At 68.4% G+C, this 112098-nt stretch carries 115 protein-coding genes, 1 pseudogene and 1 riboswitch (1 of these 117 running past the window's edge); of the genes and pseudogenes, 46 read left to right on the top strand and 70 right to left on the bottom strand.

All coding sequences use genetic code 11. The features are described 5' to 3' along the window. Window positions 1-231: 231 nt before the first annotated feature. Complete coding sequence (locus OP79_RS09280) at window positions 232-429, bottom strand: hypothetical protein (protein ID WP_033319548.1); 198 nt, start codon at window positions 427-429, stop codon at window positions 232-234. 495 nt (window positions 430-924) lie between these two features. On the opposite strand from OP79_RS09280, the gene OP79_RS09275 reads away from it, so the two are divergent. Next, window positions 925-1263: a hypothetical protein gene (locus OP79_RS09275; RefSeq protein ID WP_033319547.1), complete on the top strand. Its 339-nt coding sequence runs from the start codon at window positions 925-927 to the stop codon at window positions 1261-1263. A 28-nt stretch (window positions 1264-1291) separates the two neighbouring features. On the opposite strand, the gene OP79_RS09270 is transcribed toward OP79_RS09275, so the two are convergent. From OP79_RS09270 to OP79_RS09225, 10 genes are all read right to left on the bottom strand, one after another. Next, on the bottom strand, window positions 1292-1708 hold the full coding sequence (locus OP79_RS09270; protein ID WP_211270764.1) for a pilus assembly protein TadG-related protein: 417 nt from the start codon (window positions 1706-1708) through the stop codon (window positions 1292-1294). Between the two features lie 47 nt (window positions 1709-1755). Continuing rightward, window positions 1756-2169, bottom strand: coding sequence for a TadE/TadG family type IV pilus assembly protein (locus OP79_RS09265; RefSeq protein ID WP_033319546.1), 414 nt, complete (start codon window positions 2167-2169; stop codon window positions 1756-1758). Window positions 2170-2223: 54 nt separating this feature from the next. Next, window positions 2224-2670: a TadE family protein gene (locus OP79_RS09260; protein WP_033319545.1), complete on the bottom strand. Its 447-nt coding sequence runs from the start codon at window positions 2668-2670 to the stop codon at window positions 2224-2226. Between the two features lie 22 nt (window positions 2671-2692). Next, entirely contained in the window at window positions 2693-2944 is a 252-nt protein-coding gene (locus tag OP79_RS09255; protein WP_033319544.1) for a hypothetical protein, read from the bottom strand. A 34-nt stretch (window positions 2945-2978) separates the two neighbouring features. Beyond that, the gene (locus OP79_RS09250) at window positions 2979-3899 is read right to left on the bottom strand and encodes a type II secretion system F family protein (RefSeq protein WP_033319543.1); all 921 of its coding nucleotides are present in this window, start codon (window positions 3897-3899) and stop codon (window positions 2979-2981) included. Then, window positions 3899-4918, bottom strand: coding sequence for a type II secretion system F family protein (locus tag OP79_RS09245; RefSeq protein ID WP_033319687.1), 1020 nt, complete (start codon window positions 4916-4918; stop codon window positions 3899-3901). Before OP79_RS09245 ends, OP79_RS09250 begins: the two co-directional genes overlap by 1 nt. Before the next feature lie 52 nt (window positions 4919-4970). Next, window positions 4971-6281 carry a TadA family conjugal transfer-associated ATPase gene (locus OP79_RS09240; RefSeq protein WP_033319542.1) on the bottom strand — a complete coding sequence of 437 codons (1311 nt, stop codon included), beginning with the start codon at window positions 6279-6281 and terminating at the stop codon, window positions 4971-4973. Continuing rightward, window positions 6278-7129: a hypothetical protein gene (locus OP79_RS09235; RefSeq protein WP_033319541.1), complete on the bottom strand. Its 852-nt coding sequence runs from the start codon at window positions 7127-7129 to the stop codon at window positions 6278-6280. The genes OP79_RS09240 and OP79_RS09235 overlap by 4 nt, the downstream gene beginning before the upstream one ends. Before the next feature lie 23 nt (window positions 7130-7152). Continuing rightward, on the bottom strand, window positions 7153-7878 hold the full coding sequence (locus OP79_RS09230) for a hypothetical protein (protein WP_033319540.1): 726 nt from the start codon (window positions 7876-7878) through the stop codon (window positions 7153-7155). A gap of 612 nt (window positions 7879-8490) precedes the next feature. Beyond that, the gene (locus OP79_RS09225) at window positions 8491-8883 is read right to left on the bottom strand and encodes a hypothetical protein (protein WP_157857299.1); all 393 of its coding nucleotides are present in this window, start codon (window positions 8881-8883) and stop codon (window positions 8491-8493) included. Between the two features lie 187 nt (window positions 8884-9070). On the opposite strand from OP79_RS09225, the gene OP79_RS09220 reads away from it, so the two are divergent. Next, window positions 9071-9820, top strand: coding sequence for a hypothetical protein (locus tag OP79_RS09220; protein WP_033319538.1), 750 nt, complete (start codon window positions 9071-9073; stop codon window positions 9818-9820). 77 nt (window positions 9821-9897) lie between these two features. On the opposite strand, the gene OP79_RS09215 is transcribed toward OP79_RS09220, so the two are convergent. Next, complete coding sequence (locus tag OP79_RS09215; protein WP_033319537.1) at window positions 9898-10647, bottom strand: transglycosylase SLT domain-containing protein; 750 nt, start codon at window positions 10645-10647, stop codon at window positions 9898-9900. A 2-nt stretch (window positions 10648-10649) separates the two neighbouring features. Beyond that, window positions 10650-10801, bottom strand: a riboswitch (cyclic di-AMP (ydaO/yuaA leader). A gap of 417 nt (window positions 10802-11218) precedes the next feature. Here OP79_RS09215 and OP79_RS09210 point away from each other — a divergent pair. Continuing rightward, window positions 11219-12481 (top strand): FAD-dependent monooxygenase, encoded by a 1263-nt coding sequence (locus tag OP79_RS09210; protein ID WP_245685258.1) that lies wholly within the window; start codon window positions 11219-11221, stop codon window positions 12479-12481. Continuing rightward, window positions 12481-14019, top strand: a complete 1539-nt coding sequence (locus OP79_RS09205; RefSeq protein WP_033319536.1) for a hypothetical protein — start codon at window positions 12481-12483, stop codon at window positions 14017-14019. The genes OP79_RS09210 and OP79_RS09205 overlap by 1 nt, the downstream gene beginning before the upstream one ends. Before the next feature lie 137 nt (window positions 14020-14156). Here the strand turns inward: OP79_RS09205 and OP79_RS09200 are convergent, their stop codons facing one another. The 6 genes from OP79_RS09200 to OP79_RS09175 all read right to left on the bottom strand — a co-directional run bounded on the left by OP79_RS09200 (window position 14157) and on the right by OP79_RS09175 (window position 22301). After that, the gene (locus OP79_RS09200) at window positions 14157-14894 is read right to left on the bottom strand and encodes a hypothetical protein (RefSeq protein ID WP_033319535.1); all 738 of its coding nucleotides are present in this window, start codon (window positions 14892-14894) and stop codon (window positions 14157-14159) included. 186 nt (window positions 14895-15080) lie between these two features. Further along, window positions 15081-15722, bottom strand: coding sequence for a hypothetical protein (locus OP79_RS09195; RefSeq protein WP_157857298.1), 642 nt, complete (start codon window positions 15720-15722; stop codon window positions 15081-15083). Between the two features lie 72 nt (window positions 15723-15794). Then, the gene (locus tag OP79_RS09190) at window positions 15795-16388 is read right to left on the bottom strand and encodes a hypothetical protein (protein WP_245685257.1); all 594 of its coding nucleotides are present in this window, start codon (window positions 16386-16388) and stop codon (window positions 15795-15797) included. A 1-nt stretch (window position 16389) separates the two neighbouring features. Beyond that, window positions 16390-16989 (bottom strand): hypothetical protein, encoded by a 600-nt coding sequence (locus OP79_RS09185; RefSeq protein ID WP_033319533.1) that lies wholly within the window; start codon window positions 16987-16989, stop codon window positions 16390-16392. Further along, window positions 16986-21524, bottom strand: a complete 4539-nt coding sequence (locus tag OP79_RS09180; RefSeq protein WP_051744531.1) for a DUF6531 domain-containing protein — start codon at window positions 21522-21524, stop codon at window positions 16986-16988. The genes OP79_RS09185 and OP79_RS09180 overlap by 4 nt, the downstream gene beginning before the upstream one ends. Window positions 21525-21653: 129 nt before the next feature. Then, complete coding sequence (locus OP79_RS09175) at window positions 21654-22301, bottom strand: hypothetical protein (RefSeq protein ID WP_033319532.1); 648 nt, start codon at window positions 22299-22301, stop codon at window positions 21654-21656. A gap of 86 nt (window positions 22302-22387) precedes the next feature. Here OP79_RS09175 and OP79_RS09170 point away from each other — a divergent pair, with 86 nt between their 5' ends. Further along, window positions 22388-22702 (top strand): plasmid mobilization protein, encoded by a 315-nt coding sequence (locus OP79_RS09170; protein WP_033319683.1) that lies wholly within the window; start codon window positions 22388-22390, stop codon window positions 22700-22702. 15 nt (window positions 22703-22717) lie between these two features. On the opposite strand, the gene OP79_RS09165 is transcribed toward OP79_RS09170, so the two are convergent. Beyond that, window positions 22718-23026 carry a GntR family transcriptional regulator gene (locus tag OP79_RS09165; protein ID WP_051744530.1) on the bottom strand — a complete coding sequence of 103 codons (309 nt, stop codon included), beginning with the start codon at window positions 23024-23026 and terminating at the stop codon, window positions 22718-22720. Window positions 23027-23190: 164 nt separating this feature from the next. Between OP79_RS09165 and OP79_RS09160 the strand changes: the two genes are divergently transcribed. The 7 genes from OP79_RS09160 (at window position 23191) to OP79_RS09130 (ending at window position 29863) form a co-directional block, all read left to right on the top strand. Then, window positions 23191-23487: a hypothetical protein gene (locus OP79_RS09160; RefSeq protein ID WP_245685256.1), complete on the top strand. Its 297-nt coding sequence runs from the start codon at window positions 23191-23193 to the stop codon at window positions 23485-23487. Further along, entirely contained in the window at window positions 23484-23831 is a 348-nt protein-coding gene (locus OP79_RS09155) for a hypothetical protein (protein ID WP_033319531.1), read from the top strand. The genes OP79_RS09160 and OP79_RS09155 overlap by 4 nt, the downstream gene beginning before the upstream one ends. A 243-nt stretch (window positions 23832-24074) precedes the next feature. Further along, entirely contained in the window at window positions 24075-24746 is a 672-nt protein-coding gene (locus OP79_RS09150; protein WP_033319530.1) for a hypothetical protein, read from the top strand. After that, window positions 24737-25828, top strand: coding sequence for a hypothetical protein (locus OP79_RS09145; protein ID WP_425428556.1), 1092 nt, complete (start codon window positions 24737-24739; stop codon window positions 25826-25828). Before OP79_RS09150 ends, OP79_RS09145 begins: the two co-directional genes overlap by 10 nt. 28 nt (window positions 25829-25856) lie before the next feature. Next, window positions 25857-27968 carry a hypothetical protein gene (locus OP79_RS09140; RefSeq protein WP_051744528.1) on the top strand — a complete coding sequence of 704 codons (2112 nt, stop codon included), beginning with the start codon at window positions 25857-25859 and terminating at the stop codon, window positions 27966-27968. After that, window positions 27958-29247: a PIN domain-containing protein gene (locus OP79_RS09135; RefSeq protein ID WP_051744527.1), complete on the top strand. Its 1290-nt coding sequence runs from the start codon at window positions 27958-27960 to the stop codon at window positions 29245-29247. The genes OP79_RS09140 and OP79_RS09135 overlap by 11 nt, the downstream gene beginning before the upstream one ends. 235 nt (window positions 29248-29482) lie before the next feature. Next, complete coding sequence (locus tag OP79_RS09130) at window positions 29483-29863, top strand: AQJ64_40280 family protein (RefSeq protein ID WP_033319529.1); 381 nt, start codon at window positions 29483-29485, stop codon at window positions 29861-29863. A gap of 44 nt (window positions 29864-29907) precedes the next feature. Here the strand turns inward: OP79_RS09130 and OP79_RS09125 are convergent, their stop codons facing one another. The 6 genes from OP79_RS09125 to OP79_RS09100 form a co-directional block, all read right to left on the bottom strand. After that, window positions 29908-30438: a Uma2 family endonuclease gene (locus tag OP79_RS09125; protein WP_033319677.1), complete on the bottom strand. Its 531-nt coding sequence runs from the start codon at window positions 30436-30438 to the stop codon at window positions 29908-29910. Between the two features lie 194 nt (window positions 30439-30632). Continuing rightward, complete coding sequence (locus OP79_RS09120) at window positions 30633-31025, bottom strand: PIN domain-containing protein (protein ID WP_245685255.1); 393 nt, start codon at window positions 31023-31025, stop codon at window positions 30633-30635. Continuing rightward, window positions 31022-31315, bottom strand: a complete 294-nt coding sequence (locus OP79_RS09115) for an Arc family DNA-binding protein (RefSeq protein WP_033319528.1) — start codon at window positions 31313-31315, stop codon at window positions 31022-31024. Before OP79_RS09115 ends, OP79_RS09120 begins: the two co-directional genes overlap by 4 nt. Before the next feature lie 50 nt (window positions 31316-31365). Further along, on the bottom strand, window positions 31366-31914 hold the full coding sequence (locus OP79_RS09110) for a hypothetical protein (RefSeq protein ID WP_063741896.1): 549 nt from the start codon (window positions 31912-31914) through the stop codon (window positions 31366-31368). A 101-nt stretch (window positions 31915-32015) separates the two neighbouring features. Beyond that, window positions 32016-32576 (bottom strand): hypothetical protein, encoded by a 561-nt coding sequence (locus OP79_RS55950; protein ID WP_051744525.1) that lies wholly within the window; start codon window positions 32574-32576, stop codon window positions 32016-32018. Between the two features lie 50 nt (window positions 32577-32626). After that, entirely contained in the window at window positions 32627-33085 is a 459-nt protein-coding gene (locus OP79_RS09100; RefSeq protein WP_157857296.1) for a hypothetical protein, read from the bottom strand. Between the two features lie 396 nt (window positions 33086-33481). On the opposite strand from OP79_RS09100, the gene OP79_RS09095 reads away from it, so the two are divergent. The 5 genes from OP79_RS09095 to yidD all read left to right on the top strand — a co-directional run bounded on the left by OP79_RS09095 (window position 33482) and on the right by yidD (window position 36453). Then, window positions 33482-34135, top strand: coding sequence for a hypothetical protein (locus OP79_RS09095; RefSeq protein WP_051744524.1), 654 nt, complete (start codon window positions 33482-33484; stop codon window positions 34133-34135). Window positions 34136-34223: 88 nt separating this feature from the next. Further along, window positions 34224-34637: a hypothetical protein gene (locus OP79_RS09090; RefSeq protein ID WP_033319525.1), complete on the top strand. Its 414-nt coding sequence runs from the start codon at window positions 34224-34226 to the stop codon at window positions 34635-34637. An 86-nt stretch (window positions 34638-34723) separates the two neighbouring features. Then, the gene (locus OP79_RS55945) at window positions 34724-34864 is read left to right on the top strand and encodes a hypothetical protein (RefSeq protein ID WP_169786182.1); all 141 of its coding nucleotides are present in this window, start codon (window positions 34724-34726) and stop codon (window positions 34862-34864) included. A gap of 72 nt (window positions 34865-34936) precedes the next feature. Then, window positions 34937-35578, top strand: coding sequence for a hypothetical protein (locus tag OP79_RS09085; protein ID WP_033319524.1), 642 nt, complete (start codon window positions 34937-34939; stop codon window positions 35576-35578). 359 nt (window positions 35579-35937) lie between these two features. Beyond that, a complete protein-coding gene (yidD, locus tag OP79_RS58470; RefSeq protein ID WP_425428555.1) occupies window positions 35938-36453 on the top strand; it encodes a membrane protein insertion efficiency factor YidD in 516 nt (171 codons plus the stop codon). A gap of 69 nt (window positions 36454-36522) precedes the next feature. Here yidD and OP79_RS09080 read toward each other — a convergent pair whose 3' ends face one another. The 8 genes from OP79_RS09080 to OP79_RS09050 form a co-directional block, all read right to left on the bottom strand. Next, window positions 36523-36828 (bottom strand): hypothetical protein, encoded by a 306-nt coding sequence (locus OP79_RS09080; RefSeq protein ID WP_157857295.1) that lies wholly within the window; start codon window positions 36826-36828, stop codon window positions 36523-36525. A gap of 95 nt (window positions 36829-36923) precedes the next feature. Next, a complete protein-coding gene (locus OP79_RS55225) occupies window positions 36924-37184 on the bottom strand; it encodes a hypothetical protein (RefSeq protein WP_157857294.1) in 261 nt (86 codons plus the stop codon). 39 nt (window positions 37185-37223) lie between these two features. Beyond that, complete coding sequence (locus OP79_RS09075) at window positions 37224-37826, bottom strand: hypothetical protein (protein WP_033319522.1); 603 nt, start codon at window positions 37824-37826, stop codon at window positions 37224-37226. After that, window positions 37823-38458: a hypothetical protein gene (locus OP79_RS09070; RefSeq protein ID WP_033319521.1), complete on the bottom strand. Its 636-nt coding sequence runs from the start codon at window positions 38456-38458 to the stop codon at window positions 37823-37825. Before OP79_RS09070 ends, OP79_RS09075 begins: the two co-directional genes overlap by 4 nt. Next, window positions 38455-39594: a hypothetical protein gene (locus OP79_RS09065; RefSeq protein WP_157857293.1), complete on the bottom strand. Its 1140-nt coding sequence runs from the start codon at window positions 39592-39594 to the stop codon at window positions 38455-38457. Before OP79_RS09065 ends, OP79_RS09070 begins: the two co-directional genes overlap by 4 nt. A 217-nt stretch (window positions 39595-39811) precedes the next feature. Then, complete coding sequence (locus OP79_RS09060; protein WP_051744523.1) at window positions 39812-41341, bottom strand: putative T7SS-secreted protein; 1530 nt, start codon at window positions 41339-41341, stop codon at window positions 39812-39814. Further along, a complete protein-coding gene (locus tag OP79_RS09055; RefSeq protein WP_033319519.1) occupies window positions 41338-41661 on the bottom strand; it encodes a type VII secretion target in 324 nt (107 codons plus the stop codon). The genes OP79_RS09060 and OP79_RS09055 overlap by 4 nt, the downstream gene beginning before the upstream one ends. A gap of 93 nt (window positions 41662-41754) precedes the next feature. After that, window positions 41755-42057, bottom strand: a complete 303-nt coding sequence (locus OP79_RS09050; RefSeq protein ID WP_033319518.1) for a WXG100 family type VII secretion target — start codon at window positions 42055-42057, stop codon at window positions 41755-41757. A gap of 256 nt (window positions 42058-42313) precedes the next feature. Here OP79_RS09050 and OP79_RS09045 point away from each other — a divergent pair, with 256 nt between their 5' ends. Beyond that, window positions 42314-46963, top strand: coding sequence for an FtsK/SpoIIIE domain-containing protein (locus tag OP79_RS09045; RefSeq protein ID WP_033319517.1), 4650 nt, complete (start codon window positions 42314-42316; stop codon window positions 46961-46963). 38 nt (window positions 46964-47001) lie between these two features. On the opposite strand, the gene OP79_RS09040 is transcribed toward OP79_RS09045, so the two are convergent. After that, window positions 47002-49344, bottom strand: a complete 2343-nt coding sequence (locus OP79_RS09040) for a serine/threonine-protein kinase (protein ID WP_033319516.1) — start codon at window positions 49342-49344, stop codon at window positions 47002-47004. A gap of 226 nt (window positions 49345-49570) precedes the next feature. Between OP79_RS09040 and OP79_RS09035 the strand changes: the two genes are divergently transcribed. Then, a complete protein-coding gene (locus tag OP79_RS09035) occupies window positions 49571-50056 on the top strand; it encodes a hypothetical protein (protein ID WP_033319515.1) in 486 nt (161 codons plus the stop codon). On the opposite strand, the gene OP79_RS09030 is transcribed toward OP79_RS09035, so the two are convergent. Both OP79_RS09030 and OP79_RS09025 read right to left on the bottom strand, forming a co-directional pair. Next, window positions 50049-51785 (bottom strand): serine/threonine-protein kinase, encoded by a 1737-nt coding sequence (locus OP79_RS09030; RefSeq protein WP_033319514.1) that lies wholly within the window; start codon window positions 51783-51785, stop codon window positions 50049-50051. The two genes, OP79_RS09035 and OP79_RS09030, sit on opposite strands and share 8 nt — an antisense overlap. A gap of 80 nt (window positions 51786-51865) precedes the next feature. Beyond that, window positions 51866-52714: a menaquinone biosynthetic enzyme MqnA/MqnD family protein gene (locus OP79_RS09025; RefSeq protein ID WP_033319513.1), complete on the bottom strand. Its 849-nt coding sequence runs from the start codon at window positions 52712-52714 to the stop codon at window positions 51866-51868. Between the two features lie 355 nt (window positions 52715-53069). Between OP79_RS09025 and OP79_RS09020 the strand changes: the two genes are divergently transcribed. After that, the gene (locus OP79_RS09020) at window positions 53070-53273 is read left to right on the top strand and encodes a cold-shock protein (RefSeq protein ID WP_033319512.1); all 204 of its coding nucleotides are present in this window, start codon (window positions 53070-53072) and stop codon (window positions 53271-53273) included. Window positions 53274-53625: 352 nt separating this feature from the next. Here the strand turns inward: OP79_RS09020 and OP79_RS09015 are convergent, their stop codons facing one another. Continuing rightward, window positions 53626-55527 (bottom strand): AMP-dependent synthetase/ligase, encoded by a 1902-nt coding sequence (locus OP79_RS09015; protein ID WP_033319511.1) that lies wholly within the window; start codon window positions 55525-55527, stop codon window positions 53626-53628. Between the two features lie 340 nt (window positions 55528-55867). Between OP79_RS09015 and OP79_RS09010 the strand changes: the two genes are divergently transcribed. After that, a complete protein-coding gene (locus OP79_RS09010) occupies window positions 55868-56776 on the top strand; it encodes a MaoC/PaaZ C-terminal domain-containing protein (protein ID WP_033319672.1) in 909 nt (302 codons plus the stop codon). A 20-nt stretch (window positions 56777-56796) separates the two neighbouring features. On the opposite strand, the gene OP79_RS09005 is transcribed toward OP79_RS09010, so the two are convergent. The 7 genes from OP79_RS09005 to OP79_RS08975 form a co-directional block, all read right to left on the bottom strand. Further along, the gene (locus OP79_RS09005; protein WP_033319510.1) at window positions 56797-57459 is read right to left on the bottom strand and encodes a TetR/AcrR family transcriptional regulator; all 663 of its coding nucleotides are present in this window, start codon (window positions 57457-57459) and stop codon (window positions 56797-56799) included. Between the two features lie 69 nt (window positions 57460-57528). Then, the gene (locus tag OP79_RS09000) at window positions 57529-57834 is read right to left on the bottom strand and encodes a DUF4229 domain-containing protein (RefSeq protein ID WP_033319671.1); all 306 of its coding nucleotides are present in this window, start codon (window positions 57832-57834) and stop codon (window positions 57529-57531) included. Window positions 57835-57966: 132 nt separating this feature from the next. Beyond that, complete coding sequence (locus tag OP79_RS08995) at window positions 57967-58500, bottom strand: GNAT family N-acetyltransferase (RefSeq protein ID WP_033319509.1); 534 nt, start codon at window positions 58498-58500, stop codon at window positions 57967-57969. A 110-nt stretch (window positions 58501-58610) separates the two neighbouring features. Then, window positions 58611-59261: a UdgX family uracil-DNA binding protein gene (locus OP79_RS08990; RefSeq protein ID WP_033319508.1), complete on the bottom strand. Its 651-nt coding sequence runs from the start codon at window positions 59259-59261 to the stop codon at window positions 58611-58613. Between the two features lie 312 nt (window positions 59262-59573). Continuing rightward, window positions 59574-60737: an aminofutalosine synthase MqnE gene (mqnE, locus tag OP79_RS08985; protein ID WP_033319507.1), complete on the bottom strand. Its 1164-nt coding sequence runs from the start codon at window positions 60735-60737 to the stop codon at window positions 59574-59576. A gap of 48 nt (window positions 60738-60785) precedes the next feature. After that, window positions 60786-61241, bottom strand: coding sequence for an Lrp/AsnC family transcriptional regulator (locus OP79_RS08980; RefSeq protein ID WP_033319506.1), 456 nt, complete (start codon window positions 61239-61241; stop codon window positions 60786-60788). A gap of 76 nt (window positions 61242-61317) precedes the next feature. Further along, window positions 61318-61992 carry a UbiX family flavin prenyltransferase gene (locus tag OP79_RS08975; protein ID WP_033319505.1) on the bottom strand — a complete coding sequence of 225 codons (675 nt, stop codon included), beginning with the start codon at window positions 61990-61992 and terminating at the stop codon, window positions 61318-61320. Between the two features lie 274 nt (window positions 61993-62266). Here OP79_RS08975 and OP79_RS08970 point away from each other — a divergent pair, with 274 nt between their 5' ends. Next, window positions 62267-62899: a rhomboid family intramembrane serine protease gene (locus tag OP79_RS08970; RefSeq protein WP_033319504.1), complete on the top strand. Its 633-nt coding sequence runs from the start codon at window positions 62267-62269 to the stop codon at window positions 62897-62899. On the opposite strand, the gene mqnP is transcribed toward OP79_RS08970, so the two are convergent. Together mqnP and OP79_RS08960 are read right to left on the bottom strand one after the other, a co-directional pair. Further along, window positions 62889-63791, bottom strand: a complete 903-nt coding sequence (gene mqnP, locus OP79_RS08965) for a menaquinone biosynthesis prenyltransferase MqnP (RefSeq protein ID WP_033319503.1) — start codon at window positions 63789-63791, stop codon at window positions 62889-62891. The two genes, OP79_RS08970 and mqnP, sit on opposite strands and share 11 nt — an antisense overlap. Window positions 63792-63822: 31 nt before the next feature. Beyond that, entirely contained in the window at window positions 63823-65283 is a 1461-nt protein-coding gene (locus OP79_RS08960; RefSeq protein WP_033319502.1) for a menaquinone biosynthesis decarboxylase, read from the bottom strand. 86 nt (window positions 65284-65369) lie between these two features. Here OP79_RS08960 and OP79_RS51455 point away from each other — a divergent pair, with 86 nt between their 5' ends. Beyond that, window positions 65370-65816 (top strand): PLD nuclease N-terminal domain-containing protein, encoded by a 447-nt coding sequence (locus OP79_RS51455; RefSeq protein ID WP_078491688.1) that lies wholly within the window; start codon window positions 65370-65372, stop codon window positions 65814-65816. Here OP79_RS51455 and erm read toward each other — a convergent pair. After that, window positions 65813-66592, bottom strand: a complete 780-nt coding sequence (gene erm, locus OP79_RS08950; RefSeq protein ID WP_033319501.1) for a 23S ribosomal RNA methyltransferase Erm — start codon at window positions 66590-66592, stop codon at window positions 65813-65815. The two genes, OP79_RS51455 and erm, sit on opposite strands and share 4 nt — an antisense overlap. Before the next feature lie 259 nt (window positions 66593-66851). On the opposite strand from erm, the gene OP79_RS08945 reads away from it, so the two are divergent. Both OP79_RS08945 and OP79_RS08940 read left to right on the top strand, forming a co-directional pair. Further along, window positions 66852-67310 carry a nucleoside deaminase gene (locus OP79_RS08945; RefSeq protein WP_033319500.1) on the top strand — a complete coding sequence of 153 codons (459 nt, stop codon included), beginning with the start codon at window positions 66852-66854 and terminating at the stop codon, window positions 67308-67310. After that, complete coding sequence (locus OP79_RS08940) at window positions 67291-68268, top strand: isopenicillin N synthase family dioxygenase (RefSeq protein ID WP_033319499.1); 978 nt, start codon at window positions 67291-67293, stop codon at window positions 68266-68268. Before OP79_RS08945 ends, OP79_RS08940 begins: the two co-directional genes overlap by 20 nt. Before the next feature lie 34 nt (window positions 68269-68302). Here OP79_RS08940 and OP79_RS08935 read toward each other — a convergent pair whose 3' ends face one another. The 4 genes from OP79_RS08935 to OP79_RS58230 all read right to left on the bottom strand — a co-directional run bounded on the left by OP79_RS08935 (window position 68303) and on the right by OP79_RS58230 (window position 72071). Then, window positions 68303-69931 (bottom strand): FAD-binding oxidoreductase, encoded by a 1629-nt coding sequence (locus OP79_RS08935; protein WP_033319498.1) that lies wholly within the window; start codon window positions 69929-69931, stop codon window positions 68303-68305. A gap of 134 nt (window positions 69932-70065) precedes the next feature. After that, entirely contained in the window at window positions 70066-71199 is a 1134-nt protein-coding gene (locus OP79_RS08930) for a methyltransferase (protein ID WP_033319497.1), read from the bottom strand. 252 nt (window positions 71200-71451) lie between these two features. Continuing rightward, window positions 71452-71844: a DUF7848 domain-containing protein gene (locus OP79_RS58235; protein WP_063741894.1), complete on the bottom strand. Its 393-nt coding sequence runs from the start codon at window positions 71842-71844 to the stop codon at window positions 71452-71454. Continuing rightward, window positions 71844-72071, bottom strand: a complete 228-nt coding sequence (locus tag OP79_RS58230) for a hypothetical protein (RefSeq protein WP_342669509.1) — start codon at window positions 72069-72071, stop codon at window positions 71844-71846. Before OP79_RS58230 ends, OP79_RS58235 begins: the two co-directional genes overlap by 1 nt. A 141-nt stretch (window positions 72072-72212) precedes the next feature. On the opposite strand from OP79_RS58230, the gene OP79_RS08920 reads away from it, so the two are divergent. Both OP79_RS08920 and OP79_RS58465 read left to right on the top strand, forming a co-directional pair. Continuing rightward, the gene (locus OP79_RS08920) at window positions 72213-73229 is read left to right on the top strand and encodes a helix-turn-helix domain-containing protein (protein ID WP_033319496.1); all 1017 of its coding nucleotides are present in this window, start codon (window positions 72213-72215) and stop codon (window positions 73227-73229) included. Continuing rightward, a complete protein-coding gene (locus OP79_RS58465; RefSeq protein WP_425428557.1) occupies window positions 73171-73308 on the top strand; it encodes a DUF397 domain-containing protein in 138 nt (45 codons plus the stop codon). The genes OP79_RS08920 and OP79_RS58465 overlap by 59 nt, the downstream gene beginning before the upstream one ends. A gap of 47 nt (window positions 73309-73355) precedes the next feature. Here OP79_RS58465 and OP79_RS08915 read toward each other — a convergent pair whose 3' ends face one another. Then, window positions 73356-73625 (bottom strand): SHOCT domain-containing protein, encoded by a 270-nt coding sequence (locus OP79_RS08915; protein ID WP_033319495.1) that lies wholly within the window; start codon window positions 73623-73625, stop codon window positions 73356-73358. Window positions 73626-73654: 29 nt separating this feature from the next. Continuing rightward, a complete protein-coding gene (locus OP79_RS08910; RefSeq protein ID WP_245685253.1) occupies window positions 73655-74122 on the bottom strand; it encodes a DUF6325 family protein in 468 nt (155 codons plus the stop codon). 324 nt (window positions 74123-74446) lie between these two features. Between OP79_RS08910 and OP79_RS53750 the strand changes: the two genes are divergently transcribed. From OP79_RS53750 to OP79_RS08895, 3 genes are all read left to right on the top strand, one after another. Then, window positions 74447-74761 (top strand): hypothetical protein, encoded by a 315-nt coding sequence (locus tag OP79_RS53750; RefSeq protein WP_106972333.1) that lies wholly within the window; start codon window positions 74447-74449, stop codon window positions 74759-74761. Window positions 74762-74889: 128 nt separating this feature from the next. Further along, the gene (locus OP79_RS08900) at window positions 74890-76188 is read left to right on the top strand and encodes a hypothetical protein (protein WP_342669508.1); all 1299 of its coding nucleotides are present in this window, start codon (window positions 74890-74892) and stop codon (window positions 76186-76188) included. 70 nt (window positions 76189-76258) lie between these two features. After that, window positions 76259-76606 carry a carboxymuconolactone decarboxylase family protein gene (locus OP79_RS08895; RefSeq protein WP_033319493.1) on the top strand — a complete coding sequence of 116 codons (348 nt, stop codon included), beginning with the start codon at window positions 76259-76261 and terminating at the stop codon, window positions 76604-76606. A gap of 126 nt (window positions 76607-76732) precedes the next feature. Here the strand turns inward: OP79_RS08895 and ccsB are convergent, their stop codons facing one another. From ccsB to hemL, 7 genes are all read right to left on the bottom strand, one after another. Beyond that, entirely contained in the window at window positions 76733-77854 is a 1122-nt protein-coding gene (gene ccsB, locus OP79_RS08890; protein WP_033319492.1) for a c-type cytochrome biogenesis protein CcsB, read from the bottom strand. Beyond that, window positions 77851-79641, bottom strand: coding sequence for a cytochrome c biogenesis protein ResB (gene resB / locus OP79_RS08885; RefSeq protein WP_033319491.1), 1791 nt, complete (start codon window positions 79639-79641; stop codon window positions 77851-77853). Before resB ends, ccsB begins: the two co-directional genes overlap by 4 nt. Before the next feature lie 3 nt (window positions 79642-79644). After that, complete coding sequence (locus OP79_RS08880) at window positions 79645-80409, bottom strand: cytochrome c biogenesis CcdA family protein (RefSeq protein WP_033319490.1); 765 nt, start codon at window positions 80407-80409, stop codon at window positions 79645-79647. A 6-nt stretch (window positions 80410-80415) separates the two neighbouring features. Then, complete coding sequence (locus OP79_RS08875; protein WP_033319489.1) at window positions 80416-81057, bottom strand: TlpA family protein disulfide reductase; 642 nt, start codon at window positions 81055-81057, stop codon at window positions 80416-80418. Window positions 81058-81123: 66 nt separating this feature from the next. Next, window positions 81124-82401, bottom strand: coding sequence for a polysaccharide deacetylase family protein (locus OP79_RS08870; protein ID WP_106972332.1), 1278 nt, complete (start codon window positions 82399-82401; stop codon window positions 81124-81126). A 158-nt stretch (window positions 82402-82559) separates the two neighbouring features. Beyond that, window positions 82560-83234 carry a histidine phosphatase family protein gene (locus OP79_RS08865; RefSeq protein ID WP_033319487.1) on the bottom strand — a complete coding sequence of 225 codons (675 nt, stop codon included), beginning with the start codon at window positions 83232-83234 and terminating at the stop codon, window positions 82560-82562. After that, window positions 83231-84547, bottom strand: coding sequence for a glutamate-1-semialdehyde 2,1-aminomutase (gene hemL, locus OP79_RS08860; RefSeq protein ID WP_033319486.1), 1317 nt, complete (start codon window positions 84545-84547; stop codon window positions 83231-83233). Before hemL ends, OP79_RS08865 begins: the two co-directional genes overlap by 4 nt. 147 nt (window positions 84548-84694) lie before the next feature. Here hemL and OP79_RS08855 point away from each other — a divergent pair, with 147 nt between their 5' ends. Further along, the gene (locus OP79_RS08855) at window positions 84695-85354 is read left to right on the top strand and encodes a hypothetical protein (protein WP_078491685.1); all 660 of its coding nucleotides are present in this window, start codon (window positions 84695-84697) and stop codon (window positions 85352-85354) included. 210 nt (window positions 85355-85564) lie between these two features. On the opposite strand, the gene OP79_RS08850 is transcribed toward OP79_RS08855, so the two are convergent. Then, a complete protein-coding gene (locus OP79_RS08850; protein WP_051744521.1) occupies window positions 85565-86539 on the bottom strand; it encodes a hypothetical protein in 975 nt (324 codons plus the stop codon). Window positions 86540-87059: 520 nt separating this feature from the next. On the opposite strand from OP79_RS08850, the gene OP79_RS08845 reads away from it, so the two are divergent. From OP79_RS08845 to OP79_RS08830, 4 genes are all read left to right on the top strand, one after another. Next, window positions 87060-89750: a winged helix-turn-helix domain-containing protein gene (locus OP79_RS08845; RefSeq protein ID WP_051744520.1), complete on the top strand. Its 2691-nt coding sequence runs from the start codon at window positions 87060-87062 to the stop codon at window positions 89748-89750. Window positions 89751-89943: 193 nt separating this feature from the next. Further along, a complete protein-coding gene (locus tag OP79_RS08840; RefSeq protein WP_033319665.1) occupies window positions 89944-91572 on the top strand; it encodes an MFS transporter in 1629 nt (542 codons plus the stop codon). 18 nt (window positions 91573-91590) lie between these two features. Continuing rightward, entirely contained in the window at window positions 91591-92118 is a 528-nt protein-coding gene (locus OP79_RS08835; RefSeq protein ID WP_051744519.1) for a hypothetical protein, read from the top strand. Window positions 92119-92255: 137 nt separating this feature from the next. Further along, on the top strand, window positions 92256-92453 hold the full coding sequence (locus tag OP79_RS08830) for a hypothetical protein (RefSeq protein ID WP_030039028.1): 198 nt from the start codon (window positions 92256-92258) through the stop codon (window positions 92451-92453). A gap of 55 nt (window positions 92454-92508) precedes the next feature. On the opposite strand, the pseudogene OP79_RS08825 reads toward OP79_RS08830, so the two are convergent. Both OP79_RS08825 and OP79_RS08820 read right to left on the bottom strand, forming a co-directional pair. Continuing rightward, a pseudogene (locus OP79_RS08825) lies at window positions 92509-92793 on the bottom strand (DUF2252 family protein); the annotation flags it as partial. Between the two features lie 72 nt (window positions 92794-92865). Further along, a complete protein-coding gene (locus OP79_RS08820) occupies window positions 92866-93507 on the bottom strand; it encodes a potassium channel family protein (RefSeq protein ID WP_063741892.1) in 642 nt (213 codons plus the stop codon). A gap of 222 nt (window positions 93508-93729) precedes the next feature. On the opposite strand from OP79_RS08820, the gene OP79_RS08815 reads away from it, so the two are divergent. The 6 genes from OP79_RS08815 to OP79_RS08790 all read left to right on the top strand — a co-directional run bounded on the left by OP79_RS08815 (window position 93730) and on the right by OP79_RS08790 (window position 99243). Then, the gene (locus OP79_RS08815; RefSeq protein ID WP_033319484.1) at window positions 93730-94389 is read left to right on the top strand and encodes an HdeD family acid-resistance protein; all 660 of its coding nucleotides are present in this window, start codon (window positions 93730-93732) and stop codon (window positions 94387-94389) included. Window positions 94390-94512: 123 nt separating this feature from the next. Beyond that, window positions 94513-95862 carry a hypothetical protein gene (locus OP79_RS08810; protein ID WP_033319483.1) on the top strand — a complete coding sequence of 450 codons (1350 nt, stop codon included), beginning with the start codon at window positions 94513-94515 and terminating at the stop codon, window positions 95860-95862. Between the two features lie 3 nt (window positions 95863-95865). Beyond that, on the top strand, window positions 95866-96729 hold the full coding sequence (locus tag OP79_RS08805) for a YhjD/YihY/BrkB family envelope integrity protein (protein ID WP_033319482.1): 864 nt from the start codon (window positions 95866-95868) through the stop codon (window positions 96727-96729). Between the two features lie 143 nt (window positions 96730-96872). Beyond that, complete coding sequence (locus OP79_RS08800) at window positions 96873-97340, top strand: SHOCT domain-containing protein (RefSeq protein ID WP_033319481.1); 468 nt, start codon at window positions 96873-96875, stop codon at window positions 97338-97340. 30 nt (window positions 97341-97370) lie between these two features. After that, on the top strand, window positions 97371-97838 hold the full coding sequence (locus OP79_RS08795) for a DUF7144 family membrane protein (RefSeq protein WP_033319480.1): 468 nt from the start codon (window positions 97371-97373) through the stop codon (window positions 97836-97838). A gap of 22 nt (window positions 97839-97860) precedes the next feature. Further along, window positions 97861-99243 carry a diacylglycerol/lipid kinase family protein gene (locus OP79_RS08790; protein ID WP_033319479.1) on the top strand — a complete coding sequence of 461 codons (1383 nt, stop codon included), beginning with the start codon at window positions 97861-97863 and terminating at the stop codon, window positions 99241-99243. Between the two features lie 260 nt (window positions 99244-99503). Here OP79_RS08790 and OP79_RS08785 read toward each other — a convergent pair whose 3' ends face one another. Beyond that, a complete protein-coding gene (locus OP79_RS08785) occupies window positions 99504-100082 on the bottom strand; it encodes a phosphatase PAP2 family protein (protein ID WP_245685252.1) in 579 nt (192 codons plus the stop codon). 144 nt (window positions 100083-100226) lie between these two features. Between OP79_RS08785 and OP79_RS08780 the strand changes: the two genes are divergently transcribed. Beyond that, window positions 100227-100985 (top strand): PRC and DUF2382 domain-containing protein, encoded by a 759-nt coding sequence (locus OP79_RS08780; protein WP_033319478.1) that lies wholly within the window; start codon window positions 100227-100229, stop codon window positions 100983-100985. A 144-nt stretch (window positions 100986-101129) separates the two neighbouring features. Here OP79_RS08780 and OP79_RS08775 read toward each other — a convergent pair whose 3' ends face one another. The 4 genes from OP79_RS08775 to OP79_RS08760 form a co-directional block, all read right to left on the bottom strand. Then, entirely contained in the window at window positions 101130-102047 is a 918-nt protein-coding gene (locus tag OP79_RS08775) for a carbohydrate ABC transporter permease (protein ID WP_033319477.1), read from the bottom strand. A gap of 109 nt (window positions 102048-102156) precedes the next feature. Next, on the bottom strand, window positions 102157-103413 hold the full coding sequence (locus OP79_RS08770) for a carbohydrate ABC transporter permease (RefSeq protein WP_078491684.1): 1257 nt from the start codon (window positions 103411-103413) through the stop codon (window positions 102157-102159). A 42-nt stretch (window positions 103414-103455) separates the two neighbouring features. Further along, the gene (locus tag OP79_RS08765) at window positions 103456-104700 is read right to left on the bottom strand and encodes a sugar ABC transporter substrate-binding protein (protein ID WP_051744517.1); all 1245 of its coding nucleotides are present in this window, start codon (window positions 104698-104700) and stop codon (window positions 103456-103458) included. Window positions 104701-104866: 166 nt separating this feature from the next. Next, window positions 104867-105892 (bottom strand): LacI family DNA-binding transcriptional regulator, encoded by a 1026-nt coding sequence (locus OP79_RS08760; RefSeq protein ID WP_033319476.1) that lies wholly within the window; start codon window positions 105890-105892, stop codon window positions 104867-104869. Between the two features lie 211 nt (window positions 105893-106103). Between OP79_RS08760 and OP79_RS08755 the strand changes: the two genes are divergently transcribed. Next, entirely contained in the window at window positions 106104-108245 is a 2142-nt protein-coding gene (locus OP79_RS08755) for a glycogen debranching N-terminal domain-containing protein (protein ID WP_033319475.1), read from the top strand. A 114-nt stretch (window positions 108246-108359) separates the two neighbouring features. Here the strand turns inward: OP79_RS08755 and OP79_RS08750 are convergent, their stop codons facing one another. Further along, the gene (locus tag OP79_RS08750) at window positions 108360-109760 is read right to left on the bottom strand and encodes a DUF2252 domain-containing protein (RefSeq protein ID WP_033319474.1); all 1401 of its coding nucleotides are present in this window, start codon (window positions 109758-109760) and stop codon (window positions 108360-108362) included. A 237-nt stretch (window positions 109761-109997) separates the two neighbouring features. Here OP79_RS08750 and OP79_RS08745 point away from each other — a divergent pair, with 237 nt between their 5' ends. Continuing rightward, window positions 109998-110255 carry a hypothetical protein gene (locus tag OP79_RS08745; protein WP_033319659.1) on the top strand — a complete coding sequence of 86 codons (258 nt, stop codon included), beginning with the start codon at window positions 109998-110000 and terminating at the stop codon, window positions 110253-110255. Between the two features lie 226 nt (window positions 110256-110481). Beyond that, window positions 110482-110916: a DUF7144 family membrane protein gene (locus OP79_RS08740; RefSeq protein ID WP_033319473.1), complete on the top strand. Its 435-nt coding sequence runs from the start codon at window positions 110482-110484 to the stop codon at window positions 110914-110916. 43 nt (window positions 110917-110959) lie between these two features. Here OP79_RS08740 and OP79_RS08735 read toward each other — a convergent pair whose 3' ends face one another. Next, window positions 110960-111364 carry a MerR family transcriptional regulator gene (locus tag OP79_RS08735; RefSeq protein ID WP_033319472.1) on the bottom strand — a complete coding sequence of 135 codons (405 nt, stop codon included), beginning with the start codon at window positions 111362-111364 and terminating at the stop codon, window positions 110960-110962. 467 nt (window positions 111365-111831) lie between these two features. Here OP79_RS08735 and OP79_RS08730 point away from each other — a divergent pair, with 467 nt between their 5' ends. After that, a protein-coding gene (locus OP79_RS08730) for a SulP family inorganic anion transporter (protein ID WP_211270763.1) crosses the window boundary here: on the top strand, window positions 111832-112098 show its 5' end (the start). Its footprint extends 1206 nt past the window's final position; the window shows 267 of its 1473 coding nt (coding positions 1-267); the start codon lies at window positions 111832-111834; the stop codon falls past the right edge of the window.

The raw sequence follows: 112098 nt of genomic DNA, 5'->3' as shown, positions 1-112098 counted from the left end.
GGCGGACGGGACCCGGACCTGGTGACGGCGGACGGCGGGTGCGCTGATCGCGACTCGCCGCCACCCCCTACCGGGGCACCAGTTGCGAAAAGCGTGAACAGCGACGGGGAAGATGCCCTTCAGACGCTCAAACGAGCGACGCCTGAACACTTTCCTGGGAAGTGTTCAGGCTTTTCGCGGACTGGTCCCCGCGATCCAGGGCCCGACCCCGCGGCACCCGCTTCGTCAGTGTCAGTGGGCGGCGGCGTGGACGCCCACGCCCGCCACGACGCCCTCGGCCGAGGCGGCGGCAAAGACGTCGGCGCAGACGTCGACGGACGCGACCTGGAGGTGTCCGCCGCCGAACACGTCGGCCGCGAGACCGCCGGAGACGCTGTCCAAGCCGGAGTCGGAGATCTCAGCCGTTTCAACCTGCGGGGCAAAGTTCATGACGCGCGATTCCCTTCGAAGGTGAATTTCCCAATGATGGAGTCCGCCGGATTCCCGAAAACACCAGGAACCATTCCCGGAGACTCACACCGTGCGCAGGATCAAAGCACGCCGACGAAGGCACGGCCAGTCGTTCGTGGCCGCTACGGGACGCATTTCGATGGCCGACTTCACTACTGTGACGACCGAATCACCAAATACACCAACTCCTTCACACAGCCGTTCACACCGCTGCACGCACAACAGTTGCCACCAGGTTTCCAAGCCGGACATCCACCCGCCAAAGCCTCATGCTGCGAAACAGGTGTGACAGTTATTCAGGTTCCGCATGACCTCCCGGTGAATGGTGTGCAGGTTTCCCAGATCTTCCGCCGCTGCCCGACAGGACACATGCACCGGCGCAGCGAACTCCGCCTGTCAGACCGATGCGGTACTTTCACACGTACGTTCTGATGGGTCCGCAGGCGGCACAAACACCCCAGGGGGATCGAAGACATGGCCAAGCCCGACCTCGCGCTTCCGCTCAGCGAGCTGGAGGACTACGGGACCCGGCTGCGCGACATCAAGCGGCGTATGAACCACACCAAGAAGCTCTTCGAGTCCTACCGGGACGACGTGGGCGACGGTGGCGTCTACGACAAGCTCGAGGAGTTCGAGTCCAACTGGGAGGACGGCCGCGAGGACATCAACCAGCAGCTCGACGCGCTGGCCAGCATGTCCGACGCCGTTGTACGCGAGTTCAAGAAGCTCGACGACGACCTGGCGAAGCAGGTCCGGGACGGCGTGAAGACAAAGGAGAAGGGCGGGGGCGGAAAGGGCGGCGGCGACAAGTAGGCCCGTCCCCTCAACGTCCAAACGGGCGTCAGCCCACCTCGTTCTCCGCCACCGCCTGGCCATGGACGACCACGTCCCCGCCGTAGAACATGCCCGTGAAGACCGGGGCGTACGTGAGCTGGACCTCGACCTCCACCTCGTCCGCGTTCGCGGCAACGCAGTGCGTGGCGCCGATGTCCGCGCCGGACATGCCCATTTCGTCGGCGAAGGCCTTCACTCGGGCGTTGCAGTTCTCGAAGAGGATCGGGGCGGGGCCGGCCTCGTTGTCGTAGAGGGCGTCGAGGTCGATGTCCTGGGCGGCGTAGCGGGCAGCCTGTTCCGCTATGTCGGCGGCACGCTCGCGCTTCGAGATCGAGAGGCCGCCGTCGATGACGAAGGCCGACAGGGACAGGAACACGAGCGCGAAGATGATGACCGCGCCGGCGCCCGAGCCCCGGTCGTCCATACGGGCCCGGCGCACCGACACCCATCCGCGTACAGCAGAGCGCAGCGTCACGCCGTCCTCCGGAACGGGTCGAGCGGCGAGCTGAAGCTGGCCGTCAGCGTCGTGGGGATGTCGAGGCCGATCATGTCGAGGCCTCGTACCTCACAGCTCACCTCGACCGTGAAGATCGTGTCGGGCTCGAAGCCCTGGCTGGTCTGGTTCACCGTCACCGGGCCCGAGCAGACGTCGTCGAGATTCGCCTCCGCGGCCTTCTCCGCCTCCGCCATCGCCGTGGCATGGTCCTTCTGGATCGAACCGGCGCGCGCCGCATCCCGCGCCGCGCCGTCCAACGCCCCACGCCCGTCCACCAGTTGGCCGAAAGCCACCAGGACGAGGATGAACAGGATCATCACGGGGGCGAGGATCACCACCTCGATCGTGGACAGCCCACGATCCCGGTCGCGGGAAGCCAGGACCCGCACCCGAGCCCGTACCCCAGCCCAAGCACATGCTCGTGCCCGTACGAAAGAGCGCACCTAGTTCACGTCCTCCACGAACCGCTCCACCGGCCCCGACGACTCCGCCTGCACCGTCAGATCAAGCCCGGGAAAGACCGACGGCACTCGAGCCGTGATCTCCACACCCACCGTGTTCTCCTCCGGCTGGAGCATCGTCACGTCGGGAGCGAGGACCAACTGCGGCCCCAGCTGCGCGATATAGCTGTCGACCACGTCCTGCGCCTCGCCCCGCCAGGCGCCCGGCTGCTCGTCCGCCGTCGCGCGCGCCTTCCGCGCGCCCGCCTGCGCCGCCGCCTGGGCCACATGGTCGGCGAAGAAGTACAGCGCGAACTGCACCGTCGCGAAGATCATGAAGAAGAGCACCGGCGTGAGCAGCACGAACTCGATCGCGGTCATGCCGGAGTCACCGCGGGCGGAGGCGGCCTCCACCCGGCGGCGTACCCAGCGTCGTACGCTCACCAGCAACCCCGTATGAGAGAAGGAGAATTCAGCAGGTGCTGCCCGCGTCCGCACCCTCGATGCAGTCCTGCACCTTCTCCGCGCCGCCCTCCAGCGCCTCGTTGATGATCGCGGCGACCACACCGACGATCGCCACGACAACCGCCGAAATGATCACCCACTCCACCGCGGACGCGCCCCGGTCGAGCTCGCCGGAGCGGGCGCGCTGCACCCTCCCCTGGAGGAAGGTGATCAGGAAGTCCACCCCCGGGATCCCGGTGCTGAAGTTCCGTCCGTTCATGGTGAGTTGTCCTCTCAGAAGGTAGTAGTCGGCTTCAGACCTGGAACACACGCATCGCGGCGGGGAAGATCAGGAAGACCAGGAACCCCGCGCACAGCAGAAGTTGGGCCACGAGCATCGACTGCGACTTCTCCCCCGCGCTGCCCTCGATATCGGCGAGTTCGCGGTGCCGCATCGTCTCGGCGCGCGAGGCGAGCGACTCGCGGACCTTCGCGCCGTCGTCCGCGACGAGCGCCAACGACGCCGACAGGTCCTTGAGTTCCTCGACGCCCAGCTCCTCGCCGAGCGAACCGAGCGCCTGCCACTGGCTGATGCCGGTGATCCGCGCGTCGTTCAGCGCGTTACGGATCCGCTGGGTCGCCCAGCCGTCGGAGATCTCGGCCGCGGCCATCAGGGCCTCCGGGAGACCCCGGCCACCCGCCAGGCTCATCGACACCAGGTCCAGATACGCGCCGATCACGCGCCGCAGGTCACGCCGTTTCTCGCCCGCGTCCCGCCGCACCTCCAGATCCGGCAGGAAGAAGAAGACGACCGCGAACAGCAGCGCCAGCCAGACCGGGATGATCGGGCTGCTGCCCACTCCCAGCGTCCACACCACGGCGAACAGCAGCGGCCCGAAGAACAGTCCCCCGGCCGCCAGCAGCACCTTCGTCGCGAGGAACTTCTCCCAACTCCGGTCCAGGACCGCGAGATCCGCCCGCAGCGACCGCTGCTCCCAGCCCTGCTGCAGATAGAACTCGGCGACCCGCGCGCCCACTTGGGCCCGTACGGACCCGAGCCGCCCGGCGTCGGCGGTGCGATGCGAGGACTCGTACGCCGCGCCCCGCGCCCGCATCGCGTCGATGCGCGCGACCTGGGAGACCGCGCTGCGCTTCGACGGCATGAGGGCCCGTACGAGGGCGTAGACGCCCAGGCCCAGGACGGCGCCGATCACGATCGGCATGGTCAGGTCCATCAGCGACGTACCCCCTCTTCGGACGGCACCGACGACTGCGCCGACCCTGACGGCGACGGCTGCGACTGGGCCGGCATACGGGGACGTACGAACTGCACCGCCGCCTCGTCCCGGACCAGGAACCGCTCCGGCGTCTCGATCGTCGACAGCTTGCGCAGCCACCAGAAGCCGAGCGCGAACAGGCCGCAGACGCAGGCGAGTACGAGCTGTCCGACCGCCGTGCCGTACGGCTCGACGAACTCGCGGTTGAAGATGGACAGGCCGAGCACGAAGGAGACCGAGACGGCGACGACGATCTGTACGGACCGGCGAGTCGAAGCCCGCTGCGCCATGACGCGCTGCCGCATGTCGACCTCCTCGCGCGCCGACTTGGCGAGCGCGCCCAGGACTTGGCGCAGACCCGGGCCGCGCAGCCGCGCGTTGAGCATGAGTGCGGCGACGATGATGTCGGCGGAGGCGTCGTCGATCTCGTCGGCGAGGTGTTGCAGGGCTTCGGGCAGCGGAGTACGGGAGCGGAGCCGGTCGACGAGGGCGTCCAGGTGCGGGCGCAGCACGGGAGCGGAGGCGCGCGCGGACGCCGGGATGGCCTGCTCGAGGCCGACCGCGCCCGCGATCGTGTCACGCAGCGACTCGGTCCAGGACGCGAGCGCCTCTACGCGGCGCATGGCGGCCTTCTCCTCGGAGGCGCCGCCGAAGAGCTTCTCCCAGAAGAAGACGAGTACGGCGGTGGCGATGCCGGCCACCGCCCAGCGGGTGAGCAGCAGGACGACGATTCCGGCGCCCGCCGCGATCGAACCGCGCTGACCTGCGAACCGGATGAGCTCACCGGCCCGCCGGCCGGGCTTCTGCTTCTCATGCTGGGGCTTGGCGGGCAGTCCCCGCACCGCGACCGCGAACAGCGCGAGTCCGCCGCCGACGGCGACACCGCACGCCAGCGCGTACAGCATCGTCGTGGAGAAGAGCCCGCCCATGGAGCCGAGCGAGCCGAGCGCGGCAAGCTGCACAGTCGCCCCCGTCATCTCCGTCGTCTCCGCCATGGCCGTCATGGCCGTCATCTCGGTCATCCCCCCATCAGCCCCAGTTCCCGGCGGGCCCGCGATAGCCGTACGCGACCAGGTCGTCGACGCAGGACAGGGGCGCATGCGGTACGACCCTGCCGTCGGCCGTCTCGGCGAACACCTCGCTGGACAGGACGCGTCCGTCGACGCCGTTGACCTCACGGATCGAGGTGACCATGCGCTGAAGTCGGCCGCCCGTCTGGTAGTTGTTGCGTCGCTGGATGAACACGACGAAGTTCACGGCGCCCGCCACGAGCATCTGGCTGGCCTCGATGGGCAGCCGCTCGTTGGCCTGGAGCGCGTACGTCGAAATACGGTTGAAGACCTCGCTGGAGCTGTTCGCGTGGATCGTGGACAGCGAACCGTCGTTGCCCTGCGACATCGCGTTCAGCATGGTCACGATCTCGTCGCCGAGGACCTCACCGACGATGACGCGCGAGGGGTTCATACGCAGCGACCGGCGCACCAGCTCCGCCATCGAAATCGCGCCCTGGCCCTCGGAGTTGGGCAGGCGTTCCTCGAAGGCGACCACGTTCGGGTGCAAGTCGGGGAACTGGTCGAGGCCGAGCTCCAGGGCGCGTTCGACGGTGATGAGGCGCTCGTGCGGCGGGATCTCGTTGGCGAGCGCGCGCAGGAGGGTCGTCTTACCGGCGTTCGTGGCGCCCGCGATCATGACGTTCTTACGGGCCCGGACGGCGCAGGCGAGGAAGTGGCCGATCTCGGGCGTCAGCGTGCCGTTGCCGACGAGGTCCGACATGAAGACCTTGCCCATGCGCGCGCGGCGGATGGACAGGGCCGGGCGCCGGGTGACGTCCATGACTGCGGACAGTCGCGAACCGTCCGGCAGCCGCAGGTCGAGCTGCGGATTGGCGGAGTCGAAGGGCCGGGAGGAGAGACCGGAGTACGCGCCGAGGATCTGGATGAGCTCGATCAGCTCTTCGTCGTTCTCGGCGACGGGATCGGCCTTGATCTCCTCGCCGTTCGCGAATCCGACGAAGACCTGGTCGTACCCGTTGATGTCGATGTTCTCGACCTCGGGATTGTCGAGCAGGGGCTGGAGCCGACCGACTCCGAAGAGGGCGGCGTGCACGGCGGCCGCGTACTGCTCCTCGGTCTCGGCATCCAGCGGCGTACGACCGGAGTTGATCTCCGTACGGGCGTACTCCTCGAGGATCTGGGCGATGACCGCGCGGGCGTACTGGCGCTCGTCCTCGCTGGACATCGGCGTGACGCCGGAGACCTGGTCGAGGCGGCGCTGCTCGGCGATACGGTCACCGGCCTCCTGCCGGAACCGCTTGACCAGCTGGTGGTCGACAGCGGTCATCGGCCGGCCCCCGCGGTGGGCTGCCCGCCCGACCCGCCGGCCGGTACGGCCCAGGCCGCCCCGAACTGCTGGTAGAGGTCCGCGGTCACCTTGCGCGCCGAGCGGATGAGCAGCGACTTGTCGAGCCGGCCGCGCCTGCGTCCGGCCAACTGGTCGGCACCGGACGGGTCGTCGGCGAGCGTGCCCACGACGCGGGCGCCCGTCTGCGCGGCCACCAGCATGTCGTTGACCTGGTGGACGAGCTTGGCGGAGTCGCCCGGGTCGGCGATGAGGATGACGCCGATGAGCGGGGTCGCGAGGGAGGCGGCGCCGCGGGAGCCGCCGTGCAGCCTGGCGGTGAGGGCGGCGGCCCGGTCGCGTACGCGCGCGATGGCCTCCGGCTCGGTGCGGGATATGAGGAGTACAAGGGCGGCCTGCGAGAACATCTCGACGGCGGGGGTGTCCCCGGCGACCCGGCCGCAGTCGGCGATGACGTCGGCGGGCGCGTTCGGCGAGTCGGCGAGGTGGGCGAAGGCCCGGCCGAGGGTCGGCCACAGCCCGGCGAGCCCGGCGGCCTGCTCGGCGTTCCCGAGCCCGACCAGCACCTCGAGTCCGCCGCTCAACGGCTGTACGTGGTCCCAGAGTTGATCTGGTACGAGTCCTCGGCGCGCGGTGGCGGCGATGGACAGCATGCCGGTGTTGGGGTTCAGCGGACCGCCGTGCGCGGCGGCACTGCGGTACACGAGGTCACCGCCGGCCGGGTCGGTCTCCGCCAGCAGAGCCCGGCGGGGCCAGACCGCGGCGAGGGCGACGGCGGCCGTGGTGACGCCGGGGGAACCCTTGTCGGCGGCGAGAGCGATGAGCGCCATGTCTCTTGTTGTCTCTCTCGCCCTTAGTTGCCGGGCACGAGGACGACGGCGACCTTGCCCGCGGCGGCGGCCTGGGCGAGGGCGGGGACGTCGTCCTGGTCGACGAGCACCGTGACGGAGATGTTGCCGGTGCTGATGGTGGCGTCGTCGCCGCTGTTCACGGTGTCCACGCGGGCGTTGTCGACGAGGAGGGTGTCGGTGTCCGTGGACGTACCGCCGGAGGAGTTGTTGTTGGAGCCCGTGCTGGTGTCGTCCACGCGGTAGGCGGCGACGGTGTCGCCGGTCTTCAGCACGTTGGCCGGGTACTGGCCCTCCTTGAGAGCGAGGCCCACGGAGGCCTTGCCTGCGGGGAGGGAGGCTGCCTCGCCGAACATCTCACCGACGACGACGGAGCCCCCGTAGATGGTGGACTTGGCCTTGAGCTTCTGGAGGGTGGCGAAATCAGACCACTTGACGTAGTTGACGTCGGAGTCCGCATTGACCAGTACAGAGGTCACCTTGCTCTTGGCTACGGACTCACCGGCCTGAATGGTGACGCCCCTCTTCACCTGAATGACCTCGACACGATCCCCGGCCTGCAGCACGAGCATCGTCGCCCCGAGCGCGCCGAGCAGGATGAGCAGCACGGCGAGAGCGGCGAGTGCCGGTTTGCGCTCGCGAGGCGGCGCGGGAAGACGCTCACCCATCGCCGGCTGAGCCGGCGCCGCGGAACGGTTGTTACCCGCCCCCGTACGCTCTTGGATCTTCACGCAACCGCTCCCCGTACACCCAAGAAGGTTTCTGTCATTTAGGACACTCCATTCCGCATCGGACGTACCGCCCGACCTGGCCGAATACCGGCGACCGGAATGAGTGTCAAGTCATCGCACCGTATCAGCAGCACATAAGCCCCTCAAGGCGCGCCAACAATCGCGAACCTCACAGGACTCGACGTTATCCACGCGCAACGCGGGGCGGTTGGTTCCCCGTTGAGTACGGGCCTCCGCGAGCGGGTGCCGCTGTGCGAGAGCGAACGATGTGACGTGCGGCGGACATGCGATGGTCATGCGGAGTCCACGGTTCCTGCACGAATTGCTCACGGGGTTCATGGGCGACCGCGCCACGATTTTCCAGTGCACGGATGACGTCGGTCGGTTGCGGCGTCAGTACTTCTCCCGGTGAACGCGGCGTACTCGTCGACCGAGACCCGAGCGCACCATCGGCATACGCCACCCGCCTTCCCCGGGAACCCAACCCTGGCGTACGAGCCCGCTCCTGATCGTGGCAGCAGCTTGGCCGACCGACCCCAGCCCCGAAAGATCGCACCACACAAACTCATAGTCCCCGTCGGTGAACTGACGGGGACTCACGAACAATTGAGGTCAGCCGATGTAGCCGACGCTGCGGAGCCTGCTGTCCTCCGCCATGACGGCCGTTGCGCCGGACCGCAGGGTTTCCTGCGGACGGGGGCGCGGCTCGCAGTGGGGGTCGGCCCAGAATCCGATCTTGCCATCGGTGTAGTTCTGGATCTTGGACGCGGAGCTGGAGAGCCTGATGCAGTCGAGATCGGTGTAGTGCCTGCCGTCGATCACGATGGCCCCTTCTGCCGCCTGGGCGGGGAGGGATAGAGGGGATACGAGCAAGCCGACGGCTGCGGCGGCGATGGCGATGAAGCGGCGCACGTGCTGTCCTTTGAGTGATCCGAGAGAAACCCCGGGCCGGTTTGGCCGGTACATGTCATCCTGCATTGCGTAGATGACCTTCGCCACCGTCATTAAGACGGTTTCCACCTACCCCGAGCCCCGATCAAACACCGCACGGCCGAAGACCTGCCGGCCTCCGCCTCCCTGACACCCTCAACTGGGCGGTTGAACCGAGCTGTTGAGGTCCGGCCGCGGAACACGTGCGGCTATCCTCCCTAGCTCCCCCACACTCACCAGGAACTGAGGAGCCTGTCCCCCCATGAAGCGAACCGCCCTGGCCGCCTCCGTGCTCTCCGTCGCCGTACTCACCGGCCTGACCGGCTGCGGCAGCGATGACTCCGATACCGACGCTGCCGCTGCCACTGCCGCTGAAGACAAGCCCAAGGCCTCGGCCACCCAGGCGAAAGGGCCGAACCCGGCCGAGCGGCTCGCGAAGCTCATGGTCACCCAGGCGGAGATAGGCGGTGGCTACAAGGTCGAGAAGTCAAGCCTGGACGCCGAGTACGCCTTCGCCAAGTCCCAGGACGAGGTCACCCTGGACAAAGAGGTCTGCGCCCCGCTGGCGTACGTGATGAACCAGCTCCCGCTGGGCGAACCGCAGGCTTTCCTCACCCATCACGCGTCGATCAACACACTCACCAAGGGGTCCAACTACATAACGCTCAACGCCTACGAGGAGGAGAGCAAGGCGCAGTCCGCCATGGCCGGCCTCTCCAAGGCGGTGGACTCCTGCGGCGCCGGCTTCACGGCCAAGGCGAACGGCAACAGCGGCAAGCACGACACCGTCACCGCGGAGAAGACCGATGCGGCAGGTGACGAATCCCTTGCCTTCAAGAGCACGTTGACGCTCAAGGGGATCACGCACACGGTGCACGGCGCGGCCGTACGCAGCGCCGACGTCGTCACCGTCTACTACTCGGTGAACGGCGGGGCCATCTTCAAGGGCTACCCCAGCGACGCGAAGATCCCGGCAGCGATCCTGAAGGCGCAGAACGCGAAGCTCGGTTGACCGGCGATGGGCCCGAACCCCCAACGGGGTCCGGGTCCATCGCTGTTCGCGCCTCTGCTACTTCTGCCCAGGCCCGATCAGTAAGGGCCGTTGACGTTGTCGATCGAGCCGTACTTGTCGGCGGCGTAGTTGCAGGCTGCCGCGATGTTCGCGACAGGGTCGAAGGGGTCCATCGACGTACCGGGCACGTGGTAGGCCTGGAAGGTCGGATCGATGGTCTGCAGGAGGCCCTTGGACGGCGTCCCGGCCACGGCGTTGGAGTCCCAGTTGTTGGTGGCCTGCGGGTTCCCCGACGATTCGCGCATGACGTTGCGGTGGATGCCGTCGTACGAGCCCGGAATCCCGTTCTGGGCCATGATGTCCAGCGCTTCCTTGATCCAGCCGTCGAGGTCGTTCGTGTACGTCTTCTCAGCGGCGGGCTCGGCAGCGGGCGTGGCCGCGGGTGCCGCCTTCACCTCGTTTGCCGGCGTTTGGACGGTTTTGGTGCCGACCGTCAGCGTGAGGCCCGGACGAAGCCGCGCCGGGTCAGTACCGATGACGGCACTGTTGGCCTTGTACAGCTTCTTCCAACCGCCGCTCACGGAGTGCTTTTTCGCGATCTTGGACAGGGTTTCTCCCGAAGCCACCTTGTGCGTGACGAGCTGGACCTGCGGGACTGTGGCCTGCGCCTCCTGGGCGACCTGTGTGACCTGCGCCGGCTGGGCGGCGCCGGCGCCGGTCGCCCCCATGATCGGGAGAACGAGCGCGGCTCCACCCGTCCCCACGGCGACGAAACCGCGGACAAAGGGGCGGGCTTTCGAACGACGGTGCTTACCTCGTGCGGACATGGCGAATTCCTCTCCGGCGCCTGCGAGGTGAGCTGTCGGGTTCGGGCGGGAGATGCCCGGCCGCACGATGAGCGCGACTTCACCCCAAGCCGTTCCGAAATCCGGACCGGCGACTTACCTGGTTCCCCCGCTCCTGCCGAAGCGCATGGATGGATGGGTTCCGGACGGCGGCAGGATTCGGCGTTCCGCCCGGATCGCCGAGAACGTATGCGAGAGCACACACCCGAAACAAGCCCTGAAATCCCAGTGAGCCCCTTTTGAACTCGTCGAAATGAGGGGTAAATCGCCCGATTATTCCGGAACGCGATCCTCAACTTACGTTCTGCAAAGCAGAAGTTGCCGAGACGCACCCACAACACCCAATTCGCCCGAACGTGACCCAATTCACGCGATCAAGCACTATCAAGCCTGAACAAAGCGGCAATATAGGTAATTCGGGCATTCCGCTCTGTGGAGGCTGTCCGGAGCTGGGCTTGAAGAACCCCTTGCCGGTCCGCCCCTCGGCACGTTGACAGGTGACTGTCGACATGCTGCTATGAGGCGCTTCTCAGCCGGACCTGCATCACGTCGCATGCCGCTCAAGCACCGGATCGACGGCCACTTGACCGGGGGCGGCGCCCCCGAACCAGAGCGAGGACCCATGCCGCAGCGCGCCGCGACCATAGTCGGCGGCGGAATCGGCGGTCTCGCGGCGGCCATTGCCCTGCACCGCCGGGGCTGGCGCGTCGAAGTCCTGGAACGTGCCCCGGAGTTCACCGAGATCGGCGCCGGCATCTCCCTGTGGCCGAACGCGCTGCACGCGCTTGAGGCGCTCGGCCTGTCCGACGCCGTCCGGGCACTCGGCGCCGTCGAGGTCACAGGCGGCGTACGCGACCGCCGGGGCCGCTGGCTGTCCCGTACGGACAACGCGGAGCTGGCGCGCCGCTTCGGCCAACCCCTGGTGGTCCTGCACCGCGCGGACCTGCTGCGGGTGCTCACCGAGGCACTGCCCGCCGACAGGCTGCGGTCGGGCAGCGAGGTGTCCGCGGTCCGCGACGACGGCCACGGCCTGGTCGTCGATCACCGCGAGGGCGAGTCCCGGCCCGACGTCGTGGTCGGCGCCGACGGGCTGCACAGTGCGGTCCGCCGCGCCCTGTGGCCTGACGCGGCCGCCCCCCGGTACGTCGGCTACCCGGCCTGGCGCATGGTCACCGAGCCCCTCGCCGAGCCGCCCTCCGAGGGCGCGGCGACCTGGGGCCGCGGGGAGAGGTTCGGCTACACAACGCTGCCGGGTGGGCGGATGTACTGCTTCGCGACCGCGTCGCTGCCGGAGGGAGCGGCCTCCGGCACGTCCGAGTCCGAGTACGCCGAACTGCTGCGCAGGTTCGGGTCCTGGCCGGATCCCGTCCCCGCCCTGCTGGCCGCCGTCCCCGCGGACGCGGTGCTCCGACACGACCTCTACGACCTGCCGCCGCTGCCCTCCTTCGTCCACGGCCGCGTCGCGCTGCTGGGCGACGCGGCTCATGCCATGACCCCCAATCTGGGCCAGGGCGCGTGCCAGGCGCTGGAGGACGCGGTCACCCTCGCCCACTGCCTCGACGGCACCCCGGACGTGGCCGCCGCACTCCGCTCGTACGACCTGCTGCGCCGCCCGCGAACCCAGGCCATCACGCGCCGCTCCGCCCGGCTCGGCGCAATCGGCCAGTTGTCGTGGCCGCCCGCGGTGCTGCTGCGCGACACGGCCGCCCGGCTTGCGCCGACGCGGGCGACGCTGCGTTCCATGACGCCGGTGCTCGGCTGGACCGCGCCCGGCGCCCCGGTGACCGCGACGAAGAGCGAGGGCAAGAGCGACTGATGCCGGACTGGACGTATCACCCGCTGCGCGGCGCGGCCGCTGCCGTCCTCGGCCGTCGCCGTTCGCAGCGAACCGCACTGCGGCTGCTGGCCTCGATCGGCTCCCGCCCCGCCGGCGCACGGCTGATCGCCCGGGGGTTCGGCCACCGCCATCCGCCTGAGCGCCTCGCCGGTGAGATCGCCGGCGTACCCGTGACCGTCCGCCTCGGCATATCCGTCCCGCCCTCGCTCGCCCGCGAAACGGTACGGGCCATGCCCCCGCTCGGGGCCGGTGTCGTCGAGGTGGCGCCCGTCTCGGCTGCCGACGTGGAGACCGTACGCGAGGCCGCTGCCGACCGCTCGATCCCGCTGGTCGTCCGCGCCTGTGACCCGGAGGCCGAGGCCGCCCTCAAGCCGTACGTCGACGGGTTCACCAGCGGCGACGACCCGCACGTGGTCCATGTGTCCGACCCGTCGGTCACCGCCGCGGCCGCCGCACTCGAGGAGCCGGGCGCCGTCGTACTCGCCCGGCCAGGGGTGCTCATCGAGGCCGGACCCGGCTGGTTCGCACGGGTCACCGAGGCAGCCACGCCCACCGCGCCCGCGCCGCGGCTACGGGACGTCGGCCGCGATCCGCGCCGCTGGCCCGCCTGGTGGTGGGCGCTGCTCGTCGGGCTCGGTATGACGGGCGCCGGACTCGGCGCCGCGGCGATCACACTCGGGCCGGTACTGCTCTGGTACGACCGCGACTACCTCGGCATGACGGTGCATCAACTGCACGCCGCCAACCACCACCTCGTCCACTTTCTCCAGCACGACCGGATCACCATGGCCGGCACGATGGCATCGATCGGCGCCCTCTACACCGGCCTCGCCGTGGGAGGGATCAGACGCGGCTGGCCCTGGGCCCGCGAGGTGTACCTGCTCTCGGGAGCGATCGGCTTCCCCACCTTGTTCTACTTCCTGGCCACCGGCTTCGTGGAACCCCTGCACACGGCCACCACCCTCGTACTGTTCCCGATGTTCGTGGCCGCGGTCCGCCGGACCCCGCACACACCGCGCTGGCACCTGACCCCCGAGGGCCCGGAACCGGAACGCCGACGGGCGCTGACCGGCCAGTTGCTGCTGATCGTCACGGGAGCAGGCCTGTTCGTCGGCGGAGCAGTGATCTCGGTGGTCGGCCTGACCGGCGTCTTCGTACCGACCGACCTGACCTTCCTGGGCACCAGCGCGGAGGCCCTGGAAACCCTGAACCCCCGGCTTGTACCGTTCGTCGCCCACGACCGCGCGGGGCTGGGCGGCGCCCTGATGTCCGCCGCGGTGGCCATCATCCTGCTCAGCGCGTGGGGCTGGCGGCGGGGCGAGGCCTGGGTGTTCTGGACCCTGACCGCGGCGGCATCCGCCGGCTACCTGCCGGCGGTCGTGGTGCACACCACGATCCACTACACAGACTTCATCCACCTGGCGCCGGTCTACTTCGGCATCGCCATCACGGGCACCGGCTTGCTGCTCGCCCGTCCGTACCTCTGCGCCAAGGCGCCGACGGGGCCGAAGAACTGACGGGCCGTCGCGACGAGCGGTCCACCGCTCGTCGTGCGCCATCCGCTCGTCCTGCATCGTCGCTGGGCCCGCCGCACATTCCGGGACACCGAATGACCTGCACAACGCGGACGTCCCACCCACAGCGAGCACTCCCGTCAGTCCCCCAGCCGCGCGGTGGCAAAGGCCAGGAGCTCGTCAAGGCCGATCTCGCGAGGTGTGCCGACGCCTTCCTCCGCGATGAACCAGCCGTCGTGCCACTCGATGCGCCAAATCTTTGCGTGCCGGTTCTCGAACTCGATGAACCCGCCGGGGGCGTTCTCCAGGTGCGGAAGCTCCTGCAGAAGGATCCGCTCATAGGTCAGCGCACGCCCAGGGTTGGTACTGCCGCCGCCGGTCCGGGGATTGTCGAATCGCATCTTCAGGAAGGGCACCGGATCCCGCTTGATGTCGGCAGTGGGGAGCATCTTCAAATACCGGCACTCAGCCTCCTCAAGGGTCTCATTGCCGGAGAATTCACATGAATAAGCGGGAAAAACGGCGTATGTCAGCGGAGTGAGATCCGGATTCTGGACCTTGTGCAGTTGGGCGACCTCTGGCGCAACTACCGCAACTGTGTCGAAGGCGTGGCCCGGGGCGCTGAAACCCTCGGCGAAGCCGAGGAATCGACCATTGTGGAGAAGCTCCCGCTCATGTTCGCGGGTGAAGGAGAGCACCGCATAGGACAGGTCCTCGCTGTACGCGCCTCGAGTGTTCATCTGGAGCAGTTGCGTTCCGTCCGCGGTGAGCGCGCCTGTGTAATGCAGAACCGGGTTCAGGCTCCACCACCACGCCTGCTCCAGATCACCCAAGGGGGCCAAATTGCGGAATCCGGCGATGGTGGACTGAAGATCCATGGTTCCTCACCTCAGGCACGGAGACACTTCTCCGCGAATATCAGCAATTCCTCAAGCAACACAGCGCGGTTCCGCCATGATCCATCCGACACTGTCCCACGTCCATACAAGACCAGCACAATACCAGCACAAGACCGCAGCCTGGGCCATGGAATGGCTCCGTGACTACTTCAGCAATGGCTGACATCACTCTTGGTACCAGTCGGCCAGCTCGGCAACGGACTCCGCGGCTGCCCTGATCTCGTCGCGAATGGGAGCGCACGATTCACGAAGATTTTCGAGAAAATCCTCGCCGAGGCTGCTTCCCTCTTGATCCCTGATCAGGGCGCGTACTGATTCGATGAAGGAATTTTGGGCATCTTGCTCCAACTGCTGAAGGTGTCCAACTGCCTCGTCCTCACCTGCCCGAATCACAGTGACCGAACTGCCGCCCAGTTTGAAGTCAAAACTTCCAAGGATCGTTTCGAGCGTCTGGCCAGACATCTCGGCTCGTGCCGGATTCGGGTTCATGTAAACGGCGATAGCGTTTACGGCCAGCACGGCGGACTGCGTGATGGAAAACCTTTTACTGCCCGGATCATCAGCATCCATCGCCCCAATGTTCGTTTCGAATTCCTCGAGAATCTCGATGAGGTCATCCTCGTCGAATTGCCCGGTTGGGACCTTCCAAGCAGTGTCGAGGGCGTAGGAGAACCACTCTGAATCCGCCGGTCGGGCCAGAGCAGTAAATACTCCACTCCCACGTTCCGCGCAGGCCAGACAGAATCCGGCCAGGAAATCAACAGGAAGCTCACGAAGCGCGGAATAGGCTTCCACATTGCGAGCCAATTCAGTCTCCTCCAAACCGACCTACTCTGGGCCGCCCTGCTGTCGTAGGCCGGTCCTGGTCCCTTCCGTCGCTCATCTCACCGAATGATGCTCCAGGAAGTGGGCGAGCACCTCGGGAGGATTGGCGGCCTCGGTGGCTTCCGTCTCCCAGCCCGGGCGGTCCATGTCGAACAGCACGATCGGTACCGGTCGTCCGAGTACCCGGGCGAGGTGGCCGCCAGCTCGCAGGTGACGGGCCACATCGATGCACACCTCGTCGAATCGGCGCACAAGCTGGTCGTCGCGGGCATCGCACGCCTCGTCGGAGAGGCCGTCCTCGTCCCCGTACCAGAGCCCTTCCGCCTGCGCTTCGGCCAGGTGCAGGCGGCTGCCGACCGGATCCTCGGGAACATGGCCGAGTCTTTCGAACCCTTCCAGCAACCAGTACGAGTACTCCCATCGGGCAGACCCTTCGTACGAACACCCCTGCTTCAGCAGCCGACGAACCTCGCTCTCGGTGTTGTAGCCGATGGCCGCGTAGGGGTAGCGAGGATCCTGGTCGACGCGCCAGACCTGGAACGAGACGACGTAGATCTCGGGACGGAGTACATCCGGGAAGCCGTGCAGGACGCGTTCGGCACCGAGGCGCATATGGTCGCGGAAGGCCGACTCCGGTGCGTAGTTCACGTCAGAACCCCCAGGGGTTGGGGTGCGGTGTGTGGGACGGATCTTCCGACCAGACCAGGCGTGCTTCCAGGTCGCTGCCCAGCAGCTCGGTCAGGCGGTCCACTGCCCAGCCGTTCCAGTAGACGCCGCCGCGGAATTCCGGCACCCGGAACGCCGGTAGGTCGGCGGGCAGGGCGTCCGTTCGGAAGACCGCTTTCTTGATCTCACCGTTTCCCTTCTTCGGTTTTGAAGATCTCCGCAGATCCACGCAGTCGATCACTTGCTCCACGGTGTAGAGAACGTATTCGTCGGCCTCGGAGTCCGCGATGTGTACAGGAAAGAAGCTCCCCGCTGCCAGAAGGTCATCCCGCAGAAGATCTGCGATACGACGGCTCATAACAGGCGCACCAGGATAACCGGACGGGAACTCACCCTTTCGGTCTTTCGGGTCACCACCCCATTCCGCGTTCAATACTGTGGGCAGATCCTCCGGAGAGTCCGTGCGTAGCCAGCGAATGACTTTCCTGAGTGAAGACCCCTCGAGCATCAGGAGTCGAAATTCTCCCATGCTCGGCAGCAATCGGTACACCGAGCGGGGCTTCAGAGATGCTTCGGACATCATGGATTCACCGTCCAATAAGCGCCCGGTCCAGGGGCGCCGGTCGCGAGTTCGCCCTCGACAGCCCTGCCGACATCTCGCAGTGCCCGTCGCAGTTGGGTCCGGATGGCTCGCGCCCCCATGCCGCGGTCGATTCCCTCCTGCACGACTTGCTGGAGATGCTGATCGAGCCGTCCCAGGAAGGCATTGCTGTGGGTAAAATTGTGGGGCCTCGGGTGCCCCAGTGGAATTCCATTCGCAGCATCGTTGATATCAACTCCGTACCTCTGCAACAGAGCGCGCATCTGCGGGGCTCCCCCGCGATTGAAGCCAGAGGGGACAATATGTGCCGCCGCTTGGCCACGTACCTTCGCGCGCCCTTCTCGTGCCATGTTCTTTGCCAGTTGCTCGGCGTTCTCTTTGCACGTCAGGAGGCCCAAATAGTCTACCCACAGCAAGGGGTTGACCACATAAGCCCGTGGATTCGGCCCGGCGTCCATCCCCAGCGGATCTGGGCTGATGTACGTTGCGGCGGCCGGGTCATAGTGCCGGAAGTAGTTGTAGTGGAGTTCGGTTTCAGGGTCGTAGTACTGGCCGGGGAAACGCAGGGGTGTGCTCAGGTCGGTGCCCGTGCTCCAGGTGGTGAGCCCCCAGAGGGTGGCAGTCCCACACCAGGCGATGCCGCCGTCCTCCGAGACGAGCTCGGTCGGAGTGCCGACCAGATCGGTAACGATGGAGAAGAAGCGCTCGTCGATGAGGTGTTGCGGGTCGTCAGCCCTCGTACGGCGTTCGGTCTGGGCAAGGGGCCGTACGCCATGGCGGTCCCAGGTGAGCGAGACCTCCTCAGGCATCGAATCGCTACGGGTGGTCTGCTCGACGAGATCCGGACCATCCCAGGTGAAGCGGGTCTCTTCGACTACGGTCGAGCCGTCGGAACCGAGACGCTGTTTGGCTGTACGTCGACCCAGGGGGTCGTAGAGGTAGCGCCAGACCGTTCCATCAGGCGTGACCACCGAGTTGAGGCGGTCCTCCGCGTCCCAGGTGTATCGCCAGATGTCGGGCTTGCGGGACAGGCGGGTCTTTCGGCGCAGTACGACGCGGCCTGCGGCGTCGTATTCGTAGTGGACGGAGCCGGCGCGCGTCACACGATTGCCGTCGTAGGCGCGGTCGCCGCGCGCCTCGCGGAGCGGCTGCCGGTCGGGCCAGACAGCCCGCGTCTGGTTGCCGACCTCGTCGTACGTATAGGACTCGGTCCAGTCCACAGCCCGGACTCCGGTGACACGGCCCGCGCCGTCGACGTCGAACGTCCGGCGCCCGGTCGCGTGGTCATCTAGGGCAACGACGCTGCCATCGGCCCGGTAGGTGAAGGTCTCCTGCTTCAGCTGCCTGCCCTGAGCGGTCAGCGTCCGTTCGGTGATGCGATCCTCGGTGTCCCAGGTCTGGATGAGGGCAGGTCCGTGGCCGCCGAACCGACGCAAGGTCTCACGTCCTAGGGCGTCGTACGTGGAAACGAGGGTGCGGCCGGCGGAAGTCAGCTCGGTGCGGTTGCCTGCCGCATCATAGGAGTACGTCGCGATGGCGCCGCTCGGAGTGGAACGGCGAACGGGCCGGCTCAGGGCGTCGTGCACGGTGGTGAGCGCGCGTCCGTCGACGATTTCCGCAGTGATCCGGCCGACCGGATCGTACTGGTAGGCGAGCGTGACGTCCGGGCTGGTGGCCGTCAGAAGACGTCCGGCCGAGTCGTGTGCGAACACGGTAGTGCGGTCGTCCACCGTCTTCTCGATCTGGTTGCCCACAATGTCGTACGAGAAGGCCGTCGTCTGTCCCAAGGCATTGGTACGGCTCAGAAGCTGGCCGGCCACGTCGTAGGTATAGGCGAGTATCCGTCCGTCGAAGTCCGTCTCCGCCGTGAGGCGACCTGCCGCGTCATACGTGTAATCCCAAGTGAGGCCCCGAGGGTCCGTGACCCGGACCAGCCTCAGCTCGGTGTCGTGCGTGAACGTGTGGCAGACCCCGTCGGGCGTGGTGCGCGTCGTCAATAGGTCGAAGCCACCGTATGTGAAGTGGGTGACCTGACCCAGCGTGTCTGTGTGGGTGAGGCAGTTGCCTTCGCCGTCATACGTCCAAGCCTCGGTCGTGCCGTCCGGGTTCGTACGTCTTGTCGGGTGCCCCTCAATAGTCCAGCTCAGGTGCGTAGTGGCGCCCAGCGGGTCGGTGATGGCGGTGTTCCGTCCGAAGGAGTCGTACGCGAAGCTCGTCACCGCTCCGAGCGGATCCGTCGCCGAAACCGGCTGACCGGCAGCGTTGTTGACGAAATGCTGCACTGCGCCCGTCGGATCGGTCAGCGAGGTCAGGGCGCCGGTCTCATCGCGTGTGAAGACGATGGTCGCGTCCGCGGGGTCCGTCATGGATATGCAGTTCCCCAGCTCGTCCCACTCCTGCCGCAGAACCGTGCCGTCGTAACCGGTCAGCTCTACCGGCAAGTTGAGTTCGTTGAAGAGGGCCGACGAGGTGGCTCCGTCAGGCAGGTGCACGGCGGTCAGGTTGCCCGCCTGGTCCCATTCCATGCGCGTGATGCGGCCCAATGGGTCGGTACGGGAGAGGAGTTGATCCCGGTCGTTCCATTCCTGGCGGGTGATGTTGCCCAACGGGTCGGTCTCGGCGATCAGCTGATACGCGTCATTGAACTGGTAATGGGTGGCGTACCCGAGAGAATCGGTGGCGATTGTGCGGTGCGCGTCGTCGTCATAGACGAAGGTGTAGTCCAGAATTCCGTCGATACCGCGGCCCGCAACGCAGCGATCGGCGTCGTCGTACTCGAAGCGATACCAGATGCCGTTGCGGTCCTCCCAACGGGTCATGCGGTGCCGGTCGTCGTAGGTGAACTTCAGTGGCAAGCCCGAGGAGTTATAGATTTCTACGAGATCTCCGCGCTCGTCGTAGCCGTAACGGACCAACGTGGGCCGCTCGGGATGGCTACGCAGGCTCAGCTCCGTGATTCGACCGTCCTCGCAGGTCACGCCTACGCGGTAGCCACCATGGTGGGTGATCTCGTCAGGGGTGCCGTCGGCTGCGTACGTGACCGAGATCGTGTTGTTGTTGCGGTCACTGATGACCGCGAGCGGCAGTTCGGCCGAGGGCCTGTCGGGCAGCGGACGGAAGCGGAGGGTGTGTCCCGTCTCGGGTCGGTGCACGGTGAGTTCACCCTCGGTCCAGCCGAGCGGCCAGTGCGGGCCCGCCACCGGGAGCACGGGCACGTTGAGCTCGGGCACGGGATATGTGAGGACCATGCCGTCATCGGCCACGAACCGCACACCGGCCTCGTCCAGCAGCAGCCGCTGATCGAGGGTCGAGGTCCAACTCCGCCCCAGGAAGCGCCCGCTGCGGACGCCGGTGCGGTAGTGGCGCTCCAACAGCAGGGGAAGCATGGCGTCCAGGGTTACGTCAGTGGCCGACATGACCATCTGGCCGGTGGCCATGTCAATGGGGTCGCCGCGGGTAAAGAGCTTCTTCATCTGGCGGCCCATAGCACGGGCTCCCTTGCCGAGGCCCTTGACGCCCATGGCCATGCCCTTGAGGCCGGTCTTACCGAAGGCCTTCAGGCCCTTGGCGAGTCCGCCGAGGGTGGTCAGGCCCTTCATGCCCGGTATGCAGTCCAGCGCCGCGAACGCCACATCCCATAGCGAGGCTTGACCCTTCGCGTATTTGTTGAGGGTGTCCGCCAGCACCACCAGGGCGGCGACCAGGACGATGGCGCCCAGGATCGGCCCGCCGATGATCATCGCGATGATGCCGACGACCGCCACGACGACCTTGCAGACGGCGACGATGGTGTCCCAGTTGTCGGAGACCCAGTCCCCCACCTCCTCATACCAGGCACGGTTCTGGATGCCCGCGTCGGAGGCCTCCTCCAGCTTGTTCCTGGCCTCCCGGGCGGCGTCCTCACGCATCCGCCGCGCATCCGCCGCCATCTTCTTCGCCGCATCCAGCGCACTCTGCGCAGCCGTCACATCCGACTGCGCGGACGTCTGCGCCGACCTGGCGTTGGTCGCATCCCTCGTTGCGGCCCGTACCTTGGACTCGTCCGGCTTGGGCACGTCCTTGCCCGCCGAGGCGGGATCATCCTGGGACTTGTCCGCCTCCTTCGTCGCCCGGGTCACCCACGAATCGGCCGTCGAGAGGCGGGACTTGGCCGAGGTGAGATCGGCCTGCGCCTCGCGCCCCTTGACCAGCGCCCTGTCCGCCAGCGCCTGCGCCCGCTCCAGCTTGGGCCAGTACGCCGCCAAGGCGTCGCCGGCCAGGTCGTAGGACTTCTTGAGCTTCTTCAGGTTCTTCGGGACCCCGGAGAACTCCTCCCGGAACACCTCGGCGGTCTTGCCCACCATCGACAGGACGGCATCCTCGTCCGCCATCCCCTTCACCAGCCGCAGCGCGTCCTGCACATCATCGGCGAAGGCGTGCAGCTGCCGGGCCAACGACTTGACCCGCTCCGGATCCCCCGGCGTCGGGTCCTTGTCCAGGTCAAGGACGTGCCAGTCCGTCGGCCGATACCCCACCACGCCGCAACCCCCGTCACACCAACCCCGTCAACCACACATACGCACAAGTGAAGTTAGCGGGTACGAGCGTTCGATGTGAAGGCCGCAAAAGTACGCAGGGGCAGGCGAGGCCCCGTACTCCCCCAGGTCCTACTCAGCGAAGCGGAACGTGGACGTGATCGCGTCGAAGATGTCGAAGAACGAGTCCGCGAGGTCCAGCACCTGGCTGCTCCCGGCGATGAGCGCGACCTTGCCCTCCTGGCCGGGCACAGGGATGAACGTTTGCATGAGTACGGCACGAATGGTGCGGTTGAGGCTGTCTCCGGGGACCGGGATGTCCTCGATGCCGTACGTACGCGCCGTCGGCCCGACGCCAGGGATGTCGACGGTCGTGACCTTCCGCCATGCGTCGCCCTCCTTCTTGGCCTCGCGCACGGCGAGTTGGCCCGCCATGAACTGCGGGTCGGTGGAGAGAGGCTCACCGGCCTGCGTACGCCCGCCGACGAGCGAGACGGTGATCGATCCGGTGATCGGCGTGTCCCCGCCGAAACTCTCCGCCATGCAACCGCAGTACAGCGCGCCCGACTTCCAGGCGTCGGCCGCGGACTTCTGCAGAAAGGCGGTGTACGTGTCCTTGTACTTCTCCAACTCCGGGCGCTCCCGCACCCGTTCGGCCACCATCCTGCGTATGGAGTCGTCCCGCGACTCGGGCCGCACGTCGAACTCCCACCACGACTCCGGCACCTTGATCCGAAAGCCACCGCGCTCGATGGTGAGCGCCTCCATGTAGCGGGCCATGCCGTTCTCCCCCGGTTCCGATACGAGCTGGTGTGCGTAAAGCGTACGAGGGCGCGTACTCCTGGTCGCAGCGGCACACTCTTCTCATGGCCAGGACCAGGACCAGGATCACCATCAGCCTTGAGCAGGAACAGGCCGAGCGCATCAGGCGGCACGCGGAGCGGGCAGGCATGGACGTCTCCGCGTACGTCGTGCACGCTGCGACCCGGCAGATGGCCGAGACCGAAGCCGTCGAGGAACAGTTCTCCGGACTCGATGCCCTCATCACCGAGGCGGAGGCGGAAGCCGCAGCCCTTCCGCCCGAACCAGACGTCACAGCAAGGGAGTTGACAGAGCAGGAGCAGCGAGACGTCGAAGCCGCTCTCAACCTCTTCTACGGTGAAGAGACGTGGCCGCGCTGAACCCGGCCGACGCCGTTACTCCTGACTGTCGCCGGCGGAGTCGTTCCTGTCGTCGGCGGGCTCGTTCGCGTCCGGGTACGCGACGAATGTGCCCTTCGCGGGGAGCGTGACGACGAGGCCGCGGTCGCGGAGTTCGCGGGTGGCGCGGCGAGCGGTCAGGTGCGCGACCCCGTACTCGGCGGCAAGATCGCGCTCGCCAGGCAGCCGCGCCCCAGGTCGCAGCTCCCCCGAAGCGATGCGGGCCGCGATGTGGTCCGCCATCTGCATGTAGACATAGGCAATCTTCGTCGGGTCGATCGGCGACTGCCCTGACTCTCCTGTCATATCGAACAACGTACGACAGCACGTAACTACATGGCTCCTTGGAGTGCGGCTAACCGCTATACACCACCCATGTGCACCCTGTAGCGTGCTTGTTACTGAAAGAGACCCCGGCGGCGGGTGCAACCGCCCCGGGGCGCGGCCGAACGCTTCGAAGGAGCGTCAGCATGTTGGACCTTACTCTTCGCTTGCTCGCCTGGATGGTGAGCATCTGCACCCCGCGCCCCCGGGGCCGGCACCGCCTCGGGGATGCGCCGCCCCTGCGGTACATCCCGGTCCCGCCGCCCCGCTTCGCCGGCCTCCTCGACGGCGGTACGTCCCGTCTCGTACGCCCCTACGCCCTGGACCCCGCCGAACACCGCCGCCAGCGCGAACGCCGCCGCGCCCTCTACCTCGCCACCCTGGGCATCGACGTCGGTCCCACCCACATCCACGGCATCCGCGTCCCGGCGGCCACCCGATGACCCGCCCCGCCGTGCGCATGTGCGCCCGCTGCCACCGCACCACAAACACCCCGGTCCTCGTCCACGAAGTCCACGCGGCAACCGGCCCCGGCTTCAACGTCTACGCCTGCACCGACTGCGCCGCCCACTACCCACCCCTGACCGACCCCCTGGAACTCCCCGAAACCCCTCCCCGCCGCTCCCGCCTCACCCTGCGCGTCTACAAGCTCAACGCCCACGGCGCCATGACCGAAGACCGAGGCACAGTCGAAGTCCTGAGCGGCGGCCGAGGCGAGCCCGTACCGCTCACGTGGGCATTCCCACCGTGCGAATGCCCCCGCTGCCGGACCCAGCCCACAACCTGAACGACCTCTTCGCATCACACAACGCGAATCCCTGCAAACACCCTCAACCCGCGGCCCCGAACGCTCACTCAGCGTTCGGGGCCGCCGTGCACCCAGACACGATCAGGCCACAAGAGCAATCCCGTTGCCCCCATTCATCCCCATCTGCCCAACCGTGCAAGGAAGTTCGTCGTGGCGAAACCGTCCGCCCCACGGATACCGTCATTGCTCTTGACCGAACCCATGTCTCACGGGGAGTCCACAGTGAAGCGCCGCCCTTTGCCCGTTGCTGCCGCGCTGGTCGCAACCGCAGCCCTGCTCCTGACGGCCTGCGGCAGCGGGGACGACAGCTCGAAGGACAACGACAAGATCGCCGGGGCCGACACGGGGTCCGAGACGCCGAAGGAATCGCCGGAACCCTCGGCAGCACCGGCGGAGGACAAGCCGGACGGCGTGGACGTATCCCTGCCCAAGGACATGAACCTGGTCTTCGACTGGGACAAGCCGGAGAAGGAGAACGAGGCGGCCGCGATGGAGGATGCGGCGAACTACGTCCGCGCCATCTACCGAGGCGTCGACAAGCGCACGACCGACGAAGCCGCCTTGGTCGCCTACTCCACAGGTGATGGGCTGAAGTACGCGAAGACGCAGATCGACGTGAGGATCGAAGGCGGCTGGACGGCAACCGGCACCCGGCGCCACTACCAGGCCACCACCCGGTCCGCATCGAACGGCAACTCGGTGGAGGTCGCATTCTGCGTGGACTCGAGCAAGTTCTACTCCAAAGAAGTTAAGACCGAAAAGGTCCTGAAGGGGAAGCCCAGCATCACGGACTTCGACTACTTCAAGATCATCATGGTCAAGCGCCCCACCGGAGAGGGCCTGTGGCAAGCGTCAAAGGTGTTCGTCGAGGCGAAGGCGGCGAAGTGCCAGTGAACAGGTCACGGCGTACGACCATCAGTACCGGCACGGCTGCCCTGACGCTGGCCTTGGGCGTCCTCGTCCTCGCGGAACCGGCCTACGCGGGAGAGGAGCCGGGTAATACCCAGGGCTCCAACACAGAACAGTCAGGCGGCGGCGACGAAACCGGCATCTTCGCCGCCGCGAAAGTCCAGTACTCCGGATCCGTAGCCAAAAACGGCACCACCGGAAACGTATCCTCCACCGACGCCAACTGGTCCCCACCGCCCTGCTGGTACGCCCCCTACCTCGGCGCCAAGGACTTCAAGAAGAAGATGTCCAAGGACCTCGAGAAGCAGAAGAACACCCCGGGCATGGGCGGCACCGCGGGCTCCGGAATCGTCGAGACGCAGCGCCACTACGAGGACGAGTACGGCTGGACCGACACCCCCGGCTACAAGGACTACAACGTCGAGAAGGACGGCGAGGGGATGTTCTGGGCCGGCGTCGAGAACCCCAACGAGCCGGACTACCTCAAGCGGACCGCGTGCAGCGAACTCCCCTTCTGGGTCGACAACGGCGAACCCCCGCCGCCCCAGTACGAAGAGGCCATCACTCCGCAGATGCTCGCCGAACTCGCCTACCAGCACATGCAGCTTCCCGACACCGAGGTCACGCTCGCTCCCGAGGCCAACACCAAGGTGAACCTGCCGACCTGGGCATGGCTCGACGACGCCGTCTTCGACGACGTCCAGGCGACGGCGGCCATCGACGTCCCCGGCCTCAACATCCAGGCGACGACGACCGCCACCCCCGTATCCCTCACCCTCGACCCGGGCACCGAGGACGCCACCACCCTCCCCGCCAACGGCGAATGCCCCATCGTCGACGGCAAGATCGGCGAGCCCTACGCCAAGGGCAAGGCCGAGGAAACCCCTCCCTGCGGCATCATCTACCGCCGCTCCTCAGCAGGCGGCACGTTCCCTCTCCAGGCCACCCTCACCTGGCAGATCAGCTGGACAGGCACCGGCCAGGCCGACCCGGTCGACCTGCCCAACGGCACGATTGAGGCCGTCCAGGACATCACCGTCCAGGAAATCCAGTCCGTCAACCGCTGATCGAGGAACGCAGAACACTCAGGCAGCCATGACAATCACGCCGCACGTCAGACACCACCCACACGCTCTGGCCATCGCACTTCTCCTCCTGCTGTCCGCCCTCCTGACCGCGATCACCACCGTCACCGCCACCCCCGCAACCGCCGCCGACACCACCCAAGCCGCCCACCTCGCCGACCGCCTCCGCGCCAACCCGGTCTACGTGACCGACCAACTCCCCCGGGAAATCCCCCAGTCCACCGCTCCCGACTTCGCCCGGCTGGCGAAGGGCACAGGCGTGCCGACGTACGTACTCGTACTCACCGACTGGAACAACGGCAAGGCGCTGCTCGGCGCGGTCCACGACCGGCTCGGGCGGGACGGACTGTACGTGCTGGTGAACGACACCGGCGTAGCCGACGCCGTGGCGTACGGAGTGCGGGCGCCGGCCAACGATGCCGCGACCGTGGCGCAGTTTGAACTGCCTTTTGACGCGGGACCGTTGAGGAAATTCGAGCGGTTCGTCGAAGTCGTCGCGCTGGGCGGCGAGAAGGCGGCCGCGCGGGCGGAGGCGGCGTTCGAGAAGTACGACAGCGGCAGCGGCGCGGATCCCGAACCGCTGTACATCGGCAAGACGGACCGCGAGAACCAGTCGTTCCTCACCGGGATCCTGCTCACCGGCGCACCTCTGCTGATTCTGTTGATCACGCCGTTCGTACGTCGCTGGCGGCGCCGCCTGCCCTCGGCGCGCACCGCGACGTCGGGCACAGCCCCAGCCCGCCGCGTACCCCGTGGCACAGTGCCCGGCCTCGCCCTCCTCACCGCCGCCGCGATCGCCCTCGGCGCCTCGCTCACCTTCGACCAGACCACGTCAAGCGCCGCGCAACTGCCCACCGCCGCCGATCTGTCCGCTCGGATCGACCGCGTCGCGGAGGGGCTGCGGCAGAACCCGGTCTACGAGGATCCGGAGAGCCCACGCGTCCTCGACGCCAAGCAGAGAGACCAACTGGACGACAGAATAAGGGAGTTCGGGCGTTCCGAAGACGGCGGCCCGGTCTACGTGGCCATCGTTCCGATGACGCCCGGCGACGAGTCGGACGGTAACGCGGAGGTCTTCACCTCAGCGGTGCACAAGAAGCTGGGCAAGGACGGCGTATACGTCGCGGCAGACCCGCTCAGCGGAGACATCAGCGTCCTCAGCTACGGCCTGCGCCTCGACAACAGCCACCTCATCCTCGAACTACCGGAGTCCATCGGTTACGGCGACCACTCCGCCGACTCGGGCGAGTCTGACGGCTACCGGCTCGGCGAACGCCTCGACCAGCTCATGACGTTCCTCGACAAGGCACCACGTACGGACGAGCCCAGCTCCCCCGACACCATCCCGAGCCGGGAACCCATCGACACACACGCACTCCCCCCGCTCTTCTCCGGCGACTTCTGGCCCGGACTGATCATGGGGGCCGTGGCCGCGCTGCTCGTCTTCGGACTCGTCGCGGCGGTGCTCGGGATCGTCGGCGCGGTGCTCCGGCGACGCAACCCCGCACCCGTACCCACGGCGGTGCTGCCCCTGGAGGCGCCGACAGACCCGTCGACCGCGTACCTGCGCCGCACGGCTCGTACCGAACTCGGCGCGCTGGCAAGAGGGTTCACCGACGGCGACGGACAACCCGACCCCACCACCGGCAGCGCACCCGCCCCCGAGGCGGGCACCCGCGCCTGGGACTGCTTCGACGCCGCGATGCTGCTGGTCGACGGCGATGCCGGAATCGACGACGACGCCGTGGAGCCCGCCTCCCTGGTGGCGGTCATCGTCCTCGCCCGCGCCGGCCGGGCCGCCCTCGCCGGCGACACCAACAACCTCTGCTGCGGCCTGAACCCCCTGCACGGCCCGGCGGTCAGCCGCCATCACGTACGCATCTCCGGCCCCGCCGAGCCCATACGCCGCCGCATGCTTCCCGTCTGCGAGGTGTGCCGCGACACGGCCGTCGTCGAGCCGGGCACGGTGCACACGATCCGGATGACGCTGCCGGGTCAGGGGCGGGAGCAGGGGCGCGACGAGCGCATACCGTACGAGGAGGCCGAGGGCCCCCTCCCCGCCGTACGCGACGGAATTCCCCAACTCATCAGCCACGTACGGGAGTTCGCCAGTGTCCGCTAAGCGAGGCCCCGCCGTCCTCCTCCTCACCGCACTCGTGACCGCCCTGCTCCTCGCCCTACTCGCCGCTGTCCCGGCGCCGGCCTGGGCGAAGGACCCGAGCCCCGGCGAGCGCATCGCGAACGCCCTGCGCTCGTCGCCCGTGTACGTCGACCCCGCGTACGAGGGCTCGGTCCCACCCGACCGCCGGCAGGAGCTGACCGACCAGATCGCGCGAACTGGTCTCCCCATCAAGGTAGTTCTGACGCCCCTCACCAAGGGCGACTCCTTCAACGGCGACTCGGACACGCTCGCGGAGATCGTCCACGACCGCCTCGCCCTGCGCGACCTCATCCTCATCACCACGGACGGCGACTTCGCCGACTATCTGAACGGTTACGAGTGGCCGGGCGAGGCCCACCAGGCGCAGGACGCGGTGGCCGCGGTCGGCCACCTGGGTGAGATGGAGGACGCGGGCCTGGCGGACCGTACGGCGAAGGCGATCGAGCTGGTGGAGGAGGGTGACGGCGAGAAGGCGTACGAGGAGGCGACGAAGGACTTGGGCGACGGCTCGTACTCGTCGAACTCCCGTGCAGACAATGGCACTTCAGCGCAACCTTCCTGGCTGTGGCCGACCCTGATCGCCGTACTGGCACTCGCGGCGGTCGCCTTCGCCACCTTCCTCTTCGTACGCCGCCGACGCGCGCCCCTCCCGTACCCCCGGACCGTGTTCACCGCGGCCCGCACATCCGACGAGGCCGAACTCCGCCGCCGGGCCGAGGCAGAGATCCTGTCCCTCGGCGACTCGGTCCAGTCGGCGCCCTCTTCAACTCCCGCCCCACAAAGGGCACTTGACGCCTACGCTGCCGCTGGCACCGTCCTCGACGCATCCCGCGGCGTCCCGGACCTGGCCGGAGTCCTGGCCCTGGTGGCTGAGGGCCAAGACGCCTTGGCCGCCTCCACCACCCCCACTCCCTTCCCCCTCTGCTTCTTCAACCCCCTCCACGGCCGCGCCACCTCCCGCACCGACTGGCGCCTCCTCGGCCGCCGCGAATCACTCCGCGTGGCCGCGTGCACGACCTGCACGGAGGCGCTGCGCTCGCGACGGGCTCCCGAGGTACTCATGGACATGGACGCGGCGGAGGACGACCGACTCGTGCCGTACTTCGAGGTGCCCAACAGCCTTTGGGCGAGGACGGGTTACGGCTCGCTGCTGGCGGGGCCGGAGGACAGCCTGGCGCTTCGGGTGGGGCGGGGGGACTTCTCGCGCGGCATCACGGCCTCGGAGCGGAGGCAGGACTGACATGGCCGTGACGGCATCGCTCGGCGATCGCCACGGCCAATGGTGACGTGATCTGCCGCGGCCCGAGATGAAGGGCAGGCAGTCGCGGAGCGCTTGGTTCCGTGTTCGTTCCGGCTCAGGCAACCTGCGCGAGCGCTGGGCGGTCCTACTGGATGCCGAGGTCGGTACAACGGTCTTGCCGACGTGCCGGCGCACGGACAGAAAACGTGACCCGACCGCTTGACCGAGGATGGGGATGACAAATCTGAACACCCAGGTGACCTGGGTCGACGCACGCGAGAGGCTGCCGCAGCCCGGTGCACCGGTGGCAGCGGCGATAACGGGCCGGTATCCAACCGACAGTGCTGAGTCCGAAACAGCGTTGGGGGAGGAATTCTGGATTGTGGTGCCGATGTACTTCACAAATCGGCACTTCAGTGAGGACGGGACGGAACACAGGGACTGCTTCGTCGACTCCGACAGGTATGTCCATCTGCCCTACGGTCTTACCGACGATGACACCGTGACTCACTGGGCTGAGCTGCCCACTCTGCCGGGCAAGACGACACACCTCGTTCTCGGGGAAGACGTGCAGCCGGCGCTCCAGAGCGCGTGGAGTGCCCGTCCTGCCACCTGATCCACAACCTGCTTCGGGCACTTACTGATCGGTGACGCCGCTCGTCACGCGTCACGCGTAGGGAAGGTGCTGGTGTCGATCTTCACGCGCTCACCGGTGGCCAGGGTGAGACTCACCTGCTCCCCATACGGGATCTCGACGACTCGGTCGTAACCGGAGGCATGTGGCTCCGACATCAGCGTGACGACCTTCTTGAACGGGTCAGCGATCATGTAGTAGTCGATCCCGAAGCGGCCGTACTTCTGCACGTTCCGGACGTAGTCCTTCTCGTCCTCCGGCTCGGACGGGACCTCGGCCACCATGAGCACATCGAGGCAGGAGTAACTGTTCTTGCGGCGCTCGGCGTCGAAACCGATGACCGTCAGGTCCGGCGCCGCGTCGTTCTCCCCGGGAAAGGTGACGAGGACATCGCCGAATACGCGGTCGCGAGCGATGCCGGCGGCCTTGACCGCATCCCTGACATCCGCCACGGTCCAGTCCTGCTCAGGACTCTGCGGGGTCATAATCACCCTTCCATCGAACACCTCGACCTTGTACCCATCCGGGATACCGCCGCGCTCGATCAACTCACTCATGACAGTCACCACAGCTCACCTCCTATGGGCATTATGACTGGCCACAGGCCCGTGGGAGCGACCTTCGGATTCACGGGGAGATCCAGGGCATGACGCTCGGCCGAGCTCGGCATTTCCACCCTCCGACATCGGCCTCGGCGGAGAGAGCGCCAAGTTGCCTGCCCGCTCCCGCAAGGACAGGCAGGCAACGTTCGTCAGCGGTTCAGATCCATCACGCCGACTCCGAGCCCCTCGTACGGCTCCGGAGCGACGGTTGCGACCAGCGCGCCCTCGGGAACCATCTGGTTCGGCCGCGCTGCGTGCACCGCTGCGGCCACACCGAAGGACACACCGGCGCGGCACAGTTCGGCGATCATCACGGCCATCGCGTAGTCATCGTCGATCACGTGCACTACATCGATCAGCAAGCCGACATGTTCAACGATCCCCGAACGCTCACGCTCCGCCTCCAGGAGGCACAGGACAGGCACCCAGAGACGCACGTCACCGCTGGCCGCAGCAGCGTGAATGAGGCCGGATACCTGCTTGTTGCCTCCGAGGGCGAGCAGAGTCGGAGTGTCGAGGACGTAATGCTCGGTCGGGATCAACGCGTCGCCTCCGCGTCCGCCTCTGCCTCGGCAAAGGCGGCACGGTGAGCGGCGGTTGCCGCACGCATCTTGCGCCGCATCTCGGCGGATTCCTCATCCGTCACGTCGTGCCCGAACCGCTCGGCAAGCAGCGCACGGGTGCGATCGGCCCGTTCCTTGATCTGCTCAGGAGTCAGCGTCTGAGCTGCTATGTCCTGCATAAGGGCACGCAGACTCGTCCCACGCGCCTCGGCCACGGCGGCGAGCTGGTCACGGACTTCGGCGGGAACACGGATCATGACGTCGGACATAGGGTAAGTATACGTGGCGTATACGCACTGCGTTCCGGGCAGGGCCAGCCTCAGGCAGAGCTGGACCCGCCCCGACCTCGCGAGCCGACGCGCAGGCGTGCAGTGCCCCCCAGCCCGAACCGCCCCCAAGGGATCAGCACCAGAGGCGCCCAGCTGAAGCCGACGAAGGGAACGCTGATCAGCGAGACGACCCTCTCGGGAAGGATCCAGCCGAGCTGAGCGGGAAGCAGCGAAACGACAGCCAGGTAAACGCCGATCACCACAACGCCGAGCGCCTTGAGCAGCGACTCGCCCGGCCCGAGCCTGGGCTTCTCCTCGGTTCCCCGGACCGCCGCGAGGAGGAGCAGAGGCAGCATCAACCCCATCAGGCTCCCCATGCCGACGCCCCCGGTGATCACGGCCACCCGTCCGTCATCAGGAACCGCTGACGACAAGAAGGAGTCGTCGGCCAAGCCATGGGTGAGGGCCGCGCCCGCATAGCCGCCGAGCATTATGGTCGCCAGGACCAGCACCGCCCCCGTACCGAACGCGATGTTCCCTGCCAGCGAGCGCCCACGGCGCTGCGCCCGGGGCTTGCCGCCCCCTGATCCAACAGACATGAACTCCCCGCCTCCTCACCAGGCCCGGGGAGGATAGCCGTCCCTTTCGGCTACGCGCAGTCGGCCGGCGCCTCGCCCGAGATCCGAGCGACAGCGTCACGTCACCCCCGACGAGCGGCCGCCCGGCTCTTCCCCTTGCCTTTCTTACGGAGCTTCCGTATACGCTCCCGCTCCCGGAGCCGGCGTTCCTCGGCCCGCGCGGCACGCCATCGGTGGACGAGCCATCCGATCACTCCCGCGGTGATGGCGTACGAGAGGAATGCGCTGCCCGTGCCTGGGATGTACTCGCAACTCGGCCCGGACCGGCAGAACTTGCCGGGGTAGAAGGCATTCCACAGGTACATCCCAGAGCAGCACGCCACCACCCAGCAGAGCCCAGCCCCCGCGATACGGAACCCACGCCTCGCCCCCGCCGCCCCCGGGACCAAGAAGTCGGGCGCGAACCACAACCCACCAAGAGCACCGAAAACGGTCACCAGCCCGAAACCGCCTCCAACAACCCAAGGCCCACCGGGCCAACCCATCAGAGTCGGCGCCGAGTCGCGCACGAGCCACTTCAAGGTGCCGAGCCCGAATACGAGAACAACCCCGGCAGTCGCCAGGACGATCACGACCCCGACAACCCCGGCACCGAACCGGACTCGCTCGTCGCGCCAGAGCATTGCGTCCCTTTCACTCTCGGGTGAGGTCAGGCCGTTCGCCGCGAAATGCTTCAGCCGATGGGACCCCAGTCGCGACGCGGCCTCGGCGGCTCAGCCGCCTGAGCGGACGCGGCGGCGGCGCCATCGGCCCCGTTCCTGGAGGCACGCCCCAACGGCAGCAGCACTACGAGCCCCAGAAGACCGAGCACCCCGAACAGCCCGCCGATCCCCACCCCGAACCACCCACTGCTGTCACCGCGACTCAAATCCCGGACACCCGAGACAACCAAGGCCACGCCAATGATCAACGGAGGCGGCACCCAAGGCCACGAGTTGGGCTCAGAAACCGGCTCGGGACGCCGCCCCTCAGAGAAAGCCGCGTACCAAAAACGAGCACTCCACCAGGCGAGCAGGTACGCCGACACCGCCGCCGCCCCGAAGCCGACGATGACCGACACGTCACCGCCGGTCCCTTGGAACGTGGTGAAGGTCAGTCCCACCCCGAGCATGAGCATGATGATGCACAGCATGACGCCGCTGGCGAGACGGGATCGACGGCTGCCGCTGAGGGCGTTGGAGGGTATGTACACGCGGGCACCTTAAGAGGGCGCTGGCTGGGCATGGAAGATCACCGTTCGGCGACGAAGGAGCCCATACCCGGCACCGTCCCACGCCACGACGTAACCCTCGTCACGCAAGCAACGCCTGGATCCCGGCAAATAGCACCCAACACCCGGCCCCGAACGCACATCCCGCGCTCGGGGCCACCGCATGTCCAGACACAATCGGGCCACAAGCGGCATCAACTCGCCCCGCTTTCTCCCCATCTGCCCAGCCATGCAAGGAAGTTCGCCGTGGCGAAACCGTCCGCCCCACAGATACCGTCGTTGCTCTTGACCGAACCTATGTCTCACGGGGAGTCCACAGTGAAGCGCCGCCCTTTGCTCGTTGCTGCCGCGCTCGCCGCAACCGCAGCCCTGTTGCTCACGGCCTGCGGAGGCGAGGACGGCGGGGCGAAGGACGACAAGATTGCGGAGGCCGATCAGGAGGGCTCAGAGGAGTCGGCTTCGCCGAGTGGAGAGGCGTCCGATTCCGCCGAGCGGCCCGACATCACCCTCCCCAAGGACGTCACGAACGTCTTCGAGAGCTGGAAGACGGGCGACTCGACGAAGGACGCGGTACTCACCGACATCAGCGAACGAATCAATGCCACGGACGCGGCCATCACGGCTGGCGCTCCGGACTCCTCGGCGCTCAAGTTCTACTACGGCGATGAAGCCCTGGTCGACGCCGTGCAGTGGGTCCAGGGTTACCAGAACGACGGCAAGTCAATCACCGGGAAGACTCGCTACTTCAATCCCGAACTCGAGGTCTTCGACAAGGACACGGCGGCCCTCGCGTACTGCTCCGACGAGAGCAAGGCGTACGACAAGGACCGTAAGACCAACAAGGCCGACGAGACGACAGTGACGAAGAACTCGTACGTCACCTACAACGCGCGCGTGCAGAAGAACGAGCAGGGCATCTGGCAGACCACGAGTCTGCTTTCGGAGAGGGGGAACGCGAAGTGCGCTCCGTGACAGCGCGGAGGTGGTGGCCCGCCGCAGGGGCGGCTGCCACCACATTGGTATCCGCTACCTCGTCCGCACTTCACCCTGAGGAACGACCATGGACCTGAACTCGGCCCGGCGCATCGCCGAGGCGGAAGCGGCCCGCACCGGACTAGGCACCGGCCCCAACCGTCGGCTCCGGCTGACCCTGTTCATCGGAATGCCCCTGGTCTTTCCGGTGTTCGGGATCTTGTTCCTAGTGCCGCAGTCCCTGAGGAACGACGTGCTTAACGTCTATAAGGCCGGGATCATCGGCTGTCTCCTGCACTTCGTCTGGGTCTTCGTGAAGTACCCCCGGTACGACGACCGCCCGCCCTACCTCACCCGGGATCTCGCCATGGGCGGCGGCTTCTTCCTGCCCTCGATGCTCCTCGGTTTCTGGCCGGGCATCTTCGCCGCACCGGCGTGGGCGCTCTTCGTCGGTCTCGCCTTTGTCGTGGAAGGAATCAAGGAGCGCCGTGCCCACCGCTGAGCAGCGCCGAGCCCCCGGCCGGCTTCAACCTGGTCCCGCCGCCCGGCTGGGACACGATTCCGCTTCGCCACGGCACCGAGGAAGCGATGGACCACATCGTCCGCAAGGCCGTCGCGCAGCTGCCCGTCGGCTTTCCCAAGGACGACATTCCGCAGGCCCGGCTGAAGCTCGCCAAGGGTCGGATCCGGCCTTCGCCGACGCCCTCGTGGAGCTGTTCGAGGCCGTGATGGGCACGTTCCGTTTTAGCTATGCCTGAAGGCTTCCCCCTCAACCCGCGCCCCCGACGAAAGAGACCCCTCATGTCCGACGGCACCCTGTGGAGCACCGATCTCGGCACCCCGCTCCCCATCGACACGGATGCCAACCCGGGCCTCTGGGGCTATCTCCACCTCCAGATCGACAAGGCGAACTTCAAGGAGTGGCTGGACCTGCACTTGACCGGCATCGCCATGGTCCAAGGCATCGAACTCACCCGCAAACTCCGCAAGTTCCACAAGAACTTCTACGAGCAGACGCTGGTGACGCTCCGGGACAAGCTCCAGGCCGACGAGGCGTTCATCTACCACGCCGTTCCACTGCAGCTCATGCCGCTGGTGATGCACGCCACCCGCTTCCACTGCCAGGCCCCCGATGCGGCCTCCTGCGAGGGAATCGCCGCGCTCACGGTGCCGCACCCGGAGATCCCCGAGTGGCAGCAGCGAACCGGCAGCGTCGCTTTCGCCTCCCCGTACCTGGGCTCGGACGGGGTCCGAGTCACCCGCTCCTACCCCGCGGACCGCACCATCATGATGACCTCAGTGACGTATCACTGGCACACCCCGCCCGGCCTCCCCGACGTCTGTCTCCGCGGGCACCATGACGATCCTGAAGTGATCGCCGCAGCAATGGAGCCCTTGGACGACTTCGCGCGGACGCTCCGGCTTCCTGGGGCGGCTCATTGACCGACTCTGTCGGGGAATCTTGAGAATCCTCAGAGAAAGGGTTGGGGCAACCCGCATAACGTGAAGACATCCCCTTGCCATCACAGAAGGCGCCCTCCAACTGCAAGGCATCAATGGATCAGCTATCGAATTCCCCATGTCCGAAGTGCTGGGCGTCGTGCTCACTGGCAAGCCAGGTACCTAGCCGTATTTGGACATTCACTTTCACTCCGGGGGCACGATCGAGGTGCGCACTACGGCCGCGGAGGTGCAGGCGATCGGAATCGACATGTCCGAGGCGAATTCGTAGCCTCACTCCTTCCGCTTCTCGTTATTGGTTCATGGTTTATTGAGAAGCTTCGACGTGGCTGACCAGCCCGATGGAACATCTCGTCCGGTCGGCTCAATCAAGGCATAACTCGACTCGACCGTATATCCACCAGCAGAGGAAGAACGTCATGTCGAACACCCGAAGGAAGAAAGATTCTGGCAGGCAGAGAAAAGCCACCACGCAAGACAGTTGGTGGGAGGTTCTGCTCGACGCGTGCATATGTTGCAGGGGGGTCTGTCCTGCTGCATGGCTGATTGCGCTCGGCACGGTACTCACACGGCCTGCCGCCCGCTTGCAGACCGGAGCGAGGGATGATCCGGCGGCGCCGCGACCGCCAGGGTGGCTGGCCACCAAAATGTATGCGGTAGTCCACTATTATCGCGTGTCGATCAGTCCGACCCAACCAGCCCGATGCCCTTACAAGCCATCATGTTCGACCTACGCAGTACAGGCTCTGTATCGACATGGCGCATTTCGCGGGGGATGGTTGATCATGACCCGCTTGCTGCGTTGCCGTCCTGCCGCAGCTCGCCGACGAGGATTCCGTGACACCGTCCCAAGTTAGCTGATCGATTAAAATTGATTTGCGGTCAGCACAGGTACAAGGAACTCACTTTCAGCTGTCCGGATCGATTTATTTTCCCTCGCCGTCAAGGGCAATGTTCCTCATGGTGGACATCAAATCGTCCGTGACCTGCGAAAGCACCTCTGAGTACTGCACGTCCCTCCAGCTCACTGTGGCTACGATGACGTACTCCAATCCAGGCGGGAAGACGGCGTATCTGACGAACTCGACCAGTCGACTACCGAACCCGAGGAATCGCTTGGACTTCGCCATCCCTTGGACGCGCACCGCTGACCCTGCGCGGAGGTCAACATTCCTCACATCAGGCTCACCGACGATCTCCGCGTTCGCCCACTGTAGGAGAAGTGGCAGCACTTCCGCAGGCTGCGGTCTGGGCTCACCCTCTTCGCCATATGAGTCAACTACGAGATCTACAAGACTACTTCCGGCCTCTGAGTAATAAGCGGCTGTCAGGGCCGGTCCCCCCTTTTTTTGAGGTCCACAGCCCGGTTGACCAGATCGTCGAAGAGATCCTTTCCGTCAACCGTCAATTGAAGGTGATTGAAGCGCTCTACTGCGAGACTGGCCAGACCCATGGCTTCTGCCCGCTTTCCACCATCGAGCGTGGGGTTGACCCATCCATCCTGAAAATCAAATCGGCAAGTGTGATCGGCAACAGCCGAAGAGTCCCCTTCGGGGATCTCAGGTAGGGAATTTCCGCTCGCGCTCATGCGAGACCTTTCCTGCTTAGACTTCTCCGAGCGTGAGAATCACGGCGCGGTAGCCTCTACAGTGAGCGTTCGCGCGATGCTATCGGCCGCTTCTTCCATCGCGTCGGCGATCCCTGGGACGGTCCAGGACATGAGCAGGATGACCGCGCTCTCGGTTCCTTCGGGAAGCGATCCGTACGTAAGCGTCTCCAGGAGAATTCCAGGATGCTCCGGTGAATCGGCGTCTGCGGCAAAGTTCTGCCGAATGCGCACTGCGGAGCCGAGCGGCAGATCAGTCCGGGAGATCTCCGGCGGTCCGAAGTCATGGACACTGAATGTCTCGGCCAGCCAGTCCAGAGTGATCTGCGGGACCGATTCGTCAGGATGAATGAGGTCGACTTCCAGGGTACTCAGCGCATTGTCGAAGCCGTCGGGGTAGAGCAGGAAAGCGTAGAGCGGAGAACGTCGCCGACTGTCCTCAGCCCTGGCTCGAAGGTCGGCCTGTAGGGGCTCCGGGTCGATTTCGTATCCCGCCGCGCGACCTCTTTCGATCAGGCCCTCCCCTACCTCCTTCACCCAGCTCTCGACGTCGTCGTCCGGTTTGACGGGGACGTAGATCCAGTCCGGTGGACAGGAGATCCCGTACTCCAGGATGGGAATCAATTCGCCGCACCTTTCCAGGCGAGGGATCCGGCGACCGCGTCAAAGAGTTCGACCATGGCGTCCGCGATCTGGACCAGTGGTGTCGAGAACGTCAGCAGCAACTGCATGTCACTGCGGGGGATGGACAGCTGATAGTCCACCGTGACGGAAGGCAGGGCATAATCGCCGTCCTCGGGCTGCATCCTGGTAGACGCCGATTCGGGATCCACTCGGACCTTCATGGCCGAGCCGGCAGCAAGCTCGACAACCGATACTGTGCGTCCCTTGCCACCTTCGGCCTTGAGGCTCTCGGCAAGATCACGCAGCGACGGCAATGGGACCTTGGGATCCCTCGGAGTCACCAGGGTGACGAGCAGCGAGGCCGGAATCGTAAGTGAGCCTGCCTGTTGAAGGCTGATGTAGAGTTCGATGCCGCCTTCGTCAAAGGCTCTGGCTGCCTGCCTGATCAGCTCTTTTCGGAGCTCCATCTTGATCTGGGGGGCGTTATCGATTCCCTTGAACTGCCTTTCCAGCAGGGCATCGACAGACTGCTCACGCCGCTCCGGGGCAATGTGAACCCGGAACCAGCCTTGCGGTAGAAGCAGTTGGTAGTCCGCGGGCGGCGCCGCGTCACGCTGGGGTGTCGAGCTCACGACCGCTCCGCAACGTCGGGTCGGTCGTAGGCGAGGCGGCTGGTGAGCTGATGTGCGAGGACCGGGCCCAGCACAAGGGCCACAGTCAGAGCGGAGAGGATCCCCGCGACCCGCGCAGGGACCGCGTCCGAGAAGAGCCCGGCCAGGAGAAGCGCACTGAAGATCGGAATCACGATCGGCTCGCTTCCGCCGATCACCACCGCCTGCCAGCTCGTTGCCCTGCGGATATCCTTGCCGTCCATCGCCGCCATCTTCATGGCATCCCCTCCAAGCTCATGCTTCTGCCACCAGCTGTCCGGACTCTCCGCAGGCCCAGTGTTCTTCGCAGGCTGGAAGTTCTCATCGGACACGGGAAGTTCGAGGGCTGCCACGAGCTCTGCCCATCGCTGTTCGCCGTCCGGGCCCGCGAACCACCATCGCCATGGCAGGAGCGCGCGCGCCTGACCGTCAGCGTCCCGCAACTCGATACCCAGGCACTCCCGGGTCTTCGGATGCGTCAACCGCACCAGTCGCGCTATGCCATGAGCTGCCCGGCGCGCGTACCAGCGCTCCTCCCCGACGGTGTTGGTCAACACCACCTCACCAGGCATGACCCGCACGCACGCAGTCTCGCGGAATCGGCGAGTAGCGCCGGCGTCCGCCTCGGGAGACGGCCTGACCACGGTGGCGTTGGAGACGCGCCCGTCACCGCGAGTACGCCACCAGGCGAGAGCGCGCACGGCGACGTCACTACCGGGCACCATGAGCAACGCACTCGCCGCGACGACAAGGCCCCAACTGTCGCCGCCCATTGCGAAGGAGAGAATCAGCGCAATGAGCCAGCCGAAGATCCCGATGCCCCTGACCCAGCTGTGCCAGATCGGCAGATCCACGTTGCTTGCCCGGTCATAGCGGCCACCTCCCGGGCTTTCGAACACTTCACGCCCCCAGGGCGTCTGACTCTCCGAGATCGGAACGTTGAGGTCATCGGCCAGTTGTTTCAGCCCTGCCCGGCTGAGGCAGTCTCGTGGCCTCAGTTGCGCCGACCCGATAGCACCTGCCTCGGGAAGCCATTGGGCGAGCGGGACCTGTAGTACGTAACGTCCCTGCTCATCCTGGAAGACCACGACTCCCCAACGTGCCGCAGGTTGCTTCATGGTTGTTTCCCAGACATCGCCAGGTGGGAAGAACACGGCTCGTCGGATTCCGCCGCTTCCGACTGGATATCGGCGCTCATGTCCGCGCCGGTCCCGTGCGACCAGCGTCTTCCCGTCGGCGTAGATGCGCGCATTGCGTACCAGGTCAAGGCCGGGGGGGCGCATGCCCTTCGGGCGCAAGGCCGGCTCTCGGGGTGCCGTGTCGCTCTTCGACTGCTCAGCCATTACTTGTCGTCCACGCATCCTTGACTCCGGTCGCCGACCAGAGACCGTCGTCCAGTCCATCGACGCCGATACGATCACCGATCCGGCTCGTGATTGGCCCCTTGTCCGCAGCATCCGTGAACGAGGCTATTCCGGTCGAAGCGGCCCAGATTCGCGTCTGTGTCTGAAAGGTGTCGGACAGGGCCGAAACCGCGCTGCCGGAGCGCACAGAATCATCGATGTCATCGAGACCTCTACTCAGGGAGGCAAGACCGGAATCGCCCACTCTGGGCCGCATCCCGTTCTGCCACGCGTCAGACCAAGTATTCCCCTTGAATAGATCTCCAGTGTCTTTGAACGCCTTGAGGTCTTTGAAGCTGTCGATCATTTCCTTTCCGATGGCTTTGGGGCTGAACGCTTCGGCCAGGCGCCCCGCACCAGGGAACCAGCCCTTGGGGGCATTGGCCAGGGCCTCCGCACCTGCCTTTCCCCGCAGTGCCCCGCCGCTCACTTGGTTCGCCTCTTTGAACGCCTTCTGACGGGCCTTGTGCCACGCGGCGGAACCCCGCTTCGCGGTCACGTTCGCCATGTAGTTACTGAAGCCCTTCGAACGGGCAGCGCTCTTCGCCGCGTTCACCGCTCCACGCCCACCGGCGATGGCCCCCCGGCCAATACCGAACGTTGCCAGTCCCACGATATCCAGCGCAACATCGAACCAGCTGCCCTCTCCCGCGAGAGCCAACACGAGATGGCCGACGAGGGAGACGAGTGTGGCGATCAGCGCGATCGTGCCGAGAATTCCCGCAAGTGCCTGCCCGATGACGGGTATCCAGCCCACGAGCAGGGACAGGGTTCCGCAGATGGTCGCGACCCATCCGAGTCCGTCGACCCACTCCTTGATCCAGCCCGAATTATCGTGTACCCAGTCCTTGAACTTGTCCCAGCGGCCGTCCTTCAGACCGTCATTGTCGATGGCGTGGCGAATAGCATCACGTGCCTTCGTGACCGCCGCGTCGCGGACGTCTTTGGCTGCTTCAAGGTCTCTCTTCGCCCGCTCCATCGCCGAAGTCGCCGCTTCCTGGCGATTCTCCAGCTTCTTCCGGCCGGGGTCATCGTCGGCCGTGTTCTTGGGGAGCTTGTCGATCCCATTGCTGCTCGCCTTGTGCTCGTCATCAGCGGCTTGGGCATCGCGGAGCGCCTTGTCGGCCATCGTTTGCGCACGGTGGAGTTCCGAGGCGTACTCCTTCGGGCTGCCGCCGTCGACCACCTTCTCCCCGAGAGCGTCCGCTGCGGCGTCGTAACGCTTGTACGCCTTCCGCAGCTTGCCCCCGGCTTCCTCGGCTTCTTTTCGGAACTCCTCGGCTGCCTTGCTCTTCCACGACTCAACGGACGAGAGCGCTTTGATCTCATCCGCCTGCTTCTTGATCGCCTCTGCGGTCCTCCGCAGATCTCGGCCGAGTTTGGCGACCTCTTCCGGCTCGCCGGGAATCGGGTCCGATGATTCGCCGATTACTGACCACTCATCGGCCCGGGGACGCGTCACTTCGCCTCTCCCTTGGCACCCGGCTTCTTCTTGTCAGTGCCCCGCAGAGCCTCGGCAAGCTGGTGATCAACGTCTTCGTAGGCCTTGGCCGCCGCAGACAGGACCTCCGAGAGCTTCTTCAGTTCGTCCGTCAGGCGCTCTCGATGGATCTTCCAGTTGTCACCGAAATCGTCAAACGTGTCGACCAGACTCTGGTCACCGAGCGTACGAGAGCCGAGGCCCTCAGCTGGGTTTGCATTCTTTGTGAACTCCCAGTGGATCCGGGAGAGCGACTTGGCGCTCGCTTTGATACGCGTGAGATCAGCCGTCTGGTCCGACATGAATTCCCCTACCGAGAAAGGTCCAACGAAGCGCGACTGGCGTGGCGACCGTGTGTAGCCGCCACGCCAGGCAGAACCGCTCAGAGGCGGGCCTCAGCCCTTGACCCCCTTGGCCAGCTCCTCGTCCAAGTTCTGGTAAGCCTCCTTGGCCTTGGTCAGGAACTTGGACATACCCTCGAGGCCCTCCATGGCCTTCTTCGCGCCCTTGGTGAAGTCCTTGAAGGACTCCTCGAAGGCGGCCGAACCCTTCTGGGTGGTGTAGCCGCCGTTGTCGACCAGGGTCTTGATCCGGTCGTCGATGGAGTCGAGTTCGCCGTGCAGCCGCTCCATATCCCTCAGCAGCTTGCCGGCTTCCTTCTCGAGTTCGGCATATGTGATATCTGCGTCTTTGGCCATGACGGCTTCCTCCCGTTCAGATCGCCTCAGGGCCTTCCCCCGTGGCTCCGTTGTACGGATCCTCGACCGTGCAACAGGCCGTCCGCACGAGCAAAGAGCTTACGTGTGGGGCAGTTGGGATCAACAGCCCGGCTGAGCAACAGGTTCGTGACCGTCCTGCGGATCCCGTTGTCGCGGGTAAGGAGCGGGCGGCTATCGTCGCTGCCACTGTGTTGTGCGTTCTGGGGGCGGCCTCAGCCCAGCGAGGAGGACGATCGTGCGCCTGAGTCTGACCGTCGTCGATCCGGTCGGTGGCGCCAGTACCGACGTGGTGCTCGATGCCGATCCGGAGTCGTCGATCGGGGACATCGCGCGGGAGTTGGCGCGGCATGTCGGTATGTCCGAGGGTGCGCAGGTCATCCCCATTGGCGGTCGTCCCATACCCGGCGGCGGTGGGGCGCCTCAGATGTTCGTCGACGGATACGCCGTGGACCCGAGCGCGAACATCGTCGCTTCGCCGATACGGGAGGGTGCCGTCGTCAGCCTGCACGACCCGGCCGGCTGTCTTCCCGGGGAGCCGACCGGCGTGGTGGAGCTGCGGGTGGTCAGCGGTCCCGCGGCGGGTGCCGTGCACCGGCTCGGGGTCGGGCGGTACGACATCGGCAGCGGCCCGGCCGCACAGCTCCGCGTCGACGATCCCGAACTCGCCCAGCGCGCCGCGACGTTGTCGATCGCAATCGACGGTACCTGCAAAGTCACCCTTCATGGCGACAAGGGCGGCAAGGGCGATAACGGGGATAATAGCGACAACAGGCACGACAGCAACAACAGGGGCGACAAAGGCGATAAGAAGGGCGACAAGAAAAGCGGCCCGCGCCTCGACGGCGAAGACTTCGAAGGCGGCGAATGGCCCCTCGGCGCCCAACTCGCCCTCGGTAATACATTGCTGGAAATTGCCGGATACACCCCGCCGAATGCCGCGTTGAAGTGGTCGGAGGACGGCGTCGGGCTCGACTACAACCGGCCTCCCCGTCTGCGCCCGCCGGAGCGCGAGACCAACTTCCGGCTGCCCTCGAAGCCCAGTGATTTCGAGGCGCGCCCGCTGCCCTGGCTGATGGCGCTGTTCCCGCTGGTCGGCGCCGTCGTCGCGGTCATGATCTTCGGGCGCTGGTACTACATGATCATGGCTCTGCTGAGCCCGGTCATGCTCCTCGGCAACTACTTCATGGACAAGAAGCACGGCCGGAAATCGCATGCGAAGCAGGTCAAGGAGTACAAGGAGCACAAGGCCCGTATCGAGAAGGACGCCCAAGAGGCCCTGCTCGCCGAGCGGTTGGACCGGCGCCAGGCCATCCCCGACCCCGCCGCGGTGCTGGCCATCGGCACCGGTCCGCGTACCCGGCTGTGGGAACGGCGGCGCACCGACGCCGACCACCTGCTGGTGCGGGTCGGTACGGGACGGGTCCCGTCCGAGGTTGTGCTCGACGACCCGGAGCAGGACGACCACAAGCGTCACGTCACCTGGCACATCGAAGACGCCCCTGTCGCACTGCCGTTGAAGGATCTCGGTGTCATCGGCATCGCCGGGCCCGGCGACTCGACCCACGCCCTGGGGCGGTGGGTCGTCGCTCAGACCGCGGTGCTGCACAGCCCGATGGACGTCCAGTTCTACGTACTGACCGAGAACGCGGCGCACCCGCGCTGGGACTGGGTGCGCTGGCTGCCGCACGCGCGTCCGTCGGGCGGCCAGGACATCAACCTGCTGATCGGTACGGACTCCGAGACCGTCGGCGCCCGCGTCGGTGAGCTCACCCAGCTGCTGGACGCCCGCCAGAAGGCCTTGAAGGAGTCCGGGAACCAGGCAGGTTTCAGCGACCCCGACGTCGTCGTCGTATGGGACGGGTCCCGTCGGCTGCGCTCGCTGCCCGGTGTCGTACGGCTGTTGCGTGAAGGTCCGGCCGTCTCGATGTACGCGATCTGCCTGGACGAGGAGGAGCGGTTCCTGCCCGGCGAGTGCCAGGCCGTGGTCGTCGCCGAGCCCCGCCCCACCGAACAGACCGCCGCCGCGGGGGCCATGGCCCCGCAGGTCGCCGGGGGCGCAGCCGGTGGGGGCGGCGGATTCCCGTCCTTCCAGGCCTGGCACCGGGCGGACGAGCAGGGGCAGCAGGGCGAGGAGCAGGCGCTCGAGCTGCGTCTGCGGGTCGAGCAGACCGGTGCCCGTCGCATGAGTGACGTACGGCCCGATTTCGTGTCACCGGCCTGGTGCGCGCGGCTGTCCCGCTCGCTGTCTCCCGTGCGGGACATCAGCGGTGAGACCGAGGACTCCGCGCTGCCCGCCTCCAGTCGGCTGCTCGACGTGCTGCAGTTGGAGCCGCCGACGAGCGACGCGATCACGGCCCGCTGGCGGATGGGCGGGCAGTCGACGATGGCCGTCGTCGGTGAGTCGTACGACGGTCCCTTCGGCATCGACATGAGGCGGGACGGTCCGCACGGTCTGATCGCCGGTACGACCGGTTCCGGTAAGTCGGAGCTGCTGCAGACCATCGTGGCCGCGCTCGCCGTCGCCAACACCCCCGAGAACATGACGTTCGTGCTCGTCGACTACAAGGGCGGCTCGGCGTTCAAGGACTGCGTGAAGCTGCCGCACACCGTCGGCATGGTCACCGACCTGGACGCGCACCTCGTCGAGCGCGCCCTGGAATCGCTCGGCGCCGAGCTCAAGCGGCGCGAGCACATCCTCGCCGCGGCCGACGCCAAGGACATCGAGGACTACCAGGACCTCGTACGGCGCGATCCCTCGCACCCTCCCGTGCCCCGACTGCTCATCGTCATCGACGAGTTCGCCTCCATGGTCCGTGACCTGCCGGACTTCGTCACCGGCCTGGTCAACATCGCCCAGCGAGGCCGCTCCCTCGGCATCCATCTGCTCCTCGCCACACAACGGCCCAGCGGTGTCGTCTCGCCGGAGATCCGGGCCAACACCAACCTGCGTATCGCGCTGCGGGTGACCGACGGCAGCGAGTCCAGCGACGTCATCGACTCGCCCGAGGCCGGGCACATCGCCAAGAGCACACCCGGTCGCGCTTACGTGCGTCTGGGGCACGCCTCGCTCATCCCCTTCCAGTCCGGCCGGGTCGGCGGTCGCCGTCCCGGGGCCGCCGATCCGCAGACGCTCGCGCCGTGGGCGGGGCCGCTGACCTGGGAGGACCTGGGACGCGCCGCGCTGCAGAAGCCCAAGACGGAGGCGCGCGAGGAAGAGGAGATCACCGACCTCAAGGTGCTGGTCGACGCCGTACAGGGCGCCAATCGGGCTATGGGCATCCCGGCACAGCACAGCCCCTGGCTGCCGGCCCTCGAAGAGACCCTGCTGCTGGACGACATTCCGCCGGTCCGGAGCGCGGGTGCGCTGCCGGCCGCCCCGTACGGCGTCGAAGACCTGCCGGGACAGCAGGCCCGCCGCCCGGTGGCCGTGGACTTCGCGACCTTCGGGCACCTGCTCGTCGGCGGCGCCCCGCGCACCGGACGTTCCCAGTTGCTGCGTACGATCGCGGGTTCACTGGCCCGTACGCACTCGGCGGCCGACGTCCATCTGTACGGGATCGACTGCGGCAACGGCGCCCTCAACGCGCTGACCCGCCTGCCGCACTGCGGTGCCGTCGTCGGACGTAACCAAGTGGAGCGGGTCGTACGGCTCTTCGCGCGGCTGTCCGGTGAACTCACCCGCCGTCAGGACCTGTTCGCCGAGAAGGGGTTCGCCGACATCGGGGAGATGCGGGCCTCCGTCGCGGAGGACGAGCGGCTGCCGCACATCGTGCTGCTGCTGGACCGCTGGGAGGGCTGGCTGCCCACGCTCGGCGAGTATGACCACGGTGATCTGACCGACCAGCTCATGGCCATGATGCGGGAGGGCGCGAGCGTCGGCATCCACATCGTGATCACCGGTGACCGCCAGATCCTGGCCGGCCGGATCTCCTCCCTGACCGAGGACAAGTACGGTCTGCGGCTGGCGGACCGCGGTGACTTCTCGATGCTGGACATCAACTCCCGCAAGGTTCCCGAGGAGATCCCGCCCGGACGCGCCTTCCGGAACGAGACGGCCACGGAGACGCAGTTCGCCCTGCTCTCCGACGACACGACCGGCCAGGGCCAGGCCGCCGCGCTGGTCGCCATCGGCGAGGCCGCGGCGGCCCGTGACGCGGACCTCCCGCGCTCCCGCCGTCCCTTCCGCGTGGACGTCCTGCCGAGCCGGATCTCCTTCGCCGATGCCTGGGCGATGCGCGATCCGGAGACGACCGGGTCCCCGCTGTGGGCCCTGGTGGGCGTCGGCGGTGACGAGATCACCGCGTTCGGCCCCGACCTCGCGCAGGGGATTCCCGCCTTCGTGATCGGCGGCCCCGCCAAGTCCGGTCGCAGCACAGTGCTGCTGAACTTCGCGCGCTCGTACCTCACTCAGGGCGTACGTCTCGTCGTCGCGGCGCCGCGGCAGTCCCCCCTGCGTGAACTGGACGGCCAGGAAGGCGTGTTGAAGGTCTTCACCGGCAACGACATCGAGACCGACGAGCTGGAGGAGGCCATCGGCTCGGCAACTCCTGAGCAGCCCATCGTCGTCCTCGTCGACGACGCCGAGGTGCTGGACGACTGCGACGCGGAGGACGTCTTCGAGCGCATCGTGAAACGCGGCACGGAGGACGGCGTGGCCGTCGTCATCGCAGGTGACGAGGAGGAGATCTGCGACGGCTTCTCCGGCTGGCAGGTCGACGCGAAGAAGGCCCGCCGCGGGATCCTGCTGTCGCCGCAGGACTCGTCCGCCGGCGAGCTGATCGGCATCCGTACGACCCGGAGCATGGTCGGCGGTCCCATCGCACCGGGCAAGGGGATGCTGCACCTGGGCAGCGGGGAGCACATGACGGTCACGACGCCTACGTAGCGCTCCGCTTCAACTGGCGGTATGCCGGCGGTGGTTCGTCACACCGCCGGCAGCGCGTAAATCTCGTAGCCGTGCGTCACCAGCAGCCGGTTGCCCGCGATGGCGAGCTGCCACGGCTCGCCCGGGCTCTTGTTGTCGTTGTAGACCCAGCGGGTCTTGCCGGTCCTGGCGTTCATGGCGAAGATGCCGCCGTCGTCCGCGTCGGAGGCACCGTAGAGGGTTTCGCCCGTGCGAAGGAAACGGGTCGGGGCCGAGTCGGCGCCCGGGTCCTCGCTCAGCCAGATCTTCTTGCCGGTCTTGACGTTGACGGCCCATACGCCGCCGTCGTGGTCGCCGGCGTAGAGGACACCGTCGATGACGGTCGGGTTGTCGAAGCCGCCGCGGCCGTTCGGCGGCAGCGTCCAGCGGATCTTGCCGGTCTCGGTGTCGACCGCTTTCAGGTTGTCGCCGGGGAGGAGGACCAGGCCCGCGCCGGGGGCGATCGTGGGCGTCCAGTTCCAGTCGTCGCCGATCTTCTTGGTCCACAGCTGGGTGCCGGTGGCCGTGTCGCGGACGGTGAGGTTGTAGTTGGAGTCCGCGTAGACGAGGTACTTTCCGTCGACGGTGCCCTCGACGTCGTAGTCGTCGGTGCCCCAGTCGCGCTTCTGCAGCCACGCCTGCCTGCCCGTGCTGTGGCTGATGGCCGCGACGCCGGTGCGGTAGTCGGTGGCGCTGCGGGAGTCGCTGAAGTCGGTCACCGTGACGTACACGTTCTTCGCGTCGACGGCGATCGTCTTCTCGACCTTCAGGTCCTTGCCGAGGCGGCTGCGCCAGGCCTCCTTGCCCGTCGTCACGTCGAGCGCCTTGAGTACGCCGCTCGTGTCGGTGTCGGCCATGAAGAGCCTGCCGTCGGCGAGCAGCAGCGGGGCTCCGAACGGCAGCACGTCCTTGCGGGTCCAGCGTGCCTTCCCGGTCTTCACGTCGTACGCCACCAGCGGGTCACCACTGATCAGCAGTAGCCCCTTGTGCGTCAGCAGGGGTTTGGTGGTGCTGACGCTGTCCTCCGCCACGGACTCGTGCCACAACGCCTGCGGAGCCGTGCCCGCGGGGGGTGTCGTGAAGTCCTCCGCCGCGGGCTCGGCCGCTCCTCCCCTGCCGTCCACCGTCGACGCCCCGGTTGCGGCGCCGTCGTCACGGGTCAGCAACCAGGCCGTGGCCGCGCCTGCCGCCGCCACGCCGCCGCCGACCGCGATGCCGATGAAACGGCGGCGGGACGGGGGCGTGGGCTCGGAGGGCATGGGTGCCGGCGGTGGCGTGCCCCCGTTGAGGACGGTCGGGGGCGGGCCGAAGCTCGGCGGAGCCGTGGGGTGGGCAGGAGGTGCACCAACTGGCATATCGATGCTGGGAGTTGATGGATACCCGTACCCGCCCGAGGTTGACGGATACCCGTAGGCACCCGCGGTCGAAGCCACCGGGGCAGCCGCCACCGGCGCCACCCCGCCCGATGGCGTCTCCAGGTCCAGGATCCCCGCCGCATGCCTGGCGATCGTCGAGGCCACCGCCGACGGCAGCCAATCCCTGAACAGTCCGTCGACGCCCTGCGGAGCCAGGGCCCGCACGATCTCCGCCGGAGCCGGCCGCTGAGCCGGGTCCTTCATCAGGCAGGCGCGGAACAACCCGGTCAACGACTGCGGTACGCCCGTCAGGTCCGGCTCACCATGGACGATCTGGTAGAGCATCGCGGCGTGCGAGGCGGCGCCCTCTCCGAAGACATTGCGGCCCGTTGCCGCGAAGGCAAGCACGGCGCCGAGCGAGAACACGTCCCCGGCGGTTCCGACGTCCTGCCCCAACGCCTGCTCGGGCGGCATGTAGCCGGGCGAGCCGACCACAACTCCCGTCTGCGTCATACGGTTTCCGTCCACCGCCCGCGCGATGCCGAAGTCGATGACGCGGGGGCCGTCCGCCGCCAGCAGGACGTTGGAGGGCTTGAGGTCGCGGTGGATCAGGCCTGCCGCATGGATCTCCTGGAGCGCGGCGGCCAGGCCCGCACCCAGTGCGCGGACCGTGTGCTCGGGGAGAGCGCCATGCGCCTCCACCACATCGGTGAGGTCGGGGCCGAGGACGTACGAGGTCGCCAGCCACGGCAGCGACGCGTCCGGGGCCGCGTCCACGACCGGTGCCGTGTAGCGGCCGGAGACCGCGCGGGCTATCTCCACCTCGTGCTGGAAGCGACGGCGGAAGTCGACATCGGCCGCCAGCTCCGGCCGTACGACCTTCACCGCGACCGTGCGACCGCCCGGCGAACGGGCAAGGTAGACGCGGCCCATGCCTCCCACGCCGAGCCTCCGCAGCAGCCGGTAGCTGCCCAACTCCCGCGGATCGTCCGGCTGCAGTGTCTCCATGGTCGGGCCTTCCCCGTTTCCTCGTCCGCGCGGTAATTTCGTTCACTTGTTTGCAGACACAGTAGTAATGGGAGTGACGGGCGGGAGTGGCCGGGGACAGCAAGGGAGACGAACGGTGAGCGGATCGGCCAGGCCGAAGCGGAGGCGGGCGGCGGGGGCTGCCCTGCGGTACGAGCCTGTGCGGGGGCGGGTGGCGGTGTCGCGGGGGCCCGGGCGAGAGCCGAAGGTGAAGTGGGATGCCGTCCTTCGGTGGCTGGTCATCATCACCGTCACGCTCGAACTGATGGGACTCGCTCTCGTGGCGATCTTCTGGGGTCGTAGCCATGTCTGGGGCGGCCCCGCCCTCGCCTGGCCCGGAGGTCCGTACGGTCTGGCCGCGACCACCGGCCTCCTCGTGCCCCTCACCATCGCCGCCCTGGTCGTGACGCTGACGCGCGTGAAGTGGCCGGAGGACAAGGTGGGTTCGCTGAAGTGGATCGCCGCTTCGTTGCCCGGGCATGTCATGGCCGCGCTGCTCACCGTGGTGCTCGCCGCGGCGTTGCGGCCCAAGAGGCTCAATCGTGGTGACGACTGCGACAGCAAGGGCGGCCCTTGCTGGCTCCATGAGGAGTATCCGTACGTCTGGGCCATCATCTGGGGCACCGCGCTGCTCTCAGGCGCGGCCGTGCTCGGCGGGCGCTTCCTGCGCCGTCGCCAGAGGGCTGCTACTTGATCCTGTTCATCCGAGCCACCGGATCCCCCGCCTCCTCGTTGTCCGTCTCGTACCTCAAGTCGTCGTCGACCGGGGTCAGGCGGACCTCGTGGCGGCCCATCACGCACACGGCGTCCTTGGACTGCTTGGCGACGCTGGTGGCGGTGATCTGTTGGGGGGTGGCCTTCTTGAGGATGAGTACGGTGTCGCAGTGGCCGCCGATCAGGTCGGTCTGGCGGAACGTGGCGAACTGTTCGCCCACGCCGGCCTGGCGGACCGTGACGCGGAACTCGCCCATGGGGAGGGTGCCGTTGAGGGCTACGCCGTCGCCCTCCCAGGTGCCGAGGTAGCGCTTGGGGACGGCCGCTCCGGTGGCCGGTGCTTCGGAGGGCGCGGGCGCGTTCGGCTTCGTCGCCGAGTCGCCGGCCGAGTCCCTGTCGTCCGAGGCTCCGCTTCCCGGCAGCAGGTCGAAGACGAACACCGAGCCGAACGTCACCGCCGCCAGCGCCCCCGCGACCGCCAGCGCCACCGTGCAACTCAGCCTGCGCCCACGGCCACCCGCACCCGGCGCGGACGTCGCGGCCACGGAGACGGTCAGCTTTCCGGGAGCGGGAGCGTGACCGGGGCCGGGACCCAAGCCCGACCCCCCACGGCCATCAGCCTCACGCCGCTCCGGAACATACGTCGGCGCCCCCGCCACCTCCGCCGCCCCGTACGAAGGATCCGGCGGCCCGAACACCCCAGCGGGACCAGCCGGAGCAACGGGAGCCGACCCGCTGGCCTCCGCCCCCACCGAAGGGCTACCGACCGAAGGGCTACTGAACCCCACCACCCCCGAAGCCTCCTCCACCCCCGAAGCCTCAAGGTTCAGCACCTGCACCGCACTTCGGCTCACCTGCTCCACCAACGGCCCCGGCAGCCACCCCGCCGCCACCGACCGTGCCGCCCCCTCCGGCGCGAGCCGGGCGGCGAGCGAGGCCGGAGACGGGCGCTCGCCCGGGTCCTTGGCCAGACAGGCCGCGACCACGTCGCGCAACTCCCCGTCCAGGGAGCCGAGTTCGGGTTCCTCGTGTACGACCTTGTAGAGCAGGGAGGCCGAGGAGTCGCCGGGAAAGGGGGGCGCCCCGATTGCCGCGTACGCCAGTACCGCCCCCAGCGAGAAGACGTCCGCCGCCCCCGTGACCCCCTTGCCGAGAATCTGCTCGGGCGACATATAGCCGGGCGAGCCCACGGACACACCCGTGGACGTCAGGGACGCCGTCCCGTCCGTCGCCCGCGCGATGCCGAAGTCGATGAGCAGCGGGCCGTCCAGCGTCAGGAGTACGTTCGAGGGCTTGACGTCGCGATGTACGAGCTCCAGTCCGTGCACCGCCGACAGCGCCTCCGCGAGGCCCGCACCCAGGACCCGTACGGAATGTTCCGGCAGTGGACCGGCGTCCGCGACCGCCGCGGCGAGCGAGGGTCCTGCGGCGTACGCGGTCGCCACCCAGGGGATCGAGGCGTCCGGGTCGGCGTCGAGGACCGGTGCCGTGTACGCGCCGCCCACCCGGCGTGCCGCGTCGACCTCACGGCGGAAACGGGCGCGGAACTCCTCGTCGAGCGCGAAATGCGGATGCACGATCTTGACCGCGACGGTACGGCCGCCCGCGCTGCGGCCCAGGTAGACCCGGCCCATCCCGCCCGAGCCGAGCCGGCCGAGCAGCCGGTAGGGCCCGACCGTGGTGGGTTCACCGACATCGAGCGGTTGCATGGCGTGTGCCTCCCCCGGACGCGCTCCACTCCCCACCGGCAAGGGTAGGGACAACCAGCAGGGTAGGCGCTGCTTACGGCTTACGGCTCCAGCAGAGACACCTTCACATCCGCCGGGAAGCCGGTCGTCGGGCCGACCCGGCGTGCGAACTCCGTGATGGCCTCCAACTGCGGGCCGCCGAAACGAAAGTCGAGCGTCGTGAAGTAGTTCTCCAGAACGCGCTCGTCGAAGGCCTCCCAACGCGCCGCCTGCTCGGCGACCTTGCCGACCTCCTCCAGCGACAGGTCCCTGGAGGCGAGAAAGGCCTCGTGGACCTTGCGCGTGACGACCGGCTCGCGCTCCAGGTACTCGCGGCGCGCCGCCCAGACCGCGAAGACGAACGGCAGCCCCGTCCACTCCTTCCACAGCGCGCCCAGGTCGTGCACGGCGAGCCCGTACTGCGGACCGTCGAGCAGGTTGGCGCGCAGCGCCGCGTCCCCGATGAGTACGGCGGCCTCGGCCTCACGCATCATCAGGGCGAGGTCGGGCGGGCAGGTGTAGTACGAGGGCTGTACGCCGAACCGCTCGGCCAGCAGCAGCTCCGCGAGCCGTACGGACGTGCGCGAGGTCGAGCCGAGGGCGACGCGGGCGCCGTCCAGGTCCTCCAGCGGGACCTGGGAGACGATCACGCAGGACATCACCGGGCCGTCGCAGCCGACCGCGATGTCGGGGAAGGCGACCAGTTCGTCGGCGTGCTTGAGGAACTCGACGAGCGTGATGGGCCCGATGTCGAGATCGCCCTGCACCAGCTGCTCGCTGAGCTTCTCCGGGGTGTCCTTGGTGAGCTCGAAGTCGAGAAGCGTCCCCGTACGGGCGAGCCCCCAGTACAGGGGCAGGCAGTTCAGGAACTGGATGTGGCCGACGCGCGGCCGGGTGCGAGAATTGTCCACATCGTGAGGCTAGCTCCTTTGGGGTACGGTGCAGGCTTCGGGTCCCGGAGTGATGCAGAGCGATTCCGGAAACCATCTCGGCCTCTTGTGTCAACCCTCCTGACACCCCGCCGCCTTCCTTACGTCAACCCATCGGGTGAACTACTCAAACATCCGGGTGACGTGATCTTGATCCCTATTGCTTCCGGCTGCCTGCATGCTAGGCTCAGCCGCAAGTTGCAGTTTGGTTTCCCTTGCAGTACAGAGCCTGCGGAGCGCATGTAACCGCGGGCTCTCGTCGTATTCAGACGAATGCAGTTGTTTACACAATCGCTGGTTCTGGAGCAGGGCAACCCTTTGGGCCCAAGGAGGGCTTATGGCTACCGGAACCGTGAAGTGGTTCAACGCCGAAAAGGGCTTTGGCTTCATCGCCCAAGAAGGCGGAGGCCCCGACGTCTTCGTCCACTACTCCGCGATCAACGCGAGCGGCTTCCGCTCCCTCGAAGAGAACCAGGCGGTTACCTTCGACGTAACCCAGGGTCCGAAGGGCCCGCAGGCGGAGAACGTCACCCCCGTCTGATCCTTCGGCTTCAAGAGCGAACGCTCTGATGCTCTGATCTCCGGAACGAGTGCAGTACCCAAGGAGCCCCTTCACCATTTGGTGGCGGGGCTCCTGCCTTTTGCCTCCGGCGGGCGCCTACGGGGGTGGGGTGTTGGGTTCGTTGGCGGGTGCGGGTTCGTTGTGGCTGGTCGCTCCCCCACTCTCGGCTGCTCCCCCAGTGCCTTAAGGGCCTGGGGGGACCCCCAAGGCGGGGGGACCCCCATCGCGGCGGAGCCGCACATCGATACAGCCCCGCGCCCCTGAAAAGACTGCGCCTCCCCGCGCCCCTTGCGGGGCCGAAGGCCCAGGCGCGCAGCGGTGCCTCGCCGCCCTACCGCTCGTACAACCCCTCGATCTCCGCCGCGAAGTCCCTTGCGATCGCGTCCCGCCGGAGCTTCATCGTCGGAGTCAGGTGCCCCGCCTCCTCGCTGAACCTCCCCGGCAGGATGGTGAAGCGGCGTATCGACTCCGGGCGGGAGACCAGCTTGTTGGCCTCGTGGATCGCTCGTTGGAGGATGGTGTTCAACTCCTCGTCTTCGACTAGGAGTTCGGCGGGCACCGCGGGTTTTTTGTTCATCTGGCGCCAGTGGGTGATGCCGTCCTGGTCGAGGGTGATCAGGGCGCTGATGTACGGGCGGCCGTCGCCGAGGACCATGCACTGGGCGATCAGAGGGTGGGAGCGGAGCCAGTCCTCCAAGGGGGCCGGGGCCACGCTCTTGCCGCCGGCCGTGATCAGGATTTCCTTCTTGCGGCCGGTGATCGTGAGGTAGCCCTCGTCGTCCAGGGCGCCGATGTCGCCCGTCGCGAACCAGCCGTCGGGGGCGGCGGGGACGACTCCGCCCGCGTGCGGGTCCCAGTAGCCGCGGAAGACATGGCCGCCGTTCAGCAGGATCTCTCCGTCCGCGGCGATACGGACCCGGGTGCCGGGCATGGGCCAGCCCACCGTGCCCAGGCGGGGTTTGAGGGGTGGGGTGATCGTTGCCGCCGCTGTCGATTCCGTGAGGCCGTAGCCCTCGAAGATCTCTATGCCCGCGCCGGCGAAGAACGCCGCGAGGTCGCGGCCGAGCGGGGAGCCGCCGCAGATGGCATAACGGACGCGCCCGCCCAGGGCGCCCCGGATGCGGCGGTAGACGAGGGGGTCGTAGAGGGAGCGGGCCGCGCGCAGGGAGCGGCTCGGGCCGGGGCCGGTGCCGTGCTGCTGGGCCTCGACCGCCATGCCGTATGAGCGGGCGACGCGGGCCGCGCGGTCGAAGGACGAGGCGCGGCCCATGCGTTCGGCGGTCGCGCGGCCCGTGTTGAAGACCTTCTCCAGGACGTACGGGATGGCCACGAGGAACGTCGGCTTGAACGAGGCCAGGTCGGTGAGCAGTTCCTCGGAACCGATGCCCGGTGCATGTCCCAGCCGGACGCGGGCGCGCAGACAGCCGACCGCGATCATGCGGCCGAAGACGTGGGAGAGGGGGAGGAAGAGGAGGGTGGCTGCCGGTTCGTCGGTGCGGGACCTGAAAGCCGGGTAGAGGTGTTCGATGGCGTTGTCGACCTCGGCGAAGAAGTTGCCGTGGGACAGTGCGCAGCCCTTGGGGCGGCCGGTCGTACCCGAGGTGTAGATGACCGTGGCGAGGGTTCCCGGCCCCAACATTCCACGGCGTACGGCGACTTCCGAGTCCGGCGTGTTCCGGCCCGACTCGGCGAGCCGCTCCACGTGCCCCTTCTCGAAGACCCACACATGCCTCAGATCCGGGATCCGCTCCCGCTCCGGGCCCAGCGCGGCGGCCTGTGCGGCGTCCTCGACGGCGAGCGCGACGGCCCCGGAGTCCTGGAGGATCCAGCGGGTCTGGAAGAGGGATGAGGTCGGGTAGATCGGCACGGTCACCAGGCCGGCGGCCCAGGCCGCGAAGTCCAGCAGCGTCCACTCGTACGTCGTACGCGCCATGATGGCGATCCGGTCGCCCGGCATCAGCCCTTCGGCGATCAACCCCTTGGCCAGCGCCAGCACTTCGTCCGCGAACGCGTTCGCCGTCACGTCTGCCCAGTCGCCGTCCGGCCCCTTGCGGCTCAGGACGACATCGGCGGGGGCCGCGCTCGCGTTGTCGAACGGGATGTCCGCAAGGGATCCGTGCCTGACCGGCGCGACCAGCGGTGGCACCGCCGCCTCCCGTACGACACCGTCCAGCCGCTTGATGTCCGGCTCGACGAGCGCGGGGGCGGGAGTGGAGAACTTCCTGGCGGACATGGGGCGGCTCCTCGTCGTCATGCCTGTGGGGGAGGGTGTTCCTGGTCGGCTCACTCATCACGCATCACAAGGGGCGGTCCCCCACGAGTCCCATGGGTCCCCATGGGTGCTACGGGGCTGATCAGGCTGGTGTTCATTGCTGGTGCTCATTGGGGGTTGAGCCTTCAACGTACGCATTACGACGTACGCGGGTGCCGTCAGCGAACCGTCTTCACCAGCGACGACGCCACCCTCCACAACATTCACAGGCACCGGGGTACGTCTCGACCTCTTTCTGACCTCTGAGTAATCTTACTCCGGAGTAAGATTCATGATGGTGCCGATCGGGAGCGTGACCCGCATGCACACCCAGACCCTCGCCGCCTCCCCCGCCCTCGCCCCCCTCCTCGCCCGCGGCGCCCTCCTCTCCCCCTTCAAGCGGCCCCGGCGCGGCGGTGCGGTGGCGCCCCCAACTCGCCTCGTACTCCCCGGCGTTCGCATCGACCTCGCCAAGCTCGCCGCGTACGAGCGCGTCTGCGGGTACGGCGTGGGCGCCGACGCGCTGCCCATGACGTATCCGCATGTGCTGGGGTTTCCGCTGGCCATGCGGCTGATGAGTGCGCGGACGTTTCCGTTGCCGTTGCTCGGGCTCGTGCACACGACCGTCGAGATCATCCAGCGGGAAGCGTTGCCGGCCACCGGGGAGTACGAACTCCACGTCTACGTCGAGGGGTTGGCGCCCCATCGGCGCGGGACCGAGGCGACCCTCGTCACCGAGGTTCGGGGCGGCGGCAGCCTCGTATGGGAGTCGCGGAGTACGTATCTCGCGCGGCATCGGACCTCGCAGACTTCGCATCGGACCTCGCAGACCTCTCGGACTCCGCAGACTTCGCCGACCAAGGCGTACGCCGGGCCGCCCTCACCGCCGGGCGAGGTCCGTAAAGCCCTTCCCACCATCGCCGAGTGGCGGCTCGGTGGGGATCTCGGGCAGCGTTACGGGGCGGCTTCCGGGGACCGGAATCCGATCCACCTGTATCCGCTCACGGCCCGGCTCTTCGGCTTCCGGAGGCCCATCGCGCACGGCATGTGGAGCGTGGCGCGCTGTCTCGCGGAGCACGGCGTTCCCGAAGCCGTGTACGTCAAGGCCGAGTTCAGGGCGCCCGTGCTGCTGCCGGGGGTGGTGACGTACGCGGCGAAGGGGGGCGCCTTCGAGCTGCGCGGGGAAGGGGAGCGCGTCCACCTCACGGGCGAGGTACGGCCTCTTGCGTGAGGTGTACTTGGCGTGAGGCGTTACGACTTCGGGGGTGCCCAGGCCCGCCCGTCCATCAGGTTCCCGAGGCCCGCCCAGGCGAAGTTCATCAGCGTCGCCGCCGCCTGCTTGGCCGAGACGCCGGGTGTGGTGTTGGCCCAGGCCGCGAGGGACTCGGCCGCTCCGACCAGGGCCTCGGCGAGGCCGGCGACCTCGTGCTCGGTACGTTCGGCGCGCTCGGCCGACGACGGGTCCCGGTGGGCCTCGCGGGCGGCCACCGCTATCAACTGGGTGACGAACGCGACGAGTTCCTCCCGCATCGCGGTGACCTCGGCGGCGAACGGCTCGCCGTGTGTACGTGCCTGGAGGTGCAGCACCGCCCAGCCGTCAGGGTTCTGCGCGGTGTGGGTGAAGAACGCCCGCAGCCCTTCCCAGAGTTGGCGGTCGGCGGGCAGGCCGGAGTGAACTCCCGCACGTACGGCGGCCGTCAGGGCGGCGGCCTCGCGGCGGATGCAGGCCGTGAAGAGGTCTTCCTTGGAGTTCAGGTACAGGTACACCAGCGGCTTGGACACGCCCGCCAGATCGGCGATCTCGTCCATCGACGCGGCCCGGTACCCCCGCTGTCCGAAGGTCCGCACGGCGGCGTCCAGCATCTGCTGTTCACGCACGGCACGCGGCATCCGCTTGTTCTTCACAGCACCCATATGGCTTAGCCTACGGTTCTCCCCCACCCGAGGGCGCCCAAGGTGTCGCCGTCGGTCACGAAGGCCGGGTCACGAAGGCTGACCCTGTGCGCCACCGCGCGCCGCGTCGTCCGCGGTGTCCTCCTGGGAACGGTTGCGCTCCAGGTTGGCCTTGGTCCGGTCCACCCGCTCGACGATCTTCGCGGAGGCGCGGTCGCGTTCCTTGCGCAGGACCACGAAGCTGATCGGGGCCGAGAGCACGAGGGCGAGCAGGACGATCCACATGCCGTTGGAGTCGCCGAGGCCGCGCGGGGCGATGCCGGAGTAGACGAGGCCCCAGACGACCACGAGGCAGCCCGCGAAGATTCCGAGGCGCATCAGTGTGTAGCGGAGCATCTCAATCCACTCTTCCCGTTCGAACATTCCCAAAGGGCACCCTCCAGTCAAGCACGTCCTGCCGGTGATCTTGCAAGGGGCCCATGGCCTCGCCCTATGGCTTCCCGTATTCCTGTATGGCTTCCTGCGGCCTCAGTCGAGGCGGGTGAGCGGCAGCAGCATCGTGATGTCGTCACGGTCGTCGCCGGGTGCGACGCGGATCGCGCCGGGTACGCGGCCGACCTCCTTGTAGCCGCAGGAGGCGTAGAACCGCTCGAGTCCGAGTCCGCCGCGGCAGGTGAGCCGTATCGCCTCGATGCCCTCGAAGCCGCCGGCCACCTCCGCGGCGGCTTCGAGCAGGTCGCGCCCGTAGCCCTTGCCCTGGTGCTTCGGGTGCACCATCACCGTGTAGAGCCACACCCAGTGCGTCATCAGCCGGTGCGTGTTGAAGGCGAAGAAGGCGGTCGCGGCGACGGCGCCCTCCTCGTCCCGGCCGACCAGCAGCCGCATACGTCCCTCGTTCATCACGGCGAGGTGCTTGATGAGTTCCGGGCGGATCGCGTCGGTGGTCACGGGCGGTACGAAGCCGACGGCGCCGCCCGTGTTGGTGACGTCGGCCCAGAGGTGGAGGAGGCCGTCGCGCAGGGCGGGGTCCATGGAGGGGTCGAGGGTGAACGTAAGGGGCATGGGGCTAGATTATTCATTACTGCATACGTGGCTCAAGAGCATTCGGAGGACCGGCGGCCTCTCCGCTTGACCTGCTTCACTGGCCCGGGCCCGCTCTCGCCGGCCTGCACTCAGCCCAGTGCCCTTGCCGCCACCTTCAGGTCGGAGACCAGCCCCTGGTACACCGCCTCGCGGTCGTCGGCACGCAGGGCGGCGGAGGGGTGGATGGTGGCGACCAGGCGGGTCCGGCGGCCGTGGATCTCCTCCTCCAGGAGCGTTCCGCGCTGCTGGGTGACGCGGAACGAGGAGCCGAGCAGGGCCTTGCCCGCTGTGGCGCCGAGTACGACGATCAACTCCGGGTCCACCGCGGCCAGTTCGGCGGCCAGCCAGGGGCCGCAGGCCGTCATCTCGCGCAGGCTGGGTGACTTGTGGATACGGCGCTTGCCGGGGCCGGAGCTCGTGAACTTGAAGTGCTTGACGGCGTTCGTGACGTACGTCTGGCCGGGGTCGATGCCCGCCTCGGCCAGGGCCCGGTCGAGCAGACGGCCCGCGGGGCCGACGAACGGTTTGCCCTGCCGGTCCTCCTGGTCTCCCGGCTGCTCGCCGACGATCAGTACGCGGGCGTCGGTGTCGCCGGTGCCGAACACGGTCTGCGTGGCGTCGCGGTGCAGGGGGCAGCCGCGGCACTCGGCGGCGGCTTTCCGCAGGGCGGCCAGGCCGCCGCGCTGCGGCACGAACGGCTCCGCCGTGTACGCGTCCTCGGGGGCCTTGGTGCTGGCCATGTGCTTCGAGTACCCGTGCTGGGCCGGGGCTCACGTGGGTTTTTTCTTCCCCACCCCGCCCCTTCCCGTAACCATGGGGCTCCGCCCCCTGGACCCCCGCTGGGGCTCCGCCCCAGACCCCGATCGGCCTGAACGGCCTCGTCCTCAAACGCCGGACGGGCTGACTTGTGCCTGGCTGGGCTGAGTAGCTGAGCTGGGCAGACGCGCCCCTCAGGGGCGCGGGGAACTGCGTGACCAGCCACGAACAACCCGCACCCTCTGGACCACCAGACGTGGCAACCCAGAAGGGCGGGTGGGTGGGCAAGGAAACCCTCAGACCCGCATCGGCTGAGGCGACTCCCGACGCGACGCGTCCGGTCCCTCGTACTCGCGGATGATCTCGTACCGCGTGTTCCGTTCCACCGGGCGGAAGCCCGCGTCCCGGATCAGGTCCAGCAGGTCCTCGCGGGTCAGCTTGTTCGGTGTGCCGTAGTTGTCGGCGTCGTGGGTGATCTTGTACTCCACCACCGAGCCGTCCATGTCGTCGGCACCGTGCTGAAGGGCCAGCTGGGCGGTCTGGACGCCGTGCATGACCCAGAAGACCTTGACGTGCGGAACGTTGTCGAAGAGCAGACGGGAGACCGCGAAGGTCTTCAGGGCTTCCGCGCCCGTTGCCATCTGGGTGCGCGCCTGGAGGCGGTTGCGTACCTTGCCGTCCTTCACGTCGACGAAGTCGTGCTGGTAGCGCAGCGGGATGAAGACCTGGAAGCCGCCCGTCTCGTCCTGCAGTTCACGAAGCCTGAGCACGTGATCGACCCTGTGCTTCGGCTCCTCGATGTGGCCGTACAGCATCGTGCAGGGAGTCTTGAGGCCCTTCGCGTGCGCCAGGCGGTGGATGCGCGACCAGTCCTCCCAGTGCGTGCGGTGGTCGACGATGTGCTGGCGTACCTCCCAGTCGAAGATCTCCGCGCCGCCGCCGGTCAAGGACTCCAGACCGGCCTCGATCAGCTCGTCGAGGATGTCGGACGCCGACAGGCCCGAGATCGTCTCGAAGTGGTGGATCTCCGTCGCCGTGAAGGCCTTCAGAGAGACGTCCGGGAGCGCCTTCTTCAGCTCGCTCAGCGACCGCGGGTAGTAGCGCCATGGCAGATTCGGGTGCAGGCCGTTGACGATGTGCAGCTCGGTGAGGTTCTCGCCCTCCATCGCCTTGGCGAGGCGTACGGCCTCCTCGATACGCATCGTGTACGCGTCCTTCTCGCCCGGCTTCCGCTGGAACGAGCAGTACGCACACGACGCCGTGCACACGTTCGTCATGTTGAGGTGCCGGTTGACGTTGAAGTGGACGACGTCACCGTTCTTACGGGTCCGCACCTCGTGCGCGAGACCGCCCAGCCAGGCCAGGTCGTCCGACTCGTACAGCGCGATGCCGTCCTCACGGGTCAGCCGCTCACCGGCCCGGACCTTCTCCTCCAGCTCGCGCTTGAGCCCGACGTCCATGCCTCTACCTCTTCCTACGACGACTCGGTCAACCGTACGCCTGCACTACTACGCCTCTTCGGGCAGCTCGCCCACGCGGTTCTCCCACTTCGTGGAGAGCACGATCGTCGTACGCGTACGAGAGACGCCCTTCGTCCCCGACAGCCGCCGAATCGTCTTCTCCAGGCCGTCCACGTCCGGCGCCCGGACCTTGAGCATGAACGAGTCGTCGCCCGCGATGAACCAGCAGTCCTCGATCTCGTTCAGGTCCCGCAGCCGGTGCGCGACGTCCTCGTGGTCGGCGGCGTCGGAGAGCGAGATGCCGATCAGGGCGGTGACGCCGAGGCCGAGCGAGGTGGCGTCGACCGTCGCGCGGTAGCCGGTGATGACGCCGGCCGCCTCCAGGCGGTTGATGCGGTCGGTGACGCTGGGTCCCGACAGTCCGACAAGGCGTCCCAGCTCCGCATAGGAGGCCCGGCCGTTCTCCCTGAGGGCCTGGATGAGCTGCCTGTCCACCGCGTCCATGCGATCGATAGCCTTCCGCTGAAGAATTCCTGAAGTCCTGAAAGTGATGAAGTGCTGCGTGGGTACTGCGAGTTGCTCAGATGGTGCGTGAGCCGCCGCCGAGTTCGCCCTCCCAGCGGCGGTAGAGCGTGTGCTCGACGCCCGCCGCGTCCAGCACCCGCCCGGCGACGAAGTCGACGAGGTCCTGGATGTGGGTGGCGCCCGCGTAGAACGCCGGGGACGCCGGCAGTACGGTCGCGCCCGCGTCGTCCAGGGTCACCATGTGCCGCAGGGTCTGCCCGTTCAGCGGGGTCTCGCGGACGGCGACGACCAGCTTGCGGCCCTCTTTGAGCGTGACGCTCGCGGCGCGTTGCAGCAGGTCCTTCGAGAGGCCGAGCGCGACCCCGGCGACACAGGCCGTGGACGCGGGCACGATGAGCATGCCCTTCGAGGGGTACGAGCCTGAAGACGGCCCCGCTGCCAGGTCACCGGGGCTCCAGTGCCGTACGTCCTGGGCCTGGATGTCGAAGGTGCCGGGCTTGCCGTCCGCGCCACGGGCCAGCCATTCGTGCAGGTCCTCGTCCCAGTGGGCGTCCCGGAAGCTGATCCCCGTCTCGTCCAGCAACGTCAGCCGCGAAGCCCTGCTGACGATCAGGTCGACGCTCTCCCCCGCGTCCAGAAGCGCACGCAGCACGGCAGCGGCATACGGCGTACCGGACGCACCGGAGACCCCCACGATCCAAGGCGTGCGCTGCGTCTGTCCTGGCTTCATGATGCCGAGCCTATCCGGCGGCCGGAAGTGGGAATGGACTGGGAACGGAGTCGGGGGCACGGCCGTTAATCTGACAGAGCCGGGCCGGGCGACAGGTGCGCCAAGCGCTCCGCTGGAAGTGCAGTGGTGAGGCTGCGGGCCGGTGGGGGCTGGTCGCGCCCGCGCGGCGGAGCCGCATGATGTCACGGCCCCGCGCCCCTAACGGTGCACTTGGACGCGACAGATGCTTTCGACGGGTGCGGGCAGCGGTACGGGCGGACGATGGGGGACGGCGATGGCTGGTAAAGAACTCAGTTGGTCCCGGAGTGACCGGGGTTGGTCGCAGGGCGAGCGGGCGAAGACGGCCGCCAAGTTGATGGTGGGCTGGGTGGCCCTGCTGTGGCTGCTCGAAGTGGTCGACGTGATCACGGGTCACTCGCTGGACGGCCTCGGGATCACTCCGCGCGAGCCGTCGGAGCTGGTCGACATCGTGCCGGCCTCGTTCCTGCACTTCGGCTTCGCCCACCTGGCGGCGAACACCGTTCCGCTGCTCGTCCTCGGTTTTGTCGCGGCCCTCGGCGGGCTGCGCCGTTTCGCCGCCGTGTGCGCGCTGATCATCGTGGCCGACGGCCTCGGCGTCTGGCTGATATCTCCGGCGCACACCAACACGGCAGGGGCGTCCGGCCTGATCTTCGGGCTCTTCGGCTTCCTGGTGATCAGCGGCTTCGTGGAGCGCAGGCCACTCGGCATCATGGCCGGGATACTGATCGCGGCGGTCTGGGGCAGCTCGGTCCTCGTGGGCATAGCCCCCACCAACACCACGGTGAGCTGGCAGGGGCACCTCGTCGGCCTGGTCTCCGGCGTGGCAGCGGCGTTCCTGTTCCGCCGCCGCTCCGCCTCCGGCTCACCGGAACGCGCTATACGGTAAGCCCGCGTACGAGCAGATCGATCAGCGCACAGACGAAGAGACTGATCCCGATAAAACCATTCGTCGAAAAGAACGCCCTGTTCACCCGGGACAGGTCGTGCGGCTTCACGATCGAGTGCTCGTAGAGGAACGCGGCGGCGACGATCAGCAGGCCCAGCCAGAAGAAGGCGCCCGCGTCGGTGGCCAGGGCGTACCAGACGAAGAGTGCCGTGGTGACCGTGTGGCAGCCGCGGGCACTCCAGATGGCGGCCGGGATGCCGAAGCGGGCGGGGACCGACATGACGCCGGTCTCGCGGTCCGTCTCGACGTCCTGGCAGGCGTAGATCAGGTCGAAGCCGCCGATCCAGATGCCCACCGCGAGGCCGAGGATCACCGCGTCCCAGGACCACTCGCCGGTGATCGCCAGCCAGCCGCCGATCGGGCCCATCGCCTGGGCGAGACCGAGGATGGCCTGCGGGAAGTTCGTGAACCGCTTGCCGTAGGGGTAGACCACCATCGGGATCACGGCGATGGGGGCCAGTGCCAGACAGAGGGGGTTGAGCAGGGCCGCGGCGCCGAGGAAGAAGACCAGGGCGACCAGCGCGCCCGTCCACGCGTGCCGCACCGTCATCGCGCCGGTGACCAACTCCCTTTGCGCGGTACGGGGGTTGCGGGCGTCGATCTCGCGGTCGATGATCCGGTTCGCGGCCATGGCGAACGTACGCAGCCCGACCATCGCGATGGTGACGAGGAGCAGCCGGCCCCAGTGGATGTTCCGGTCCAGCTGGAACATCGCGGTCAGCGCGGCGATGTAGGCGAAGGGCAGTGCGAAGACGGAGTGCTCGATCATGACGAGGCGCAGGAAGGCCCTCGTACGGCCGGGTTGAGGGATCGCGGCTGATGCGCTGCTCACAGGCCGTACTCCCTTCCGCTGATCACGCTGCTCACTTGAGTCCGTACTCCTTCCAGCGGCGGTCGACCAGCGCCGCCGTCTCCGGGTCGGACAGCACCATGTCCGGCCAGCCGCCGTCGCGCGTGTAACCCTCCTCGGGCCACTTCTTCGTCGCGTCGATGCCCGCCTTGCCGCCCCAGAACTGCTGGTAGGAGGCGTGATCGAGATGGTCGACCGGTCCTTCGACGACCGAGAGATCGCGGGCGTAGTCCGTGTTGCCGAGGGCGCGCCAGGCGACCTCGTGCAGATCGTGGACGTCGCAGTCCGAGTCGACGATCACGATCAGCTTGGTCAGGGACATCATGTGCGCGCCCCAGATCGCGTGCATCACCTTCTGGGCGTGCTTCGGGTACTTCTTGTCGATCGCGATGATCGCGCAGTTGTGGAAACCGCCCGCCTCGGGGAGGTGGTAGTCCACGATGTCGGGAACGATGATCTTGAGGAGCGGCAGGAAGAAGCGCTCCGTCGCCCGCCCCAGCGGCCCGTCCTCCGTCGGCGGCCGGCCGACCACGATCGACTGGAGCAGCGGCCGCTTCCGCATCGTCACGCAGTCGATCGTCAGCGCCGGGAACGGTTCCTGCGGCGTGTAGAAGCCGGTGTGGTCGCCGAAGGGCCCCTCCGGGAGCATCTCGCCCGGCTCCAGCCAGCCCTCCAGTACGACCTCTGCCTGAGCCGGCACCTGGAGCGGCACCGTCTTGCAGTCGACCATCTCGATCCGCTTGCCCTGGATGAACCCGGCGAAGAGGTACTCGTCGATGTCGCCGGGGAGGGGGGCGGTGGAGGCGTAGGTGACGGCGGGCGGGCACCCGAACGCGATCGCGATGGGGAGCTTCTCGCCTCGCCGCGCGGCCACTTGATAGTGGTTCCGGCTGTCCTTGTGGATCTGCCAGTGCATGCCGATGGTGCGCTTGTCGTGGCGCTGGAGGCGATAGAGCCCGAGGTTGCGGATGCCGCTCTCCGGGTCCTTGGTGTGGGTGAGCCCGAGGTTGAAGAAGGACCCGCCGTCCTTCGGCCAGGTGAAGAGGGCCGGGAGCTGCTCCAGATCGACGTCGTCGCCCCGGAGCACGACCTCCTGCACGGGGGCGTTGTCGGACTTCACCTTCTTCGGCGGTACGTGCGTCATGGCGCCGAGCTTCCCGAAGGCCTCGCGCACGCCGACGAACCCGTGCGGCAGCTCGGGCTTGAGCAGCCCGCCGATCTTCTCGCTGATCTCGCCGTACGACTTCAGGTCGAGCGCCTTGAGCAGGCGCCGGTCGGTACCGAAGACGTTCATCGCGAGCGGCATCGCGGAGCCGCGTACGTTCTCGAAGAGCAGCGCCGGGCCGCCCGACTTCTGTACCCGGTCGACGATCTCCCCCACTTCCAGATACGGGTCGACCTCGGCCTTGACACGCTTGAGGTCGCCCTCGCGTTCCAGTGCCCTGAGCAGGGAGCGAAGATCGTCGTAAGCCATGCGTCCCAGTATCGGCTACGGGCTACCCTGGCCCCGTAACGGGGCCTGGTCCCAGGCCCCCGATCGCGACGTGCAAGGGGAGTATCATGCTCAGGGTGCTGATGGTACTGGTACCGCTGGGGCTCAGCATCTACGCGTTCATCGACTGCATCAGCACCGATGAGAAGCAGATCCGGTACATCCCGAAGCCGCTCTGGGCCATGCTCGTCCTGCTCTTCCCTCTGGTGGGCTCCATCTCCTGGCTCCTCGTAGGCAAGGAGCGCACAACACCGCGCCGCCCCGGCGGGGCCGGCGGGCGCCGCCGCGACGGCTGGGTGGCGCCGGACGACAACCCCGAGTTCCTGAAGTCCTTGAAGGACGAGAAGGACGAGAAGTTCCCGAAGGACTCCCCCGGCCCCTCCAATTCCTCTGATTCTTCCGACTCTTCGGACTCTTCCGGCCCCTCCGGCTCCTCCAAGGACGCGCCGAAGGACTCCCCCGAGGACTCCCCGAAGGGCGAGAAGCGCGAGCGGGACGAGGGCGGCGAGAGCTAACGCTCCTGCCGGAGCCGGAACAGCTCCGCCCACTGCTCTGCCGTGAGGCTCTTCGGCAGGGCGGTCGGTGCGATCCGATGCTGTCGCGTCCAGTGGCGGATGCGTTGGCGTGGCAGCTCGGGTGCGGCGGTGGCGAGCATCTGTGGCAGGCCGCGTCCCTTGCCGGTGAAGACCCGCTGTACGAAGTCCTGGTAGCGACGCTGGTCGTGGCGGTCGACGAGAGGGCGTTCCCGGCGGGACACCGTCATCAGCCCGCCGTCGACACCGGGACGCGGCCGGAACGCCGCAGCCGGCACGCGTCGTACGAGCCGGAACTCGAACCACGGCCACCACTGCGCCGTCATCATCGTCGCCCCGCCCACACCGGCCCGCCGCCGCGCGACCTCCCACTGCACGAGCAGGACGGCCTCGGTCCAGCCGGGGGCGTGCAGGATGCGTCGGAGCATCGCGGTCGTCTGGTGGAAGGGCAGGTTGCCCACCAGGACATGGGGCGTGGCGGGGACCGTATAGCGCAGGAAGTCCGCCTGGACGATCGCGGTCGACGGGTGAGTACGGCGATCGAGCCGGGCCGCGCGACGGTCGTCGAGCTCGATGCCGGTCAGAGGCCGGGCGAGGCGTTGCAGAGGGAGGGTGAGCGCGCCGTCGCCCGCGCCGATCTCGATGATCGGGCCGTCGGTACGGGTCACAAGGCCGACGACGGTGTCGATGACGCTCTGGTCGATGAGGAAGTTCTGGCCGAGTTCGTGGCGGCCAGGACGAGGGTGCTGGGTGCGCAAGGGATCTCCGCGGCTTCGAAGGGAAGCCGGGCAGCACGGCAGGGACCGCCCGGCGGAAGGTCTCCGGAGCGGCGGATGCTCTCGCTACGCGCGATCGTTACGCGCTGCGTGTGAGAGTGCCGCCGCTAGAAGCGGCGGATCCTGGTGATAGCTGCGGCTGCGCACATGCCGATCAAGCTACGTCACGCCAAGTACCCCTCGGCAACTGATTTTTCCCGCAGGAGATCTCCCCGTAGGAGACCCGTAGGAGAGTGGAGTCATGAAGCGCATGGATCAGGCACAGGCACGCGCGTGGCTCGCCACCGCCGTCGAGGAGGCGCGGGCGGGGCTCGCCGAGGGCGGTATCCCCATCGGGGCCGCGCTCTACGGCGCCGACGGCACCCTCCTCGGGCGCGGCCACAACCGCCGCGTCCAGGACGACGACCCGTCCATGCATGCGGAGACCGCCGCCTTTCGCGCTTCCGGGCGGCAGCGGACGTACCGCGGTACGACGATGGTGACGACCCTCTCGCCGTGCTGGTACTGCTCCGGCCTGGTGCGGCAGTTCGGCATCTCGCGGGTGGTGATCGGCGAGGCGGCCACCTTCCACGGTGGCCACGACTGGCTGGCCGAACACGGCGTGGAGATCGTCCTGTTGGAAGACCCCGAGTGCACCGACCTGATGCGCGACTTCATCAAGCACAACCCGGCCCTGTGGAATGAGGACATCGGTGAGTGACGCCCGTATCCCCACGATCGACCTCCGCCCCTGGCTCTCCGGCGACCCCGAGGCCCGAAAGGAGATCGCCCGTACGGTCGACGAGGCCCTGCAGAGCGCCGGGTTCCTGCTCGTGACGGGGCACGGCGTGGACCCGGCGCTGCGAACGGCCATCCGGGACTCCGCCCGCGCCTTCTTCCGGCTGCCCGCTGAGGTCAAGCAGCCGTACGCCGCCCAGGTCGGCGGGCGTGGCTGGCTCGGGCCGGGCGCGGAGGCCAACGGCTACTCGGAGGGGACCGAGACCCCGCCCGACCTCAAGGAGTCACTGACGTTCGCGACGCACGAGCCCTTCGAGGACCCGGTCGTGAACGCGGAGTGGTACGCGCCGAACGTCTGGCCCAAGGAGGCTCCCGGGCTGAGGCCGCTCTGCGAGGAGTACCTGGCCCGGATGGCCGAGTTGGAGAACCATCTCCTCGCCCTCCTCGGCGAAGCCCTCGGCCTCGGACCGGACTTCTTCACCCGGCACATGAGCCACCCCACCTACGGCTTCAACATCAACTGGTACCCGGGCAGGGATGTGATGGGCGAGCCCGAGCCGGACCAGTTCCGTATCGGCCCGCACACCGACTTCGGCACGGTCACGATCCTCGACCGGCAGGCCGGCAAGGGCGGCTTGCAGGTCTTCACGGACGACGGCGGCTGGGAGGACGCGCCGTACGACCCCGAGGCGTTCACCATCAACATCGGCGACCTGATGGCCCGTTGGACCGGCGACCGCTGGCGCTCGGGCCGACACCGAGTGCTCCCGCCACCCGCGGACGCACCCGCCGAGGAGCTGATGTCCCTCGTCTACTTCGGCGAGTGCACGCCGGGGACGGTCGTGGAGTCGGTGCCGGCGCCAGTGGGGCGGGTGGCGTACGAGCCCGTGGACTCGCACGCGTACCTGCGGGAGAAGCTCGACTCGATCAGCGTCGGCTGATCACTGTCCAGGGATTCTCCGCTTCATCGCCAGGTCATGCCGGACGTATCGAAAGGGCGTGGTGGAAGATGTCGCGGGGGTCCCACTTCGCCTTGATCCGCTGGAGCCGGGGGTAGTTGTCCCTGAAGTAGAGCGTGTGCCAGGGGGCGCCGGTGTTCCAGGCGGGGTCGGCGAGGTCGTTGTCCGGGTAGTTGATGAACGCGCCGTCGGCGGCAGCGGGGACGCCGCCGGTGTCGGCGTACAGGTCCCTGTAGAGCTCACGCAGCCAGGTCAGGTGCCGGGCGTCGTCACGGGGGTCCTCCCAGCCGTTGGCGTAGAACATCTTCATGATCGTGTCGCGGTGCGGTGTCGCGGTCGCGTCCGAGGCCACCGTGTTGACCTTGCCGCCGAAGGTGTAGAGGCTCAGGCTCCCGCCCGGGTGGTCGTAGTCGGACCGGGTGAGGTGGTGGTGCAGGACCTCGATCTGCCGGTCCGTCAGGCGTCGCCGCAGATACCCCGACTTGACCTTCAGCCGGTAGACGGGACCCGGATCACCCGGCGAGCCGGCCAGGGCCGCGGCCAGCCAGGCCTGGTTCTTCACCGTGCGCACCGGCTGGGCCGTGACGCCCTGGCTGATCGCGGTGAGGTGGTCGTCCAGCAGCCGCTGGGCTCCGGAGTCCGCGGCCACCTGGCCGATCAGGCCGATCGTGCCCAACGGGCGGCGGTTGAGCTGGAGTTCGCTGTAGAGCCCGAGATACGGCGAGTCCGGGGCGCTGTGCCGTTCGACCCACTCACCGTGGTTGCGCACAAGCCGCGTGAAGGACGCCTTGTCGAGCTTCTGCCAGTCCCAGGCGACCGAGAAGCTCAGCACTCCGGCGGGCGGCGAGGGCAGCAGCCCGGAAGGGTCGTCACCGCGCGCGCCGGGTGACCTGAACCAGTAGCGCGTGACGATTCCGAAGCTGCCGCCTCCGCCGCCGGTGTGCGCCCACCACAGGTCCCGGTTCGGATCCGATCGCTCTCGGGTGGCCACCACGCTGCGCGCCCTGCCGTCGCGGTCCACGACCACCACTTCGACGCCGTACAGGTGGTCGACGGCCAGGCCCAGCAGCCGGGACAGCGGGCCGAAGCCGCCCCCCAGGACGTGTCCGCCGGCGCCCACGGTGGGACACCAGCCGGCGGGGACGGTCACCCCCCACCCCAGATACAGCTTCCGGTACACCTCGCCCAGCAGCGCGCCGGCCTCCACGGCGAAGGCACGGCGGCCGGGGTCGTACGAGACGTCCGTCATGGCGGAGGTGTCGATGACGACCTCCACCGCCGGATCGGCGACGAAGTCCTCGAAGCCATGGCCGCCGCTGCGGACAGTGACCCGTCGGCCGCTGTCCACCGCCTCCTGCACCGCCCGTACGACATGCTCGGTCGTGCCCACCACCCACACGTGCTCGGGGTCGCCCTCGAAACGCCGGTTGTAGCCACGGGAGGCCAGGGACCGATAGCGCGGATCACCTCGCCCGACCCTGGACGGGCCGGGCGGCGGAAGACACGGTGCCGTGGCCGCCTCCGCGGCCGTGGACGCGGACCCGGACGCGGCCATGGCACTCGCACCTGTCCCTGCGACGACGGCCCCCGCCGCCGTCGCGGCCAAGCCGCCCCGCAGGACCTTCCTTCTGCTGAACTCGTTCACCGAGATTCCCCCTCGCTCCAGGTGGCCAGTGGACAGCAAACCTAGGCGGCGGAAAGGGCACAGGCAGTCGTCCCAGCACCACCAACTCGGTGGGGCTGGCACCCCAATCGTGCAGCCGCGGTGGCGTTGTTGAATCAATTGCCGGCGAGACGCCAAAGCGACGTGACTTCCGTGGTCCGGGCTGCGTGGAGGGGATCAGCGGTGTCCCTCGCTCGTGGATGCCGCGGCCTGGTGTCAATCCTGTCCACCACGTGCAGGCCCGCTGCCTCGATGCCGGCCAGCAGTTCGCTGCTCGTCCTGAGTCCGAGGCGCTCGGCCAGGTCCGACAGGATGAGCCATCCTTCACCTCCCGGTTGGAGATGGGCGGTCAGTCCGTCCAGGAAGCTGCGGAGCATGCTGCTGCCCGGGTCGTAGACGCCTTGCTCCACGGCGGAGGTGGGCCGGGCCGGAATCCAGGGCGGGTTGCAGACGACGAGGTCTGCGCGCCCGTCGGGAAACAGGCCAGGGCCCACGACATCGATGCGCCCGGTGAAGTGCAGTCGGCGGACGTTCTCGCGTGCACAGGTCAGGGCACGCGGGCTGATGTCGGTGGCCACGATGTGGTCGATCCCCCGGCGGGCCAGGACGGCTGCGAGCACTCCCGTCCCCGTCCCGAGGTCGAATGCGGTGCGGCGACCCGCGCGATGGCCCGTCGGTGTGGGGAGTGGTGCATGGGCGACGAGATCGACGTATTCGCCCCTGACCGGGGAGAACACGCCGTAGTGCGGGTGAATGCGAGCGTCGAGGGCCGGTACCTCCACGCCCTTCGTGCGCCACTGGTGCGCTCCGATCACGCCCAGCAGTTCTGTGAGCGATACGGCCATCGGCTCGGACGGCGGACCGTATGCCTCGGTGCATGCCTGGCGCACATCGGGGGCTCTGCGCAGGTTCAGGCAGTGGTCCTCGTCCAGCAGAACGAGGAGCCTGCCCAGCACGCGGGCACGGTGGCTGCGGGCCCTGCGGTGCAGGTGGAAGGACTCTGCCGGGCTGTCGCCTTGCCGGGGAGGTCTCCGGTCGATGCGGCGGCTCATCGCCTGCAGTAGTTGACGTGCGTTGTGGAAGTCGCCCCGCCACAGCAAGGCGGTGCCTTCGCAGGCCAGACGGTGAGCCGTGTCGGCTTTCATGCGGTCGTCCGCGTCGATGACCCGGCTGGGAGGCGGTGTTGCGCTCTCGGAATGCCAATGGGCGGAACGGAGGCTGTTCGTCTCGGTCCAGTGGATGGTGGACACCACGTACTCCTCGTGATCGAACGTGCAGGGGCACGAAGAGCACTTCGACGAGGAGCAGGGCAAACGGCCCGTGCTGCGGCACGGGCGCGTGTGTCAGGGCAGGTAGGGCTACTGCTCCCGCGTCGAAGCGCGAGAGGAGAAGTCGAAGACAACCATGCCGAGCGTCATGACCAGCCCTTTCGGAGAGACGACGTAAGAGGTTCACACAGAACTATCGCCTCGGACGAACCGGCCCATGGGGGCCACGGCGCTTCAAAGGGGCTCCATGACCGCGTAGTCGGCGAACGTACGGCGGTAGCGGGTGTGTTGGGTCTGGTGGGTGTGGGTGTGTTGCCAGTCCTCGATCTGGGCGCGGTCGTGGTGTGGGCCCGAAGAAGCGCCGCAGGCGGTGCCGGTTCCCGAGACGCAGTGGGACTCGTAGTGCGGCTTTGTCGAGGGGTCCTGCACGATCGTGTAAGCGGTGCGGGAGGCGTGGTCGCGGCGCAGGTGGTGACGTAAAAGCACGTTGGCGTCGGTTTCCGCGCTGCGGTTGCAGCGGGCGCGGGCGTCGTCGCGCCGTATGGCTAGTTCGGTGCATGTTCCGCAGCCGGGGACCGGGACGGGTGGGCGGCTGAGGTCGTCCGGCGGAACGGGCTGATGCAACATCACGCCCTCCGCTTCGTACGGTGGTTGGCGGCCCTCAGCGTGGCGTCGATCCGTTCCTGCTGCGTCGCCGGGCGGAGCAGTGCCGGGTCGGCCTCCCACTCACGGCCGCCGCCGACCGGGCGCAGCATCGCGTACGGGCCCGCCTTGTCGCGGTACTCCCCCACCTTGCGCGTCCCCGGGTCGTAGACGAGCGCCCCCGGCTCCAACTGCCCTGCTTCGTCCGCCATTTGCACTCCGTACGTTCTTTGTCATTCGCACCTGCCAGGGGCGCATGACTCGTTACTCTGGGTGAATCCAGCGTTGCGCAGCGGAGCGTGGCGTTTCAACGCCGGACGCGTGCCACTGGGCCACTGTCACGGAGGGATGTTGTGAGCCGACGTAATGCCGAGGGGGGTTCGGCTGCCACCACCGGGGCCGTTTTCGGGGAGCTGCTCAAGCACTTCCGTGAGGCGGCAGGGCTGACGCAGGAAGGGCTGGCCAAGGAGATCCCGTGCGATCGCTCGCATGTGGCGCGGGTGGAGGCGGGGACGAGGGTCCCGCAGGACACGTTCGCCAAGAAGTGCGACGAAGTGCTGGATACGGGTGGGGTGTTGTTGCGGTTGTGGGGGCGGATTGACTGGTATCCGCAGGTGGAGCATCCGGATTGGTTTCGGCGGAGGGCCGAGATGGATGCGGTGGCCGCAGAACTGCACGAGTATCAGGAGCAGGTCATCCCGGGCCTGTTGCAGACAGAGGACTACGCGCGGGCGCTGCTTTCCCAGACCGCGAGTGGCGACGAGGTGGAAGAGCGGGTCCGGGCGCGCCTGAGCCGACAGCAGCGCTTCCTCGCCGACGACGGGCCGCTGTACGTCGCCGTCCTGGACGAGAGTTGCCTACGTCAGGTGATCGGGAGCCCGGACGTGATGCGCGACCAATGCGCCCACTTGCTGAAGGTCGGGCAGCGCCCCAACATCCGCATTCAGGTCGTCCCGGCCGCCTGCATCGGGGTCGTACGCCCCACGACATCCATGTCGCTGATCACGCTCCCCGGAGGAGAGCGCTGGGTCTACTCGGAATCGCTGAGCCGTGGTCATTTCAACAATGATCCGGACATCTACGCGCTCCATAACCGAACCTATGATGTCCTGAGGGCCGACGCTCTGTCTGCCCCAAAGTCTGCCGCTTGGATCGGCGAGACGATGGAAAGGTACGGGCACGATGGACAGGATCGACCTCAGTACGGCGACCTGGATCAAGAGCAGCTACAGCGGCAACGACGGCGGCAACTGCCTGGAAATGGCGACCTGGATCAAGAGCAGCTACAACGGGGCAAACGCCGGCGACTGCATCGAAGTAGCCCCCGATTTCCCCGCCGTCGTCCCCGTCCGCGACAGCAAAACCCCTGACGGACCGGTCCTGTTGATCAACCGCTCAGCCTGGTCATCCTTCGTCTCAGCCGTACGGGAACCCGAGTTCAACGCCTGACCACGGCGCCTCGCCCGCCTTGTCTGCAGGCCGTCCACAGCTGGTGGTCACCCGCTGAGGATCTGACGCTTCTGGTCCTCGAACTCCGCCTCCGTCAGCACGCCCTGTGCTTTCAGATCGCCCAGCTCCTTCAGCAGGGCGATCTTGTCTTCCGTTGATGCGTACGGCGATGCGGACGGAGGCTGCACGGGTGCGGCCTGTTGTGCGTCCTGCTGGGCCCACCGGCCCGCCTGGCGCCGGGACACGCGGTTCGACACCGCCGTCGCCGTACCGGCGACGGCAGCGGTTCGGGCAACTCCACGGAGGAGACCTGGCATGGTCGCCACCTCCTGTGCTCTGCGCGCTTTCACGGCCTGGTGGAGGCCGCCGAGGCCTCCAGTGAGTCGAGTGCCGCGATGAGGTCCGGTCCCGGGATCCTTCCGGCGGCCACCAGGCGAGCGCCACTGCGCCGCAGGGCACCGGCGAGGGGTGCGGCCCAGAGGTTCTCGTACATCACGATGGCGGCCGTACTGCCGGGGCCGATCACCGCTCCGGCCTCTTCGACGTCGTCCTGACCGAGCAGGCCCGAGGAGGCTCCTTCGAACACCGCGAGGTCCGGGTTTTCGCCCTGGATGAGATTCGCCAGTTCGACTGCTGCGACGGAACCGTCGGGGTCCTTGCGGACGAAGATGAGGTCGAGGATGCGGATCAGGCCCCGGTCGACCAAGTCGACGAGGAACGGAAGGGCTTTGCCGGTGGGGCGGCTGCCCGGGTACTCGACCACCAGGTAATCGATGGGGCCCACGTCGTCGAATGCGTCGCTTTCGTTGCTCACGGCAACTCCTCACGCCCATAGCAACTCCCCTGTCCAGTGGACCACTCGACCGGGGGATCCGCATGTCGGTCGGCTCCGTCGGCTGCCCCACATGCCACCCGAGAGGCCGGAGGCTTCCCGCCGAGTGACCATGGGAGGCGAACGGTGGTCGGCGTGAATGGTGGGAGAGGTGGGGAGGAGGGCGACATCGCCGTCATGGTCATGCTCGGCCCGCCGCTCGGCCATGCGACGTCCGCAGACCCTCGGTATGGTTGACAAGACGGCAAAACGTGCCAAAACGCATCGCCGACGGCTTCGTGGTCGGCGATGGAACGGATGGCAACCATGACCGCATCAACTGTCACCCCACAGGATGCCCGTCCCGCCCAGCCCGGCGCCCCGGGCGCGTACGCGAAGTCGGCCGGCGCGGCCGCTGAACGCGCTGTCGCACACCACACCGTGACTCTCGACGTGTTCGGCGCGCGTGTTGAGCTGCTCCCTCCCGAGCAGCTCGCCTTTCTCGCCGGCGTGGGCATACTGGCCGCCCTGGAGATCCTCGAATGGCCGGTGGCGCTGGTCCTGGCGGTCGGACACCAGCTCGCCCACAGCCATCACGGCCGGATGCTGCGCGAGTTCGGTAAGGCCCTCGAAGAAGCCTGAGGCCGCCCTCCCGCCTACGTACGTGGCTCTTCAAGCCAAAGCTGCAAGCCAAAGGGCGACGCATGGATTCCTCTGGTGGTTCGTCATCGGCTTCCGAAGGCCCTGACCGTCCGGCCGCCGGCCCTTCCTTGAACGCCCCGAAACGGGACGAGTACGAACGGCTGCGCAAGGCGGCGTCCGTTCGCCACCGGCATCTGCGCTATACGGCCACCTCCCTGCTACTGCTGCTGGCCTTCCTCCTGGCGCCGCTGGCCGTGGTCGCGGCCTGGGTGGACTCCGAGGTCTCCGACACCGACCGGTACGTCCAGACCGTCGCCCCGATCGCCACGGAGCCCTCCGTCCAGAACGCCCTGACCGACCGGCTCACCAAGCGCGTCGTCGACAACGTCGATGTCGCCGCCTTCACCGCAGCCGTCGCCCGGACGTTGCAGCGGGAGGGGGCGCCACCTCAGGTGATCGAGGGCGCCAAGGCGCTGACCGGCCCGCTGAAGAACGCGCTCGACTCGGCCGTCCACGACATCGTGAACAAGGTGGTGACCAGCAACCAGTTCGCCGAAGTGTGGGACGACGCCAACCGACGGGCCCACGCCGCCGTGGTCAAGGTCCTCACCGGCAAAGGCAGCAGCGCCATCCAGGCCGGCGACGGCACCATCGACCTGAACCTCGGCACCGTCATCGACAACGTCAAGCAGAAGCTGGTGGACGCGGGTTTCGCTCCGGCCTCGAAGATCCCCGAGATCGACAAGACGATCACCCTGCTGCACACCGACAAGCTGAACGAGGCTCAGGACGGCATGCGTCTGCTGAACGTGATCGGCATCTGGCTCCCCGTCGTGGTCCTGATCCTGGCGGCGCTCGCCGTGTGGAGCGCCCCCGCGCATCGCGCCGCCCTGCTGGCCGCGGCCATCGGCGTCGGGGTCATGATGATCGTGCTGCTCGTCGGCCTTGCCGTGATACGCCAGGTCTATCTGGACTCCGTCCCCACGACCGCTCTGCCGCAGGACGCCGCAGCCGACATCTACGACACCTTCGTCCGTTTCCTGAGGAACAGCACGCGTACGGTCCTGGTCATCGCGGTGATCACCGCGTTGGCCGCCTATCTGTACGGTCCCGGACGCGGCGCCCGGTGGATCAGATCAGGGGCGGCAGGCGGAACCGGGGCCACCGGCCGGGCCATGGCGCGCCACGGTCTGCGTACCGGCGCGGCCGGCCGCTGGCTGGACGCGCACGGCAGCTGGACCACCGGCATCGTCATCGTCGGTGGCGTACTCGCCCTGGTGCTGTGGAACTACCCCACCCCCGGGGCCGTGGCGCTTGTCCTCGGCATCGTCGTCCTCGTGCTGGCCCTGCTCGGAATCCTCGCCGCGGCCTCCGGCACAGCGGAACGCCCGACCGCCGGCGATCAGCCAGTCATCCGCCCCGGCTGATGCCGTCCGGCGCACGCCGGGACTCGCCTGAAGACGTACGTCGCACCAACCGCCAGGAAAGGAGCCTGAGATGGCTGAGAAGGAGACAGGGGCGGCCGGCGTCGCTGCCCTCGCCGAAGCGAACGCGCCCGTGTTCGAGACGCTCGTCCAGATGACGCTCGACACGTTCGAGCGGTCCGGGCTGGATGAGGAGACGTATCTGCTGGCACGCATCGCGGCTCTGGTGGCCATGGATGCCTCTGCCCCCTCGTACCTCCTCAACATCGGCACAGCCGCGGAACTCGGCGTGCCGCTGGAGAAGATCCAGGGAACGCTCGTGGCGATCGCCCCCGTGGTGGGCAGCGCCCGCATCGTGTCCGCCGCCCGCGCCATCGGCGACGCCTTCGGGCTGGAACTTCCCGGCGAAGAGGAGCAGTAACGCCCGGCGCGGCCCTGGGCCGCGAGCCCCGCCCGCTTCCGCAAGGGGCCCCACCTGTCCGTACGACGAAGGCCGGTTCCCATGACGTACGTCACGGGAACCGGCCTCGTGGGTGGTGCGCTGCGCTCAGCCGACGTCGGCGTACGAGTGCTTGCCGCTCACGAAGATGTTCACGCCGTAGTAGTTGAACAGCCAGCAGGCGAAGGCGGCGAGGGCGATGTACGCGGCCTTGCGGCCCTTCCAGCCGGCCGTGGCCCTGGCGTGCAGATAGCAGGCGTACGCGACCCAGGTGATGAACGCCCAGGTCTCCTTGGGGTCCCAGCCCCAGTAGCGGCCCCACGCGTCGCCCGCCCAGATCGCGCCGGCGATGATCGTGAAGGTCCACAGCGGGAAGACGGCGGCGTTCACGCGGTACGCGAACTTGTCGAGGGAGGCCGAGGCTGGCAGCCGCTCCATGACGGAGGTCGCGAAACGGCCGGGCGTGCCGCCGCTCGCCAGCTTGTTCTCGTACGAGTCCTTGAAGAGGTACAGGATCGTGCCGACCGCGCCCACGTAGAAGACGGCGCCGCAGAAGATCGCGGTGGAGACGTGGATGTAGAGCCAGTACGAGTCGAGGGCGGGAACCAACTGGTCGCTGGCGGTGTACAAGACGGTGACGGCGAGACCGAGGTCGAGGAGGACCGAGGTGACCAGGGGGAGGCCGAGCCAGCGGACGTTCTTCTTCAACGCGAGGAGGGAGAGGTACACGCCTACGGCAACGGTGGAGAAGGTGATGTTGAACTCGTACATGTTGCCCCACGGCGCCCGCTGCACCGACAGGGCCCGTGCGAGCACTCCGCCGAACTCGATGAGGAAGGCGAGCACGGTGAGGGACACGGCGATACGCCCGTAGAGGTCGCCCTGGTCGTCCCCGCCGTGCGCACCGGGTCCGTCCGGCACGTCCCGCGCACCGGCGGCGGCTCGCGTGACGACCTTGGGCCGCTCCAGTACAGCCGTGCCACCGGCCTTCTTCACAGTGACCTCGGGCGCCCCGGCCTTCTTGGCGTCCTTCTTCGCGCCCTTCGCGTCGCCGGTGAGCGCGGCTGCCGTGCGGCTGACCTTGCTGCGGCTGCCGAAGGTCCACTCGGCGATGTACGCGAAGAAGGCCAGGGTGTACACGGCCATCGACGAGTAGATCAACGTGTTGCTGATGTTCGCGAGGTTTTCGTTGGTGGCGGCGGCCAGCTCGGTCGCGGCGGCGAGAGTCACTTGTTCTCAGCCCCTTCGGCAGGTACGGCTTGGGGGTCGGGGGTGGGGTCGGCTTCGGAGGTCTTGCCGTCCGGCTCGGGGTCTTCGTCGGCGTCGGGCTCGGGGTCTGGGTCCGGTGCGCCGGGAGCCGTGTCGTACAGGATGGCCGCCAAGTCGCCCAGTTCCTCGGGGACTTTCGCGGACTCGCTGCGGCCCAGGCCGGCCATTTCGACGACCGTGACGCCGTCGGGGCCGGGAGTGGCGCGCACCCAGACGCGGCGGCGCTGGATGAAGAGCGAGGCGGCGAGGCCGAAGATGGCGGCCATGGATGCGGTCAGGGCCCAGCCGCTGCCGGGCTCGTGGGTGACCTGGAAGCCGGCCCACTCCTTGACGTCCTTCTCGAAGGTGATCGAGCCGTTGCCGCCGGGGAGTTTCATGGTCTCGCCGGGCAGGAGCCGCTGCTTGAGCAGGTTGCCCTTGGAGTCCTTGAACTCCTTCATGTTGGTCCTGTCGAGCTGGTACACGCTCTGCGGGAGGCCCGAATTGACGCCCAGGTCGCCGTGGTAGGCGGAGAGCGCCAGTACCGGGAAGTCCAATGCCGGGAACTGGGACAGCATCTGGCCCTGGCCCGCACCGGCGAAGGTCGGCACGAAGAATGCGTTGAAGCCGAGCTGTTCCTTCTCGCCCTTGGCGTTCGTGTAGCCGTCGAGGACCTTGATCGCTCCGGAGGAGGTGACGTTCGAGTCGAGCGGCAGCAGCGGCACGGCCTGGCGGTAGACGACGTCGCCCTTGGCGTCCCGGACGGTGACGACAGGAGCGTAACCGTGGCTGACGAGGTAGACATTCGAGCCGTCGAGCCTCAGCGGATCGGTCGGCCCGATCTTCGCCTTCTGCTCCTTGCCGTCGGCACCCTCGCTGTAGGTGAGGGTGGCCTCGTAGATGCGCGGCGTGCCCCTGTTGGGCCCTGTCCTTGCGTACGTGCCCTTGAAGTCCTTCAGGGTGAAGCTGAACGGCGGCAGGTCGTCGGTACTGAAGAGGTTCCCGGATTTGAAGTCGTCGTACTGCGTGAGGGTGTTGGCGAACCCGTCGCCCTCGACGATCAGCTTGTTGCCCTCGGACCTGAAGAGCTGGCCCCAGGCGAAGGCGATCAGCATCACGATCAGCGCGATGTGGAAGGCGAGGTTGCCGACCTCACGGAGGTAGCCCTTCTCGGCGGCGACGGCGTCCCCGGCGAGATGCGCGCGGAAGCGCCGCTTCTTCAGCAGCGTGAGCGCGGCCTCGCGGACCTTCTCGGGCTCGGCCTCGGTACGCCATGTCGTGTAGGCGGGCAGCCGGGTCAGGCGGCGGGGCGCGCCCGGCGGCCGGCCGCGCAGCTGGCCGACGAACTGCCAGGTGCGGGGCACGATGCAGCCGATGAGCGAGATGAACAGCAGGATGTAGATCGCCGAGAACCACACGGAGCTGTAGACGTGGAACAGCCCGAGATTCTCGTAGATCGGCGTCAGCGTCGGGTGATCCTTGGCGAACTGCTCCACCTTCATCTCGTCGGTCCCGCTCTGCGGGATCAGCGAGCCGGGGATCGCGCCGAGCGACAGCAGGAAGAGCAGGATCAGCGCGACCCGCATGGAGGTGAGCTGCCGCCAGAACCAGCGGGCCCAGCCGATGACGCCCAGCGAGGGCAGGTTGGGCGCGTCCTCGCGGGGGGCGGTGGAGAGCTGCGAGCCGGCGGCGCCCAGCTCGTTGTCGTCCCGTACGGCCGAGTCGTCGTCCCGCGCCGCGGAGCGCTTGCCGGTCTCAGTGGTGCTCATGGATCAGATCCCTACGATGAAGCCGTTGGACCAGACCTGCATCTCCTGCAAGATGCGGTCCCACGCGCCGGTCAGCAGGAGCACCCCGGTCACGATCATCATGGTGCCGCCGATGCGCATCACCCAGACATAGTGGCGCTTGACCCAGCCGAAGGCACCGAGCGCTTTGCGGAAAGCGACCGCGGCGAGCACGAAGGGCACGCCGAGGCCGAGGCAGTACGCGACGGTCAGGAGGGCCCCACGGCCCGCGCTCGCCTGGCTGGAGGAGAGCGCCAGAACGGAGGCGAGGGTCGGGCCGATGCAGGGCGTCCAGCCGATCCCGAAGAGCGCGCCGAGGACGGGGGCACCCACCAGCCCCGTCACGGGCCGCCGGTGGAAGCGGAACTCGCGCTGGGTGAGCCAGGGCATCAGGCCCATGAAGAAGATGCCCATGAGGATCATGAGCCCGCCGAGCACCTTGGAAAGCGTGCTCTGGTGCTCCAGCAGGGTCGAGCCGAAGTAGCCGAACAGCGCCCCGCTGGAGACGAACACGGCGGTGAAGCCGAGCACGAAGAGGGAGGCACCCACGACCATCCGCCCGCGCCGGGCCTCGGCCAGGTCGGTGCCGGTGACTCCGGTGACGTACGAGAGGTAGCCGGGCACGAGCGGCAGAACGCACGGCGAGAAGAAGGACACGAGCCCGCCGAGCACGGCGACCGGCAGGGCGAGCAGCAGGGCCCCGCTGAGGACTGTCTGGTTGGTGTCGGTGGCTGCGGCAAGAAGGGACACGAGCCGTCACTTCTCCGCGAGGATCGGCTTGAGCATCTTGCGGAGCTTGTCCTCGCTGAGCGCCTGCAGCGAGCGGGACGCGATCCTGCCCTCCCGGTCGATGACGATCGTGGAGGGGATCGCCTGCGGGTTGAGCGTGCCCTTCTCGAAGCGGAGCATCAGCTTGCCCGTCGGGTCGTACAGGCTGGGATAGGTGACCCCGTACTCCTTCTCGAAGGCCACCGCGGGTTTGGTGCTGGTGTCGCGGGTGTTGATGCCGACGAACTGTACGCCTTGGTCCTTGAGATCCTCGGAGACCTTGACGAAGTTCTTGGCCTCCAGGCGGCAGGGCCCGCACCAGGAGCCCCAGACGTTGAGGACGACGATGTCGCCCTTGTAGTCGGCGACATCGAGCTGCTTGCCGTCGATGGTCTTGCCGGACAGGTCGGGTGCCGCTGCTCGCTCGGCTTTCTCGACCGTGGCGATGCCGTCGGTGCCGGTGACGAACCCGGTGCCGCCGCCTCCCCCCTTGGTACCCCCGGATCCGCACGCGGACAGCAGCAGTGCCGCGACGGCGGCCCCGCAGGTGAACAGGGCGGTGCGACTACGCGTACGAATGGACGAGCGGGTGCGTTTCGAGCGCTGGGGGTCGTGGCTTGCGGCACTCATGTGAAAAGTTTCGCATGTCCGTTCCGGGGATCTTGCGCACCCCCCTCACGGGTGGAAACCCGCATTTCAGACGGCCTTTTCGGGCTCCTTCGAGGAGCTCGCGGCTGTGTCCCCGAGGTATTCGTTCCAGCCACCCACCGGCTGCTGCCCGACGTCCAGCGACTGAAGCTTCTCCAGCACTTCCGGCTTCTGTACGTCCAGCCAGTCCACGAACTGCCGGAACGACACGAGTCGTACGTCCTTCTTGCCGGCCATGTGCTTCAGGGCTCCCTCGACGGCGTCCATGTAGATGCCGCCGTTCCAGTCCTCGAAGTGGTTGCCGATGAAGAAAGGCGCGCGATTCGTCTCGTATGCCCGCTTGAATCCGGTGATGTACGCCTCGGTGGCCTGCTTGCGCCAGCCCGGGTAGTTGGCGGGCGGGGCCTGGGTGGAGTTGAGGGACTGGTTGGCGAGGATGTTGTAGTCCATCGAGAGGACCTCGAAGGTGTGGCCGGGGAACGGGATCGCCTGGAGTGGCAGATCCCACAGGCCCTGACTTTTTCCGGGCCATTGCTGACGGCCGCCGGGCGAGGAGGCGTCGTAGCGCCAGCCGAGTTCGCGGGCCGTGGGCAGCAGGTTCTCCTGGCCGAGCAGACAGGGCGTACGGCCGCCGATGAGTTCCTTCTCGTAGTCGAAGGGCAGCGCGGGCAGATCGGTCCAGCCCGTGTTCGTACGCCATTCCTTGACGAAGGACTTCGCCTGGTCGATCTCGCTGCGCCATTGCTTGGGCGTCCAGTTGGCGACGGTGCCGGTGCCGCCGCAGAAGTGGCCGTTGAAGTGCGTGCCGATCTCATGGCCGTCGAGCCAGGCCTGTCGTACGTACTTGAGCGTCGACTTGACGTGGTCGTCGGTCAGATAACCGATGTCGGAGGCGCCCGGCGCATTGTTCGGCGGAAGGTACTTGCGCTTTTTCGACTCGGGCAGAAGATACAGCCCGGAGAGAAAGAACGTCATGTGTGCGTCGTGCTCTTCGGAGAGTTTCAGGAACCGCTCGAAGAGTCCGTTGCCGACGTCTCCGGCACCGTCCCAGGAGAACACCACGAACTGCGGCGGGGTCTGGCCGGGTTCGAGGGGTTCGGGCTTCGCGGGCTGGTTGGGCTGCCTGCCGGTGTAGGCGGTGGAGCCGTCGCCTATGGGGCGTTCGGTGTTTCCCTTGCCGTTGCCCTTGTCGCTGCCGGGGTCTTTTTCGGAACCTTCACCACCGCTGAAACCGTTTCCCAATTCGGTACCGCAGCCCGCGAGTCCCACAGCCGCCGCAGCACCGGCCCCGAGTCCCAGCATTCCCCTTCGAGTGATGTGGCGCATTCCCGCCCCGTTCGTCGCGCTGTTCCGTTCCGGATGACACCGGATTAGAGGGCGCGACGAACGTGGGGGTTCCTGGAGAGAGCGTCACATTTCCCGTGCGGGACGGGGATGAACTTGTTACGGACGAAATGGAACGAGAGGGCGCGACTGGCCGTCGCCTACGCTCCGAAAGCCTTGTCTTTGCCTTTGACCGGCTTCGCCCCCGCCAGCAGATGCGCAGGTACGAGATCCCTGGCGGGCTCGGTGTAGCCGACGGAGACGATCTTGTCGCCCTGGTACGTGAACGTCGTCAGCGAGGCGAGTGTGCACTGCCGCTTGCGCGGGTCGTGCCACAGCCGCCGCCGCTCCACGTAGGAGCGCACGATCCAGATCGGCAACTGGTGCGAGACGCACACCGCTTCATGCCCGCGTGCCGCGTCCTTGGCGGCGTCCAGCGCCCCCATCATCCGTATGACCTGCTCCAGATACGGCTCACCCCAGGACGGCCTGAAGGGGTTGAAGAGGTGCTTCCAGTTCTCGGGCCGGCGCAGCGCACCGTCGCCGACCCCGAAGGCCTTGCCCTGGAAGACGTTGCCGGCCTCGATGAGCCGGCGGTCGGTCGTGAGGTCGAGGCCGTGGCTCTCGGCGATCGGGGTGGCCGTCTCCCGTGCCCGCTCCAGCGGGGAGGCGACGACGTGCGTGATGTCCCTGGGGGCGAGGTGCTCGGCGACCCGCTCGGCCATCCGCAGCCCCAACTCGGACAGGTGGTAGCCGGGCAGACGCCCGTACAGGATCCCGTCCGGGTTGGCGACCTCGCCGTGTCGCACCACGTGTACGACGGTGATGTCACTCATGCTGCCGTGGCCTCCGCTGCTGCCCGTGCCGCCGCCGGAAGGGCGTCGGCGATCCGCTGGACCGCCCGCTCGTCGTGCTCCGTCGAGACGAACCAGGACTCGAAGGACGACGGGGGCAGATAGACGCCCTGCGCGAGCATCGAGTGGAAGAAGGCGGTGAAGCGGTACGACTCCTGTGCCTTCGCGTCCTCGTAGTTCTTGACGGGGCGGTCGGTGAAGAACACGGAGAACATACTGGAGGCGTTCTGCACGCGGTGCGCCACACCCTCCTTGGTGAGCGCGTCCGACACCAGCGTACGGAGCTGCTCGGACACCGCGTCGACCTTGTCGTACGCCGCGTCGTCGAGGAGTCGCAGCTGGGCGAGCCCGGCGGCGGTGGCGACCGGGTTCCCGGAGAGGGTGCCGGCCTGGTAGACGGGGCCGGCGGGCGCGAGATGCGCCATGACATCCGGCCGGCCACCGAAGGCGGCGGCCGGGAAGCCGCCGCCCATGACCTTGCCGAAGGTCATGAGATCAGGACGTACGCCGTCGATCCCGAACCAACCGGCCTTACTGGTCCGGAACCCGGTCATGACCTCGTCGGAGATGTACAGCGCGCCGTTGTCCGCACAGGCGTCCTTGAGCCCCTGGTTGAAGCCGGGCTCGGGCGGCACGACGCCCATGTTCCCGGGCGCGGCCTCGGTGATCACGCAGGCGATCTGGCCGGGATGGGCGCGGAAGGCTTCGCGGACGGCGTCGAGATCGTTGTACGGGAGGACGACGGTGTCCGCGGCCTGGGCGCCGGTGACGCCGGGGGTGTCGGGCAGCGCGAACGTGGCGAGTCCGCTTCCCGCGGCGGCGAGCAGGGCGTCCACATGCCCGTGATAGCAGCCGGCGAACTTGATCACCTTGGCCCGCCCCGTGTAGCCGCGGGCGAGACGGATGGCGGACATGGTCGCCTCGGTGCCGCTGGAGACGAGCCGAACCTGGGCGACGGGCTCGACGCGGGCGACGATCTCCTCGGCGAGCGCGACCTCGCCCTCACCGGGCGTACCGAAGGACGTACCGCGGGCGACGGCGGCCTGGACCGCCGCGATCACCTCCGGGTGGGAGTGGCCGAGGATCATCGGCCCCCAGGAGCAGACGAGGTCCACGTACTCCCTTCCGTCGGCGTCGGTCAGGTACGGACCGGTGCCGGACACCATGAACCGGGGCGTACCGCCCACGGCGCGGAACGCTCGCACGGGAGAGTTCACGCCACCGGGTGTGACGGCCGCCGCACGGTTGAAAAGAGCATGAGAAACTGGGGCGTCGTATTCGTACGGATAGTTCACACAGCCATGTTGTCAGAGGCCTCGAAGATCCTGCGGACACGTGTTTCAACGCACGTTTCGGCGGGCGGTCGCGGGGGAGGTCACTGACATGATGATCGGGTTGCGTGGCGGAGATGGCGCACCTTAGATAAGCAGTCGGGTGGAGATATGCATCGCGGTGGCGGACTGGGCGAGGGGACCGATGACCTCGGTCCTCGGCGTGCCCAACGGGGAAGGCACCGGCGCGAGGCGGAAGCGGCGGCCGAGACACGCGAAACCCGCGAGGTACGGCAGACGGAGAGTGAGCCCGAGCCGGGCGAGCGGATCGACGGCCTCAACGGGATCCGTCGGATCGACGCCCCACGGGCAGAGAGCAGGAATGGTGGCCGGGTGGGGGTGACCTACAAATACTTCGGGGCCCCGGACGGTGCGACCGCCGCGCGAGTCCCCATCTCCATGCGCCCGGAAGAACTCGGCGGCGACGAGCTCGGCATGAACGGCATGTTCACGAAGATCAAGCCGGAGACGATGGCCGCGATGGTCCTCACCGGCATAGAGGGCGTCCCGCTGAACAAGGTCCCGCCGCTCGAACTCGTAGTCCTTCACCCGGACTACGCCGTAGTCAAGCTCCCTATGACGGTCGTAGACCCCCTACGCGGAATCGGCGAGGAGGCGGTCGGCGCGGCGGCCTTCATCTGGTCGACGGTGCCGGACCGGGGCGGGCCTCGGGACGCGTTCAACGTGTACCAGCTGCTGCACGAGTGGCAGGACTTCAGCCACAGGCTGCACGAGGCCGGGCACCAGCCGTACTGCTTGGTGTGGCCCTGACCTGGGGTTTCTTTCAGATCGGGCGGGGTTTTCGAACCCCGCCTCTTTCATGCCCTGCCTCGACCGGCGGGAACTCCTTCATGTGGGCCCTGAGGGCGGCGGCCGGCTGAGCAGGCAGGGGCACTGACCGGATCTTGTTGCCCTTGGCTCACCGTCGAAGTGGGGGACCGGCGTCCCGGGGTGGGCTCCGCGTCAACTGCTGGAGGACGGTCAAAGGCGCCGGTGGCGGCGCCAGTACCAGAGCGCGCCGACCGCGGCGGACGCTGTGGCCAGGGTGATGCCGAGGACCGGCCAGCGGCTGTCGGCGATGCGCAGACCGGTCAGGAAGGTCACGGCGGTCAGGACGAGCGGCACGAGGAGGGAGAGGAACGCGCGGAGTGCGGCCGCCAAGACTTCCGGTTCGGGGCGGGAGGTCCGGTGGCGTGGGGCGGGTGCGGTGTCGGCGAAGTAGTAGGCGAGGACGCGGTCTGCCAGGCGGGCGTCGGCGCGCTGGTAGGTCACCGCCATGTACGGGAGCCAGACGAGGGGGGCAACCAGTCCGACCAGGAAGACCACACCGAGGAGCAGCCACCGCCAGGCCTGGACAGCGACCCGGCGTACGCGCCGGCCCGCGGCCTGACTCTCGTCGCCTGGCGTGAGCACGCCGAGGAGGTGGGCCATGCGCAGGGTGACGTCCCACAGGGCCACCCATCGCTTCCAGCGGGCGGGTGCGCCGGCGGCGCGTCCGGGGCGGGCGAGCGCGTCCTGCGCCTGCCGGGTGTCCTCGTACACGCCCTGGAGGACAAGGAGTTCGCCGGCGCGGGCGCTCGCCGTGGGGTCGCGGCCGTCGAGGGCGGCCAGCTCCAGGACCGTACGTGCCTGGCGGAGCAGCGCCGCGCAGAACGCGACGGGAATGAGCACGAGGAACGGGCCGCCCACGAGGGATCCCTCCGATACGACGGTCCGTCGGCCGCGAGCGACCACCCGGGCCCGGAGCTCCGCCTCGGTGGCGTTGGGGTGGTTCCGCCGAAGCGAGGCGATTGCTTCGGGCACGGCCGGACCGATGCGGCGGACGGCGAAGTCGGCGAGGAGTTCGGGGAGGTGTCCGGGATCGGTGACGACCGACGCCAGCAGCGAGCGTTCAGGGGAGGGCTCCTTGCGGGAACCCGCAGTGTTCAGCTTCTCCCGGTGCGATACAAATCGCATCTATCATGAATAGCACTAATAGGAATGAATAATCTCTTCTCTCCACTTTCATCCCGCTTTCATCCCGCCCTCTCAAGCTCTCGGCTCGGATCGAGCCGGGGGATTCCAGCGCCGTGGGACTCCCCCAACCCCCCGTGTCGCGCTTCGTACTCGTCTTCATATGACCGACGGGTCGAGAGCGTCGACCAGGTGCACAACCTCGCTCACGGTCGTCATCTGCGCGTCCGGGACGGCGCATTTGAGCGACGAACCGCATGTGGAACGCCTCCTTGGCGGCGGCCCTGATCCGTTCCGGGGACGGGAAGGACACCGTGAGCAGCGGTCCCTCGGAGGAGCCGTCCTCCGCGACGGTCACCAGGGCGCGGGCGTAGGTGTGGAGCCAGCCGGGCAAGGGCGGGCGATGCCCTGGTGAACGGGGCATCGGCCCCTGTGCGCCGCGCGCAGGGGCAGGTGGACTGGGATGCTGGGTGAAGAGGCGCAGCCCATGACCTGACCTTGACGGACAGTGGTGGTGAGCCCTGTGGCAGAAACCGACGAGAACGCTCCAGGACTGACCGGTCCCACCGTTCCGTGCACCGATCCCCTGGGGGACCCGTTTCTGCGCACCCGGATCGTGCTGCCGACGAGACCCGCCACGTACCTGCGGCGGCAGCGGCTCGTCGACCACCTCGACCAAGCTCTCCGGACACCGTTGACCCTGCTCAACGGTGCCGCCGGCGCGGGCAAGACCCTGCTGGCCGCCGACTGGGCCGCCGGCCTGCGGCAGCCCGTCGCCTGGCTCACCGTCGAAGTGGGGGACCGGCGTCCCGGGGTGTTCTGGGCGTACGTCATTCAGTCCCTGCGCGCCTGCGGTGCGCCCGCATCCGACGCGGTCGAAGCCCCCGCGGATGCGACCGGGGTGGACCAAAGGCTGCTGGCGGCGCTCGCCGCCGAGCTGAACGATCGCGACCGGCCCGTGGTCCTCGTGCTCGACGAGTACGACCGCGTGACCGCTCCGGAGGTCGCGGAGCAGCTGGAGTTCGTCCTGCACCACGCCGGGCGGGGGCTGCGCCTGGTCCTCGTCACCCGCACCGAACCGCTGCTTCCGCTGCACCGTTACCGGGCGGCCGACGAGCTGACGGAGATCCGCGCCGCCGAGCTGGCGTTCACCCCCGAGGAAGCCGCCGCACTGCTTGAGCTGCACGGTCTGAGCCTTCCGGTCCCTGCCGCGCGCGCCCTGGTGGACCGCACCCGGGGCTGGGCCGCCGGCTTGCGCCTGTCCGCCCTGGCCGCTCTGGAGAGCGCCGACCCGGAGCTCTACCTGAAGGAGTTCGAGGCGGATCGCAGTACGGTCGCGGACTTCCTGCTGGCCGAGGTCCTCAAAGGACAGCCGGAAGAGACACAGGACCTCCTGCTGCGCGTCAGCGTCCTGGAGCGTTTCTGTCCCGGTCTGGCCAACGCGCTGACCCTCCGGACCGATGCCGGGCCCATTCTCGCCGGGCTGCACCGCGGCAACGCGTTCGTCGAGTACCTCGGGCACTCGTGGTACCAGCTCCACCCGCTGTTCGGGGAGATACTCCGGGCCCATCTGCGCGAGCGCCTGCCCGGCCTGGAGCCGGAACTCCACCGGCGGGCCGCGCGGTGGCTGCGTCGTTCCGGATTCCTGCCGGAGACACTCGCTCACGGCGCCGCCGCGGGCGACTGGGATTTCGCCGCCGGCGCCCTCGTCGACGACCTGGCGATCGGACAGCTCTTCACCGGCCTGCGCTCGGGTGACCTGACCGACTTGTTCTCCCGCATGGGGCCCGAGGCCAGGAGTCCGGCGACAGACCTCGTGCGCGCGGCCCGCGACCTGTCCCGATACGACCTCGACCGCGGACTGACCCGCCTGCGCCACGCCGAGGAGCATCTGGCCGACGACGCGCCCGAAGCGGCGCCCGAGCCGGCGGCCGTCCAGCTGAGCTGTGCGCTGCTCGAGGCACTTGCCGCCCGGCTGACCGGATGTCCCTCACAGGCCGAAAGAGCCGCCGAAGCGGCCGATGAACTGCGGCAGGAAGTCCCGGCACACCTCCTGGACAAGCATCCCGAACTCACCGCCCTCCTGCTGACCCATCTGGGCTCGGCCCGCCTGTGGGCCGGGCGCTTCGAGGACGCGCGCGCTGCCCTGACCACGGCAGCCGGCGCTCCCGGCGGGGCCTCCACCGTGCTGCCCCGGGGGGACTCGATGGAGCACCTGGCCCTGCTCGACTATCTGAGCGGCTGGCCCGGCCGGGCGGAGCGCAAGGCCCTGGCGGCGGTGTCCGAGGCGGAACGGGTCGGACTTCCCCAGCCGTCCGGCTCCGGCATCGGGCAGCTGGTCCTGGCCGCCGTGGCCGTCGACCGCCATGAGCTGAGCCGGGCCCAAGCCCTCATCGACGAGGCGGCCCGGCCCTCATCGGGAACGCGTGATCCGGTGATGGCGGCGGGACGAGCCCTCGCCACAGCTCGCCTCCTGCTGGTCAGGGGCAAGGCACGAGCCGCCGTCCAGGCGGCGGACCCGGCCGTCTCCGCGGTCGTGGCCTCACCCTGGGCGGCAGGCCATGAAGCGCTCGTCACCTCCGCCGCTCACCTGGCCGAAGGACGGCCGGACAGAGCGGCCGAGGTGCTCCAGGGCGTGTCCGGCGACCAGCCGGCGTGTGCCGTTGAGGCCGCGGCGATCCAGGTCGCCGCAGGCCGTACCGGGGCGGCCATCGACCTGCTGGACAGCATCCGCACCGGGGGCCGGACCGGGCCGGCGGTGACCGTGAGAGCAGCGCTGGTGAGGGCCCAGGCCGCGGAGGGGACGGGAGACACCGCCACCGCCCGTAGGCTCGTGGCGCAGGCGCTCCTCGACGCCCGGCGGGAGCGGCTGCGACGTCCGTTCCTCGATGCGGGAGCGTGGATCCGGCCCCTCCTGGCCATGCCTCCGCTCCACGAGCTGGCAGCGGGCTGGCTCACGCCTGGCCTGCCGCGACACGGTGAGCAACCCCGGCCGGAGTCGCTGCCCCCGCCGCTCGTCGCGGTGGAGCTGAGCGGACGCGAACGCGACGTCCTGGAGCGGCTGGCCCGGATGATGTCGACTGAGGAGGTCGCCGCCGACCTCTACGTGTCGGTGAACACGGTGAAGACCCACCTCAAGAGCGTCTACCGGAAGCTGGCGGTGAACCGGCGAGGCGACGCGGTGCGCCGCGCGCGCGACCTCCGGCTGCTGTGAACACGGGCGGTGAGAGGGTTCGGCGCCCGCCCTCCCCGCCGGCCGGACATCACAGGCGTGCTGCCCTTCCCCCGTGGCGGGTGAGGCACGAGGCACGTACTTCGGATGCGATGGGCAGGAGCGGCGGGGCATGTGCAGGCCACTGCCCGGCCGACTCCGCCGGCGTACCGGCCGACTCGGCGAGGTGGACAGCGTGAAGCACTGGCGGGCTCTGATCGTCCTCGGTACGGCCCAGTTCCTCATGGTCCTGGACACCTCGGTCATGAACGTGTCCATCAGTCAGCTGGTCGAGGACTTCGACACGGAGGTCACCGCCATCCAGGCCGTCATCACTCTGTACGCGCTGGTCATGGCGGCGTTCATGATCATCGGCGGCAGGTTCGGGGACATCCTGGGGCGTCGTCGCATGTTCCTTCTGGGGCTGGTCGTCTACGGTGCCGGGTCGGCACTGACCGCCGTGGCACCCACTCTCTGGGTCCTCACGCTGGGCTGGTCCGTCATCGAGGGGCTCGGAGCCGCCATGGTGCTGCCGGCCATGGCCGCCCTCGTCGCGGAGTCGTATCGCGGGAAGGACCGGGCCGTCGCCTACGCGGTCATCGGCGGGCTCGCCGGCGCCGGGATCGCGGTCGGCCCGCTGCTGGGCGGCTGGGTGACGACGTACCTGACCTGGCGGCTGGTCTTCGCCGGCGAGGTCGTGGTCGTCGTGGCCGTCCTGCTGTGCCGCCGGGTGATCGCGGAGTCCCCCCGGACCGGCCCGCGCCCCCGGCTGGACGGGGTCGGTGCGGTGCTCTCGGCGGCCGGACTGGGGCTGGGCGTGCTCGGGGTGCTGCAGAGCAGCAGCTGGGGATGGGTGCAGCCCCGCAATCCTCCCTTCACCGTCCTCGGCTTCGCCCCGACGCTGTTCGTCGTCGGGGCCGGGGCGGCCGTTCTGGCCCTCTTCCGGCACTGGGAGCGGCGGCGGGAGCACCAGGGCGCCGACCCCCTCGTGCACCTGTCCCTGCTGGGCAGACCCGTGCTGCGGTCCGGCCTGATGACGCTGCTGAGCCAGAACCTCATCCTGCTGGGGCTGTTCTTCACCATCCCGCTGTACTTGCAGGTGGTTCAGGGGTTCGACGCCTTCGAGACGGGGCTGCGCCTGCTGCCCGTGTCCGCCACCATGCTGGTGACCTCTCTTTCCGCGTCCTCGCTGGGACGGGTGTGGGGACCGCGCAGGGTGGTCCGGCTGGCCCTGGCGACCCTGGCGGCCGCCATCGTGTGGCTGCTGGCCACCATCGACCCGGTCATCGACGACGCGCAGTTCGCCGGAGCCATGGCCCTGCTGGGCGTGGGCGTCGGCCTGCTCGCCTCGCAACTGGGCAACGTCGTCCAGTCCGGCGTCGGCGAGGAGGAACGCAGTGAGGCCGGAGGACTCCAGTTCACGGCACAGAATCTGGGCTCCGCGCTGGGCACCGCACTCATCGGGTCGATCCTCATCGGTGCACTCGCCCACGCCTTCACCACGCAGGTGGCGGACAACTCGCAGCTGTCCGAAGAGACCCGTGAGGAGGTCGGTGTCGCCCTCCAGGCGGGGATCACCTTCGTCGCCACCGATCAGGTGCGCTCGGCGGCCGAGCGTGCCGGGTTGCCGCCGTCCGAGGTCGACGCCGTCGCGGACTCCTACGCCTCCGCGCAGCTGGACGGCCTGAAGGCGGCGATCCTGGCCACCGGCGGCATCGCACTCGCCAGTTTCCTGGTCACACCGCACCTGCCGACCGCCCGGGACAGCCGTCCGCGGCAGCCGGACGCCGACGCTCAGGCCGGAGCGACCGGATCGACGCGCTGAGTCCGGAGGGAGTCACCGGTGTCCAGGACCAGGATCGGCCCGGCCACGGCCCGCGGGGAGCGCCGTGCCGAGCGCCGAGCCCGCGCGGACTACACGGGCGGAGTCTACGGATCCATGCTCGCGGCCTCCGTGGTGATCGGCGCCGGCTCCCTGGGCTCGTTCCCCCGCACCGAGCTGGTGCTGCTGCTGTTGCTCACCGGCGTGGTGTTCTGGATCGCGCACGTGCATGCCCAGTTGTTCGGGGCGCGCCTGGCGCAACAGGCTTTGGACCGCCGGGTCGTGCTGCAGGTGTGCCGTGACGAGTGGCCGATCGTCAAGGCTGCCGTCCCGTCGGCCGCCGCGGTGGCCGTCAGCCCGCTCCTGGGCCTCGACGTGCGAGGTGCCCTCTGGCTGGCGCTCTCCGTCGCCGTGGCCGGGCAGGTGGGCTGGTCCGTGGCCGCTGCACGCCGCGCCGGTGCTTCGCGGCGGCTTGTGGCCGCCACCGCGTCGGTCAACCTGTTGCTCGGCCTGCTGATCATCTCCTTCAAGATCGTTCTGAAGCATTGAGAACGCGTTGGTCCGTGGGGTCCGTCGCCAGGCCACGGGTCACCTGTACCGGGTGAGGCCCGAAGGAGCACGGAAGCGCACGGTCGTAGGGAGGAGTGCCGCCCGCCTGTCCCAGGCAGTCCATGGGAGGACAGCTCGTGCGCTACGAGATCCGAGTCGAGGGACACCTGTCGGAAACGCTGGCCAAAGCCTTCCCGGAGCTGGGCCACGTGGTGATGTCCGGCCAGACCGTCCTGTTCGGCCCTGTCGTGGACGAAGCGCACCTGTACGGGCTGCTGGCACGTTGCCAGTCACTGGGACTGCGTGTCGTGGAGATGCGGCAGTTGCCGGAGTGACGGGACCGGGCGGTGTGCGGTGCCGGGCGGCCTCGCGTGGTGACGGGCCGGAGCGTCAGCGCCGCTCCGCACTGCTCCGGCCGGAGCAGCATGCGGCTTCCGGCGCCTCGTAGTCCCGCTCGTTCTGGTCGGCGTAGAACTGGGCGAACTCGGTGAGCGCGCGGTCGAAGCGGCCGCTGCCGCCCAGGCAGGCGGCGAGGGCGATGGGATCACCCGAGCGGGCTTGGGCCCGTGCCAGGGACGCCCCGCACAGCCGGCCGAAGAGGGAGAGCAGGCCCGGCCCCATGGTCTCCGGCCGTGCGATGCCCTTCCAGTGCCACAGCTGGCGCACGTAGGAATCCCCGCCCTCGCATTCCTGCCGTAGCCGCTCGCTCGGCCGGTGGCAGGGACGCGGTGAAAGCGCTGGGTGCGGTCATGGTCCGGCCTTCCGGTCCGGCGCCCCGGCGTCGGTACCGGAACGCGGCTCCGCCGACGGCCCTTGGCGTTGTCGGCGCAACCCCGCCTGGACCGCGCTCGCCAGCACCCGTGCGGCGACGCCCACGAGCAGCAGCCCTCCCACCATCTGCAGCATCGTCAGCACGCGCCCGGTCTGGGAGCGTGCCGTGATGTCCCCGTAGCCGACGGTGCTGAACGTGGTCAGAGTGAAGTACAAGGCGTCCGTCCTGGTCATCGGCTCGCTGAAGGAGCCCGGGGCGGAGCGGTCCAGCAGGTAGTAGGTGCCGGCGAAGAGGACCAGGAACAGCACCAGCGTGGCGGCCAGGGCCTCGACGGCCTTCAGGCGCGGGTGGGATGAGCGCGCGATGGCCCGCACCTCCCACCCGAACACCAGCAGCACCGCCACCAGGCCGCACACGAGCAGCACCGACGCACCAGCCGTACCGCGCTCATCCAGGGGCAGCAGGTAGTAGGCGGTGACGAGGCCTACGGCGATGAGCACGGCGCGGGCGACCGCGACGACCGCCGCCCACCGGCGAGGGCGGAGCGGAAGGCGCCGCCGGTGCGCGTCCGGCCCGGACCGGGCGCGGTCCGTCCGGGCAGTGCTCGGATCGCTCATCTCGTGTCTCTTCGTTCCGTCCGGCCGGAAGGCCGATGGGCCGGGCGCCGGGAGATTCCCACCTCACCGCCACGGCGGCGTCGCCGGATCACCCGTGGTGGGTGACCCCGGCACCCGGTGACAGGCGTGAGCCTGGAGCGGTCAGGTCCTCGCACACCGCCCCATCACACTCCGCCCCGCCGGCGGTCCGGAGGCGACCACTCGATCACGCGAGGAGGAGCCATGGCCATGCCGCACGGTCCGGCACCGCGCACCGGACAGGAACACGAGCCCGACGGGGCGGCCCCCGGTCCGATGGACGACCCCGCGCAGGCACTGGCGCGGCTCGGCCGTTCATGGACCTGGCTCCTGGCCTCGGCCGTCGCGACGCTGGTGCTGGGCGTCCTGGTACTGGTCTGGCCGGAGGTGACCCTGCACGTCCTGGCGGTCATCATCGGCCTGCACCTGCTGGTGACCGGGGCATTCCGGTTCGTGGGCGTCTTCGCGCGCGAGGGGCACGAACGACTCCCGGGACTGCTCCTGTCCGTGCTGTACGTCCTCGCCGGGGTGCTGTGCCTGCGGAACCCGCTGCAGACGATCGCCGCGCTCTCACTGATCGTCGGGGTCGTCTGGCTGGTGTCCGGCATCCTCACCCTCTACACGGCTCTCGCCACCAAGGACCTGCCGCACCGCGGCGCCGTCCTGGGCGTCGCGGTGCTCGGCATCGTCGCGGGGATCGTGGTGCTCGCCCTGCCTGCCGAGTCGGCCCGCGCCCTTACCCGACTGCTCGGCCTGTGGCTCGTCCTGCTCGGCCTGGGCGAAGCGGTGGTCGCCCTCGCGTGGCGGGCCGCGCTCCGAAAGACGCACCCCACAGAGCCGGACGCCCCCGCCGAGACGGACTGACACCGCACCCGCCGCTCCGGCCGCGCGCGACAAACGCACCGGGCCCGTGCGGTCGCCCCGCCACGGTCATCCCGACCGGCGGCCTTCGCGGCCGGGGCGGCGCACACACGGAAAGGAGCACCCATGAACCCGGCAGCGACCCCGGATCCGCCGGACTCCGGCGGAGCCTCACACCAGAAACACGTCATGACCGCCGAGGAGCGAGCGGAATACGAGCGACTGCGCCGTCACGCCGCGGTGCGCCACCGGCGGGTACGTCAGGCCGGCTCCTCGGTCCTCCTCCTGCTGGCCCTGCTGCTCGCGCCCCTGGCCGTCGTCGCGGCCTGGGTCCAGGACACGGTCTCCGACACCGACAGGTACGTGGAGACCGTCGCGCCGCTGGCGTCCGAGCCGCCCGTGCAGGAGGTCGTGATCAACCGGCTCACGGACCGCGTGGTGGCCAACGTGGACGTCAAAGCGGTGACGGACTCGCTCACCAGGGTCCTCCAGGACTCCGGGGCACCACCCCGCGTCGTGGAGGGGGCCGAGTCCCTGGAGGGTCCGCTGCGCAACGCGGTCAGGACCGTCGTGGACCGCACCGTAACCCGCGTGATCACCAGCGACGCCTTCCAGCAGGTGTGGGAGGGCGCCAACCGGCGGTCGCACGCCGCGGTGGTGAACATGCTCACCGGAGAGCGCGAGGGTGCCGTGCGCGCCGAGGGCGACACCGTCCAACTGGACGTGGGAGAGGTCGTCAACGAAGTACGGGAGCGGCTCGTCGACGCGGGCTTCGACAAGGCCGCCGCCATCCCGGACACCGACCGGACCATCACGCTGTTCCACACCGAGGAACTGGGCAAGGCGCAGGACATGATGCGGCTGCTGGACGTCCTCGGCACCTGGCTGCCCGTCCTGACCGTCGTACTCGCCGCGCTCGCCGTGTGGACCGCTCCGGCCCACCGGGTGATGCTGATGATCACCGCGACGGGTGTCGGCGTGATGATGGTGGTGCTGCTCGTCGCGCTGGCCGTGGTCCGACGGGTCTATCTGGACTCGGTCCCGCCTGACGCGCTGCCCACCGACGCGGCCGCGGCGATCTACGACACGTTCGTCCGGTTCCTGCGCGACAGCACGCGCACCCTGCTGGTCGTCGCGGTGGTCACGGCTCTGGTGGCGTACCTGTACGGTCCCGGACGTCCGGCCCGCGCCGTCCGCACGGCGACGGACAGGGGCACGACGGCCGCCGGCCAGGGGCTGCACCGCGCCGGAGTGCGCACCGGGTCCACCGGACGCTGGCTGGCGGGCCACCGGGCATGGACCACCGGTGGCGTCATCGCGGCCGGAGCTCTGGCGCTGGTGCTCTGGAACCACCCCACGGTCGGAGCGGTGGCGCTCGTTCTGGGTATCGCCCTGGCCGTCCTGATCGTGGTGGCGGTCCTCGCGGCCGCCGCGGGCCCGACCGCCGGGCACAAGGACCGGGCGGCGGCCCCGTGAGCCATGGCAAGGAAACCCGGCCCCGCCCCGGCGTCCCGCAGGCGCACGACGGTGGAGCGGGCCCTGGCGAACCTGCGGTCCGGTCCGGTGGCCCGGCTGCTTCCCCGCCTGTCGGCGCTCAACGTCGTGGAGGGCTCCGTGAGGCTGGCCGCGCAAGCCTTCATCACCGCGCTGCCGCTGCTGATGACCGTCGCGGCGTTCGCCCCCCGAGGGGTGCAGGACCTGCTGGCCGACTCCCTCCGTGCGGTTCTGGGGGTGCGCGGTGACACGCTCGACGAGGTACGCCGTGCCTTCACCGCCACCGGCACACCACGAGACGCCGCCGGAGCTGTGGGCGTGGTGGTGACTCTCGTGTCCGCCACGGCCTTCAGCCGGGCGCTTCAGGCGGTCTGCGAGCGGTGCTGGCACCTGCCCCGGACACCGGTGCGGGCCGCGGTCTGGCGCTGGCTGCTCTGGCTGCTCGTCTGGCTGGGCGTCCTCCTGGTCCAGGCACCGCTGCGCAGCGGGTTCGGCGGCGGCGCGGTGATCGGAGGGGTGCTGTCCGTGCTGTCGGCGACTCTGCTGTGGTGGTGGTCCCAGCACCTCCTGCTGGGCGGCAGGATCGGCTGGCGGAACCTGCTGCCGGGAGCGCTGCTCGCGGGCACGGGCACGGTCGTGCTGAGCTGGGCCGCCGGCCTGTTCGTGCCCACGGTCATGGAGCGCAGCCTGCAGGAGTTCGGCCCGCTGGGGCCCGTCTTCACGTTCCTCTCCTGGTTGATCGCCGTGTTCCTGGTGGCCGTCTCGGGCCTCGCCCTCGGTCAGTACGTCGCCTCCTCCGACTGGTACCGGACAGCCGCTGTCCCCCGCCGTACGCGGGCCGAACCCTGATCCCGCCGCAGGAGCGCATCCATCAAGTGCCGGGCCGCCCGCAGGCTCACCCGCGTCGGGTGAGGCCACCCGGCCCTGGCCGTGCCCACGCTGAAGACAGCACGCAACGGCGGCCGGGCGAGCGCCCGGGACGGAGAAGTGACATGAGCGCGCAGACGTACCTGGCGTACGACTACCCCTTGCTGAGCATCTTCTGGAGCATGCTCCTGTTCTTCCTGTGGATCATGTGGTTCGTCCTGCTCTTCCGCGTCGTCGTCGACATCTTCCGCGATGACGCGATGAGCGGGTGGGCGAAAGCCGGCTGGCTGGTGCTCACCATCCTGCTGCCCTTCCTGGGCGTCTTCGTCTACGTGATCGCCCGCGGCAAGAACATGGGCCGCCGGGAAATAGCGCAGGCCCGAGCACAGCAGAAAGCCTTCGACGCCCACATCAGGGAGGCCGCAGGCGGCATGGGCCGCCCCAGCAGCGCCGACGAACTCAGCAAGCTGTCCGAGATCCGCGCACGCGGCGACATCACGGACGAGGAGTTCCGCAGGGCCAAGGAACTGGTCCTGACCGGCCACGGCCCGGCGGAGCACGCCGGCTCCACCGCCCGCACCCCCAATCCCTGAGCATCCGCACACCACGAATCGAGGCGCAAGATGACCGCGACACACACCCGGCCGGAACACACGGCGAAGCAGGAATGGGCAACCGGCCTGACGGTCTTCGCGGCCGTGATGCTCTTCCTCGTCGGCCTGCTCGACATCTTCCGGGGCATCATGGCCATCGCCGAGGACGACATCTTCGTCACGACGCGCCAGTACGTGTTCGAGTTCGACCTGACCGGCTGGGGCTGGATCCACCTCGCTCTGGGCGCGGTCGCCGTGATCGTCAGCATCGGACTGCTCAAGGTCTCGGTGTGGGCGCGTGTCGCCGGCGTGGCCATCGCCGGACTCGTCATCATCGCCAACTTCCTCTCCCTGCCGTACTACCCGGTGTGGTCGGTCGTGATGATCGCGCTCTCGGGCTTCATCATCTGGGCCCTGTGCGTGGTCCGGCGCGACAACCTCTTCGACCTGTCCGAGGAGCGCCCACTGTCCGAGGAGCGCCCGCCGCACAAGGTGTGAGGCAGAAGAGAAGGGCCGACCGGTGGGACGACACGGCTGGAACACGAGGGAGTCGGGAGAGGCAGGGGCCGCAGCCGTACACGAGGACAGCGCCGGACGGGCTCGCCTCGCCGTGCTCGCCCTGCTGGGCAGCATCCTGGTGCCGCTCGTCGCCGCTGGTCTGCGGAGCGTGCTGTGGGCCCTGGTCGGCATCGCCGGACTGGCGCTCGCCGCCGTCGGGGTGTGGTGGACCCTGGCGCACACCGGAGTGGTCCGTGCCCTCGGCGTGGCTCTGTCGGTGACCGCGCCGACCGCTGCCCTGGCCCTGTATGCCACGTTCGGCATGCTCGGGCCGGCCTTGCTGTCCCTGTGCCTGTGGCTGCTGGCCGTCACGGCGGCACGTACGGCCCTGACACCTGGTCACACCGCCTCCGAACAGGTTGTTGTCGAGGCGCCCCGCGCCCCTTGGGTCCTCATGAATCCGCGCTCCGGCGGCGGCAAGGTGGGTCGTTTCGACCTGGTGGAGAAGGCCCGGGCCGCAGGCTGCCGGGTGGCCCTGCTCGACGCGGGCCAGGATGTCGCCGAGCTGACCCGGCAGGCCGCGACCGAGGGGGCCGATCTGCTGGCGGTGGCGGGCGGCGACGGCACCCAGGCGCTGGTGGCCGAGGTCGCGGCGCTCCACGACCTTCCCTTCGTGGTGATTCCCGCCGGTACGCGCAACCACTTCGCCCTCGATCTCGGCCTCGACCGTGACGATCCGGCGGCCGCCCTGGAAGCCCTGACCCACGGCGTCGAACTCCGCATCGACCTCGGGTACGCCGCGGACCGCGTCTTCGTCAACAACGCCTCGTTCGGCACGTACGCGTCCGTCGTCACCGACCCCGCGTACCGGGACGCCAAAGCCCGCACGACCCTGCGAACCCTCCCCGGCCTCCTCACCGGCGAGGACGCGCCCAGGCTGCGGACGCGGGCCGACCGGACGTACGTCGATGGACTTCAGGCGCTGCTCGTCAGCAACAATCCCTACGGCCGTGCCGTCGACGCGGCCCATCCGGGGCGCAGGGAGCGGCTGGACTCGGGACTCCTCGGTGTGGTGTGCGTGCAGGTCGACAACACCGCTCAGGCGGCGCGCATGGTCCGCGGTCCGCGCGGTCCGCGCCCCGGGGGACTCATCCGGCTGAGCGCCGGGGAAGTCGTCGTAGAAGCCGACACGGACGCCCTCCCGGTCGGCATCGACGGAGAACACGTCGTTCTGCCGTCACCCGTCGTATGCCGCAGCGCGCCCGGGGCACTCCGGGTCCGCGTGCCACGCCGCCGCCCCGGCACGCCACGGGCGGGCGGGACGGCGGCCGACTGGCCGCGCGTGGCACGGCTGGCGCTGGGCCGGCTGGTCCCGGGCCGGGAACAGCACGTCACGGCGGTCTGAGACTTCTGATCCGGCTCCTCCTCGTGATCCGGCTCCTCCTCGCTGATGCCGCCAGGGTGCTGGTGCAGCGCGGCGATCTGAAGATCACCGACCATGCCGTGGTCGGCTATCGGCGGGTAACGGTTCACCGGCACACCTCCTTCGCCAGGGCCCGACGCGCCGGGACACCCGCTCAAGCGCAGCCTGGAGATACCTCGCACCGCGCTCGCGGGGAGGGATCACGCCGACGGAGGCCAGAGCGAGCTTCCAGTAACCGCCTGTCAGAGCCCACGCCGCAGCAGACGCGGTGCGGCTCGCACCAGGGGGACCGTGGCCAGCCCGATCACCCCGCCGGCGGCCACATCGGCGGGGTAGTGGGCACCGCTGTGGATCCTCTCTGCGGCCACCGTCACCGCTGACACCCCGCAAGCCGCACCGGCGGCCGGCCACACCGTGGCGACGGCTCCGGCGAAGGCAAAGGCGGCAGCCGTGTGCCCGGAGGGGAAGGAGGAGGTGTCCGGGCGGTCTCGAAGCTCTTTTGGCGGGACCCATTCCTGCGGCGGGCGGCGCCGCCGGTACAGCTGCTTGGCGACCGCGTTGGACAGCACCTGAGCCGTCACCATGGCCGTCACCCCGGCGGCGGCAGCCGTGCGGCCGCGCCACCTGCCCGTGGCTGCCATCACTGCGGCAGCCGCCCACCACAGCTTGGTGTGCTCGGCCGCTTCCTCCACCGCGGGCGCGACTCGCCGCACCCACGGCGGCCCCCACGCGATCGCCCGCCTGGCCAGCCGGCGATCGGCGGTGCGCAGACCCGCCATTACATCCATGACCAGCGACTTCCCGCTCAGGGCACTCTCCACCGGTACGTGATCGAAACCATGCCGCACGAGTATCCGGCCGAACCTCACCCACACCCGCATTCACGACAGATCAGGACAATCAGTGCGTTTTGTGCTGTTTCACGAGGTTAGTCGGGTCGGGAGGCCAGCAGAAGGGAGATCACGATGATCACCCGAGAGCAGATCCCGGCGGTACTGGACCACCCGGTCTACGACACCGACGACAACAAGATCGGCGACGCCAGGCACGTCTTCCTCGACGACGTCACCGGCCGGCCCGAATGGGTCAGCGTCAAGACCGGCCTGTTCGGCACCAGCGAGTCGTTTGTGCCGATCACCCACGCCAGCATGGTCGAAGACCATCTCAAGGTCCCCTACCCCAAGGACAAGGTCAAGGACGCCCCCAACGTCGACGTCGACGCCGGCGGGCACCTGTCCGAACAGGAGGAGCACCGCCTGTACGAGTACTACGGCTTCGACTGGGACGCCGCCTGGCAGCAGGCCAACCGGCCCGGCGCCGACCGCGAGGCAGGAACCGCGGACGACGCGATGACCCGCTCCGAGGAGCGGATGCGCGTCGGCACCGAACGCCAGGAGACCGGCCGGGCCCGCCTGCGCAAGTACGTCGTCACCGAGGATGTCCAGCAGACCGTCCCCGTACGGCACGAGGAAGTCCGCGTCGAACGCGAACCGGTCACCGACGCCAACCGCGACGCCGCCACGGCCGGCCCGGACATCAGCGAAGCCGAGCACGAGGTGACCCTGCACGCGGAGCGCCCCGTGGTGCAGACCGAGGCCGAGCCCGTCGAGCGGGTACGGCTCACCACCGACGAGCAGACCGAGCAGGAGACCGTCACCGGCAAGGTCCGCAAAGAGAAGATCGAAGCCGACGTTCCCGACGAGGAGGACAAGCGCCGACGGTGAACGGCCGTTCCGGGCTGATCAGCTCGAGCCGACGCGACCACCGTCGCTTCTACAGATGGACCAGAGCCTGTCCGGTCAGCGGGGAGTGACACCGGACAGGCCCTGGCGGATTCGGGCGCCACTCGGCGCGGGTTGCCCGCCCGTCTACCCCTTGGTCGCTCCTGCCGTGCCGCCGCGGACGAAATGCCGCTGGAAGGCGAAGAACACCAGTGCCACGGGGATGGTCATGAGCAGGGTCGCCGCGAGCTTGAGCGGGTACTGGTTGCCGTCGCCGAGCTGGCCGGAGACGAGGGAGGCGACCCCGGTGGTCAGGGTGTTCAGTTCCGGGCTCTGGCGGGACACGATGAAGTGCGGCAGTTCGTTCCATGATCCCTGGAACGACAGGATGGTCAGGGTGATGAGGGCCGGCTTGGCCATCGGCAGCACGATGGACCAGAAGGTGCGGAAGGTGCTCGCTCCGTCGATGCGGGCTGCTTCCTCGACGCTGACGGGGATCGACTCGAAGAACTGCTTCATGATGAACACCCCCGCGGCGTCGGCGAGGAGCGGGATGATCATGCCCGAGTAGGAGTCGTACATCCCGATCTGGTTGAGGACGAGGAATTTCGGGATGAGCAGGACGACGCCGGGCACGGCCATGACCGCGATGACGGCGGCGAACAGTGCGCCCCTGCCGCGGAAGCGCAGCCTGGCCAGTGCGTATCCGGCGAGGGAGTCGAAGAACACGCGGCCCGCGGTGACGAGCAGTGCTACGACGACGGAGTTGGCGAACCAGCGCGAGTAGTCCGCTTCGGCGAGCCGGCTGAAGGCCGCTGTCGTGAAGGGGTCCGGCCACAGTGACAGCGGGTTGCCGGTCGCGTCGGCGTCGGTCTTGAAGCTCGTCGCGAGCTGGACGAGGAAGGGGTAGATGTAGGCCAGCGCGATGACGACGAGGGCGGTGTAGCCGAGCGTGCGGGTGAGGCCGCTGCGGCGGCGTGTGCGTTTGCCGTCGGGGCGGGTTGCGGGATTGCCGTCCGCGTACGCTGCGGTGTCTGCGTCGGCGAGCTTGGGTTGTGTGCTCATCGCGTGCCTCTGTGGACGTCGGCGGTGGCCGCTGGGGCGGCTGCGGTGGTGGGCGCGGGTGCGTCGGTTCCCGGGGGTGTGGTGGGGGCCGTTGCGGTCGTACGGGTCATCAGGCCGCCCCCACCGTCGGGCCGGAGCCGGAGCGTGCCGCTTTCGCTGCGCGCCGGGTGGCGGCCTTGGCGCGGGCTTCGTACTTGTCGCGCAGGACGAACCGCTGCAGGAGCGTCATCGCGACGATGATCGCGAAGAGGATGAAGGCGATGGCGCTGCCCTGTCCCCACTCGTTGTTGATGAACGAGGACTGGTACGACAGGAACGCGGGCGTCAGCGTCGTCTTCCCCGGTTCGCCCTGCGACATGACGTAGATCTGGTCGAAGACCTGCCAGGTGCCGATGAGTCCGAGGGTCAGGACGAGGAAGAGCGTCGGCTTGAGCATGGGCAGCGTGACGTGACGGAACCGCTGCCAGCGCCCGGTGCCGTCGATCTCGGCGGCCTCCTCGACCTCGAGGGGTATGTCCTGCAGCGCGGCGAGGAACATGAGCATGAACGTGCCTGCCGTCGTCCACACGACGAGCGTGATGATCGCGGTCATGGCGACGCTGGGGCCGGAGATCCAGTCCCACAGGGACAGGCCGCCGATGGTGGTGTCGGCGAGGGCGGAGGGTGGCGCGTCGGTGTTCATACCGAGGGCGCCGAGGGCGAGATGGATGATGCCGCGGGGATCGGCGAACCAGGCCGGTCCCTCGACGCCGATCTTCTCCAGCAGGGCGTTGACGACGCCGCTGGAAGAGAAGATGAACAGGAAGACGACCGAGATCGCGACCGAGCTCGTCACCGCCGGGAAGTAGTACGCGGTGCGGAAGAAGCCTTTGCCCTTCAGCCGTTTCCCGTTGACCAGGAGTGCCAGGCCCAGCGCGAGCGCGGTCTGCAGCGGGACGACGAAGAAGACGTAGTAGGCGTTGTTGCGCATACTCATCATGAAGTCGCTCTGCGCCAGGCCTGATTCGGTGACCAGCGGCTTGTAGTTGTCTGTGCCGACGAAGTCCACGCCTGACGAGAAGGGGCTGCCCTGGCCGTTCCAGTCGGACACGCTCACCCAGAGCGCCATGAGGATCGGCACGACCAGGAAGAGTCCGAGCACGGCGACGACGGGTGACACGAACAGCCAGCCGGCGAGGCCTTCGCGGCCTCGGATGCCGCCGCGGGGGGCTCGGGTGCGGCTGCCTCCACCGGCCTTGGCGGTGTCCTTGCGCGGTCCGCGTAGCGCGGGTGACGCGGCGGGGGTCTGGGTGGTGCCTGCCCGGCTGTTGTCCGTTGCCGGGCCGGTGCCCGGGCCCTGTGCGGGCCCGGGGTTCGGTTGGCTCATCGCGGGTTCACTTTCGTTCCGTTCGTGCCGGGTTATCCGGGATCAATCGCCCACGACTGCCTGGGCGTTCTTCTGGAGCCGCGCGAGGATCTGCGCCGGGTCGGCCTTGGGCAGCCCCTGGAGGCCGGTGTCGAAGTCGGTGAGCACCTGGTCGATCTTCGCGACGTTCACCGGGGCCTGGGCGTACGCGGCGCCGTCGATGTACGCCTTGTCCTGCGGGGACTTGGCGATGTAGTCGGCCTCGGCGGACTGCAGGGACGGCATCACGCCGAGCGTCTGCGCGAAGGTCAGCTGGTTGTCCTTCGCGGTCATCGCCTTGACGAAGTCGAGGGCCGCGGCCTTGTTCTTGCTCTTCGCCGCGATGCCCCAGCACTGGGTGAAGGCGAGCGTGCCCTTGCCCTTGGGCCCGGCCGGCAGCGGAACGGTCGTGTACTTGACGTCCGGGTAGTCGTTCTTCATGGCGCCGGCGATCCAGTTGCCCTCGATCGTCATGGCGGCCTTCTGCTTGCCGAAGGCCTCGCCCGGCCAGCCGGAGTCAAGCTGCTTGGGATACTTGACCGACCCGTCGGCGAGCAGCGACTGGACGAACTTCAGGGCCTCGAGGTTCTGCGGGGAGTCCGCGGTGACCTTGGTGGCGTCCTTGTTCGTCACCCATCCGCCGGCCTGGACCATGAAGGCACCGATCCGGTCACGGGTGTCGCCGAGCGCGAGGCCGACCTGCTTGCCCGTGGTCAACTTCTTCGCCACGGCCGCCAGTTCCTCCCAGGTGGTGGGATAGTCGGCGTCGGTCAGGCCGGCCTTCGACCACGCCGTGGTGTTGATCTGCAGGGCGAGCGTGGAGAAGTCCTTGGGGGCGCAGTAGAACTTGCCGTCGTAGGTGAAGGCCTGACGCAGAGCGGGGTAGAAGTCGTCCTTCGCCGGGAAGCTGTCGCCGTACGGTTCGAGGCTGCCCGTGCTCGCGTACGTCGCGAAGAACTTGGCGTCGACGTAGAAGACGTCCGGCGGGTTGTTCGAGGCGAAGCCCTGTCCGAGCTGCTGGGTGATGTCCTGGGCCTGGGTGACGGTCGCCTTGTTGCCGGACTTGCCCGCCCATGCGTTGGAGGCGTCCTTGACGGCCTTCGTCTCGGCGTCGCCGCTGGAGGCGATGAGGACCTTGATCGAGGCGGGGCCGACCGACGCCTGGTCGTCTGCTTCGCCGGTGTCGTCGAAGCCGCTGCCGCAGGCCGACAGGCTCAGCGACATCAGCGCGACGGCGCCAACTGCCCAGCGTATACGCGGATTAGTCATGATAAATCTCCTTGCGCAGGCCGGCTTGAGGCGCCGGTGGTAGAGGGGACCGCGATCCGCCGCCGCGCTGGGGCTATGAGCGGGATCGCAGGTGTTGGCTGAACGGACTACGGAGCCGTTCGGCAGGGTGAAGTGGGAGCGGGTGCGGCGGGTGCTGCGGGGCGGCTCAGCCGCTCGCCCGGACGACGAGCCGGGGCGGCAGCAGGATGGGAGTGGGTGGGGCGGCCGGTGGTTCGGGAGCCGCCAGCAGTTCCTGGAGCATCCGCAGGCAGGCGGCGGCGGCCTCGTCGTACGGCTGCGCCACGCTGCTCAGGCCGACGACCGCCGCGGTCGGGGAGTCGTCGAAGCCGACCACCGCGACATCCACCCCCGGGCGCAGTCCACGCGCGGTGATCTCGGTCCAGGCCCCGAGGGCCAGCGAGTCGCTCGCGCAGACGATCGCGGTCGGCGGAGTTGGCAGGTCGAGCATCGCCGCGGCGGCCTCGCGGCCGGTGTCGAGCCCATCGGGAACGCCCATGTCGTAGCCGGCGGGAGTGTCGATTCCGGACACGGCGAGGAGGGAGGACCAGCCGCTGCGCCGGTCGTCACCGACCTCTAAACTCTCCGGCCAGCCGAGGAAGGCGATCCGCTGGTGGCCGCTCTCGATGAGGTGCCGGGTGGCGGCAAGGGTCCCTTGCGCGCCGTCGACATCGACCCAGCCGTGCCGCTCGGGGGCTTCGGGTTCAGCTCCCCAGGGCCGGCCGAAGGTCACGAACGGCACCCGGCGCTCTGCGAGCCATGTCGTCCGGCGGTCGCCGGCGTGGGTGGCGTGCAGGACGAAGGCGTCGAGGTCGTGGTCGTCGAGAAGCTGTTCGTACAGGGAGCATTCGTGGTCGTCGTCTGTCGCCGTGAACACCACGATCCGGTAGCCGGCTTCCTGGGTACGGGCGGTCAGCGACTGGAGGAACTGGGCGAGGACGGCGCCGTTGACGCCGTCGCGCGGCGGCTCGATGCGGGCGCCGATCAGTCGTGAGCGCCGGGTCCGCAGCGTGCGAGAAGCCTGGTTCGGGCGGTAGTTGAGTTCCTTGATGGCGGCCTGCACGCGGGCCAGCGTCTCCGGACGCACCCGGTGCGGCGCGTTGATGACGTTGGACACCGTCTGCATCGACACAGAGGCATGCCGCGCCACGCTTTCGAGTGTTGCTCGCGCCATCGCGAAGCCACCTCCCACAAGTTCACTGCGCCGCAGCGTATCGCCGTCGCGGTGCCGCAGTGAATCGCCGTCCCGCTTGGATTTGAACGTTAAATTTAGCGTTCCAATCGGTTACTGTGGCGATCGCCGCTCGGACTGTCAAGAGTCGGCGCGGTCACAAACCGCCCTCACAAACCGCCCACGAGACACGAGGGCACCGGACGGAGCTTTCATGACCTCATCCCAGCGGCAGCCGCTCCTGCACGACCTCGCGGTCACTCTCGCCGCCCCGACCGTCGTACTGTCCCTGCCGGACGGCAACCTCGACGCCGCCGCTCCCGGGGCCGGCGTACAGGGGCTCTTCCACGCCGACGTGCGCGCGGTGAGTCTGCTGCGCGTTACGGTGCGCCCCGGCGCCGGAGCGGCGGACGGTGACACCGAAGCGGCGGACGGTGACGAGGGCTGGCTGCCGGTCACCGCGGTCATGACCGCGACGGACGGACCCGGCCGCAGCCGTTTCGTCGGCCTGGCCCAGGCGCTCGGCGACGCCGTTATCGACCCGACCGTCCGGGTCGACCGGCGGCGCATCGTCAACCCCGGCCTGCTCACCGAGCAGCTGACCGTCCGCTCCACCGCGACGACGCCGGTGCATCTCGCCGTCCGGGTCGAAATCGCCGGCGACCTCGTGGCACTGGAGCACGCGAAGGCGGGCCTGGCAGCTCGGTCCCCTCTTGAGCCGGCCGGCGAACTCTCGTCCGCCACCGGCGTGTTGAGCTGGGGCGACGGGACGGTCGCCGTCGCCGTCAGCGCCCCCGGCGCGACGCCCGACGCCGAGCACTCCACGCTGACCTGGACCCTCACGGTCGAGCCGGGCGAGAGCGTCGACCTGCACCTGGCCGTCGAGGTCTCGGAACCCGACGCGGTCGTCACGGCCGCCGACCCCCGGCCCACCTGGCAGCGTCCGGACGTCACCGCCGACGACCGCCGACTGCCCGCCCTCGTCACACAGAGCCTGGACGACCTCCACTCGCTGCGCATGGCCATGGCCGCAGCGCCCGGTGACACCTTCCTCGCCGCGGGCGTCCCCTGGTTCTTCACGCTCTTCGGGCGGGACAGCCTGTGGGCCGCACGGATGCTCCTGCCGCTGGGCACCGACCTCGCACTGGGCACCCTGCGCACCCTGGCCGCCCAGCAGGGCACCCGCACCGATCCGGCGGCGGAGGAAGAGCCCGGCAAGATCCTCCACGAGGTACGGCGCGGCGTCTTCGACGACGGCCAGGGCCTTCACCTGCCGCCGGTCTACTACGGCACCGTCGACGCGACCCCCCTGTGGATCTGCCTGCTCCACGACGCATGGCGCTGGGGCCTGCCCGCCGCCGACATCAAGCCGCTGCTGCCCGCGCTCGTGGCCGCACTCGACTGGATCGACGCCGCCGCCCGGGCCGGAGACGGCTTCCTCTCCTACGTCGACCACCGCGGCACCGGCCTGGCGAACCAGGGCTGGAAGGACTCCGGCGACGCCGTCCGCTTCACCGACGGCCGACTCGCCGAAGCGCCCCTGGCTCTCGCCGAAGTACAGGGCTACGCCTACGAGGCCGCCCTCGCCGGAGCGGCACTCCTCGACGCCTTCGAGCTGCCGAACGGCGAACGCTGGCGGACCTTCGCGGCCGGCCTCGCCGACCGCTTCCGCGCCCGCTTCTGGGTCTCCGACCAGCAAGGCCCCTACCCCGCCATGGCACTTGACGGCTCAGGCCGCCCCGTCGACGCCATCGCGAGCAACATGGGCCACCTGCCGGCCACCGGCATCCTCAACGCCGACGAGACCGCCGCCGTCGCCGCACGACTCGCCGCCCCGGACATGTCCGACGCCTACGGCCTGCGGACGATGTCGTCCCGGTCCGGCGGCTTCGGCCCGCTGCGCTACCACTGCGGCACCGTCTGGCCGCACGACACCGCCATCGCCGTCACAGGCCTCGCCCGCAGCGGCCACCCCGAAGCCGCCGCCCGGCTCGTCGAGGGCATCCTCGCCGCGGCACCGGCCTTCGACTACCGGCTGCCGGAACTGTGGGGCGGCGACGCACGCGCGGACACACCCGCACCGGTCCCCTACCCGGCCGCCTGCCGGCCACAAGCCTGGTCGGCGGCATCAGCCATCGCCCTCATGACCGCACTGACCGGCTTGGATCCCGACGTCCCCGCAGGCCGTCTCCACCTCCGGCCGACGGGCCCGCTTCCCGTCGGTGCGCTCACCATCGCAGGGCTCACCGTCGCGGGAGAACGGCTCGACGTCACCATCGGCTCCGACGGCCGGACCGCGTCGGTTTCAGCCCCTGCGGGACTGATCGTCGAGGAACACGCGGCGTCGCGGTCCTGAGGAACATCCCGGTCGACGGCCGACGACAGGATCTCCTACCCGGCCATCCGAGTCGTCCTCCTGCCCTTGCCGTGCCGTGCGGCGCGGCAGTCGTCTCCGGCCCCCCTGCAGGCGCTACGCGTTTTGGGCGGGGACCCGGCCGGTACGTACGGCATCGGTGAGTGTCTGATGGTCGCGTTCGTTCTGGTCCGCGTATCTCTCGGCGAACTCGGTGAGCGCGCGGTCGAAGACATCTCCGCCGCCCAGGTATGCGGCGATGGCGATGCGGTCTCCGGAGCGGGCGTGGGCGCGGGCGAGGGTGGCGCCGCAGAGTTCGCCGAAGGCGCGCATGTCCTTGGGGACCATGAGCTGGGGTTCGGCGATGCCTTTCCAGTCCCGCAACTGGCGTACGTAGAAGTCGCGTTGGCGTCCGTCGATGCCGGTGACGCGTTCCCAGCCGAGGAAGATGTCGCCGGCGGCCTGCATGAGGCGCTGCCCGGCGACGACCCGCTGGCCCTGGTTGTCGTAGGCGCTCGTCCCGGCGTACGGGGCCAGCACCGACCGGTCGGCTTCCTTGGCCTGGAGCAGCAGCGGATCCTCGTCGTCCCTGCCGAGCAGCAGGACCACCCAGCAGCGGGTGCCGACGCTGCCGACCCCGACGACCTTGCGGGCCATGTCGACGACCCGGTACTGCCGCAGCAGATGGCGGCGGTCGGACTGCAGGCTGTGGCTGTACCGCTCGATCAGTTCGCGCAGCTGCTCCTCCAGCGCTTCGCGCTCGACGCCCGGCAGCAGGTCCTGCAGCGGCACGATCAGGGGCGGGTCGGGGGTGATCCTGCGCCGGCCGTCGGCCACCCGCGTCAGCTTCTCGAAGGCCTGGAGGCTGTCGCGGCTGCGGGCCTTGGCCATGGCCCGCCGGGTACGCTCGCGGCCCCGCGCTCCCAGCTTCCGGTCCGCCAGTGCCCGCAGCGTGTCCGCGTCGGCCTGGGTGTACCAGACGGCGAGGTTGCCCAGGCCGGCGAAGTGGCGCATCCGCTCACGGTAGGACCGTACGGTGGTTCGTACGACCAAGGCCCGCTCGGCATCCGTGTAGCCGTTCTCGCGTCCGGCGATGGCCAGGCTGGCGGCCAGCCTCTTGACGTCCCACTCCCAGGGGCCGGGCAGGGTCTCGTCGAAGTCGTTGATGTCGAACACCAGATGCCGCTCGGGCGAGGCGAGCAGCCGGAAGTTCAGCAGATGCGCGTCCCCGCAGAGCTGCGCGGTGATTCCCGAGCGGGGGGTGTCGGCCAGGTCACCGGCCATGATGGCGGCGGCACCCCGGTAGAAGCGGAAGGGGGACTCCAGCATCCGCCCGTACCGGATGGGCACGAGTTCCGGCAGCCGGGCGGCCGACTGGGCCTCGATGGTGTCCACCGGGTCCGGCCGCTTCGCCGAGGGCTGGTATTCCGCGTGAGCGGAGCGCGGCGCGTCCGCACGCGCCGCCCGGCCCCGCGCCGCCCGCTCCTCCGGAAGCCTCCCGCTGGCCTGGTCAGCCATGACGCCACCTCCTGGGCGGAGCAGCCCTGCGGAGAACTGTCCCTGTCCGAGCCTGGTCCGCCGACCCTCTCCCACCGTTCCACACCCCGCACCAGCAGGCATCTCGGCCGTCGGCGTCGCTGCGACGGGACGGCCCGAGCCGCCGTGGCAACATGCGGTCCCGCCGCTCCTTCGGTAGCGAGCCGCGCGCTGGAAGAGGACGCTGGATGAAGGGGCAACGTGATGGAGAGACATCTCATGGCCCGAACCAGCACAGACCAACAGCCGCACACACCATTCTTTTCCCGCCCCGGTGTCCGCCGCCTCATACCGTTCGTTCTGATCACTGCGATCGCTCTGGTCTTCATCTTCGAGAACCGCGCGAGTATCAAGATCCGTCTTCTCATCCCAGAGGTGACCATGCCGCTATGGGGTGCTCTTCTGATCGCCTGGGGCCTCGGCATGCTCGCAAGTGCCTTTACCGTGCGTCGGCGCCGGGACCGGCGTACACGATGACCGGGTGTGTGATTCCCTGCGACCCCTGCCCCCGCAACCGCGTCGATATAGCCCTGGCCTGCACAGATGCCCTGCGAACTACTCATCAAGAGCTACCCGTCAGGCACCCCGAGGTGCGCAGCGCACCCGACAGGACGAAATTGGAGGAAGTAGCCCGACCGGCCGAACGCGAATGCGTGGTTGTGCGGGCCGTACGACACAGCCGTACGACACAAAGGAGCCGGCGATGACCAGTCATGTGAGTGGGGCCCGCTCGGGAGCGGCGGTGCGGAGTTCGGCGAGGACCGGTATCGGCAGCGGCTGGCTGGTCTTCGCGGGCGTAATGATGATCTTCGGTGGCCTGATGACGCTCTTCGCGGGCATCGCCGCCATCGCCGATGACGAGGTGTTCCTCGCCACCCGCAACTACGTGTTCGAGTTCGATCTCACCGGATGGGGCTGGATCCATCTGATCATGGGCGTAGTCATCACTCTCGCCGGTGCCGCCCTGTTCCAGGGCGCCACCTGGGCGAGGGTCGTCGGCGTGGGGCTGGCCGGCCTGGCCATGCTCGCGAACTTCCTCTGGATCCCCTACGCGCCGTTCTGGGCCTTCGTCCTGATCGCGCTCAACGCCATCGTGATCTGGGCACTGTGCGCGGCTCCCAGCCCGTCGGAGCGGTGAGGCACGGCAGCCGGTCGAGGGAGACTCACGCGGGCCTGCGAAGTCAGGGGGTGGGAGTCCGTGCAAGGCGCGTCGACAGCGTGGCTGCGAACTCCTCCGCCCGGGCCAGCTGGGTGCGCAGGTCCTCCACCCGCTGTTGGGCGGCCTGTTCGAAGCCGCGGATGCGCTCCAGCAGGTCCGTACGTTCCTCGGAGGGCAGTTCCTCGCCGGAGTCCAGGCGGTCGGTGGCGTCGAGCAGGGCGCGCATTTCGTCGAGGGTGAAGCCGAGTGGCTTCATGCGGCGGATGACCATCAGGCGGGCTACGTCCGACTCGGTGTAGAGGCGGAAGCCGCCCTGTGAGCGGGCGGAGGGGATGACGAGGCCGGTGTCCTCGTAATGCCGGATGGTGCGCAGCGACAGCTCGGTCCGTGCGGCGACCTCGCCGATCTGCATGTGCTCGCTGCTCACGCGGGGTGCCCTTCCTCGTCTTTCGCCGCTGCCGCGGGGGCCCGCGCCAATCTCTACTCTAACGTTAGGGTAGAGTTGCCCTGGCGTCGGGTCGGCCGCCTGCCATGTCCGTTCCCATGGTGAGCCATGGTGCGGGATGTCGTCCCGTGACCGTAGCCGTGTCGGGGCCGACGAAGCCCCCGGCGAAGAGCGATACCCATCGTCCGCAGTCCGCGGGAGAGAGCGTGCGCATGTCCGTGATGCCCGGCATCGCCGCTGCCTGCCCGCCGTGACCCTTCGCCCCCGAGCAGCGTCCGCAACGTCCGATTCCCTCGCGGGTCGCTTCGCTGCCGCCCACTGACCTCGCCTCGTGGAGCGCGGTTCCCGCCCTCCACACCTCCCTGCGCGCCCTCTGTGATGCGGGCGGCGCCCGAGCACGACAGGTTCCCCTCGTCTTGTCTTCCTCCGCACTGTCCCCGGCCGCCTGGATGCGTGGCCCTCGGCGTCCGTCCTGGCTGTCCGACCCGAAGGTCTGGCGTACCGAGGTGCTGGCCGGTCTTGTGGTCGCCCTGGCGCTGATCCCGGAGGCGATCTCGTTCTCGATCATCGCCGGGGTCGATCCGGCGGTCGGGCTGTTCGCCTCGTTCACCATGGCCGTGACCATCGCGATCGTCGGCGGCCGTCCCGCCATGATCTCCGCGGCCACCGGCGCGGTCGCCCTGGTCATCGCTCCGCTCAACCGCGAGCACGGCTTC

Origin of the sequence: Streptomyces yerevanensis (assembly GCF_000716805.1) — a bacterium.
In the GTDB taxonomy this organism is placed as follows: domain Bacteria; phylum Actinomycetota; class Actinomycetes; order Streptomycetales; family Streptomycetaceae; genus Streptomyces; species Streptomyces flaveus.
The sequence above is the reverse complement of the archived record's forward strand: the minus strand, read 5'-3'. Positions and strand labels throughout refer to the sequence as shown.

Bases quoted from the DNA above. Each gene is read 5' to 3' on its own strand.
- OP79_RS09280 (WP_033319548.1), bottom strand. From the start codon at position 429: ATGAACTTTGCCCCGCAGGTTGAAACGGCTGAGATCTCCGACTCCGGC.
- OP79_RS09275 (WP_033319547.1), top strand. From the start codon at position 925: ATGGCCAAGCCCGACCTCGCGCTTCCGCTCAGCGAGCTGGAGGACTAC.
- OP79_RS09270 (WP_211270764.1), bottom strand. From the start codon at position 1,708: ATGGACGACCGGGGCTCGGGCGCCGGCGCGGTCATCATCTTCGCGCTC.
- OP79_RS09255 (WP_033319544.1), bottom strand. From the start codon at position 2,944: ATGAACGGACGGAACTTCAGCACCGGGATCCCGGGGGTGGACTTCCTG.
- OP79_RS09250 (WP_033319543.1), bottom strand. From the start codon at position 3,899: ATGGACCTGACCATGCCGATCGTGATCGGCGCCGTCCTGGGCCTGGGC.
- OP79_RS09245 (WP_033319687.1), bottom strand. From the start codon at position 4,918: ATGACGGGGGCGACTGTGCAGCTTGCCGCGCTCGGCTCGCTCGGCTCC.
- OP79_RS09240 (WP_033319542.1), bottom strand. From the start codon at position 6,281: ATGACCGCTGTCGACCACCAGCTGGTCAAGCGGTTCCGGCAGGAGGCC.
- OP79_RS09235 (WP_033319541.1), bottom strand. From the start codon at position 7,129: ATGGCGCTCATCGCTCTCGCCGCCGACAAGGGTTCCCCCGGCGTCACC.
- OP79_RS09225 (WP_157857299.1), bottom strand. From the start codon at position 8,883: ATGACGGTGGCGAAGGTCATCTACGCAATGCAGGATGACATGTACCGG.
- OP79_RS09220 (WP_033319538.1), top strand. From the start codon at position 9,071: ATGAAGCGAACCGCCCTGGCCGCCTCCGTGCTCTCCGTCGCCGTACTC.
- OP79_RS09215 (WP_033319537.1), bottom strand. From the start codon at position 10,647: ATGTCCGCACGAGGTAAGCACCGTCGTTCGAAAGCCCGCCCCTTTGTC.
- OP79_RS09210 (WP_245685258.1), top strand. From the start codon at position 11,219: ATGCCGCTCAAGCACCGGATCGACGGCCACTTGACCGGGGGCGGCGCC.
- OP79_RS09205 (WP_033319536.1), top strand. From the start codon at position 12,481: ATGCCGGACTGGACGTATCACCCGCTGCGCGGCGCGGCCGCTGCCGTC.
- OP79_RS09200 (WP_033319535.1), bottom strand. From the start codon at position 14,894: ATGGATCTTCAGTCCACCATCGCCGGATTCCGCAATTTGGCCCCCTTG.
- OP79_RS09185 (WP_033319533.1), bottom strand. From the start codon at position 16,989: ATGATGTCCGAAGCATCTCTGAAGCCCCGCTCGGTGTACCGATTGCTG.
- OP79_RS09175 (WP_033319532.1), bottom strand. From the start codon at position 22,301: ATGGCCCGCTACATGGAGGCGCTCACCATCGAGCGCGGTGGCTTTCGG.
- OP79_RS09170 (WP_033319683.1), top strand. From the start codon at position 22,388: ATGGCCAGGACCAGGACCAGGATCACCATCAGCCTTGAGCAGGAACAG.
- OP79_RS09165 (WP_051744530.1), bottom strand. From the start codon at position 23,026: ATGACAGGAGAGTCAGGGCAGTCGCCGATCGACCCGACGAAGATTGCC.
- OP79_RS09160 (WP_245685256.1), top strand. From the start codon at position 23,191: ATGTTGGACCTTACTCTTCGCTTGCTCGCCTGGATGGTGAGCATCTGC.
- OP79_RS09155 (WP_033319531.1), top strand. From the start codon at position 23,484: ATGACCCGCCCCGCCGTGCGCATGTGCGCCCGCTGCCACCGCACCACA.
- OP79_RS09140 (WP_051744528.1), top strand. From the start codon at position 25,857: ATGACAATCACGCCGCACGTCAGACACCACCCACACGCTCTGGCCATC.
- OP79_RS09130 (WP_033319529.1), top strand. From the start codon at position 29,483: ATGACAAATCTGAACACCCAGGTGACCTGGGTCGACGCACGCGAGAGG.
- OP79_RS09125 (WP_033319677.1), bottom strand. From the start codon at position 30,438: ATGAGTGAGTTGATCGAGCGCGGCGGTATCCCGGATGGGTACAAGGTC.
- OP79_RS09115 (WP_033319528.1), bottom strand. From the start codon at position 31,315: ATGTCCGACGTCATGATCCGTGTTCCCGCCGAAGTCCGTGACCAGCTC.
- OP79_RS09110 (WP_063741896.1), bottom strand. From the start codon at position 31,914: ATGTCTGTTGGATCAGGGGGCGGCAAGCCCCGGGCGCAGCGCCGTGGG.
- OP79_RS55950 (WP_051744525.1), bottom strand. From the start codon at position 32,576: ATGCTCTGGCGCGACGAGCGAGTCCGGTTCGGTGCCGGGGTTGTCGGG.
- OP79_RS09100 (WP_157857296.1), bottom strand. From the start codon at position 33,085: ATGCTGTGCATCATCATGCTCATGCTCGGGGTGGGACTGACCTTCACC.
- OP79_RS09090 (WP_033319525.1), top strand. From the start codon at position 34,224: ATGGACCTGAACTCGGCCCGGCGCATCGCCGAGGCGGAAGCGGCCCGC.
- OP79_RS55945 (WP_169786182.1), top strand. From the start codon at position 34,724: ATGGACCACATCGTCCGCAAGGCCGTCGCGCAGCTGCCCGTCGGCTTT.
- OP79_RS09085 (WP_033319524.1), top strand. From the start codon at position 34,937: ATGTCCGACGGCACCCTGTGGAGCACCGATCTCGGCACCCCGCTCCCC.
- yidD (WP_425428555.1), top strand. From the start codon at position 35,938: ATGGAACATCTCGTCCGGTCGGCTCAATCAAGGCATAACTCGACTCGA.
- OP79_RS55225 (WP_157857294.1), bottom strand. From the start codon at position 37,184: ATGAGCGCGAGCGGAAATTCCCTACCTGAGATCCCCGAAGGGGACTCT.
- OP79_RS09065 (WP_157857293.1), bottom strand. From the start codon at position 39,594: ATGAAGCAACCTGCGGCACGTTGGGGAGTCGTGGTCTTCCAGGATGAG.
- OP79_RS09055 (WP_033319519.1), bottom strand. From the start codon at position 41,661: ATGTCGGACCAGACGGCTGATCTCACGCGTATCAAAGCGAGCGCCAAG.
- OP79_RS09050 (WP_033319518.1), bottom strand. From the start codon at position 42,057: ATGGCCAAAGACGCAGATATCACATATGCCGAACTCGAGAAGGAAGCC.
- OP79_RS09040 (WP_033319516.1), bottom strand. From the start codon at position 49,344: ATGGAGACACTGCAGCCGGACGATCCGCGGGAGTTGGGCAGCTACCGG.
- OP79_RS09030 (WP_033319514.1), bottom strand. From the start codon at position 51,785: ATGCAACCGCTCGATGTCGGTGAACCCACCACGGTCGGGCCCTACCGG.
- OP79_RS09020 (WP_033319512.1), top strand. From the start codon at position 53,070: ATGGCTACCGGAACCGTGAAGTGGTTCAACGCCGAAAAGGGCTTTGGC.
- OP79_RS09015 (WP_033319511.1), bottom strand. From the start codon at position 55,527: ATGTCCGCCAGGAAGTTCTCCACTCCCGCCCCCGCGCTCGTCGAGCCG.
- OP79_RS09010 (WP_033319672.1), top strand. From the start codon at position 55,868: ATGCACACCCAGACCCTCGCCGCCTCCCCCGCCCTCGCCCCCCTCCTC.
- OP79_RS09005 (WP_033319510.1), bottom strand. From the start codon at position 57,459: ATGGGTGCTGTGAAGAACAAGCGGATGCCGCGTGCCGTGCGTGAACAG.
- OP79_RS09000 (WP_033319671.1), bottom strand. From the start codon at position 57,834: ATGCTCCGCTACACACTGATGCGCCTCGGAATCTTCGCGGGCTGCCTC.
- OP79_RS08995 (WP_033319509.1), bottom strand. From the start codon at position 58,500: ATGCCCCTTACGTTCACCCTCGACCCCTCCATGGACCCCGCCCTGCGC.
- OP79_RS08990 (WP_033319508.1), bottom strand. From the start codon at position 59,261: ATGGCCAGCACCAAGGCCCCCGAGGACGCGTACACGGCGGAGCCGTTC.
- mqnE (WP_033319507.1), bottom strand. From the start codon at position 60,737: ATGGACGTCGGGCTCAAGCGCGAGCTGGAGGAGAAGGTCCGGGCCGGT.
- OP79_RS08980 (WP_033319506.1), bottom strand. From the start codon at position 61,241: ATGGACGCGGTGGACAGGCAGCTCATCCAGGCCCTCAGGGAGAACGGC.
- OP79_RS08975 (WP_033319505.1), bottom strand. From the start codon at position 61,992: ATGAAGCCAGGACAGACGCAGCGCACGCCTTGGATCGTGGGGGTCTCC.
- OP79_RS08970 (WP_033319504.1), top strand. From the start codon at position 62,267: ATGGCTGGTAAAGAACTCAGTTGGTCCCGGAGTGACCGGGGTTGGTCG.
- OP79_RS08960 (WP_033319502.1), bottom strand. From the start codon at position 65,283: ATGGCTTACGACGATCTTCGCTCCCTGCTCAGGGCACTGGAACGCGAG.
- OP79_RS51455 (WP_078491688.1), top strand. From the start codon at position 65,370: ATGCTCAGGGTGCTGATGGTACTGGTACCGCTGGGGCTCAGCATCTAC.
- OP79_RS08945 (WP_033319500.1), top strand. From the start codon at position 66,852: ATGAAGCGCATGGATCAGGCACAGGCACGCGCGTGGCTCGCCACCGCC.
- OP79_RS08940 (WP_033319499.1), top strand. From the start codon at position 67,291: ATGAGGACATCGGTGAGTGACGCCCGTATCCCCACGATCGACCTCCGC.
- OP79_RS58235 (WP_063741894.1), bottom strand. From the start codon at position 71,844: ATGTTGCATCAGCCCGTTCCGCCGGACGACCTCAGCCGCCCACCCGTC.
- OP79_RS58230 (WP_342669509.1), bottom strand. From the start codon at position 72,071: ATGGCGGACGAAGCAGGGCAGTTGGAGCCGGGGGCGCTCGTCTACGAC.
- OP79_RS08915 (WP_033319495.1), bottom strand. From the start codon at position 73,625: ATGCCAGGTCTCCTCCGTGGAGTTGCCCGAACCGCTGCCGTCGCCGGT.
- OP79_RS53750 (WP_106972333.1), top strand. From the start codon at position 74,447: ATGACCGCATCAACTGTCACCCCACAGGATGCCCGTCCCGCCCAGCCC.
- OP79_RS08895 (WP_033319493.1), top strand. From the start codon at position 76,259: ATGGCTGAGAAGGAGACAGGGGCGGCCGGCGTCGCTGCCCTCGCCGAA.
- resB (WP_033319491.1), bottom strand. From the start codon at position 79,641: ATGAGCACCACTGAGACCGGCAAGCGCTCCGCGGCGCGGGACGACGAC.
- OP79_RS08875 (WP_033319489.1), bottom strand. From the start codon at position 81,057: ATGAGTGCCGCAAGCCACGACCCCCAGCGCTCGAAACGCACCCGCTCG.
- OP79_RS08870 (WP_106972332.1), bottom strand. From the start codon at position 82,401: ATGCGCCACATCACTCGAAGGGGAATGCTGGGACTCGGGGCCGGTGCT.
- OP79_RS08865 (WP_033319487.1), bottom strand. From the start codon at position 83,234: ATGAGTGACATCACCGTCGTACACGTGGTGCGACACGGCGAGGTCGCC.
- OP79_RS08855 (WP_078491685.1), top strand. From the start codon at position 84,695: ATGCATCGCGGTGGCGGACTGGGCGAGGGGACCGATGACCTCGGTCCT.
- OP79_RS08850 (WP_051744521.1), bottom strand. From the start codon at position 86,539: ATGCGATTTGTATCGCACCGGGAGAAGCTGAACACTGCGGGTTCCCGC.
- OP79_RS08820 (WP_063741892.1), bottom strand. From the start codon at position 93,507: ATGAGCGATCCGAGCACTGCCCGGACGGACCGCGCCCGGTCCGGGCCG.
- OP79_RS08815 (WP_033319484.1), top strand. From the start codon at position 93,730: ATGGCCATGCCGCACGGTCCGGCACCGCGCACCGGACAGGAACACGAG.
- OP79_RS08810 (WP_033319483.1), top strand. From the start codon at position 94,513: ATGAACCCGGCAGCGACCCCGGATCCGCCGGACTCCGGCGGAGCCTCA.
- OP79_RS08805 (WP_033319482.1), top strand. From the start codon at position 95,866: ATGGCAAGGAAACCCGGCCCCGCCCCGGCGTCCCGCAGGCGCACGACG.
- OP79_RS08800 (WP_033319481.1), top strand. From the start codon at position 96,873: ATGAGCGCGCAGACGTACCTGGCGTACGACTACCCCTTGCTGAGCATC.
- OP79_RS08795 (WP_033319480.1), top strand. From the start codon at position 97,371: ATGACCGCGACACACACCCGGCCGGAACACACGGCGAAGCAGGAATGG.
- OP79_RS08780 (WP_033319478.1), top strand. From the start codon at position 100,227: ATGATCACCCGAGAGCAGATCCCGGCGGTACTGGACCACCCGGTCTAC.
- OP79_RS08775 (WP_033319477.1), bottom strand. From the start codon at position 102,047: ATGAGCACACAACCCAAGCTCGCCGACGCAGACACCGCAGCGTACGCG.
- OP79_RS08770 (WP_078491684.1), bottom strand. From the start codon at position 103,413: ATGAGCCAACCGAACCCCGGGCCCGCACAGGGCCCGGGCACCGGCCCG.
- OP79_RS08765 (WP_051744517.1), bottom strand. From the start codon at position 104,700: ATGACTAATCCGCGTATACGCTGGGCAGTTGGCGCCGTCGCGCTGATG.
- OP79_RS08760 (WP_033319476.1), bottom strand. From the start codon at position 105,892: ATGGCGCGAGCAACACTCGAAAGCGTGGCGCGGCATGCCTCTGTGTCG.
- OP79_RS08755 (WP_033319475.1), top strand. From the start codon at position 106,104: ATGACCTCATCCCAGCGGCAGCCGCTCCTGCACGACCTCGCGGTCACT.
- OP79_RS08750 (WP_033319474.1), bottom strand. From the start codon at position 109,760: ATGGCTGACCAGGCCAGCGGGAGGCTTCCGGAGGAGCGGGCGGCGCGG.
- OP79_RS08745 (WP_033319659.1), top strand. From the start codon at position 109,998: ATGGCCCGAACCAGCACAGACCAACAGCCGCACACACCATTCTTTTCC.
- OP79_RS08740 (WP_033319473.1), top strand. From the start codon at position 110,482: ATGACCAGTCATGTGAGTGGGGCCCGCTCGGGAGCGGCGGTGCGGAGT.